At 45.2% G+C, this 115,343-nt stretch carries 94 protein-coding genes (2 of these 94 only partly in view); 69 read left to right on the top strand and 25 right to left on the bottom strand.

The window, feature by feature from the left end:
• Positions 1-1,302, bottom strand: partial view of a hypothetical protein gene (locus tag CLV59_RS16890; RefSeq protein ID WP_111593232.1) — the 5' portion only. It extends 459 nt beyond the left edge of the window; the window shows 1,302 of its 1,761 coding nt (coding positions 1-1,302); the start codon lies at positions 1,300-1,302; its stop codon lies off the left edge, out of view.
• Between the two features lie 154 nt (positions 1,303-1,456).
• On the opposite strand from CLV59_RS16890, the gene CLV59_RS16885 reads away from it, so the two are divergent.
• The 10 genes from CLV59_RS16885 to CLV59_RS16840 all read left to right on the top strand — a co-directional run bounded on the left by CLV59_RS16885 (position 1,457) and on the right by CLV59_RS16840 (position 11,269).
• Positions 1,457-1,900, top strand: a complete 444-nt coding sequence (locus CLV59_RS16885; protein WP_111593231.1) for an RrF2 family transcriptional regulator — start codon at positions 1,457-1,459, stop codon at positions 1,898-1,900.
• Between the two features lie 146 nt (positions 1,901-2,046).
• The gene (locus CLV59_RS16880; RefSeq protein ID WP_111593230.1) at positions 2,047-2,415 is read left to right on the top strand and encodes an ArsR/SmtB family transcription factor; all 369 of its coding nucleotides are present in this window, start codon (positions 2,047-2,049) and stop codon (positions 2,413-2,415) included.
• A complete protein-coding gene (gene merTP / locus CLV59_RS16875; protein WP_111593229.1) occupies positions 2,412-3,011 on the top strand; it encodes a mercuric transport protein MerTP in 600 nt (199 codons plus the stop codon). The genes CLV59_RS16880 and merTP overlap by 4 nt, the downstream gene beginning before the upstream one ends.
• Before the next feature lie 18 nt (positions 3,012-3,029).
• On the top strand, positions 3,030-3,230 hold the full coding sequence (locus CLV59_RS16870; RefSeq protein ID WP_111593228.1) for a GDCCVxC domain-containing (seleno)protein: 201 nt from the start codon (positions 3,030-3,032) through the stop codon (positions 3,228-3,230).
• 12 nt (positions 3,231-3,242) lie between these two features.
• Positions 3,243-4,064, top strand: coding sequence for an AraC family transcriptional regulator (locus CLV59_RS16865; protein WP_111593227.1), 822 nt, complete (start codon positions 3,243-3,245; stop codon positions 4,062-4,064).
• A gap of 169 nt (positions 4,065-4,233) precedes the next feature.
• Positions 4,234-4,965 (top strand): hemerythrin domain-containing protein, encoded by a 732-nt coding sequence (locus tag CLV59_RS16860; RefSeq protein WP_111593226.1) that lies wholly within the window; start codon positions 4,234-4,236, stop codon positions 4,963-4,965.
• A 23-nt stretch (positions 4,966-4,988) separates the two neighbouring features.
• Positions 4,989-5,438, top strand: coding sequence for a DoxX family protein (locus tag CLV59_RS16855; RefSeq protein WP_111593225.1), 450 nt, complete (start codon positions 4,989-4,991; stop codon positions 5,436-5,438).
• Between the two features lie 246 nt (positions 5,439-5,684).
• Complete coding sequence (locus CLV59_RS16850) at positions 5,685-6,998, top strand: TolC family protein (protein WP_170137789.1); 1,314 nt, start codon at positions 5,685-5,687, stop codon at positions 6,996-6,998.
• A 7-nt stretch (positions 6,999-7,005) separates the two neighbouring features.
• The gene (locus tag CLV59_RS16845; protein ID WP_111593223.1) at positions 7,006-10,146 is read left to right on the top strand and encodes an efflux RND transporter permease subunit; all 3,141 of its coding nucleotides are present in this window, start codon (positions 7,006-7,008) and stop codon (positions 10,144-10,146) included.
• A 25-nt stretch (positions 10,147-10,171) separates the two neighbouring features.
• Positions 10,172-11,269, top strand: coding sequence for an efflux RND transporter periplasmic adaptor subunit (locus CLV59_RS16840; protein WP_170137788.1), 1,098 nt, complete (start codon positions 10,172-10,174; stop codon positions 11,267-11,269).
• A 29-nt stretch (positions 11,270-11,298) separates the two neighbouring features.
• Here the strand turns inward: CLV59_RS16840 and CLV59_RS28790 are convergent, their stop codons facing one another.
• The 3 genes from CLV59_RS28790 to CLV59_RS16830 form a co-directional block, all read right to left on the bottom strand.
• Positions 11,299-11,820 (bottom strand): hypothetical protein, encoded by a 522-nt coding sequence (locus CLV59_RS28790; RefSeq protein ID WP_146616221.1) that lies wholly within the window; start codon positions 11,818-11,820, stop codon positions 11,299-11,301.
• 32 nt (positions 11,821-11,852) lie between these two features.
• Positions 11,853-13,556, bottom strand: coding sequence for a hybrid sensor histidine kinase/response regulator (locus CLV59_RS16835; protein WP_111593221.1), 1,704 nt, complete (start codon positions 13,554-13,556; stop codon positions 11,853-11,855).
• 285 nt (positions 13,557-13,841) lie between these two features.
• Positions 13,842-14,483: an SDR family oxidoreductase gene (locus CLV59_RS16830; RefSeq protein WP_111593416.1), complete on the bottom strand. Its 642-nt coding sequence runs from the start codon at positions 14,481-14,483 to the stop codon at positions 13,842-13,844.
• A 147-nt stretch (positions 14,484-14,630) separates the two neighbouring features.
• Here CLV59_RS16830 and CLV59_RS16825 point away from each other — a divergent pair, with 147 nt between their 5' ends.
• Positions 14,631-15,617: a hypothetical protein gene (locus tag CLV59_RS16825; protein ID WP_111593220.1), complete on the top strand. Its 987-nt coding sequence runs from the start codon at positions 14,631-14,633 to the stop codon at positions 15,615-15,617.
• Positions 15,618-15,624: 7 nt separating this feature from the next.
• The gene (locus tag CLV59_RS16820) at positions 15,625-16,335 is read left to right on the top strand and encodes a sterol desaturase family protein (protein WP_111593219.1); all 711 of its coding nucleotides are present in this window, start codon (positions 15,625-15,627) and stop codon (positions 16,333-16,335) included.
• A 58-nt stretch (positions 16,336-16,393) separates the two neighbouring features.
• Here the strand turns inward: CLV59_RS16820 and CLV59_RS16815 are convergent, their stop codons facing one another.
• A complete protein-coding gene (locus CLV59_RS16815) occupies positions 16,394-16,777 on the bottom strand; it encodes a winged helix-turn-helix transcriptional regulator (protein ID WP_111593218.1) in 384 nt (127 codons plus the stop codon).
• 139 nt (positions 16,778-16,916) lie between these two features.
• Between CLV59_RS16815 and CLV59_RS16810 the strand changes: the two genes are divergently transcribed.
• Positions 16,917-18,077: an MFS transporter gene (locus CLV59_RS16810; protein WP_111593217.1), complete on the top strand. Its 1,161-nt coding sequence runs from the start codon at positions 16,917-16,919 to the stop codon at positions 18,075-18,077.
• 65 nt (positions 18,078-18,142) lie between these two features.
• On the opposite strand, the gene CLV59_RS16805 is transcribed toward CLV59_RS16810, so the two are convergent.
• A complete protein-coding gene (locus CLV59_RS16805) occupies positions 18,143-19,024 on the bottom strand; it encodes a dihydrodipicolinate synthase family protein (RefSeq protein ID WP_111593415.1) in 882 nt (293 codons plus the stop codon).
• Positions 19,025-19,043: 19 nt separating this feature from the next.
• On the bottom strand, positions 19,044-19,499 hold the full coding sequence (locus CLV59_RS16800; RefSeq protein ID WP_111593216.1) for a cupin domain-containing protein: 456 nt from the start codon (positions 19,497-19,499) through the stop codon (positions 19,044-19,046).
• Positions 19,500-19,625: 126 nt separating this feature from the next.
• Between CLV59_RS16800 and pdxR the strand changes: the two genes are divergently transcribed.
• From pdxR to CLV59_RS16775, 5 genes are all read left to right on the top strand, one after another.
• Complete coding sequence (pdxR, locus tag CLV59_RS16795) at positions 19,626-21,017, top strand: MocR-like pyridoxine biosynthesis transcription factor PdxR (protein WP_245950886.1); 1,392 nt, start codon at positions 19,626-19,628, stop codon at positions 21,015-21,017.
• A 63-nt stretch (positions 21,018-21,080) separates the two neighbouring features.
• Positions 21,081-21,557, top strand: a complete 477-nt coding sequence (locus CLV59_RS16790) for a DUF1572 domain-containing protein (protein WP_111593214.1) — start codon at positions 21,081-21,083, stop codon at positions 21,555-21,557.
• 3 nt (positions 21,558-21,560) lie between these two features.
• Positions 21,561-22,106: a hypothetical protein gene (locus tag CLV59_RS16785; protein WP_111593213.1), complete on the top strand. Its 546-nt coding sequence runs from the start codon at positions 21,561-21,563 to the stop codon at positions 22,104-22,106.
• Positions 22,107-22,113: 7 nt separating this feature from the next.
• A complete protein-coding gene (locus CLV59_RS16780) occupies positions 22,114-22,659 on the top strand; it encodes a hypothetical protein (RefSeq protein WP_111593212.1) in 546 nt (181 codons plus the stop codon).
• A 13-nt stretch (positions 22,660-22,672) separates the two neighbouring features.
• On the top strand, positions 22,673-23,215 hold the full coding sequence (locus CLV59_RS16775) for a hypothetical protein (RefSeq protein ID WP_111593211.1): 543 nt from the start codon (positions 22,673-22,675) through the stop codon (positions 23,213-23,215).
• Between the two features lie 56 nt (positions 23,216-23,271).
• On the opposite strand, the gene CLV59_RS16770 is transcribed toward CLV59_RS16775, so the two are convergent.
• The 4 genes from CLV59_RS16770 to CLV59_RS16755 form a co-directional block, all read right to left on the bottom strand.
• Positions 23,272-25,119 (bottom strand): WG repeat-containing protein, encoded by a 1,848-nt coding sequence (locus CLV59_RS16770; protein ID WP_111593210.1) that lies wholly within the window; start codon positions 25,117-25,119, stop codon positions 23,272-23,274.
• A 76-nt stretch (positions 25,120-25,195) separates the two neighbouring features.
• Positions 25,196-27,034 carry a WG repeat-containing protein gene (locus CLV59_RS16765; RefSeq protein ID WP_111593209.1) on the bottom strand — a complete coding sequence of 613 codons (1,839 nt, stop codon included), beginning with the start codon at positions 27,032-27,034 and terminating at the stop codon, positions 25,196-25,198.
• A gap of 116 nt (positions 27,035-27,150) precedes the next feature.
• Entirely contained in the window at positions 27,151-28,803 is a 1,653-nt protein-coding gene (locus CLV59_RS16760; RefSeq protein WP_111593208.1) for a DUF6138 family protein, read from the bottom strand.
• A gap of 63 nt (positions 28,804-28,866) precedes the next feature.
• Positions 28,867-29,832: a lipase family protein gene (locus CLV59_RS16755; protein WP_111593207.1), complete on the bottom strand. Its 966-nt coding sequence runs from the start codon at positions 29,830-29,832 to the stop codon at positions 28,867-28,869.
• A gap of 139 nt (positions 29,833-29,971) precedes the next feature.
• Between CLV59_RS16755 and CLV59_RS16750 the strand changes: the two genes are divergently transcribed.
• Positions 29,972-30,718 (top strand): metallophosphoesterase family protein, encoded by a 747-nt coding sequence (locus CLV59_RS16750; RefSeq protein WP_111593414.1) that lies wholly within the window; start codon positions 29,972-29,974, stop codon positions 30,716-30,718.
• A 3-nt stretch (positions 30,719-30,721) separates the two neighbouring features.
• Here CLV59_RS16750 and CLV59_RS16745 read toward each other — a convergent pair whose 3' ends face one another.
• A complete protein-coding gene (locus tag CLV59_RS16745) occupies positions 30,722-31,351 on the bottom strand; it encodes a DUF2306 domain-containing protein (RefSeq protein WP_111593206.1) in 630 nt (209 codons plus the stop codon).
• Positions 31,352-31,415: 64 nt separating this feature from the next.
• Complete coding sequence (locus CLV59_RS16740) at positions 31,416-31,787, bottom strand: winged helix-turn-helix transcriptional regulator (protein ID WP_111593205.1); 372 nt, start codon at positions 31,785-31,787, stop codon at positions 31,416-31,418.
• A 240-nt stretch (positions 31,788-32,027) separates the two neighbouring features.
• Here CLV59_RS16740 and CLV59_RS16735 point away from each other — a divergent pair, with 240 nt between their 5' ends.
• The 8 genes from CLV59_RS16735 (at position 32,028) to CLV59_RS16700 (ending at position 41,465) form a co-directional block, all read left to right on the top strand.
• On the top strand, positions 32,028-32,474 hold the full coding sequence (locus CLV59_RS16735) for a hypothetical protein (RefSeq protein ID WP_111593204.1): 447 nt from the start codon (positions 32,028-32,030) through the stop codon (positions 32,472-32,474).
• 89 nt (positions 32,475-32,563) lie between these two features.
• Positions 32,564-32,929 (top strand): hypothetical protein, encoded by a 366-nt coding sequence (locus tag CLV59_RS16730; protein WP_146616220.1) that lies wholly within the window; start codon positions 32,564-32,566, stop codon positions 32,927-32,929.
• A gap of 100 nt (positions 32,930-33,029) precedes the next feature.
• Entirely contained in the window at positions 33,030-35,090 is a 2,061-nt protein-coding gene (locus tag CLV59_RS16725) for a TonB-dependent receptor plug domain-containing protein (protein WP_111593202.1), read from the top strand.
• A gap of 21 nt (positions 35,091-35,111) precedes the next feature.
• On the top strand, positions 35,112-36,185 hold the full coding sequence (locus CLV59_RS16720) for an HmuY family protein (protein WP_111593201.1): 1,074 nt from the start codon (positions 35,112-35,114) through the stop codon (positions 36,183-36,185).
• Entirely contained in the window at positions 36,185-39,964 is a 3,780-nt protein-coding gene (locus CLV59_RS16715; RefSeq protein ID WP_111593200.1) for a cobaltochelatase subunit CobN, read from the top strand. The genes CLV59_RS16720 and CLV59_RS16715 overlap by 1 nt, the downstream gene beginning before the upstream one ends.
• A gap of 1 nt (position 39,965) precedes the next feature.
• Positions 39,966-40,514 carry a hypothetical protein gene (locus CLV59_RS16710; RefSeq protein WP_111593199.1) on the top strand — a complete coding sequence of 183 codons (549 nt, stop codon included), beginning with the start codon at positions 39,966-39,968 and terminating at the stop codon, positions 40,512-40,514.
• Positions 40,515-40,528: 14 nt separating this feature from the next.
• On the top strand, positions 40,529-41,134 hold the full coding sequence (locus CLV59_RS16705) for a MotA/TolQ/ExbB proton channel family protein (protein WP_111593198.1): 606 nt from the start codon (positions 40,529-40,531) through the stop codon (positions 41,132-41,134).
• Entirely contained in the window at positions 41,118-41,465 is a 348-nt protein-coding gene (locus CLV59_RS16700; protein WP_111593197.1) for a DUF2149 domain-containing protein, read from the top strand. Before CLV59_RS16705 ends, CLV59_RS16700 begins: the two co-directional genes overlap by 17 nt.
• A gap of 42 nt (positions 41,466-41,507) precedes the next feature.
• Here the strand turns inward: CLV59_RS16700 and CLV59_RS16695 are convergent, their stop codons facing one another.
• Together CLV59_RS16695 and CLV59_RS16690 are read right to left on the bottom strand one after the other, a co-directional pair.
• Positions 41,508-42,263 (bottom strand): outer membrane beta-barrel protein, encoded by a 756-nt coding sequence (locus CLV59_RS16695; protein WP_111593196.1) that lies wholly within the window; start codon positions 42,261-42,263, stop codon positions 41,508-41,510.
• A 98-nt stretch (positions 42,264-42,361) separates the two neighbouring features.
• Entirely contained in the window at positions 42,362-45,583 is a 3,222-nt protein-coding gene (locus CLV59_RS16690) for an AsmA-like C-terminal region-containing protein (protein WP_111593195.1), read from the bottom strand.
• Positions 45,584-45,873: 290 nt separating this feature from the next.
• Between CLV59_RS16690 and CLV59_RS16685 the strand changes: the two genes are divergently transcribed.
• From CLV59_RS16685 to CLV59_RS16665, 5 genes are all read left to right on the top strand, one after another.
• Positions 45,874-48,114 (top strand): glycosyltransferase family protein, encoded by a 2,241-nt coding sequence (locus tag CLV59_RS16685; RefSeq protein ID WP_146616219.1) that lies wholly within the window; start codon positions 45,874-45,876, stop codon positions 48,112-48,114.
• Positions 48,111-48,533, top strand: coding sequence for a MauE/DoxX family redox-associated membrane protein (locus tag CLV59_RS16680; protein WP_111593193.1), 423 nt, complete (start codon positions 48,111-48,113; stop codon positions 48,531-48,533). Before CLV59_RS16685 ends, CLV59_RS16680 begins: the two co-directional genes overlap by 4 nt.
• 10 nt (positions 48,534-48,543) lie before the next feature.
• Positions 48,544-49,044 (top strand): TlpA family protein disulfide reductase, encoded by a 501-nt coding sequence (locus CLV59_RS16675; RefSeq protein WP_111593192.1) that lies wholly within the window; start codon positions 48,544-48,546, stop codon positions 49,042-49,044.
• Positions 49,045-49,274: 230 nt separating this feature from the next.
• The gene (locus CLV59_RS16670) at positions 49,275-49,841 is read left to right on the top strand and encodes an RNA polymerase sigma factor (RefSeq protein WP_111593191.1); all 567 of its coding nucleotides are present in this window, start codon (positions 49,275-49,277) and stop codon (positions 49,839-49,841) included.
• 231 nt (positions 49,842-50,072) lie between these two features.
• Complete coding sequence (locus tag CLV59_RS16665; RefSeq protein WP_111593190.1) at positions 50,073-52,688, top strand: glycoside hydrolase family 2 protein; 2,616 nt, start codon at positions 50,073-50,075, stop codon at positions 52,686-52,688.
• Between the two features lie 2 nt (positions 52,689-52,690).
• Here the strand turns inward: CLV59_RS16665 and CLV59_RS16660 are convergent, their stop codons facing one another.
• Positions 52,691-53,134, bottom strand: coding sequence for an SRPBCC family protein (locus CLV59_RS16660; RefSeq protein WP_111593189.1), 444 nt, complete (start codon positions 53,132-53,134; stop codon positions 52,691-52,693).
• 30 nt (positions 53,135-53,164) lie between these two features.
• Positions 53,165-53,491, bottom strand: a complete 327-nt coding sequence (locus tag CLV59_RS16655; protein WP_111593188.1) for an ArsR/SmtB family transcription factor — start codon at positions 53,489-53,491, stop codon at positions 53,165-53,167.
• A 162-nt stretch (positions 53,492-53,653) separates the two neighbouring features.
• Between CLV59_RS16655 and CLV59_RS16650 the strand changes: the two genes are divergently transcribed.
• From CLV59_RS16650 to CLV59_RS16620, 7 genes are all read left to right on the top strand, one after another.
• Entirely contained in the window at positions 53,654-54,202 is a 549-nt protein-coding gene (locus CLV59_RS16650; protein WP_111593187.1) for a sigma-70 family RNA polymerase sigma factor, read from the top strand.
• Between the two features lie 49 nt (positions 54,203-54,251).
• The gene (locus tag CLV59_RS16645; protein ID WP_146616218.1) at positions 54,252-55,244 is read left to right on the top strand and encodes a FecR family protein; all 993 of its coding nucleotides are present in this window, start codon (positions 54,252-54,254) and stop codon (positions 55,242-55,244) included.
• A 154-nt stretch (positions 55,245-55,398) separates the two neighbouring features.
• A complete protein-coding gene (locus CLV59_RS16640; protein ID WP_111593185.1) occupies positions 55,399-58,914 on the top strand; it encodes a SusC/RagA family TonB-linked outer membrane protein in 3,516 nt (1,171 codons plus the stop codon).
• A 12-nt stretch (positions 58,915-58,926) separates the two neighbouring features.
• Positions 58,927-60,309 (top strand): RagB/SusD family nutrient uptake outer membrane protein, encoded by a 1,383-nt coding sequence (locus tag CLV59_RS16635; protein WP_111593184.1) that lies wholly within the window; start codon positions 58,927-58,929, stop codon positions 60,307-60,309.
• Positions 60,310-60,334: 25 nt separating this feature from the next.
• On the top strand, positions 60,335-61,543 hold the full coding sequence (locus CLV59_RS16630; RefSeq protein WP_170137787.1) for a TlpA disulfide reductase family protein: 1,209 nt from the start codon (positions 60,335-60,337) through the stop codon (positions 61,541-61,543).
• A 22-nt stretch (positions 61,544-61,565) separates the two neighbouring features.
• A complete protein-coding gene (locus CLV59_RS29210; protein ID WP_245950885.1) occupies positions 61,566-62,735 on the top strand; it encodes a peroxiredoxin family protein in 1,170 nt (389 codons plus the stop codon).
• 31 nt (positions 62,736-62,766) lie between these two features.
• On the top strand, positions 62,767-63,273 hold the full coding sequence (locus CLV59_RS16620) for an SRPBCC family protein (protein ID WP_111593182.1): 507 nt from the start codon (positions 62,767-62,769) through the stop codon (positions 63,271-63,273).
• 41 nt (positions 63,274-63,314) lie between these two features.
• Here CLV59_RS16620 and CLV59_RS16615 read toward each other — a convergent pair whose 3' ends face one another.
• From CLV59_RS16615 to CLV59_RS16595, 5 genes are all read right to left on the bottom strand, one after another.
• A complete protein-coding gene (locus CLV59_RS16615) occupies positions 63,315-64,040 on the bottom strand; it encodes a hypothetical protein (RefSeq protein WP_111593181.1) in 726 nt (241 codons plus the stop codon).
• 75 nt (positions 64,041-64,115) lie between these two features.
• On the bottom strand, positions 64,116-64,841 hold the full coding sequence (locus CLV59_RS16610) for a hypothetical protein (protein WP_111593180.1): 726 nt from the start codon (positions 64,839-64,841) through the stop codon (positions 64,116-64,118).
• Positions 64,842-64,865: 24 nt separating this feature from the next.
• Positions 64,866-66,023 carry a hypothetical protein gene (locus CLV59_RS16605; RefSeq protein ID WP_146616217.1) on the bottom strand — a complete coding sequence of 386 codons (1,158 nt, stop codon included), beginning with the start codon at positions 66,021-66,023 and terminating at the stop codon, positions 64,866-64,868.
• A 179-nt stretch (positions 66,024-66,202) separates the two neighbouring features.
• Positions 66,203-68,131, bottom strand: coding sequence for a gamma-glutamyltransferase family protein (locus CLV59_RS16600; protein WP_111593178.1), 1,929 nt, complete (start codon positions 68,129-68,131; stop codon positions 66,203-66,205).
• A gap of 64 nt (positions 68,132-68,195) precedes the next feature.
• Entirely contained in the window at positions 68,196-68,759 is a 564-nt protein-coding gene (locus CLV59_RS16595; protein ID WP_111593177.1) for a hypothetical protein, read from the bottom strand.
• A gap of 423 nt (positions 68,760-69,182) precedes the next feature.
• On the opposite strand from CLV59_RS16595, the gene CLV59_RS16590 reads away from it, so the two are divergent.
• From CLV59_RS16590 to CLV59_RS16550, 10 genes are all read left to right on the top strand, one after another.
• The gene (locus tag CLV59_RS16590) at positions 69,183-69,773 is read left to right on the top strand and encodes a phage tail protein (RefSeq protein ID WP_245950884.1); all 591 of its coding nucleotides are present in this window, start codon (positions 69,183-69,185) and stop codon (positions 69,771-69,773) included.
• Positions 69,774-69,785: 12 nt separating this feature from the next.
• Positions 69,786-70,955, top strand: coding sequence for an ABC transporter substrate-binding protein (locus CLV59_RS16585; RefSeq protein ID WP_111593176.1), 1,170 nt, complete (start codon positions 69,786-69,788; stop codon positions 70,953-70,955).
• Positions 70,956-70,964: 9 nt separating this feature from the next.
• A complete protein-coding gene (locus CLV59_RS16580) occupies positions 70,965-77,741 on the top strand; it encodes an Ig-like domain-containing protein (protein ID WP_111593175.1) in 6,777 nt (2,258 codons plus the stop codon).
• 29 nt (positions 77,742-77,770) lie between these two features.
• The gene (locus CLV59_RS16575) at positions 77,771-78,703 is read left to right on the top strand and encodes a PorP/SprF family type IX secretion system membrane protein (RefSeq protein ID WP_170137785.1); all 933 of its coding nucleotides are present in this window, start codon (positions 77,771-77,773) and stop codon (positions 78,701-78,703) included.
• A 189-nt stretch (positions 78,704-78,892) separates the two neighbouring features.
• Positions 78,893-79,168, top strand: coding sequence for a PqqD family protein (locus CLV59_RS16570; protein WP_111593173.1), 276 nt, complete (start codon positions 78,893-78,895; stop codon positions 79,166-79,168).
• Positions 79,168-79,629, top strand: coding sequence for a lasso peptide biosynthesis B2 protein (locus CLV59_RS16565; RefSeq protein ID WP_111593172.1), 462 nt, complete (start codon positions 79,168-79,170; stop codon positions 79,627-79,629). The genes CLV59_RS16570 and CLV59_RS16565 overlap by 1 nt, the downstream gene beginning before the upstream one ends.
• Complete coding sequence (locus tag CLV59_RS16560; RefSeq protein ID WP_111593171.1) at positions 79,626-81,413, top strand: asparagine synthetase B family protein; 1,788 nt, start codon at positions 79,626-79,628, stop codon at positions 81,411-81,413. Before CLV59_RS16565 ends, CLV59_RS16560 begins: the two co-directional genes overlap by 4 nt.
• Positions 81,414-81,458: 45 nt before the next feature.
• On the top strand, positions 81,459-81,608 hold the full coding sequence (locus CLV59_RS28925; protein WP_170137784.1) for a hypothetical protein: 150 nt from the start codon (positions 81,459-81,461) through the stop codon (positions 81,606-81,608).
• A 66-nt stretch (positions 81,609-81,674) separates the two neighbouring features.
• Positions 81,675-82,550 carry a phosphoenolpyruvate carboxykinase (ATP) gene (locus tag CLV59_RS16555; protein ID WP_146616216.1) on the top strand — a complete coding sequence of 292 codons (876 nt, stop codon included), beginning with the start codon at positions 81,675-81,677 and terminating at the stop codon, positions 82,548-82,550.
• 293 nt (positions 82,551-82,843) lie between these two features.
• Positions 82,844-84,637 carry a prenyltransferase/squalene oxidase repeat-containing protein gene (locus tag CLV59_RS16550; protein WP_170137783.1) on the top strand — a complete coding sequence of 598 codons (1,794 nt, stop codon included), beginning with the start codon at positions 82,844-82,846 and terminating at the stop codon, positions 84,635-84,637.
• Here the strand turns inward: CLV59_RS16550 and CLV59_RS16545 are convergent.
• Positions 84,608-85,786 carry a nucleotidyltransferase family protein gene (locus tag CLV59_RS16545; RefSeq protein ID WP_170137782.1) on the bottom strand — a complete coding sequence of 393 codons (1,179 nt, stop codon included), beginning with the start codon at positions 85,784-85,786 and terminating at the stop codon, positions 84,608-84,610. The two genes, CLV59_RS16550 and CLV59_RS16545, sit on opposite strands and share 30 nt — an antisense overlap.
• A gap of 11 nt (positions 85,787-85,797) precedes the next feature.
• A complete protein-coding gene (locus CLV59_RS16540) occupies positions 85,798-86,004 on the bottom strand; it encodes a hypothetical protein (RefSeq protein WP_111593167.1) in 207 nt (68 codons plus the stop codon).
• Positions 86,005-86,177: 173 nt separating this feature from the next.
• Here CLV59_RS16540 and CLV59_RS16535 point away from each other — a divergent pair, with 173 nt between their 5' ends.
• The 20 genes from CLV59_RS16535 (at position 86,178) to CLV59_RS16445 (ending at position 114,609) form a co-directional block, all read left to right on the top strand.
• Positions 86,178-87,692, top strand: coding sequence for a sulfatase family protein (locus tag CLV59_RS16535; RefSeq protein ID WP_111593166.1), 1,515 nt, complete (start codon positions 86,178-86,180; stop codon positions 87,690-87,692).
• A gap of 21 nt (positions 87,693-87,713) precedes the next feature.
• Positions 87,714-89,249, top strand: a complete 1,536-nt coding sequence (locus tag CLV59_RS16530; RefSeq protein WP_111593165.1) for a sulfatase — start codon at positions 87,714-87,716, stop codon at positions 89,247-89,249.
• Between the two features lie 102 nt (positions 89,250-89,351).
• Positions 89,352-90,857, top strand: coding sequence for a sialate O-acetylesterase (locus CLV59_RS16525; protein ID WP_111593164.1), 1,506 nt, complete (start codon positions 89,352-89,354; stop codon positions 90,855-90,857).
• Between the two features lie 209 nt (positions 90,858-91,066).
• Positions 91,067-92,473 carry a hypothetical protein gene (locus CLV59_RS16520; RefSeq protein ID WP_111593163.1) on the top strand — a complete coding sequence of 469 codons (1,407 nt, stop codon included), beginning with the start codon at positions 91,067-91,069 and terminating at the stop codon, positions 92,471-92,473.
• Positions 92,473-93,309 (top strand): leucine-rich repeat domain-containing protein, encoded by an 837-nt coding sequence (locus CLV59_RS16515; protein WP_111593162.1) that lies wholly within the window; start codon positions 92,473-92,475, stop codon positions 93,307-93,309. Before CLV59_RS16520 ends, CLV59_RS16515 begins: the two co-directional genes overlap by 1 nt.
• Positions 93,310-93,649: 340 nt before the next feature.
• The gene (locus CLV59_RS16510; RefSeq protein WP_111593161.1) at positions 93,650-94,258 is read left to right on the top strand and encodes a DUF4255 domain-containing protein; all 609 of its coding nucleotides are present in this window, start codon (positions 93,650-93,652) and stop codon (positions 94,256-94,258) included.
• A 6-nt stretch (positions 94,259-94,264) separates the two neighbouring features.
• Positions 94,265-95,452, top strand: coding sequence for a hypothetical protein (locus CLV59_RS16505; RefSeq protein WP_111593160.1), 1,188 nt, complete (start codon positions 94,265-94,267; stop codon positions 95,450-95,452).
• Positions 95,453-95,462: 10 nt separating this feature from the next.
• Entirely contained in the window at positions 95,463-96,905 is a 1,443-nt protein-coding gene (locus CLV59_RS16500) for a phage tail sheath family protein (RefSeq protein WP_111593159.1), read from the top strand.
• A gap of 49 nt (positions 96,906-96,954) precedes the next feature.
• Positions 96,955-97,389 carry a phage tail protein gene (locus tag CLV59_RS16495; protein ID WP_111593158.1) on the top strand — a complete coding sequence of 145 codons (435 nt, stop codon included), beginning with the start codon at positions 96,955-96,957 and terminating at the stop codon, positions 97,387-97,389.
• A 2-nt stretch (positions 97,390-97,391) separates the two neighbouring features.
• A complete protein-coding gene (locus CLV59_RS16490) occupies positions 97,392-97,859 on the top strand; it encodes a phage tail protein (protein ID WP_111593157.1) in 468 nt (155 codons plus the stop codon).
• 5 nt (positions 97,860-97,864) lie between these two features.
• On the top strand, positions 97,865-98,026 hold the full coding sequence (locus CLV59_RS28920; RefSeq protein ID WP_170137781.1) for a DUF5908 family protein: 162 nt from the start codon (positions 97,865-97,867) through the stop codon (positions 98,024-98,026).
• Positions 98,026-98,712 (top strand): CIS tube protein, encoded by a 687-nt coding sequence (locus tag CLV59_RS16485; RefSeq protein ID WP_111593156.1) that lies wholly within the window; start codon positions 98,026-98,028, stop codon positions 98,710-98,712. The genes CLV59_RS28920 and CLV59_RS16485 overlap by 1 nt, the downstream gene beginning before the upstream one ends.
• A 19-nt stretch (positions 98,713-98,731) precedes the next feature.
• A complete protein-coding gene (gene vgrG / locus CLV59_RS16480; protein WP_111593155.1) occupies positions 98,732-100,369 on the top strand; it encodes a type VI secretion system tip protein VgrG in 1,638 nt (545 codons plus the stop codon).
• Positions 100,370-100,379: 10 nt separating this feature from the next.
• Positions 100,380-100,679, top strand: a complete 300-nt coding sequence (locus CLV59_RS16475; protein ID WP_111593154.1) for a PAAR domain-containing protein — start codon at positions 100,380-100,382, stop codon at positions 100,677-100,679.
• 30 nt (positions 100,680-100,709) lie between these two features.
• A complete protein-coding gene (locus tag CLV59_RS16470) occupies positions 100,710-101,126 on the top strand; it encodes a GPW/gp25 family protein (protein WP_111593153.1) in 417 nt (138 codons plus the stop codon).
• 54 nt (positions 101,127-101,180) lie between these two features.
• Positions 101,181-105,746 (top strand): hypothetical protein, encoded by a 4,566-nt coding sequence (locus CLV59_RS16465; protein ID WP_111593152.1) that lies wholly within the window; start codon positions 101,181-101,183, stop codon positions 105,744-105,746.
• 19 nt (positions 105,747-105,765) lie between these two features.
• A complete protein-coding gene (locus CLV59_RS16460; RefSeq protein WP_111593151.1) occupies positions 105,766-109,284 on the top strand; it encodes a hypothetical protein in 3,519 nt (1,172 codons plus the stop codon).
• Between the two features lie 11 nt (positions 109,285-109,295).
• Positions 109,296-110,720 carry a contractile injection system tape measure protein gene (locus tag CLV59_RS16455; RefSeq protein WP_111593150.1) on the top strand — a complete coding sequence of 475 codons (1,425 nt, stop codon included), beginning with the start codon at positions 109,296-109,298 and terminating at the stop codon, positions 110,718-110,720.
• A gap of 22 nt (positions 110,721-110,742) precedes the next feature.
• Positions 110,743-112,134, top strand: a complete 1,392-nt coding sequence (locus CLV59_RS16450) for an ATP-binding protein (protein WP_111593149.1) — start codon at positions 110,743-110,745, stop codon at positions 112,132-112,134.
• 9 nt (positions 112,135-112,143) lie between these two features.
• Positions 112,144-114,609, top strand: coding sequence for an eCIS core domain-containing protein (locus CLV59_RS16445; RefSeq protein WP_211323915.1), 2,466 nt, complete (start codon positions 112,144-112,146; stop codon positions 114,607-114,609).
• Positions 114,610-114,619: 10 nt separating this feature from the next.
• Here CLV59_RS16445 and CLV59_RS16440 read toward each other — a convergent pair whose 3' ends face one another.
• On the bottom strand, positions 114,620-115,343 hold the 3' portion of the coding sequence (locus CLV59_RS16440; RefSeq protein ID WP_111593148.1) for a universal stress protein. Its footprint extends 86 nt past the window's final position; the window shows 724 of its 810 coding nt (coding positions 87-810); the start codon falls outside the window, past its right edge; the stop codon is at positions 114,620-114,622.

Below are 115,343 nucleotides of genomic sequence, written 5' to 3'. Positions count from 1 at the left end.
TTTCTCCAGTACATTCTCCAACTGTCTTTTATATGCTTCTTCCGGCAGGCCAAGTGATTTTAATTGCGCGATCTTCAACTGCTGGTATTTGACAGAAGCCGTACAGATAGGTTCAGCAGTAAATTCAGTGTTGAAGGTGAGGTGTTTTTCTGTACAGGGACTTCCAGGCTTCCCTTTGGCAACGCGTGCTAATCGTTCGTTTTCGGCGCTGGTGCCTTTCAGGTAATGGAAGCGGGCGCCCAGTGGAGAGCTGTTACTAAGCACCACTTCTTTCTCTGTGGCGGCACATAATTGTTGCAGCGTAGTTTCATCTACCGTGGTAGCTTCTGGTACCAGGAGAAAAGGAGTGCCCCATCCTGTACTGTCCATATCATATTGATGGCGGAGGAAGGTGTCTTCTTCGCAAGTGCCAATGCCACCCTGCACGGAGTATCTGAGGGGCGGAGCGACTGCTATCTCCCGACCACTTTTTCGTAATATGGCCGCTTTATACAATTCAAACAAGGAGGTAATTAAATCCGGCTTATTATTTTTAAATTCCTCCAGGATAGGCCCCAGCAAATAGCCATCCGTAGCAAATGCATGTCCGCCGCAATTCAGCCCGGATTCAATTCTGAATTCGCTTACCCAGATACCTTTCTTCGCGAGGTATTTTCCCTGTATAAGAGCGGAGCGGTAATCGCTCACTTTTACGATGATCTTTTTCCTGAAAATGCCTGCTGCATCTGCATCGAACTGGGTACACCCTTCCAGATAATTATATAACCTGGGGTCCATACCCGCAGAGAATACCACCGATGAATCAGTCAGATCGCTGTTGGCATATCCTTTCAATGCCGTGATAGGATCTACCGTTTTTGTCATGATATTTACATCAATGGCGCCGGGTTTGATTTTCGTACGCAGGATGGCCTGAAGGTCTTGCTGCTCTGTTGTATTGGTGGCCTGGAGCATTTTCCGGTACAACTGCTTTACAACAGCGTCTTCCGGCAGCATTTCAAAATATTTAACTATCTCAGATCCTTTCTCAAAAGCTGCTTTCCTGAGCTTTTCCACCTGCGCTTGCACAATCGTATTGACAAGGTTCAGGTAATCCGTGATCCTCTTTTCCCGGTAGTCTGTTTCATGAATGGAAATAGGCGTATACTCCCGGTGAATGCTGGGGTAATAATGCTTTCTCATCATTTCCACGAGCCTGTCTTCCACAATGGAAATAACAGACGAAATGCCAAAACGCGCTACTTTGATCGGACTATCTATGGTATAGGCCAATCCCATTACAGGGATATGAAAGGTATGCATAAAACTATTTTATTTTCTTCTCTAAAGTGGTTTCATGCCGCAAATATATCTATTCAGGACAAATTTGTCCTGAATTATTTTTAATTGGTAATTTTTAACAATTAGGTTCCTGGAATGAGCATTTCTTGTAATTTAGTCGTTCAAAATAAACTGCATGTTTTCAAAGGCGACAGAATACGCATTACGGGCTACTATATATATTGCGCAGCATACGACCGAGGAGCGTAAATGCCGGATTGATGAAATTGCCCGTGGCATAGATGCGCCTGTTTCTTTTACTGCTAAAATTTTACAGGCATTGCGGAAGGATGATCAGGTGATCCAGTCGGTTTCTGGCCCCAATGGCGGTTTTTATATGTCTCCTAAATGCCGGAAAAAGCCTGTCCGAGCCATTCTGGATGCGATGAACGAAGGGGAGGTGCTGGAAAAATGTGTATTGGGACTGAAAAAATGTTCTAATACGAGTCCTTGCCCCATGCATCACGATTATAAAGAAATCAAGAAGAAACTGTTACGATTGTTTGAAGACAAAACTATCCAGGATCTCGCAGATGATACCAATAACGGTGGTATGTTCCTGAAGCTGGGTAAGAAATAAATTATTTCGGGAGACAGGTGTCTCACCGTACCATCTCTGTTTTTCTAAGTCTCATTCCAAATATCTTGCACACTTTCTGTTTTTTGTATTTAAGTATTTGCTTAAATACAAAAATGTATATAATTTTATTAAAAATAAGAACAACCATGAGTGGGGGAAATGTATGTATACGTGGAGAGGCAAACCCGGTACAGATAAATGATTGCAGGCAAAAGGTGGCGAAGAATGAGTCGGCGTTTGCTCAACTGTCGGCCGTTCTGTCCCTGGCAGGAAATGAGGTGCGGTTGAAAATCCTGTATCTCCTGGAAGCGGAAAAGGAGCTCTGTCCCTGTGATCTGAGCGATATCCTGGGCATGAGCATTCCTGCTATTTCGCAACATCTGCGAAAACTGAAAGATGGTAATATCGTGAGCTCCCGTAAAGAAGGGCAAACTATTTTCTATTCGATCAGACCTGCCCATTTGAAATTACTGCGCTCGTTTTTTAAAATTATCAATCAGCTAGAAGCCATATGATGAAAGGAAAGAATAATAAGGTACTACTGGGATCAGGACTGTTATTGGCGCTCACCTCCTCTTTGTGTTGTATTGTGCCGCTGCTGGCTATCCTGGGTGGCGCAGGTGGCGCCGTAGCTGCTTTTGGCTGGGCTGCGCCTCTTCGGCCGTATATGTTGGCAGCAACGGTGTTAGTCCTGGGATTTGCATTTTATCAGGCATATAAACCGCAATCCAAAGATGACTGCGGCTGTGAGCCGGCAAAGAAAAGCTGGATGCAATCAAAAGCATTCCTCTGGATAGTGGCGGCCATATCGCTCTTACTCTCCGCTTTTCCTTATTATGAGTCTTACTTTCATCCACAAATACCAGCAAAGGAGAAGATGGCCGAAAACATACCAACTATTCAGCAAACAACGCTGCATATATCCGGTATGAGCTGCGAAGCCTGTGAAGGCCATGTAAATAATGCGTTGCGGCAACAGAAAGGCGTATTAGAGGCGAATACCAATTATGCCAAAGGGATCGCTGTGGTGAAATTTGATAGCACGCTCATATCATTCAACCAGATGGCTGCTATTATTGAAGATGAAACTGGGTACCAAGTGGCCCGTTAAGTGATAAAATTGCTTATTATGGAATTGAAATCAATCATTACTTGTCCGAATTGCCAGTATCAGAAAGAGGAAATCATGCCTACGGATGCTTGTCAGTATTTTTATGAATGTGAAAGTTGTCATGCAAGGCTGCGTCCTGAAACGGGCGACTGCTGCGTATATTGTAGCTATGGCACGGTGAAATGTCCGCCGATGCAAGAAGGGAATTGCTGCTGTTAAAAAAATCTGTTTATGGTAACTGGCCTACAAGTAAAAGATAAAAGTGATTCGGGAAAGTCCATCAAGATCGCGCCTTTCAGAAAAGAGATTCGTAAAACAACGCCTCATAAGCACAACAATTACTTTGAAATTTTGTACCTCTCACAAGGTACCGGTTACCACTATATTGATTCCCGTAAGTTCCAGGTAACGCCGCCTGTCATGTATTTCATTCGAAAGGACCAGGTGCATTACTGGGAACTGGACACAGAGCCAGATGGATTTGTGATTATCATAAAGAAGGCTTTTATAGAGAAGAGCCTGGACAATGAATTGAAATCTCTTTTTACACAACTTAGCCGGGAAACCTGTGTCTACCCAAAAGATGATGCTACTACACATACGCTTTTTACTTTGCTGACAGCAGCTGCACATAAAGAGGGCGCCTATTCCTTTCCAATGGTAGAAGGTCTGTTGAAAGCATTACTGGCACATGTGTTGGGAAATGTAAAGACCGTTGCCGGACATGTGGAGATCTCATCTAACCTGTATCAGTCCTTTCTCTCTCTGCTCAGTGCAGAGCAAATGGTGAAGAATAAAGTACACTATTATGCGGAGTTACTCCGGACCTCTCCCCAGAATTTAAATGCCGCTTGTCGTAAAGCAGTGAATCAGTCTTCCGAAGACGTTTTGTCCGAGTATATTATCAGCGAAGCCAAACGATTGCTCCTGTATACAGCCAACACCATTGCAGAAATATCCTTTTCCCTGGATTTCAATGATCCCTCTCATTTTGTGAAGTATTTCAAACGCAAAACGGGACAGACTCCGCTCTCATTCCGCAAAACAGTTTAATATCATAAAATTTTCAATTATACCATTGAAAACCAAAGAATAGTATGAAATTTGTAATATAGATATTTCGATTTGGTCTTCCAGATAAGTTAATTGATCAGCTTGACAGATAGGTATAGAATGGCATTCTTCCGCTCTTTTATGATTCACCAGTAAAAGTAACGATGCTATGAATACGCATATCAACGGTGAGCAGGGTTCTGTATCCCGCCACAGTCGCCGAAATTTCATAGAAAACGGACTGAAAATAACGGTTGTATCTGGTGTGTTGGGTATCGGACTTTTACCGGGCTGTAAGGACAAAGAAAAAGACGAAGATGAAATAAGTCCACCGGAAGATCTCATGCGTGAGCACGGTATTTTGAACCGGGTATTGCTGGTGTACGACCATTTCCTACAAATGTTGGCTTCCAATGAGCAAATAAATCCACAATTTCTTACGGATTCCGCCAGTATCATCCGCAATTTTATTGAAGAATATCACGAAAAACAAGAGGAGGATTTTCTCTTTCCTCGTTTTGAAAAGGCCCATCAACTCACCGACCTCGTGGCCGTTTTGAAAACACAACATCAACAGGGCCGCATTATCACAGATCAAATACTACTGCTAGGCAAACAGCCACAACTGGCATCAGCCAGCGACCAGCAGAAACTAAACAGTCTGCTAACCTCTTTTATCCATATGTACCGCCCTCATGAAGCCAGGGAGGATACCGTGTTGTTTCCAGCCTTGCGTGGAATAGTCAGTAAACATGAGTTTGATAGCCTGGGTGAAGATTTTGAAAAACGGGAACACCAGCTGTTCGGTGAAGGTGGATTTGAAATATTTGTAGAGAAGGTGGCTAAGGTGGAGCAGCAACTGGGAATTTATGATTTGGCGCAGTTTACGCCTAAATTATGAAGTACGTTTCAAACCGTTTATATATGAGAAGCAATAACCAGCCAATAGGATATTCCTATTTATTGATCCGTCTGATCCCAGGTCTGGTATTCTTATCTGAAGGAATACAGAAGTTCCTGCTACCGGGTGATATGGGGCCCGGACGATTTGAAAAGATCGGTTTTCCGCAGCCGGTATTTTGGGCCTACTTTACGGCCTCTTTTGAAATAATCTGTGGGCTGCTGCTGATTATCGGATTGTTGGGCCGACTGGCCACTATTCCATTACTAATAGTGATGGTGGTGGCATTCATCACCACCAAGGTGCCGATATTCGACCAGAAAGGATTTTGGGCATTTGCGCATGAATACCGTACAGATTTCGCAATGACGGTTCTCCTGATATTCCTGTTGATAAACGGGCCGGGAAAACCATCTATAGATAGCCGTATAGCGCGGATGAAAAGAAAGCGAACGTTTGGTCGACTGAGATGATGCGCCCTTCTTCTTAATTTTATATTAATACCATAATATTTTCAAATATACCATAAATCGGCAGGTTAATTTTCAATCTTTGCCCTGAGAACCGCTATGATAGGGACGAACAAGGAATTCATTTCCGATGTTTAATAGATAGTCTATCCTTTCCCCTGCAGTTTGATGAACCTTAAACAATCAAATATGTACCGTATGCCGTTGAGGCTATTTTTATGTTTTGTCTGCCTGTTGATGTTTCGGGAGATGACATTCTCACAATCTTCCAGGGGTGCATCATTACAGGAGTTGTTGCAATTGGCAGAGCATAATTATCCATTACTGAAATCCAAAGCCTGGGAGGTTAGTGCGGCACAAAAGGCCATCAATACAAGTAAGAATACTTTGATACCCTCTCTGGATGCAGCTTATCAGGTGAACTTCGCCACCTATAATAATATAACAGGCATGGCATATCCGCCAATGCTGATACCTATCAGTGGGCCACCATCTACCAGCAATCATTATGATGGTATTTTTGGCAGCGCTACCAGTCTCCTCTTAAACTGGCAACCCATCACCTTCGGACAACGAGCGTCTCAGGTAGATTTTTCCTTGGTGGGATTGCAATTTGCACGTGCTGACGCAGGCAATGAAATCTTTCAGCATAAAATAAAAGTGATCAATGCCTACCTGGATATGCTCACTGCAATGGAATTGGAGAAGGTATATGAAGAAAACGTGCTACGCACCAATGCTAATTTATCTGTCGCAAAAACATTGGTAACCAGTGGCATCAAACCTGGAGTAGATACTGCTTTGCTCAAAGCGGAAATGTCCAGGGCAAGAGTGGACTTACTGAATAGTCGCAAATACAGAGAACAAACCATTATTACATTGTCGCAATTACTGGCATCTGATAATATCCCTGTATTGACAGATTCCACTTATTTTTTAAGGCTACCTGAAATGTATATCCCTGCTGATTCGGCGAGGAATCCAATACTTTCCTTGTATACCTCCAGTATTGAATTAAGCAAAGCTCGCAAGAAAGTGCTAAGTAAAACAACGATGCCTACCCTGGGAATGTGGGGAACCGCTTATGCAAGAGGATCAGGCATTGATTATAATGGTAATGTGAAATCTGTGGAGGGACTGGCTTTTCAAAGATATAACTATGGAGTAGGCTTGCAGCTCAGCATTCCTATTTTACAATTTGCGAAGATCAGGTCTCAGGTGCAGCAACAGGATTTGCTGATCAGGTCCAACGAGGAAAAATTGAATGAGATTGCTTTGCAGGTAAGAAAACAAAATGAACTGGCAGATACAACATTGCATACAGCTATCATGATATCTAAAGAAACCCCGTTGTTTTTTGAATCGGCCAGTTTTTCTTATAAGGCGATGCAATCCCGCTATCAGTCGGGTTTAGCAAATTTCGCCGATCTGATGCAGGCACAGTATGCATTGGTGCAGGCAGCCACTGAAAATAAAACAGCGTATATGGCGGTGTGGAAAGCGTTGTTGTATAAGGCAGCAGTCAGTGGCGATCTGAATTTATTCTTAAACCAGGTTAAGTAGCAAGGTTATGATTCGTTTAATAGCAATGGCATTACGTAGGCCATTAGCAGTAGTGGTGGCCTTTATAGGGATTATCTTTTTTTCATGGCTCACTGTCAGGACCATGAAAATTGACATCTTCCCCAAAATGGGTTTGCCTACTATTTATGTCGCCCAGCCCTATGGAGGCCTCTCCCCGGAACAAATGGAAGGCTTTATCACCTCTTATTATGAATATCATTTTTTGTATGTCACCGGCGTGAAATTCGTTGAATCTAAATCTATCCAGGGAGCTGCTATTATCAAAATTCAGTTTAATGAAGGTACGGACATGAGCCAGGCCATGGGAGAAGTAGTAGGATATGTAAACCGTGCAAGAGCATTTATGCCGCCAGGAACAGTGCCTCCATTTGTTACCCGCTTTGATGCGGGCAGCGTGCCGGTCGGGCAACTGGTGTTTACCTCTGAAACCCGCTCTCTCGGAGAGATACAGGATCTGGCATTGTTCAAAGTACGCCCCATGTTTTCTACCTTGCCCGGTGTATCGGCGCCGCCGCCTTTCGGAGGGAATCAGAAAACAGTGATAATAAAAGTAGATCCAGAGAAAATCCGAAATTATAATCTCTCTCCCGACGAAGTGGTACAAGCACTGGCGAAGTCCAATAGTATTACCCCTGCAGGTAATATCCGCGAGGAAGATCAAATGCTGATCACTTCTCAGAATGCCGTGGTAGAGAATATAAAAGAACTGGAGAATGTGCCATTAAAGCTGGGAGCAGGACCAGCAGTATATATCAGGGATATCGGCAATGTGGAACTGGGTGCGGATCTTACTACCAGCTATGCATTGATCAATGGCAAACGCTCAGTATATATTCCCGTTACTAAACGTGCAGATGCCGCTACCTGGGATGTAGTGCAGAGAGTAAAAGCCGCATTGCCAGATATGCAGGCGGCAGTTCCGGAGGATATCAAAGTAACCTATTCCTTCGATCAGTCGGGGTATGTAATCCATTCACTGAAAAGCCTGACTACAGAGGGTATCCTTGGCGCATTATTGACAGGCTTGATGGTGTTGTTATTTTTACAGGACCTGCGTGGCGCATTCATTGTCGTTATTACCATTCCATTAGCCTTGCTGTCTGCAATCATATGCTTAAAAATCTTCGGACAGACCCTGAATGTCATGACCTTGGGAGGGTTGGCACTGGCCATAGGCATATTAGTGGATGAATCCACTGTTACAATTGAAAATATACATCATCATCAGGAATTAGGAAAATCGAAAACGAAGGCTATCTGGGATGCCTGTAGGGAGATAGCATTGCCTAAATTGCTCATCTTACTTTGCGTATTGGCCGTATTTGTGCCTGCACTGTTCATGTCGGGTATTCCTGGCGCTATGTTTATGCCTTTATCTTTGGCAGTTGGCTTCGCCATGATAGCCTCTTTTTTACTGTCGCAGACAGTAGTGCCGGTTTTTGCACACTGGCTGTTAAAGGATCGCGTGCCTGTAGAAGAAGCCAGGGCCACTCAACGCTTTAGCCGGTTCCGTATGCGCTATGAGGAATGGCTGCGTCATTTTGTGAAGCAAGGCGCCTGGGCTACGGCGGTATATCTCTTGTTGGCCACAGGATTAACTGGCCTTGGTTTTTATATGTTGGGAACAGAGATATTCCCCCAAACAGATGCCGGTCAGGCACAGGTAAGATTACGATTACCAGTGGGTACACGCGTGGAAAGAACAGAAGTGGCTACACAGCGGTTGTTACATATGGCAGATAGTATTACAAAAGGACAGATAGAAATCAGTTCTGCATTTATAGGGGTACAGCCTTCCAGCTATCCCGTGAACCTGATCCATCTATGGACAAGCGGTCCGCATGAATCAGTAACAAAGATTAAATTAAAGCAGGGTACAGGTATCCCTATAGAAAAGTTTAAAGAAGCCTTACGGGAAGCAATAAAGCGGGATATGCCTGCTGCCACGTTGTCTTTTGAGCCAGGAGATATGGTGGAGCAGGTGGTGAATATGGGAACCGCCAATCCCATTGAGGTGGCGATCATGGGAAAGAATCTTTCGCAGAGCCGGAAAATTGCCTTGGCACTGAATAAAAAATTGCAGGATATTTCCTACCTCCGGGATGTCCAGATAGCTACGCCTCTGGAATATCCTGGCGTAAAATTAAACATTGACAGGGTGAAAGCTGGCCAGTTAGGCTTGACAGTAGATCAGATTACTAAATCCACCGTAGCAGCTACCAGTTCCAGCCGCTTTACACAGCCCAACTACTGGCTCGATAAAAGCACAGGTACAGCCTATCAGGTGCAGGTAGAGTATCCGCAGTATCGGTTGAACAGTGCTGATGAACTGGGCTTGGTACCTGTAGCGGCAGGCGTTTACCTGAGAGATATAACTACCGCAGAAAAAACAACCTCGCCTGGCGAATATGACCGTATCAACCAGCAGCGATATATCACCGTTACAGCTAACATCCATCAGAAGGATATGGGTACGGCAGTAAAGGATGTCAGGAGCGCGATCGCTTCGTTAGGAGCATTACCGCAGGGAGTAAAGATCCTGCTTCGTGGACAGGCGGACCTCCTGACGCAAACCATGAATGAGTTGGCAACAGGATTGCTGATTGCCATTGTGGTGATTTTTTTATTGCTGACGGTCAATTTCCAGTCTTTCCGTTTAGCCCTGGCCGTATTGTCTGTAGTACCTGCCGTAATTGCCGGCGCATTGATAATGCTACTTGTAACTGGACAATCATTGAACATACAGTCCTACATGGGAACTATTATGGCGGTGGGGGTAGCGGTTGCAAATGCCATCCTGTTGGTGACTAACGGAGAAGTATATAGGAAACAGTCGACGCCAGGATTTGCGGTAACTGGAGCATCCAACAGGTTACGTCCAATATTGATGACCAGTATGGCCATGATTGCAGGCATGTTTCCCATGGCGATTGGATTCAATGAAGGGGGAGATCAGACAGCTCCTTTGGGGATTGCGGTTATTGGTGGACTATTGTTTTCCACCATCAGTACCCTGATATTCCTGCCTGCGATCTATAGCGGTATCATGGGTAAGAAAACATATGTAAGTCCTTCTTTACATCCGGAGGATAAAGACAGTAGATTTTATGAAGCTAACCATGAATAATATTATTTTGAATAAATACGATACAATGAGACGTTGTTTTTCCATCCTGGGCTTCACTTCACTGGTAGGTATGTTGACCGCCTGTCATCAAAACCGGGATAGCAAAGACGTAGCGAAGAAAGCGGGCGCTGATTCCGTTACGGTTTTCCTGCTCAGTAAGGATACTGTCAGCAAGCAGATTACTTTTCCCGCAGAACTGATTCCATTGGAGCGGGCGGAGATGTATGCCAAAGTCAGTGGCTACGTGGGCACATTGAAAGTGGATATTGGCGATAAAGTTAGTAAAGGCCAACTGCTGGCCGTATTGGAGGCTCCAGAAGCAAATGCCAACTATGCACAGGCAAATGCAGATGTGCAGATTGCGCGGTCCCGGTATCTTGGGAGTTTGGACGCCTATCGGCGGATTGTCAATGCCGCAAAGGTGGAAGGTACCATTGCGGCTGGGGAACTGGAAAAGGCTAAAAGCTTGATGATGGCGGATAGCGCTGCTTTGAATGCAGCGCGCTCGAAGAAGGTAGCCTTTGCACAACTGAAAGATTATCTGACCATACGGGCGCCATTCAGTGGGATTATTACCCAGCGAAATGTAGACCCCGGCACTTTGGTGAGTGCAGGTAATCCTAAACCCATGTTGGTGGTGGAGAATATCAGCATACTTCGTTTACGCGTTCCCGTTCCCGAATCCTATACGGCCACCCATACGGAAAACCCGGGTATCAATTTCACGGTAGATGCTCAGCCAGACGTTACTTATCAGGCGAAGCTATCCCGTAAGGGCGGAGCGTTGAATTTGTCCAACAGAACAGAAACATGGGAGTTCCTTTTTCAGAATAATAACCTTCAGTTGAAATCGGGGATGTTTGCCACTGCGGTATTAAACCTCGGAAGAAAAGCGCCCACCTTTTTGGTGCCGGCAGCGGCGGTAGCTACGAACCAGGAGAAAAGGTTTGTGATCCGCCTGAAAGACGGTAAGGCAGAGTGGGTAGATGTCCGCAATGGTATCAATCTGGGAGAAAAAATAGAAATCTTTGGTCATCTTTCAGTTGGAGATACCTTACTAACAAGAGCTACAGATGAAATCAAGGCAGGGAGTAGCCTGACGCCGAGGTTAGGGATGAAATGAGCAGCTACTGCTAACAATATTTGAATTAGTTATTCGTTTTCGATATATCTTCTGGATTGAGCCCATAGGATCAAACTCACTAAGTTCAATAGTTGCATAAGCGTGAGGCCGACTACCGAGAAAACGAGTGGGGAGGGATGTCTGACAGGAATATGCTGGTAACTAAGACACAATACATTCAACGTAACAATACTTATTATCAGGCAAATCCCTTTATGCTTCATTTTATGGTTGGCCAGTACAGATACTGCAACGGCAAAGCCGGACAGGAAGATCACCTGGTTGGAAAAATCGGTTAACCAAACGTTATATATCAGTAACAAATTGATATAACATACCAACATATAGGTGGCACTCAGGAACTTTTCCCGTAAAAGGAAATAGGTAGTCATCCCAAGGAAGAGCATCGCCAAAAATAATAACTTAAGGGTTTGTTCCCACATCACAATATTATACGTGAATGGAAGGACCAGACTTGCTATGACAGATGCGACCGTAAATACCCGCAGGGCTTTTGTTTCCTGAGTGTTATAACTATTTGCTAGATTCAAGAGCGTTTAATATTAGGATAAAATGAGGGAAATTAAGATACTTTATTCGATAGTAATAATCTAACCGGTACCAAATGTTTTCTTAAAGCACTTTGAAGATCACTTAAAGAATATGGTTTTAACAGTAGTCCATCTATTTTTTCTGCACAGGATCTCCTGTTAACTCTTTCTACATCGCCAGTAGCCAAGATGATTGGCAGGTGTTTCATCTCCTCATTACTACGTATGTAGTCGATCAGTTCTTCAGAAGTAGAGGTAGGCCCAAGGTAGAAATCACATAATATGAGATTAGGTTTCTCTTGCAGCTTTTGTAATGCCTCTTCCACGCTTTCGGCTGTAATGCATGCTGCGCCTGTATGCCCAATTCTTTTAGTAATAATACTGCGTTCAATTTGATTATCATCTACCACCAGAATTTTGTATCCTTTAAGGCTTCCGGGCGTAGAGAATAAAGATGATTTTACTTTTTTCTCATGGCTGATCTCCAAAGGTAGTTTCCAGGAAAATACAGTATGATTCGCATCAGAGTGAACAAGGATATCTCCTTTTAGATGCCGCGCATAGGTTCGGGAGAGAAACAATCCAAGCCCAGTACTGTTTTCTTCTACGGCAGAGGAAGAAAATGCTGCAAATAATTTATCCAGTAATGGTCCTTCAATGGCGCCGGCATTGATCGTTTGAAAATAGAGGAATTGCTGATCACAGGATATCCGAATTTCGCCACTCGTATGTGGTGGCGCATACTTCACCATATTGGAAAACAGGTTATTCAGAATCTTCAGACATAACAGTTCATCCGAGTAAATGAAGGAAGGTAGGTTATCCTGGTAGGAGAGATGGATATTTACGCCACGACCATTCGCCACATATCGTTGCATCGTGTAGGTAGATTCTACCAAATCCTTCAGGTCAATTGAATTTCTTTTTATTTCATAATTTTTGATGGAGTTCAGCCGCGACAGATCCAGCACATTATTAATCACCTGCTGGCACATCATAGAGGCGCCTAAAAGATGATCTACTTCTCCTCGCAGCTCTTGATCCAGTTCATTTTTCTTGAGATAAAACAATTGAGCAACCCCCAGGATGGAATTTAAGGGCGTACGCAGCTCATGAGATACCATGTCTACATACCTACTTTTCGCTTCCATGGCCTCTTCCAGCTTTTCGTTAGATATTCTGAGCTTCTCGTTTAAGCGATGAAACCTTGTATTCACCAAAGTGGAGAATTGAACATAATAGAAAATGGTGGCGCCTGTGAGTCCTGTGCCCGCTGTTAATACTATCCAGCGGATAATAGTTGCATGCCCACTGGCAATGTGGATAGGAGAGAACCAGCCAAATGAATAATTTAACTCCAGGAATACCAGCATAGATAACACCAGCATGGTAGGAAATATGAGTATTCGCTTTCCTCTCAGCAGGCAACAACTGGCGCCAAACAGAAAGGAGGCCAATAAATGTACCTCCGCCAGCGGCCCCAGGATAATACCATAGAACACCAATGCAGCATTGAGTATGACGAAGAAAGTACAAATAGTAAGATTCAATCCGATATATCGCGGTAATGAAGGCAGCATAAAGAAGAATATTCCCAGAAAACCTTCCAAATAGTAAATAGGTGTAAAATGTAAAACCTTCCCTACTGTCATACCGCCAGTAAGTGAAAGTATCGCGACCAGATAAGATAGTTTTTTTAAGATCGATATAGTTCCTTTTTCAGAATATGTGGTCATTGGAGTTAATTTTGATGGGTTACTGTGGAGGGGCAGGTTATCACAGTGTAAGCAGATATTGAATAGCAATGGTGGAATCCAATAAAATTAAATTAAGGGATTTTGGGTGAGACGTCTGTAAAGCAATGGTTATTCATAGTTCATGTTGTTTAACGTGTACAGCTGGATAATAGAATAATTGAATATTTTCAGCTTGTCATGTAGGAATGAATGCTGTCTCCAAATATAAGCATCTACCGCTGAAGTTCCAATGGTAAAAATGCAGCAGAAATATAACAAATGTATTTAATAAAATGCCGGCTTATCCCCATCCGTATTCGGTTTATTAATCCCTACACTCTTACCGATTTCTTTTTTCGGATGTTCAATCAGATCTGCTATAAACGCGGCTACGCTTTTCCTGGAGACCTCTGTGCCTTTGAAGGGATGCCCTTTCTGCGTGAGTTCATAATCTATTTCATCATCATCGGTTAGCCAGGCAGGACGAATAATCGTATAGTCGAGGCCGGAAGCTTCTATGATATCAGCCGCTTTCTTATAGGGCCCGATATATTTACCAATCATGGATTTATTCCATTCCCCAAATGCGCCAGGAACTTCATCGTAAATACCCAGTGAGGTAACAAAGATCAGCCGCTTTACCTGGTGTTTTTCCATAGACTGCAGGATATGGCTGGCCATCTTATCTACCTCTCCGGCAAGATTGGCATATACGATATCCTGTCCATTCATGGCGTCATTCAATTCTTTGGCATGCATCACATCGCCTTCAATTACCTCTGCACCGGCACTCTTTTTCCCCTTTACCTGGGATGCTCTTCTCAGAAATAAGGTCAGTGCCAGGTGATCTTTTCCCTGTAACATAGGAATGACCTGTTGTGCAATCTGGCCACCGGCCCCTAAAATCAAGACTTTGGATGTTTTCATAGTATCACGACTTTCTTCTTCCATTATTACGTTAGAAGACGGCAGAATGTTCGGAAAACGTAGATATCGGCGTTGGGGGAGGCAGACTATTTTCAGGGGAAAAAACGGTGAAAAATTGTAACCTTGTGAAAATTTACTCATCCATTTATGGTAACCATTCATGAAATCATTGACCTGATGGGACAGAAGAGCACATCGCCTGAAATGGCTGCGCTGTTTACATCTCTGGCTTTGGGGAAACCTCCTAAATCTGTCAATGCCAATCAAAGTACTAAAGGCTTCACCGATAAAACCAATCAGTTGAGTTTCAATTTTAAATTCAACATCACCCATGAGCAGTTTTATCCGCCTGTGAGCCCGAAGAAGGACGACTATAATTTCGATTGTTATTTATCTTCTGTAGTGCTTTTTTCCGCTGGAAATGGCAAGAAAAAGCTGCAAGATCCCAAGCCGGCGAGCTTCTGGGAAGGGTTTGTAAGCCCAGATGCCAGTTATGAAACACTCATGGCCTTTATCGGTTCAGACGCCAGCAATGGAAAAAAGGTACTTAGAAAATCACTGAACGATATAGCGGAAGTAGTGATCTGGACGGAGAATGCAACGAACGCTATTTCAGCGATGGAAATACGTCTCAAAGAATCCCGTGAAATTTTTTCTCATTATGACTTTGTAGAAGAATTTGCCATCAAAACTGTAAAGGAAGCCTATACCTTGCTGGTTAAATGGCTTTTTGATAACCAGTACCTGCTATTGCCAGCAGAAGTATATCAGACGGCCCTGCCCGCTGATTATGCTGCTATTCAAGATTTTACTAATAAATACCTGAAGAATCATATCTGGGATAATCAGCTGATAGCCGATGGCGTACTGATTTCATTCTTGTATAAAATTAGCGGCAATCGTAACATGACATTACCGGATGGGCAATCGGTGAATGTATATATAAAACATTTGTATATCAAGAGTGCCGGCCAATGGGAAGCCCATCAGGAAATTTATGATCAGCGTAATTTCGAAGAGCTGGATAATTTTGAAAGAAACATCTCGCTAAACGAACAGCAGCGGCAACACTTCCTGCAAACGCTTACCCAAACATTCGAATTGTTTAAACAAATCCCTAAGGAAACTTTTTAAAAACCGTATGTGGTACCTGGATACATTGATGAAAATGCCTGCCTGGCAGCTCTTCCTGGTTTTTCTGCTACAAAACCTGGTAGTGTTCGGGGCTGCATTGGGACTGGGTTACGCCATCCGACATTATTTCGGGATATCAACGCCAACTATTACGAGGAAGGAGTGGAGCGTAGCAGGAATCACTGTGATCATTAATTCCCTGATTACATTGGTGGGTGGCATGTTATGGCAATCGGGCTTCATTCGGTTATCCTGGGGCTGGAGCATAAATGTACTTACAGATACTGTCCTCCTATTGCTGGCAATGGATTTGTTGATGTATATTTTTCATTACATCATTCATCACACCGTATTGTACCGGTATATTCATCAGCTGCATCATGCATCCATAGATCCCACGCCCATTGACCTGTTTGTACTGCATCCGGTAGAAACTATGGGATTCGGTATCCTGTGGCTGATGGTGTTATTGTCGGCCAGCTTTAATCTGCCCGCAGTCATTATCTACCTATGCCTGAATGTTATTTTTGGCGTAGTGGGGCATCTGGGTTTTGAACCATTGGAGAGACACGGTTCCGGCCAACTGAAAATACTGCAATGGATCGGCACTTCCCGTTTTCATCATGCGCACCATCAGGATATTAAGGGCAACTTTGGTTTTTACACCAGCATCTGGGATCGTTTATTTCGTACCTATCTGCCAGAAAATAAGCAATAAGGTAGCTTTAAGGAGACAGCCAGTCCTCAGTACTGGCTGTCTCCTTAAAGCTAAATGTTTATACGGCTACTTCTTTCAGCTGCTGTATGACTAATTGCTTATGCTCCTTCGCCCAATCTCCTAAAACGCTCCAGATAGGAATCAGTTGGCGGGAAATAGGGGTGAGCTCATATTCTACACGGGGCGGTATCTCCGGATATACGATCCGGCTCACCAGCATGTCTTTTTCCAGTTCTCTCAGCTGAAGAGTCAACATTCTTTCTGTAATACCAGGAATGTTTTTACGTAATTCCCCAAATCTTAATTTACCATCTTTCAGTTCGCATAAAATCAGCATTTTCCAGCGACCACCGATTTTACAGATGGAATATACGGAGTCGCATGCTTCCATGATGTTCTTTTCATTCAACGAATTAGTTGAATTTTCCTTTCTCCTTCCCATTACTTACAATTTTGTTAGTACCATACAATTTGCGCAACACTTACAAAAATAAGGGTTGACCAATAGTTTTGCAACATCGTTTGCATCCAGCGGGATGCGCAGCAGGAATTTTACAACAGATTAATAAAAAGAATCAAGCATGAAAAAGTATGCCTACATCGGAAGTCTTGGATTTATAGGCGTCATCACGACGGAATTTGGCGTGATTGGCATCTTGCCCCAAATAGCTACCCACTATGGAATTACCATTGATAAAGCAGGTTGGTTGCTCAGCGCCTTTGCATTGGCGATAGCCGTTACCGGACCCTTTATGACCTTAATAACTTCCAGTTATAACCGCAAAACAATGATGACCATTGCCCTGGCGCTTTTTGTCATTACAGGAGTGGTCTCTTTTCTGTCGCCCCCTTTCTGGTTGCTGATGCTGGTCAGAATACTCCCGGCTTTCCTGCAACCGGTATACATTGCCTCTGCTTTGTCGGTCGCCATTAATGGAGCGGATAAGTCGCGCGAAAATGAATTGATGAGTATTGTTTTTGCGGGTGTAGCTATTGCGATGGTAACCACTGTCCCTTTTGCTACCTGGCTGGCGAGTCTTCATAACTGGCAGTATTCCTTCCTGGTACAGCTAATAGTAAGCATTATCGCGGTGCTGGCCATTTATTTTGGATTGCCTTCCATGCCTGTTGCGGAGCCGAAATCCTTCGGGAGTCAGTTGCGTATACTCCGGGACCCTGTTTTTATCATCAGCGCTTTGGTAAACCTTTGTATGGTATCAGGATGGTTTTCCACGTATAGTTATTTTGTAGATTACCTGAATAAAGCCAAGCAAATGGACGATACCATGGTCAGTTACATGATGTTCTTGTTTGGGATTATTGGCGTAGGCGCTATGTGGGTGGCCGGTAAATTGCTGAATAAACATATTGCAGGAACAACGATGTTTTTCCTTTCGGGGACCCTGATTGTGCCGCTGCTGTTACATTTGGCCGGAGTCAACCTAATGGCTAATATACTGGTCATAGGACTTTGGGGCTTTCTCTATTCTCCCAGTTTCCTGAATGCTTCCACCTATATGATTTCTGCGGCCCCTGGCGCATTGGAGTTTGCCAATAGTTTGTCTACTTCGTTCGGAAATCTGGGGGTAACGATAGGCACTACCGCCGGTGGCTGGATGATCGCGCATTACGGTGTCGGCTATACGCCATGGCTGACTTTTGCTTTTGGCCTCCTGACTTTTGCATTGATGGGACTACGAAAACTATTGCTACAGCGAAAAGTACAGTTTGCCTTACAATAGAAAATCAAGAGGCTGCGATAGTTCGCAGCCTTTTGATTGATAGCCTGTACACGGTGAGCGCCTTATTAATTCAGCGGTTGGAGTATTTGTTGCAGAGTCGCTGTTTCCTCTTGTGAGAGCGGTTGCAGCGGAGATCTGAGATAACCGCCGTTTGCTCCCATCAGTTCAAGCCCGGCCTTGATGGCTCTCGGAAGCCCGGTAGCAACAATGAATTTTAATAAATCCACCTGTTGATAAAAGAGAAGGTTGGCTGCCTGTAAGTCGTTGCGGGTGACCGCATCATATAATGCCAAATTGAGTGCCGGAATCAGATTTGGGGCTGCGGTGCACCAACCGCTGGCTCCCGCAGCAAAGGCGGCCAGTGCCAGTGGATTGGAGCCGTTGTAAAAGGCTACTTCTTCGCCCAGCTCCCGGCGGAGATACTGCATCCGCTGAATATCGCCGGTACTTTCTTTAATCATGGTTACATTCGGAATCTGTAACAGTCGTTTTAGCAGGGCGGGCGACATATCCACGCCGCCAGTTGCAGGATTATTATATGCCATAATAGGAATGGAGATCCGCGATGCTACTGCTTCATAGTGCCGGAATATCTCTTCATCGGTGAGTTTCCAGTAGCTCATTGGAATAATCATTACAGCATTGGCTCCTGCCTTTTCAGCATAACGGGCATGATAGATGGTACGCTCTGTAGTGAGGCAGGATACGCCTACCAGTGTTGGTATCCGGCCTGCCACCTGTTCGATGGCGGCGGTAGTTACTGCTTCTTTCTCTTCATCCATCAGATAGGGAAGTACGCCTGTGCTGCCAAGGGGCGCAATGGCATGCGTGCCCGAAGAGACGAGTCGCTCTACCAGTTGCCGGAATAAGGGGATGTCCACCTGGCCCTGTTGATCAAATGGTGTGGTAGGGTATGCGATGATACCCTTGAATGGAACGTGTTTCATGGCGATCAGGATTTTTAAATTAAAGATCTCTTCCTTCTTCTTCACGGAGGGCTACTCCCAGATTTTGCAGCTGCGGCGCATTTTCACAGGCAATATATTTTGCAGCAGTTTCCTGGCTTAGGTTCTGATGCCGGTGCCATGCCCAGGAGGGGATATACACTGCGTCTCCGGCCTGCCATTCTACCTGCTCGCCTTCTATTTCTGTCCACCCATGGCCTTCGATGACATACAGCACTGTTTCATAGGTATGACGATGGCGGTTGGTGAGTTGGCCCGGCAGGAGTCCGCCTATGGTCATGCTCACATTTTTACTGGGTAGGTCTACAAAGAAAACCGGATGTTTTCTCTCTTCAGAGAACTGATTATGTTCCCCTGCCTGTTCTACGTTTTTATGAATGAGGTGACTGGCCTTTACATATTTGGGCCTTGCAAATGTTTCGTGGAAGTCTTTCGAACTGAATTGTTTTGTAGCCATAGCTTAAAATTTTTTGTGGTGATTTTGCGTGATTGCCAGACAAAAGTATTTTACCTTTGGACTAGCTGACTGATACAGTTTTTAGAAATAAAGGTAGTCCAGATGCTTAGACCATGGAAATTGCGCATGAAGTTGGAATCCCATTCCGGCAAAGCGATTTATCTGCAAATTGCAGATGCGATCATTGAGGATATTAAATCGGGCCGTTTGCAGGCAGGGGCAGCCCTGCCTGGGAGTCGCGCACTGGCGGCGGATTTGGCGTTAAACAGAAATACGGTGGTGGAAGCGCTGCAGGTATTACTAAATGAAGAGTGGGTCGTATCTGTGGAACGCAAGGGGATTTTTGTAGCGGCGCAACTGCCGAATGCCGGCAGGCCGGCGAAACCGCGTCTCCCTAAAACCGCCCCTCCGGTACTTGCCACATCCGCGCATATTGTATTTGATGACGGGCATCCTGATAGTAAAATTGCGCCGGTCAATGCATTGGCGAGGGCATATCGGCAACTGTTTAATCAGAAAGCAAAATGGAAAATGATGGGCTATGCCAATGAACTAGGCGATCCCGCTTTCAGAAAGGCCATTGCACATATGTTGAATCATCAGCGTGGTATGCAACTGAGTGAACACCAGGTGTGTATTACCCGTGGTAGCCAGATGGCCATGTATCTGACCGCCCAGTGTCTTATCAGGGACGGAGATGAAGTGGTGGTGGAACATCCGGGATATACGCCCGCATGGCGCGTGTTTGAGCATGCTGGCGCAAAATTGTTACATACCGCAGTAGACCAGGACGGTATTCGTGTCGATAAAATCGCGCAGTATCTTGCTGCCGGCAAAAAGATAAAAGCGGTGTATATCACCCCGCATCATCAATATCCCACTACCGTTACACTAAGTCTGCAACGCCGGCTGGAGCTGATCCGCCTCTCCAATAAACATCATTTTACCATTATTGAAGACGATTATGATAATGAGTTCCACTTTGGTTACCGACCAGTTTTACCGGTATCCAGCTTTGAAGAAGTGAAACACTATATCTATATAGGCACTATGAGCAAGGTGGTAGCGCCTGCACTTCGTATAGGCTATCTCGTTGGAAAGCCAGCCATCATTGAAAAAGTAGGAGAGCTGCGTAAAATGATTGATGTCCAGGGAGACACGATCATGGAACAGGCAGTATTACAACTGATCGAAGATGGCACTATACGCCGGCATATTAAAAAAGCAACCGCTTATTACCGCTCCAAACGCGATCTGACAGCCCAGTTATTAGAACAGCATCTGCAGGGCAAGGTACAATATACCATTCCGGAAGGGGGACTGGCTTTCTGGATTACGCCGGTAGCTAAAACAGACTGGGAGCAGGTTACAAAGAAATTATTGAAACGAGGCGTAAGAATCATGTCTCCGGAAATTTACGGTAAACAGCAACGGGTGAACGGATTCCGCTTAAGTTATGGCGCTTTATCGGAAGCCCAGTTAAGAGACGGTATAGAGGCACTGGCCGCCTGTTTATGATTAATTCCTTATATTGTTAGTTTGTTGTGAAAATTCGTTTGTCCACAAGAAAACTTTATTCCGATGACTGTAGCTGTACAAATTGCCAAACACTTTAGAGACGTGCATTTCGGAGGGAACTGGACCAGTGTGAACCTAAAAGATACGCTTGCAGATATCAGCTGGGAAGAAGCTAATATCCGGTTGAATGATCTGAATACCATCGCGGTCCTGGTGTTTCATATGAACTATTATGTGCGTCCTATTCTGAAAGTATTGCAGGGAGACCCATTGGTAGCCAGCGATAAACAGAGTTTTGATGTTCCCGCCATTACCACCGAAGAAGCGTGGAAGACATTAGTGAGTAAAATGCTTACTGAAGCCGAAGAGTTGGCAGTACATATTGCCGCATTAGATGAATCCAAGCTGGACAAGGATTTCGACAATCCTAAATATGGGAATTATTACAGAAATTTATCGGGATTAATTGAGCACACGCATTATCATCTCGGACAGATTACTATTCTTAAAAAGATGATCAGAGCAAATGCATTAAAATAGCCTATGTCAGAATTGCCTATTGAAATAAAAGAAGCTATTTGTAAAGAGCTGGGAATGTTACACTGGGCCAGTTTTAACAAAATAAAGGAAGACACGATCCGGCCCGCCAGGAAATATGCATTCTATAACCCGGAACCTGTGAATCGTGAAGGAGCGGTTGAATTTAAGTATTTGGCCTGGCCACTATGGGTGATATGCATCCTGTTTATGGGCATGACTTTGAGAGTAATGCTCTATCTTGAAAAATATGGATTAGGTGCATTGTTATTAGGAGTAGAAGTAATCCTGCTTATCTTGTTGATAAAGCGTACCCAGGGAAGAAAAGTGAGGCTCGACCGTCAAAAGATAAGCATGCCCGATGCCGACTACTATTGGACAGATTTTACAGGCGCATATATTGTGACCTGGAGAAAAGAAAAAGGGAGTAATTATTATTTAGTGTTAATGCGTCCAAATAATACATGGGTAAGTCTGGATATGGGCGGCCTCAACATTAACCGGTTAGGCACTGCCATTCGTGATATGGAACCTATATCCTGGAAAGAATAAGCTGACTATGACAACGATATCTGATGAAGTAAAAGCGGCTATTTACAAAGAGCTGGATATTCATGATTTTTTTGCGGAGGACAAAGGGAAATTTCCTGCCATTAGGCCGGCAAGGAGTTATGCCTATTACAACTCAGCCAAAAAGAACAGTAATGGTGAAATTGAAATAAAAGTAGTGAACTGGCAAGTAAGATTCCTGTTGCTCTTTGTTATGATGATTACACTGGTATCTTATCTGTCCAGCCGTAATCTATGGGTATTACTGATACTTATAGCGGAGGTGGCATTTTTCTTTTTGCTTGAATGGTACAGCAGAAAAGAGAAGGTAATAGTCAACTATTATGGTATCCAACTGGATCATGCAAATTATTATTGGGAGCATTATCAAGGCGCTTACATTGTAGCCTGGGGAGCGGGTAAAGCGACTTATTCCCGCCTGGTCCTGATGAAGTCTGAGCATAAATGGATCACGCTGGATCTGACAGATAGGATTAATATTAATAAACTGGGTACGGCTATTCGGGATATGGAACCCGTTTCCTGGAAAGCATAATCTCCTTTTGACAATGACAACAGATGATGTAAAAGCCGGGATTTATCGGCAGCTGGGAATTCCTGACATATATTATACGGAGAAGGATAAATATGTTGCGGTCAAACCCGCCAGAAGTTATGCATACTATAATCCTGCAAAGAAGAACAGCAGTGGGGCAATAGAGGTGAAGGGCGTGAATTGGATGATGAGAATACTTCTTTCCCTATTTGGCTTTATGACAATTTTGGGAATTTGTATTTCTACAGATAGATGGATCTTTTTGGGGATATTGTTGGGCGAAATCGCCTTATTTTTTCTGTCTGAGTGGCTGGCAGGGACCACAAAAATAATCGTTGACCAGGATAGAATACAGGTGGCTAAAAGAGATTATTTTTGGAAGGATTATCAGGGCGCTTATATTGCTTTCTGGGTAGAAGGAAGAACGCCCACTACCAGTTTGATACTCATGACATCAGCTACTACCTGGGATGCAATAGAAATATCGGGAGTGATTGGTCCCAATAAACTAGGAACAGCCATCCGTGATATGGAACCTCCTTCCTGGAAGGAGTAAAAGATTATACATCAGTAAAAAGATAGCCACATCATTGATGTGGCTATCTTTTTTTATCAGTAAGGGTCCATTATATTCGTAGCATAATGTCGGCCCTTTCTCCATAGCTGACCAGGATTGATACTTCCATCAAATTCGTTGCTAAAAACTTCTCCTTGCATATCCCGGCCTTTAGCATACCGAAGCGAAAATCGTAATCTCACCTTTAAGCTGCCCTCATATGCAGGACAGGCTAATTCCCAGTATTTGCCGGCAGACAGCGGTATTTGCCAGTAACTGTTTCCACACCAGCTATTCGGTAGGTGTTCCAGGTTTTGCCAGCTGTTGTTTACATATGCTTGCATGTTCATTGCCAGCCGGTAATCCTGTGCGTCGAATTGAATGGTGCTGTCAGTATTGTTGATGATTTGTACTTTAAAACCTTTATAGTCTTTTTCAAATGGTATTACAGCAGCGTCCACTTTTATTTGGAGTGCATTAGCGGCATACTGGCCACGGTCTTTAATGGGTTGTGGCAGTGGATAATGCGCCGTTGCTTCTTCATAGAACCGCATCTTCCCAGTGGTGTCTTCTTCCACAAGGCAATAACCTCTAAGTTGGTAGTCGACATTAACCGGTGCTAATGGAGACGGACGTTTCTCTTGCCACACTAATTTCCCCTGTTGATCAATATAGGAGAGCAGGCTGTCTTTATAACAGCACAGAAGTCCATCTACAAATCCCTGCCCTGCAATGGCGTCCAGGGAAGGAGGAATAATTGTTTTGCCGGTTCTGTCGGCCATTCCTATTTTGTCCTTTCCGGATTTATCCTGCTGACTAAAAAAGAAGTATTGGGCTGTCTGCTGATACTCCAGGATATCCTCATATTGTGGGGCGATGATATATTTTCCGGTTGTATCAATCATGCCATATTTGTTGCCTGATTCTACAAATGCATAGCCGTATTGAAATCCGCTGTGTTTATAGTTATTGAATGAAGAGGGAATTGTATCTCCGTTACCTTTTACCAAAACGATTTTATCATTTACTTCCATAAACGTCCTGTTACTGGAAAAGCCGGTTGGACTGTGTCCAATTCCTCTTAAGAGGATTTGCTTATTATGTAAATCGAAGAGGAATCCACTATTTGGGCCTATTGAGTCGGGGTGTGAAAGGATAATTTTACCATCGGATAATCTTTCTGGCATTAGGTTACTAGAGTTATACCGGAATATTTCCTTTGCGGAGGAATCTAATAATAGGGCGTTATTATGTTTGGAATCTGGTGTTTTTAGCTCGGCGATCATGTATCCATCAGAAGGTGGCTGAAGATGTACAATTTCCTCCATAACAGGATGCGGATGCCCCATGCTGTCTGTCAGTTCCCAGGGTGAGTCTTCCCCCTTATATTTTAAGAGGAGTCCATCTTTCAACAGTATCAGGTTTTGGTAAATGGTGTCCACTAATAACTTCCCTGTGCGGTCAATCAAGCCGTAGCGTTTTAGTCTGGATCCTACTATTGCTTTACCATTGAGAAAAGCATCTCCTTCTGAGAATCCTGCAATGATGGTGTTCCCGGATCGGTCTATGTATTGGCCGATATCGCCTATATAAGCAAATGCGAGTCCTTCAGAAAAAGGCAACGCATAATCAAATTTTGAAGCAATGACGGGTCTTCCTGATTCGTCAATGTAGCCATACAAACCCTCTTCCCGCACAGCCGCAAGGCCTTCTGAAAAAGGCTGTGCTGCTGCAAACCGGGCCGCGATAACAGTTTCTCCCCGCTCGTTCATATAGCCGTACTTGTTATTCTCCTGTATGAGAAATCTGGGTTGAGAACCGGATGAAGAAGTGGTTTCGCAGGACTCCATCATGCCTATTATCATGCAGAGGATAAGCGATAATGGAAGCGTAATTTTTTTCATATAGTAGCTGAGTAAACTAAAATAAAGGTAGTGTTAATGCCAGCGCCATTGATTAACCGAATCCAACTTTTATCCTTTATTGTTGGAATATGCTCACCTTATATTGCAATTTGTTTTCCTGGCTGCGCCACAATTGGCCCGGATTTATACTACCACTGAATTCATTGCTGTATACTTCGCCAAATGCGGCATCTGTACTTATCCAGTAACGCAATGCCATCCGTAAGCGTACTTGTTTGGCTCCTACATATTGAGGACAAAACAGCTCCCAGAAAAATCCTACCTTTAAATTAAACGTATGTGTTGGGTGTGCACAAGTTGCCACAGGGAATTGCTCGATCGGGACCCACTGATTGTTTAGGAAGGCCATCAGGACCATATGTAGTTTAAAATCCTGTACAGGCAATGAAATAGAAGTGTCAGCATTGTTTAAGATCTGTACTTTATAGCCTTTATTTTGCCGGTCAAAAGTGTATTGGTGGGCAGTGTCTACCCTTACCAGTAAGGATTTTGTGAGATCTTTGTTATCCTGGTGAAATGGTTTGGGAACGGAATAATATTTATAGGGAGGGATTCTGCGAAAGAACTTTATATATCCCCATCCATCCTCTTCTTTGACATAGTAATCGCCATCCCGAACATAATCGATGTTCATTGGTAATAACGTAGCGCCTTTTTTTTCCTGCCAGACGACCTTTCCACTGGTATCCAGGTAAGTCGATAAATTATCCTTTGTGCATAGCATTAATCCACTTACAAATCCGCGTTTGTCAATACTTTGGAGTACAGGAGGTATAATCGTTTGCCCTGAGTTGTTGGCCATGCCTATTAATCCATAATCGCTATGATCCATTTTTCCGAAGAAAAATGTGTTGACTGTTCTACCATAGGGAACAATCTGGTTATACTGTGGGTTAATAACAAATTGGCCGGTTGTATCAATGAGTCCGTATCCTTTATCGGTTGCTACAAAGGCATAACCATGCTGGAATCCCTGTTTCTCAAAGTATTTAAAGCTGGTAGGTATGAGGTTTCCCGCACTTCCTACCATCATCACATTCCCATCTTTATTCTTCACCAGTGCCCAATGATTATTAAAAGGCGTATAGTCCTCCACGTTATTAAGAAGGGTATCTTTGCTTTTTAAATCATATAGTGCCGTTTCATGCCTGGTGTAGTTAAATGTTTTCTCCAGCATTATTTTATCGTCCGACAAATCAAGTGGATAAACAAATGCGCTGTTATATCGAATGATTTCTTTTGCGGAGAGATCTAGTACAGCCCTGTCATTGTGGCTACTATCAGGGCTTTTTAATATCCCAAGAATATATTTCTCGCGCCAGGGAAATAAGGTAGGATAGGTGTTATAGAAAGGCAATAGTTGTCCCTTCTTATCCAGTAGTTGAAATGTTCCCTTTGCATCAGTAGCGTACATCAATCCGCCTTCCTCCCGGCTCAGTTGCTGATAAGTGGTGTCCAGGATTAGTTTCCCCGTTGTATCTATAAGTCCTTTTTTTCCGCCGAAGTTGGTGACGATGGCAGTACCATTGGTGGCGACTTCTCCTTCCAAAAATACAGGCGTTACCGTTTGGCCGGATTTATCAATGTACCGCGCGATGCTTCCCTTGTACACCAATGCGATCCCTTGAGAAAAAGGAGTGGCATAATCATAAGTCGGATCAATCATAAACTTCCCGGCTTTATCTATATAGCCATAATAGCCGTCTGTCCGAACAGCAGCCAGCTCTTCGGAAAAGTCTTGTACTGCCGCAAAACGTGCGGCAATAACAACGTTGCCTTGTTGATCGATATAGCCGGATTTGCCATTCTCCTGGTAAGGAAACAGGGGGACAGTAGTGGGATGCTGACAGCCAAACAAGATGACTGTTAACAACAGTACAGAGAAAACTTTCATACTCGTATAGGATAACGACTAAAATAATAAAAAATTGCAGCGTCGTCGCTTGTGGTATCAGCTTATTATTGCTGAACTTTTCAAGCGCCAACGCTGCAAATGGAATATTCTATTATTTACTTCCCGGCGAGGGCCAGTAATTGTTGCAATGCAGGTGGTGCATCTTTCTTTTTGGCAGCTGTAGCCAGTTTCTGTTTGGAGCCCCAGATCAGTGCAATGACATGTTCCACATTATAATCAGGTTGTTCCTTTAGCGCTGCCAGCAACTGCCCCAGGTTTTCTGGTTGCTCAAAAGCAACAAATTCCTTTAATGGCTTCATTTCCTGACATGCCAGCAAACAGGAAACCAGGGTAGGGATGGTAGGGAGATGTACCCCAAATTTAGCGGTAAACGCAATTGTAAATTGGTTTTGAACCGACTGGTGCTCGCTGTCTACCTGCTTCATATAGTCCCTTACCAGCGGAAACCAGGTATCATCTGTGAGTCCGAGTCCAAATACTGCATAGGTACCCGGCATGGTGCAAAGCTCATCTTCCACATCTGTGTACCATTCAAATTTCTCCGCGAAAGCTACTCTGGCGTAGGCTTCCAACAGAGGATATAAAGTGGGGTATTGAAGGGCGTTTGCGAAGAAACGCTGCGTATCTTTCTTACCCAGTTTCTTAATGTCCAGCAGCTGTTTCACTTTGGATTTCAGCTTGATGGCATAACTCCGGGGAAACTCCTGCTGTAACAATTGCGTAAGATATTGCAGTGCCTGTGCATAGGCATCGGCTGTTTCCTGGAGAATATGGATCTCTACTACTGCGAGGATATCATTTGCCTTTATGGCTACAACGTCTGTTTTGAGCGGCGCATAAGCGCCAGTGCCGGAATGCAACAGGGTGGCGGCGCTGGTGTTGCCCAGTTCGCCGGCTATCTCGGCAAAGCGTACGCCAACAGGGCGGGTATAATTCGGCTCATAGCGGATCATCATCACGGTAGTATATAACAGGAGCTCCAGCAGAGATGCCGACGCTGCCGGATGTGCAGCCTTCAGCGTATATGTGGTACCTTGAAATAGATTACTGCTGATATCATAGTAGGTAGGCAGGAATTGTTTTTCCGCCCAGCTCCGTAATGCCTTGATCTGGTGATATCGGTGTTGTTTTAATCCATCTTTGTTGGCTTTATTCAGCTGCTGTATCTTATCAAAAACGGATTTAATCACCGGCATTTCGAGGGGGCCGCGCAGCGTTTCATCCAGTAGGTGCCTCGACAAAAAGAAACTCTCCAATTCTTTCGTAGGGTGGTTGCCGTTAGTTACCCTTTCGTTGAGATAGGTTTGTATGTTGCGTTGCAGTAATTGTTTCTTAGAGGTAGAAATATGAACATACTCAGGTATATGGACCCGTGTCTGCCCTACTAAAATTTCTCCGTATACAACCAATTTGTAATCCAGGATAGGCAGCTGATCATAGGCCGCAATAATGGGGTACAAATGTTCATGCAGTACCTGGGCCAGCGAGGCTACGTCTGCTGGCGTTGTCAGCGCTCCTGGTACGGCAATGCCTTCCAGGTGCATATCTGCATCACTGAAATCATCATCGGTAGAGTAGAGGTAGATGTCTCCATCTTTGTACTCGAATCTGACAAAATCAAAAACGCCGGCTTGTAAGGTGGTTCGCTTTACTACAGTGGCTGCATCTACTTTGGCATTCAGCTTTTCAATCAGACTAGATATGGCTTGAGCAATATCTTTGGCAATGGTTTCCTGCTCTTTATTCATTCACATAAAATTTGGGTAACACTAATAAGTGGCAAGATATTCCTTTTTATGGACATGGCAGTTTTAAACCCCCGGAACGGGTATGGGATAAGGTATTGCGGGTAATGCAGGCAGTTCCAGTAAATGCAGATAGGTAGTGACGCCATGTTCATACATCCACCAACTGTTTAACTGAGCGCCTCTGTTCACAGGAGGAACAGGTTGTATATCATAGGGCGTCACCCGCATGGCTTCATTGGAGAGGACCTGTGTATATGGGCCTGTTTGTACATATTTCCGGTCCATTTGCTGCAATACCGCCGTGAGCACCCGGATACTGTTATCCCAGAAGAATTGCAGCATTCCTTTCATTGCTACCGGAATGTTTTTCTCCATGATTTCCTGCAAGGCGCCGTAGGCATAAGGGATTACATCCTTATCGTTATATACCCGGAAAGCCTGACAGAGCATGGTATTAAAGATCTGATCATAATAGGCGGCAAAGGTAGCATTTCCAACTCCCGGTGTACCAAACGTATATACGATCAGGTTAGCTGGCTGTCCCAGTTGTTCCTGCAGGTATAGCGATAAAACGGTGGCCAGTGCGCCTCCGAGGCCATGTCCAGTGATATAAATAGTAGGTACTTCTTTTTGCTGAAAACAGGTTTCGCGGAGATAAGGAATAATGGAATGGCCTGAGACATTCAGAATAGATACCAGATTTTGCAAGCCATCCCAGATGCCTTTGGCGATATATCCATTATGCCAGGGATGTACAGAAAGTACATCCAGGTCTTCGAAAATATGAGAGAACGCTTTCCATGCCGTTCCACGTACAGCAATGGCATATGCGCCACTGTTTTTATGGTAAGTACAATACAAGGCATTTTCTCCAGCCGCGCCATACCATTGCAATTCCCATTCCGCATTGGTAGCGAGTGCTGGCTGTGTTAGCAGCCACTCCGTTGCGGCCATTGATTCTGCATAAGCAATGGCGCTTAAGGTCATACAGATCCTGGCGTTGGAAGCGGAATATTGATACCTTTCCATAAGATGATATTTGGATGTTGAGCCGGCACGTTGCTCAGATACTGATGGTCTATAAACAGGAATGACGTTACTTTTGTTTGATAGAATGGGTATTCCCACAAAAGAAGCCTATCTTGAAGTTATGAAAAATGATGATACAATGAAGAACCAAAGAACCATTGTGATAGGAGATATTCACGGAGGACTCCGTGCCTTGCAACAGCTCCTGGAGCGGATAAATCCCCAGCCCCATGACAAGCTGATTTTCCTGGGAGATTATGTGGACGGTTGGTCGGAATCTGCGCAGCTCATAGATTTTCTCATAGATTTACAAACGCGGATTTCCTGCATATTCATTAAAGGAAATCATGACGATATGTGCGAGACCTGGTTAAGCGGACACTTGTTCCGGATGGACTGGATGAAGAACCATGGCGTTGCTACGATAAAAAGCTATCAAGGTTATTCCTCGGCTGCTATGCAGGAGCATCTCCATTTTTTCCTGAACATGCATTACTACTACAAGGATGAAGAAGGCCGACTCTTCATTCATGGCGGTTATACGGCGGATGGAGGGCCCGCTTCGCAGGGCGATGTATCGGTGCTCATGCGGGACCGTACCCTCTGGGAACTGGCCCGAACGATGAACAGTAGAGTGGCAGAGCATCCGGAATTGTACCCGCATAAGCTGCGGCTGTTTTCGGAGATCTATATCGGTCATACCCCTACGCTCAATTACGATGAATATAATCCCATGCATGCCTGCAATGTCTGGAATATGGATACCGGGGCCGGATTTTACGGCCGGCTCTCCGGCATGGATATTCATTCCAAAACCCTTTTTCAGTCAGATCCCGTACCATCATTGTATCCCGGAGAAGAAGGCAGAATGATGGCCCGGTTTTAATCATCAGGCTTTTCTCCTGGCGGATAAAATGACTTCATAGAGGTAAATGGGTACAGCCCATCCCAGCCAGAAAAAGGAGGGACCAACATCGGCCAGACTGCCCAACTCCTTTACCCAGGGCGTACGCAGTAATAATCCGGATATCACGAATGCCAGTGTTACAAGGTAACTTCTGACCATCCATTCCTGGTGCTGTTTGAATTTGCGTTTCAACGCCATTCTGTAGGCAATAAAAGTGGAACTGATCCAAACGGTGGCCCATACTTGTAAAGAGAAGGCATAAGACCAGCCTACTGCGTAAGAGGCCGTGGAAGCCAGTATAATGGCGCAGATACTACTGGCAAGAACGGCCAGCAGATAAAAGGTACCAATAATACGATGAAGCTTCCAGCCATTGGCATGCAATCGTTTCCAAAATTGGAATGGCCCAAGGATAATAGCCCCACCGCCAGCGGTGATATGCAGGATTAAGAAATATCTAACGGGGAAATATCGCCCCAGCACCTCTTTAGTAAATTGCAGATAAGGATCTGCAGGATGCATGAATGTCCAGGTGATATATACTATTCCCAGCCATAGGAATACATTGGCTATTTCGCGCAGTGGTTGGTTGCTGCTAATCGTCGTTTTCATGTACAATACAGATTTTGAAAGACAAAAGTCCGTATATACATGACCGGAGTCAATAACCGAAAAACTATTCGGTATAGGCGTTCAGGTTAGCAGTCACTTGCTGTACATGATCGGCATTAGTGGCGCCCCATTTGTCAATCAGGGAAATCACTGGTAGCAAGGATTCGCCGAGTGGAGTTAGATAGTAATCGGAGCGCAGTGGAAACCCGGGCTGTAATTCTTTGCATACTATCCCGTAGACTTCCAGTTCCCGGAGTTGAATATCTATCACTCTGGGCGTGGCTTCCGGTAATTGCCGGTGCATTTCGCTGGGACGATGACATCCGCGATGTATCAGGTCAATGATGCAAGGTTTCCATTTGCCGCCCATTATTTTCATATAAACGGTGATGCCACAGTTCAGGTCTTGCGGTGTTTTACGTTCATAATTTTGCATATCCGTCAGTGTTAATCATCCTAAAGTTAAGTATTACCCTTCATATCTGTTGCGGTGGTTGCGGGAGACACCACTATGGCGGATTACCATTTTTACCCCCATCATGGAGTGGGGGATTCCACTGGAAATTTAACCGATATTTTACCGCTGTTCACCGGTAATTAGCCGGTGGATAACCGAATGCAGCTTGCAACCCTGCCGTTGCTGTCGCAAATTTGAAGGGTAATAATCAGTGGTAAAATGTTCTATCTCTTCGCTATCGTCCTGACTAATCTGCATTTGATTTACCATCAGATTACCACCCATATCGACTTATTCCCGTTCAATAACGTGAGAGAATATACGCGCAAAGAACAACTAACGGAAGCGGCTATACATTTTATATCCATGGGATTCCCTGTGCTGGCATTGCTGAGCGACTGTAAAATTATGGCATTGGTGGCGGCGGTAGAACTGGGACTGATGTTCGCAGGGGAAATCTATACCTGGTGGACGGCCTATTTCTTCGGAGCCAGGTTTGCATGGCAAAGTAACTGGAAGGAACTGCATCAACGTATCTTCAGCAAAACCATCATCATGCTGCCCGCCCGAGGTAAAAATCCTGCTCCTAACCTGGAACATTGTATTCTCCACATCCTGACGCTACTCAGCGGAATCGCCTGCCTGCTGTACTATATTTACGGCTAGAACATCCGTTAAGCCAGGGTTTCCCGATCGCAATTATTTTTTGCAACAATGTTTCATTTTTTGATTTAATCTGCTATATTTGCCTCTTCATGAGGAATCATAAAAGGAAATATAGCTTATTGGCTACCGCCATGCTGTTACTGTACTTACTTTACGGTATGGTGGTTCCTTTTATGCATCATCATGGCCCGGATGCAAGGATGGTATTTGCCCAGGCGCAGCGGATGAAAGCCTATCCGGGTATCCTGCATGAAAAGGACATACAGGATCATCAGGCACATATATCCGGCAGCTGTGCCATTTGCGATGATTATATCAGTAATTACCTGTCCGGCAACACGGACATTCATCTCCCGAAACCAATTCTGTTAACTGTTCTGTACGTTCATCCACCTAGTTATAATATTTCCCGCCTCTTACTGGCCGCCTCTAATAAAGGTCCTCCCTCCATTTGATATGAATACTTCCGGGTAGGCCATCGTCTGCCCATTATCAACTATGTATCCTGATTTCCGGTCTCTGTGCTGACCGGGAGCTAACTGTTGCTTGTTTTTTATGAAAAAAATTTGGATGCTGCCACTGCTGGCAGCATATGGGACGCTGCATGCCCAGCAGAATGCAGTCAAAGACCTGGAACCGGTGGTGGTAACAGGCCAGGGCCAACCTGTTAAAATTTCTCAGAGTCTTTTCCCGATTACCTTAATAGATGCCCGACGTATCCAGGAAAAAGGAGCGGTAAATCTGATGGACCTGCTGACCACTGAAATGAATGTGCGTATTATCAGCGACAATATTCTGGGTAGTAATATTATCATGCAAGGCATTACCGGACAGAATGTAAAAATCCTTGTGGATGGCGTTCCTATGATCAGTGGAGAAGGCAATGAATTTGATCTGCAACAACTCCATCTGAACCAGGTGGAACGTGTAGAAATAATACAAGGCCCGCTAAGTGTGGAATATGGGACCAATGCGTTGGCAGGAACTATTAACCTGATCACCCGGAAAATGAAGCCTGGAGAAGGTTGGCAAGGTGGGTTGGCGCAGTACCTCGAATCTGTAGGGCAGTACAATGGCAGTGGATGGCTGGGCAAAAACATAAAAGGATGGAACCTCATGGCCGGCGGCGGCTACACCTGGTTTGGCGGCTTTTCATCTGATAGCTATAAATCTACTGTCAGTACCCCTGATGGTTCCGTGAGAGGTAAGAACTGGAATCCAAAAACGCAGGCCACCGGCAACCTGAAATTATATCGCAAATGGGGGAACCTCCATGCTGGCCTCTCCCTGCAATATTTTAATGAACTGGCCGACGCGCCGGGAAATGCTGATCCTGGAACGGCCTATCTAACGGCAACGGATAATCGTTTTGTTACGAATCGTGCTACTGCACTGGCTTTTATCAATGGTAAACTAAATGATAATAGTTACCTGGATGTGGTGAACAGCTATAGCTATTATGATCGTACCAGCGAACAATACCTGGTCAACCTTCAGAATAAATCTGAAAAACAGATGAGTAATGCCGGCAATATTTTCTCCAACTGGACCTTCCGCGCAGCCTATAGCCATCAACAACCAGACCGTTATCACCTGAATTACCAGTTGGGATATGATGTAAATCTCAGTAACAGTGAGGGCGACAGAGTATCTGCGGCGGCTGGAATGATCAACGATATCGGCGTCTTCACGCGTCTGGGCGCAACTTTTTTTGGTAAACTGGAAGCCCAGGGCGGATTGCGCTATACCTACAATAATCGCTATAATGCCCGGGAGATCAACTTCCTTGGGGCCGGACTACCTTTGATATCCAGTCTTCAACTCCGCTGGAATATCAATGAACATTGGTATATGCGTGCGGGTTATGCCCGCGGGTTCCGCGCCCCCAGCCAGCGGGAGCTATTCCAGGATTTCAGAAATGCTAACCACTATATCATTGGGAATCCAGACCTGAATCCGGAGCTGGCACATAACTATAGCGCTGGAATTCATTATAAATCAGGTGATATTCGCCACAACTGGAAAATAAATCTCACTGCATTCCTCAATCATATCCGGGATAAAATTGAACTGGTAGAACTGGACAGGGCAACCTTGCCGCCTGCCTATCAAACAATCAATGTGGCCCGCACCTACCAGAATATTCCGGAATTCAGTACCCGCGGAATCAATCTGGACATGGCATACAGCTATGGAGACCGCTGGCAGCTGAAGCCATCACTGGGATACCTTTCCCGAAGTGGCAGCAATAGTATGCAACAGCAGTTTGGTAGCTGGGAAGCAGGTTTGCAAGGCATGTACAACTGGAAACTGCCAGCTGTACGCTTTATAAGCGCATGGAAATACAACGGACCATTAGCCCAGTTTGGTATCAATGATGGTAAACTGACAGATCGAACACTTGGCGCATATAGTCTCTGGGATCTCTCTGCCACCCGCAGTTTCCTCGCAAACCAACTGATGCTGACCATCGGTATAAAGAACCTGCTAAACGTCACGGATGTAGTGCAAACCGGTGATGGCAAAGATGGACTGATGTTACGTTCGGGATTCAAGCCGGCATTGCCGGTTGCCTGGGGACGAACTGCTTTTATCCGGGCCGCATACACTTTCTGAAAATATTAAAATCAACATTATATGCAATTGAAACAACTGATTACCCTCAGTGCGGGTTTGGTATTTTTTGCTGCCTGCAAGAAAAAAGATACCGCCTATACGCCGCCATCCCTTTCAGAAGGCACCATGGTAGCCGGTATGGGAGCGTCATACGATAGTACTGTTTTTGTAGACCTGAGCACCGGAAAAATGACTGCGGTAGCTGCAGGCTCCTGGGATATTGCGGTACAGAGTCGCGGTGGTAAAGCCATCATCAGCAATGGTGCAAAGAAAGCAGGTATTTACAGGATTCCCAGCGCGAACTTCGACAGCGTGGTGGCCTTACCAGCCACAGCTTCGGGCATAAAAATCAATTATGAAAACACCTCCCTGGATGTTACTGCCACCAGTGTAGGAGCCTGGACAGACAATCAGGGTAAAAGTAAGCAGTTAGTCTATATTATAGATCTGGGTAAAACGCCCCCTTCCGGTGCTAACAGTAATGGCTATATGAAATTTTCTATTTCTGATGCTACGGCCAGCCAGGTTACCATCCGCTACGCCAATCTGGATGGAAGCAACCCGAAATCACAAACCATTACCCTCGATGCCACTACCAATTTTACCTACTTCAGTTTGATGAGCGGAAAAACAGTGCAAGTGGAACCATCCTATAAAAACTGGGATTTTATGTGTACCGGCGTAACCGTTGCGGGTGGAGGCCCTCCGGGATCTTATGTAGTCACCATGGCGGTATTACATAACAGACTGGCAGGCGTAAAAGTAGCGGTAGATAATCCTGCCGCAGACCTGGCATCCAGCGATGATCCTGCCGCCCCAGTGAATAATGTGGCTAGTAGCAAAGGCAGGTATGGAACGCTCACACGTGCAGACTTCCTGACATTAGGACCAGTAGAGAAAGCAGATGCTATTGGGAAAAGCTGGTGGCAGATCCTGCAACCGCATGCTGCTGGCAATTATAAGGTGTATGACTGGAAAACATTCTTGTTGTCGGATGCTGACGGAAAGTTATTTAAAATCCGGTTTACAGCTTTTAAAAGCCTGGTCACTGGAACACCTGGATATCCTGCATTTGAATACAAAGAACTGAATTAATGAAACACTTTTTTATCCGCTACAAGCGCCTGTTGATCTGGTTATTGCCGGTGGTAGGCATCTTCATATTTGCTTTTGTTTATTATCAGCAACACATCGCTGCAACGCGAATTGCGCTTATCAACTATCCCTCCTTTACGGTGGCCCGTATGCAAAAAGCAAATGACAGCAGATGGGTGAAGCTACAGTCTGTTGCCATATCAGACTTGTCGTCTGTTTCAGGTTATGATGTGGCACTCGTATTTGGAAGAGGGCTTCATCTAACGGCGTTGCAGTCGGAACAAATGCGTAAAGCAGGAAGGAAAGGGCTGCGTATTTTTGAAGAAGCTGCCGCAGATCCCCAAGGGGACCTCACCAATCTGAGCGATAGTCAGCGTACTTTGGTAACTGCGTATATGCGTAATGGTGGTAATGCGAATTACAGGAACCTCTTGCATTATGCGCGCATATCCCTGGATGGGAAAAAGTATGCGGCGCTTCCAGCGGCATCGCCCGTGAACATCGCCTCAGATGTGCTTTTTCATGTGAATGAAGAGATATACTTCAGCGAGGTAGCCGCTTACGAATCCTGGCTACAATCAAATCATCTGTTTAAAATGGATGCACCCAGGATTGCATTGGTGACCTCTGTTCCTGGTCCTTTTAATGCCAACAGGGATCATCTGGACTCGATCATCACCGTTTTTCAACGGCGTGGCTGGAACGTATATCCTATGGCTGGGAATAAGCGCAGACTGGAATTCCTGCAGGCTATTCATCCGGATATAGTAGTGGAAATGCCGCACGGCCGCCTGGCCCCGGGGAATTCGCCGGCAGTAGTGGCCTGGTTAAACCAGCAAAATATTCCTGTTCTCAGCCCGATCAGCGTGTTTATGAATTATGATCAATGGAAAGCAAATCCACAAGGAATGAATGGTGGACTGCTTACCATGAGCATCGTATCGCCGGAGCTGGATGGCGCTGTGGCGCCATATGCAATAGTGGCGCAATACAAAGATGAAAATGGGTATGATATTTTCCGCGCTATTCCTGAGCGACTGGATCGCTTTACAGATCTCATCTCCCGATGGTTGTCATTAAAAAATAAACCCAACCGCGATAAGAAAATCGCTATTTATTATTTCAAAGGTCCCGGTCTGAGCAGCCTGGTGGCCGGAAATCTGGAGGTGGCGCCCAGCTTGTATAATACCCTGCTACATCTCCAACAAAAAGGATATACGGTAGAAAATCTGCCAAAAGATGCGGCAGCATTAAACCAGTTAATACAGAAGAGTGGCAGCATATTGAATCCTTATGCAGCAGGGAATTTGCAAAAGTTCTTTAAAGAAGGCTCGCCCGCATGGATAAACGTTTCTACTTATGAGAAATGGGCGAAGTCAGATCTGGAGGCCGCTTCCTGGAAATCGGTCCTGGAAAAATATGGCCAGGCGCCAGGTAGTTATATGCAGGAGACCAGGGGAGACACGGCCTTTCTGGCCGTAGCACGCCTTTCCTTCGGTAACGTGGTGTTGCTGCCACAGCCTTTACCTGCAATAGGAGAGAATACTTTTAAAATCGTACATGGCGCTAAAGTAGCGCCGCCTCATCCTTACATCGCTTCTTATCTCTGGACCAGGCACGTGTTTCAACCAGATGCAATTATTCATTTCGGTACCCATGGGAGTCTTGAATTCACACCAGGAAAGCAGGTAGCATTGGGAAATGAAGACTGGTCCGACGCATTGATCGGAACCATACCTCACTTCTACGTCTATACGATGAGTAATGTAGGAGAAGCGATCATTGCCAAAAGACGTAGCTATGCGACCATCCTTTCACATTTAACGCCACCTTTCATGCATGCAGGAGGGAGTACAGAAGTGAGTCGACTGGAAGAAGAACTGCACCGATGGGATGCACTGGAAGAAGGGGCGCTCAAAACAGCCTATGCTAATACGATCAGTCAATCGGCCCGCAAATTGGGCTATTACCAGGAAATGGAATTAGATACCGCTATTACCCTCACTACTGTGCAACTAACAAAACTGCAAGGATTAGTAGAAGAAATGGTAAATGAAAAAGTAAACAGCGGGTTATATACTATCGGCAAGCCATATACGAAAATGCAGGCAGAGAGAACTGCTTCGTTGATGAGTGGGGCCGATACAGGCAGAGCGAAATATGTCTCCCTACTGCTTGCCAGTACAGACCGGGAATTGGCGGCATTGGACAATGCCCTTTCCGGCGGGTATACGCTCCCTGGCGCTGGCGGAGATCCGTTGGCCAATCCCGGCGCATTACCCACGGGCCGGAACCTGTTCAGTATCGATGCGGAAAAGACGCCTGGATTACAGGCCTGGCAAGTAGGAGTACAACTGGCGAAAGACCTGGTGGCACAGTACCAATCCGAGCACAAGGGAGCCTGGCCCAGAAAAGTAGCGCTCACCTTATGGCCGGGAGAATTTATTCGTACCGAAGGGGCCATGCTGGCGGAAATTTTCTATCTGCTGGGAGTCGCGCCAGTCAGAGACCCGCAGGGCAGAATTACGGATCTGGGATTGATCCCTTCTTCGGAATTACAACGCCCCCGCATTGATGTAGTAGTGCAAACAGCAGGACAATTCCGGGACCTGGCAGCCAGCAGACTGGAATTAATCAACAGGGCGGTGGCTCTTGCGGCTGCGGCTGCGGATAAAACGCAACCTAATTATGTATCAGATGGCGTGCAAGCAGGGGAGAAAATGCTGAAACAAAAAGGATTCACTCCGAAAGAGGCCCGACAGATGGCATCCCTGCGGGTATTTGGCGGTATTAATGGGAATTATGGAACCGGGATTATGTCCATGGTGGAAAGTGGCGATCGCTATAATAACCGCGATGAAGTTGCAAACGTTTACATCCATAATATGGGCGCCGCTTACAATGATACAAGCCAATGGGCTTTATTCAGAGAAGGACTATTTGAAGCGGCACTCCAACACACAGACGTAGTGGTACAACCCCGTGAAAGTAATACCTGGGGCCCGCTGAGCCTGGACCATGTATACGAATTTATGGGAGGGCTCAATAATGCAGTACGACTCGTTACCGGCAAGGAACCCACCGCCGTACTGAACGATTTCCGTAATCCTGTTGCGGCCCGCGTACAACCACTGAAAGAGGCGGTTTGGGTGGAAGCCCGCAGTACCCTGCTAAATCCCGTATGGATAAAAGATATGCAACAAGGAGAGAGCAGCAGCGCAGAGAAAATGACGGAAACAGTCCGCAATATTTTCGGTTGGAATGTCATGAAACCAACCGTAATTGATAATGAACTCTGGGATCAGTTACATGAGGTATATATCCGTGACCGTTACCAGTTAAATACCAGTACATTCTTCGAAAAACAAAACCCCGCTGCCCTGGAAGAGCTTACAGGCGTTATGATGGAAGCCGCCAGGAAAGGACTATGGAAGGCAACGCCTGTACAACGCCAGGAAATTGCCCGCCTCCATGCTACCTTGGTCTCCAACTACGGCGCCGGCTGTACGGAGTTTGTATGTGGGAATGCGGCACTACGCCAGGAAATGCAACACTATGTGCCCCAGGAAATAAAGGGGGCGTATACGTCGGCCGTAAATGCCGCATTGCAGCCCAATGGTACCGGTCAGCAAGGAGCTGCGGTGGTGCTGAAAAAAACAGCGCAAACAACAGAAGGGGCTACCATCCATCAACAGTCATCTTCCAATTGGCGTACACTACTTTTCATTGTGGCAGCAGTAGCCATTGTAGGCCTGGTTTTGATTAGGAAAAAGAAATAACATGGAGCTAGTGATTTTGGGATTTACCTGCACAACGGGACTGCTGTATATTTTACAGCTGTCCTGTTGCAGCTCCTGGATAGGGAAACTACTGCCGGCTGGCGTACTGGCCGTCTCCCTATATCTGCTGCATTACCTGGTGATAAATACAGACAGCAGTACGATACTCCACTGGTTAGACCAGGATAACATCCGGCGGAATTTTTCCATTTTGATCATGCTGGATATCATTTTCCAACTGCAGTTAAATCAATGGTGGCTGCAACAGCCATCTTACTCATTTCGGAAGGCGTTGCCGATACCTTCCCCGGTATTGTTATGCGGACTCTTTTACACGGAGGTTTGTCTCTACAGAGAATTGAGTATTGATTTTGAAGCAATCGCCATTGGCTATGCATGCCTGGTAGCGGCCGTTCTAGTGTTAGGCGCAGTTTCATGCGCACGGCTGGCAGACCGTTACCTGCGGTTGGAATGGAGGTACGGGTTATTAATACTATCGGGCATATTGGCGGTGCTGTTCGGCACTGCTATGCCTGAAATCGTGCATTAAAAAAAATAAGCATTATGCAATATTTAGATAAGGTGATATACTGGCTGAGTAGTGGACTGATGGTACCAGTAATGGTAGCTGTCCTTTATTTTCTGATACAGGCATTTCGACAGCTATGGGAGGGAAGTCGGCAATACGTTCGCAGAACCAAGGAGAATAAAATACTGGACGCCAAACTGAATGGATTAACGTATACGCATATACGATCTTTTGGAGAATTGGCTGCACATTTGGAAGGGCCGCTGCCAGACACTATGCAGGAACTGATTGCAAGAAGTGATAGTGAAGCGCATCGCAATCGTTTGCTGGCCGACTTCCACAATAACTGTGAACGGGAACTGGACAGATGCAGAACATTGAGTAAAACAGGACCTATCCTGGGCCTGATGGGAACATTGATTCCTATGGGGCCCGCGCTGGGTGGGCTTGCCACCGGCGACATTGCCACTATGAGCGAACAGATGCAGATCGCATTTAATACCACTGTACTGGGACTTGTAATAGGAACAATAGGCTTCCTCTTGCTGCAAGCGAAACAACGCTGGTTTACGGCAGATCAGAACAGAGTGGAATTTGTAAACGATATTATTCAACAGGCAGCATATGAAAGCAAATCGTAACTATCGTCGTTATGCGATCAGAGAGCAGGAAGACGTAAACCCACTACATGCGGTAGCCAATCTGTTTGACGTCAGTATCGTTTTTGCAGTAGCCTTAATGGTGGCGCTTGTGAGCCGGTACAAGATGACGGAAATGTTTAGCAAAGAAGATTTCACTGTAGTGAAAAACCCCGGAAAAGAGAACATGGAAATTATTACCAGGAAAGGGAATACGGTCAGTAAATATATGCCTGCCGGAAAGAAAGGAACAACATCCGGCAATGGTAAGAAGGTGGGAACTGCGTATCAGTTGGAGAATGGAGAAATTGTATATATTCCCGATAATGAATAGAAGAGACCAGGTTATTTCGACAAGAAATAACCTGGTTGCCCTTTAATGTTGTCTTCTTATCTGATAGCCAATACCAATAGTGGCTGTCCGGTTCTTGCCGTAGTTGGTTTCGGTAAAGCCATGACTGTAATTCAGGGAGAACTGCAAACCCCAGTCGAAAGAATATCCCAACGTTACATTACCGCCTGCATCGATACCCTTTGCATGCGCTTTGGTATCCGGATTGATAGCTTGCTGCGGTGTAGGAATTGGCTCGCCCGAACGAGGGTTATAAATGATACTGCCATAATACACGCCAGTAATAGTAGTGAAATTAGGACTACTGGAGGCCATATCCTGCAGCTGGACCGTACCTTTTGTTCCGCCGCCAATAAACGCGCCTACATATCCGCCCGGCCCTACAAAGAAATGACCTTTCCCTACATTCAGGTTGTATACCAGGTTTAACGGCAGTTCTATGTAATTCAGATTATTCTGCCCTTTGAAACTGGCAGTCATAACGGAAAGACCTGCACTGCTGTTAAAGGTGACGTTTTGATAGAAGGATTCAGACTTACCGCCTTTACCACTGAGTAACAGCCCGGATGTCAGAGAGAAATGTTTCTTGAAACGATATTCGCCTGTAAATCCAACCTGGTAGGCCAGCCAGGGTTTGGCATCATTTTTCTGAATGCCGGTAGCAGGAGCAGGCTTACTCTGGAAAGCGTCTCCCATTGCCCATTTGAGGCCAAATATGAACTGTGCCTGCGCGGCCACAGTACAAAGAATGATAGACAGGGATAGTATTAACTTTTTCATGAAGCAGTATATAGGTAAACGATATACTAAAATAAGAAGAAGGAAAATAAAAGTACAACAGTTGTACCTTTATTTCCCTTCTTCTTATCATGAAAATGTTAACTTTTCTTTTTCTTACCGAGTGAGATATGATATTTCTCCGGTGTGCCGGAAATATTCAGGTGCATAAACCGACCTTTTTTGCCTTTATCAGCAGTCTCGATGGCATCTACCTGGTCGGCATCTACTTCTTCCTGTTTACGCCCGAAAAGAGCCTGGAAGCCCACCTGGGTCACCATTTTCATCGGTACGCGTAACTGGTACGACATCTGCAAATCAAGGGATTGTTTACCGCTTACTTCAATATATCCAATAGAAGAATTGATACTCATGTTCGGAATATCCAGGGTCGACCCTTCAAAACTGAGCTTATTTCGCAGCGTATCAAAGCGGATCATGCGGAGATTCTTATCCTTGAAATAGCTCGACATCGCCTGCATAGGTCCAAAATCTATCAGTGAACCATTCCTGATTTCTATATCCATCTTGGCTTTGGTGGAGTCAAGAAGTGGGGTGAGATCAGGATGCAGTTTGATATTGCTCTTAATCCGCCCGCTGAGCGTACCTTTCAGGTTCTTATTCAATACCATATCCTGTCCGAAGTTGTCAAACTTCAGTAGCATCTTACTGAGGTCCACTGTATCCAGTTGTATACTGCTGCGGAAATACAGTCGCTTAGGATCTGCCGCATTTAATAATCCCCTCATTCCAATATGTCCGCCTGCCATACGGAGATCAATCGTATCGATCTTAACTCGCTGATCTTCCTGCATATGTACATCTGCTTTCAGATTTTTAATCCACAACTTATGATAGCGGATTTTCCCTACATCCGCCAGTACATCGAAATTGGAGAATTTGATTTTGAAGATATTAAAACCGGCACTATGAATACTATCGTTCTCTCTTTTGGTGGTGGTACGAACAACAGTAGTCATCTCTTCTTCTTTGTGGTCGCTGAAATCATAATTCATCATTTCATCCACATTGAGGTAATTGGATTTAATGCTGAAGAGATTATTGCGCTTGTTACCATTGCGGTCGGGGCCTGCATATAAGTGCAGATTGATATCGAAGTCGCTGCTACCTACTTTACCCATAAGCGTATCCACTACCAGGTATTTATTGGTGCCGTAACGAATACGCCCTTTAATATTTTCCAGTTGAATAGGATGTTGTTTCAGGGAACCTGAAATGTTGGCGATATGGGCGTCTACACGTTTGAACACGGTATCGTAGCGTAGATTGAGTTTGGCCCGCAGCCAGAGATTATTCGTTTGTTCGTACCAGTAACCTTCCGGAATGAATTGCCGGCCTTTAGTACTGATAAGGTCATTCACCGCAAGCCTTTCTGATTTAAGATCGAAGGCAAATTCAGTGCGGCCTTTCTTCACTTTGTCGAACCAGAGATTGTAGTTATTCAACCGGCCTTTGAACACGAAATCACTGCTATCAATGTGTCCGGAGAAGTTTTTTACGAGCAGACTGGTATCTCCGATAGTAACGTCTGCATTGAAATGATGTAGACTATGCGGATATTGTTTAAAGGAAGACGACAATTCCTCTATCCGGAATACGCCCTTTGGCAGCGGATTGGGATGGAGCACTTCCTGTACGCTTGTTTCCAGTGCCAGGGCTAATCTGAAGCCGCTGATCACCTCTTCTCTTAAGCGCTTATGCGTGGTGTCTGCCAGCATGAGTTCTCCTGGCAACACTTTATTACTATTCACCTGGAAGGTGACTTTCACTGGTTTGGACTGCTTGTGAAAAATGGCAGGGAGGTCGCTCAGAGAGCCGCTGGCGGCTATATCGCTCTGGCCTACACGAAAATTCAGCGTATCCAGTTGCAGACTACCATTCTTAACCTGCGCATGAATGTTCATGTTGCGCACTGGCAGCGGGTAGTTGGGAATACGGAAAGCAAGATTGGTGACCGTCAGCTCACTCTGTACGCCTTCTTTCAGCTTGGCAAGACTCTGTTCGGGTACCTGCATATCCACCAGTTCGCGGAAATTCATATTGAGGCGGATATCCCCTTCAATTTGCTCCAGGTCTTTAATACCAAGGAATTCTCCGATAAAACGGATATTCAGTTCCGAATACAGCTGCATTACCACATGCGGATCGGTAAAATCGCGCATAATAAAATTCCCTTTGAAAATTCCTTTTCCTGGTCTGGCGTTCATATCCAGCAGGTGTAGTTCAGACGTTTTGAGGGATCGGCCTTCACCGTTAGTGAAGTAGCCGCGGAAGCCAAGAGAGTCCAGTTTCTTATTGGCATGCGTATTTTCGAACCACACATTTTCGCAACCAAAGTTGACTTTGATGGCGGGCATATGATCTTTATCAATCTCCCCTTTGATAGTACCGTCAAAAAAGATACGTCCGTCCCGACGGTAATTCTGCATTTTGGAACTGATGTCTTCCGGAATAAATGCAAACAATAAGTTGAGATCCGGTCGGTCTCCCTTCAGGCTGAGATCCAGTTGGGGCTTCCCTTTCAGGTGAGCGTTTCCTTGTACGTCCAGACTGGCATTTTCCAGTTTGATGCTGGTTTTTTTCAGTTGGAGGAATTCTTTTTCCAGGTTATAATCGCCGGAAATAGCGAGACTGATATGTTTATTCCTGAAGAGGGTACTATCCGTTTTGCCGGTTATATCCGCCAGGAGCTTGCCTTCCAGGTCTAACGCCACTTCATCGCCGTGCATGTGAAAACCGGTGGTAATTTTTTCCAGTTGGGTGGTTACTTTCCAGCCGGTAGTTTCGTCATGATAGGTGATATGTATATTCTTCAGGATAATTTTCCGCAGATCCATGGATAGTCCGCCAGTGGAGCCGGTATCGGCAGGGGCATTGGTGGCGGCGGGAAGCGTGTGTGCTTCCACGATATCAAGGGTACCATTGGCGGCCCGGTTGATATGTACCTGTCCTGTATTGAGTACCAGTATACGTACCTGGTAATGTTGTTTCAGGATATCAGGGAGACTAAATCCCACGAACAGCTTATCCACCTGGTATAGTGGAGGGTGATCCATTTTTTTACTGGCATAGAATTTCACATCGTGGAGCACGATGGAGATGTAGGGGAAGTTGGCGAATGGGTTGATATTACTGCTTCCCAGTACCAGTTCTCCCCGGAACTGTTTGTTAAGTTCTTTTACCGCCAGTTGGGTGAGTCGTTGTTGCTGGCTATATAGGATGCCTGCGGCGATGATAATCACCAGTAACAGTCCACCTAAAGTTATACCAGCCACTCTTAATATTCTCTTGCCTTTTCTCATGATATGGCCAATCTTGAACGGTAAAAATATAAAAAAAAATCATGTGTAATAGGGACCCAGTGTGCAGGATAATGTTAAATTTTGTTGCAGTGCAGGAAAATCGTGGCTGCGTTCCTGTTGCAGACAGGGATTTTATATTGCATCTACCTGACGGTCCTCAAAATTACCGACGAATACCACAATTGAATCTAAACTGCTGCCGGTATTTCTGATCCCGCCTGGTTACAGTCAGTTAATGCCAATAAAGAGCGTAATATTTATTCGTTATAAGCCTTACCATCTTTATCCCCATGAGTAAAAAACCATTTATGTCCGATGCCGGCCCTGTTACGGATCCGGAGACACTTTCCCCGGAAAATTCCGGCGAGGATCTGGATACAGGAGTCGCTTCAGGACTTACCCCAGATTATTTATTTTACAGGCAGCAGTTCTATCGTTACCCGATAAAAATGAATCTCATCAACCTACAGAAGATAGGCTGGTGGCGTGCCTTGATATGGTTGTTGTCCTGGCTCCGCATTGCGATTTTCCCACATCGTAAGCCTAAGCAACTGGAGCAGGCGGTTCGCTATTCGGTAGGTAAATATGGATTTGATCAGTTTTACAAAGACTATATCCGGAAGGTGAGTGGCCGTGCTGCCCGTGAAATGGCGTTGGAGTCTTTGCCGGAAAACCGCCAACTGATTACTGTCAGCGTACTACTGAAGAAATTATCTCTCCTGAACAAGCGTACCGGGGAGTGGAAGCCGCTTCATTTACAGGATTGCAATATCGCCGTTGCACAAGCAGATGTGAAAGCCGCAGACCTGGAAGTACGGAATGATCCCGCTACCGGTAATGTCTGGGTGTCTTTGCATTATTACAGCAATCCTCCTGAAAACGGCTGGCAACAGCCAGATGAGGTTTTTCAGCAACAGGCGGTCTCTGAACTGGAACTTACTGGTCTCGCGGCAGCGGCAAATGTGCTGGACGTAAGTGTAGAACGACAGGAGATTATTGTGGCAGACCACTTCAATTTTGCGAAAGCACAGCTGAAGGATAAAGATTATAGCAATGCCTCTCTGGCGGCTTATGTATTTAAGAATCCGGCCAACAGATGGTATGTGCTGGGGGCTATTGCCGCCATTATCATACAGTTTGGCGTCTTCAAATATCTGTATCCATTTGCGGCATTTATTAATGGAGACTCCTATGCCTACCTGGATTCGGCCTATCATAATCTGGATACCGCCACTTATCCGATCGGGTATTCGCGTTTCCTGCGGCTATTCAGTATTTTCTGTAAATGGGATACCGCATTGGTGGGATTTCAATACCTCTTGGTAGAATCCAGTCTCCTGGCATTGGTGTTCACACTTTGTTATTTCCTGAAACCTGCAAAGGGCACAAAGATCGTATTGGTATGTTTTGTCTTGTTCAACCCTGTGTTGCTATACCTGGCGAACTATGTTTCCAGTGATACCATGTTTCTCTCTTTGAGTCTGATTTGGTTTACACTGTTGTTCTGGATCATGTATAAGCCAACGCCTAAGCTGATCTTCTGGCATGGCATTGTCTTATTCCTGGCTTTTACAGTGCGTTATAATGCCTTGTTCTATCCGGCTATAGCATTACTGGGCTTTATTCTGGCCAACAAACGATTCTGGTTAAAACTGGCGGGATTGGGATTTGCGGTGTTACTCATCTTCGCATTTGTACAATTCACGAGTAATAAATATAAAAAGCTGACAAATATAAAACAGTTCACGCCATTCACCGGATGGCAACTGGCCAACAACGCGATGTATGCTTACCGGTATGTTGACAGCGCTCACCGTAAACCGGTACCTAAGAAATTTGAAGCCCTGGACAAAGGAATAAGGGAGTATTTCGACAGTACAAGGGATACCCGCAGGTTTCCGAGCGAAGCGATGAAAGCCAGTACAGTGTATATGTGGTCTCCCGGTATGCCTTTACAAACCTATATGCGTAACCAGTTTAAAAAGGACAGTACCGCCAGTCAGCATAAGAAATGGGCCAGCATGGGACCTCTCTATGCAGAATACGGGCGCTATATCATTCAACAATATCCGATGCAGTTCGCCGAGAATTATCTCTGGCCCAATTTCATCAAGTATTATGTGCCGCCGGTAGAGTTCCTGGAAAAATATAATATGGGAATTGACAGTGTGACAGAGGTAGCCAAAGTATGGTTCAATTATAAGGACCGAAAAGTAAAAGTGCGTTTGAAAAGTTATAATGCCACTATCCTGAATCCATACCCGGTAATAGTAGGGATGATGACGGTGATGTTCCTCTTCGGATGTATATCCATGCTGGTATTGAAGGCACATAAAAATCCTGTGCTAAGAAAAGCAATGTTGCTGGCATTTGCTTTATGGTCGGTGAATATGGGATTCAGTGTTTTTGCCTCGCCTATTGCCTTACGCTTCCAATTGTTTCCTATACTGGTTTCGGCAGCCTTTACCATCTTGGTAATCGGTTATATCGCTGAAGCAGCTTTCACTAACACACAAACAGAATCCAAATGAAAAAAGAAGTTTTCATTGAAATCGTTGCCTATTTGGTCACTGCCTTATTCCTTTATACAGGAATCATGAAATTGAGGGAGTATGATGTTTTTAAATGGGTGATCAGCTCTTCTCCCATACTCCACAGTGTAGCGCCGGTAGTAGCACGTGTGGTACCGGTTTTGGAAATCGTGGTATCCCTGTTGTTGGTGGTACCTGCTACCAGGAAAACGGGTCTGTATGCCGCTTTTATCATGATGGTAGGGTTTACCATTTATATAGGCGGCCTGCTGATACTTAGCAGTAAACTTCCCTGCAGTTGCGGCGGCGTGCTGGAATCCATGTCATGGTCTCAGCACCTGGTATTTAATATCGTAGTCACAGCGCTGTTGGGCGCCTCCATTTGGATGGGTAGAAAAAAGAATTCAATCGCTATTTAAAAATTGGAATATGAAATTGCTTTTGCCAATGATGTTATTGGTGACGCTACTGGCGGGCTGCTTCGACAGCGCGCCAGAGCCGCCATTCAGCTCAGGAAGAGAAGGACAGAAGTTACTGGCTATTAACTATCTGAAACCGGATAGTACCTACGCCAGTATTGATACCAGTTCCGGCCATCCCGCCATTCTGTTTTATATCACCACCGTTTGCCCATACTGTAAAGCAGAACTGGAAGGACTGATTAAATCGGTGGATTCGCTGGGAAATACGCATGTATACCTGATGACCAACAGTTCCCTGCACGATGTACGGGAATATGAAAAGGAATTCAAACTGGATCAGTACCGGAAGAATTTTTCCCTGGGAATAGATACCGGACGCACTATGCTGAAGTACTTTGGCATCCATGCGGTACCCTATATTGCGGTGTATAACAAGGACCATATACTGAAGCAGGCCTTCAATGGGAGTACTACTACAGAGAAGTTAAGGGCAGTCGCCGCAGAATAGACAGGAAAAGGAGAGAGGAGGAAATGGATTTAGGGAGACCCGGATTCACAGTTGATTAACATTTTTTTTCTTTTCAGTCTAGAAAAAATACTCGATACTTGTATTGTTGTTATACGACTGGGGAACATCCATCCGGATGATGGCGTTAACAACAATACAGTTTCACTTCATGTTAGATTTGTCCTGCTGATGGATGAGGTTGTCTACTAACCTTATTCAATGATTCAGTAATGGTAAATCAATTCAAATTATCCCGGAAATCTTCCTACAACCACCTCCCGGAATTGCTCCAATGCAACAGGGAAAATGCTATTAAGGATCTGTATCAGGCTTACTACAAGCATTTGCTCCGTGAAGCAAATTATATAGTACGCGATAAGGACCTTGCCGAAGATGTTGTTCAAAATGTGTTTATTACTATCTGGAACAAGCGAATGGACCTGCCAGTGCCTGTGAACCTGAAAGCCTACCTGATTGTATGCGTTCGCCGTCGGGCTATTGACGAATTGAAAAAAGCCAATAAGCTGGAGAAAAATAAACAGCTGTACGACAATGACCGGTCAGAGGCAATCACACAGCGCAGAATGGAGGATAAAGAAATTTATGTGCAAATCCTCAAAGCAATGAAGGCGGTCCCTCCGCATCAAAGAAAGATTTTTGAAATGCGTTTTATCCATGAACTGAGCACCAGAGAAATCATGGAGACGAAAGGTCTCTCCAATCAGACCATCAAAAATCATATGAGTTCCAGTATTAAAATCATCAGAAATAGACTGAAAGCACATTATATACAATAGCATCATCATTTTTAGTTCCACTTTCCTGAACCATTGTATCCCTCCTGACTACTGACTAAACTCCTGACTGACTCCTGTCACTGACTGACGGCCACCCCTCAGGTATCCCCGGCCGTATTCCCATTTCCGCAAATGGGCAAAATCATTGCCTGTAATCTCCGCAACCAGCGGAGATTACTTCGTATGTGTGTTGTTTCGTAATCTTTTTTCCACGTCTTTAATTCACCAGTTATGCAGAAGAAGTTATCCTTTATTACCCTGCTACTGTCATGCTTTGCCGTGACCACCGTCAACGCGCAGTCTGCATGGAAAGCCCAGCCTGTCGCAATTGCCACCCGATGGACTCCGCTAGTCTCGCCGGAAAACGCATTGCCGGAATACCCCAGACCGCAAATGGTACGGTCCCAATGGGTAAACCTGAACGGGCTATGGGATTACGCTATCACCAAAAAAGACGCACCCGCTCCTCAACAGTTTCAGGGGAAAATCCTGGTGCCTTATCCACTGGAATCTGCACTGTCGGGCGTTAAAAAATCACTGCTCCCGGACGACCGATTATGGTACCGCCGCAATATTGATAAACCCAGCGATGCTGCAGGGAAAAGGGTATTGCTGCATTTTGGGGCGGTCGACTGGCAGGCCGTCGTCTATGTAAACGGAAAACAAGTAGGCGACCATGCCGGCGGATACCAGGCATTCACCCTTGATATTACAGACGCCCTCCATAATGGCAGTAATCAGTTGCTGGTCTCCGTATGGGACCCTTCCGATCAGGGCAATAATCCCAGAGGTAAACAGGTGCTGCAACCCAGAGGAATTATGTATACCGCCAGCAGCGGTATCTGGCAAACAGTATGGCTGGAAACAGTTCCGGATACTTATATTTCCAATATCAGTATCATACCGCAGGAAAACACCCTGAAAGTAGTGGTGTCCCCGAATGATAAAAGGAACTGCAAAGCGGAAGTAACAGTGTATGCCAATGGCGCACCAGTGGCAAATATCTCCGGTAAAACAAATGATACGCTGGAAATGCCTATCCCCGACGTACACCATTGGTCGCCGGAAGATCCTTTTCTGTATGATCTATCAATAAAAATATATAACCAGGATAAACCCGTTGATTCCATCCGTTCCTACGCTGGTATGCGCACCATTTCTATCATGAAAGATGCGAAAGGACAAGAGCGCATCTACCTGAACGGAAAATATACCTATAATCTGGGTGTGCTGGACCAGGGCTTCTGGCCAGACGGACTCTATACCGCTCCCACAGATGAGGCCCTGCGTTTTGATATCCTCGCTGTAAAATCGATGGGCTTTAATACCATTCGTAAACATATCAAATTGGAACCTGCCCGTTGGTATTATCATTGCGATAAACTGGGTATCCTCGTTTGGCAGGACATGGTCACTTGTGCGAATGAGTCGCCTACCGCAAAGATTGAGTTTGAAAAAGAGAATGCGGCTAATATTGAATTGCTGAAAAACCATCCTAGTATCGTTTGCTGGGTACTGTTTAATGAAGGATGGGCCCGTTATGATCAGCAACGCCTCACAGAATGGATGAAGAAAACAGATCCCAGCAGGTTAATCAACGGACATACCGGCGAGAACTATGACAGACGCGCCCCCGCAAATCCGTTGGAGCGCTGGAAGTCGGCCGATCTGACCGATGTACATGATTATCCAGGCCCGGGTATTGCGCCGGCATTGACCGGAAAAGCCCGCGTATTAGGAGAATGGGGCGGAGTGCAGGTCCGGGTACGCAGCCATCAGTGGAATGCAGAAGAGGGATGGGGGTATATTTCCGTAGCGCCGGCAGAATTCTCTCAGAAATATGAATACATGATCAAACACCTGAAAATCTATGAGGAAGAAGGTTTGAGCGGATCTATTTATACAGAACCTTATGATGTAGAAATAGAAGAAAATGGCCTGATGACCTATGACAGAGAGGTGATAAAAATTCCATTGGAAAAAATCAGGGAAATACATCGCATGATAATTCCCGCTACAGGACCAGTTCCTACTGATTTCAAGATAAAGGACATGGATACCACTAATCCTGATAACCGATATACAGATATGCTGCGTCGGTTTAAATCAGGATACCGTGATTCCAGTTTCCTGAAAGAGCTGGCACAAATGGCGGTCCGATTGAATGATATGCCTAATGCTCAGAAAGCGGCGGATGATTATCTCGCTCAGATCAAAGCGCCATTTTCCCGCTCTCAGTGGTTGTTCATTTTTAATATGGCTACCAGTGTAAAATCAACTGCATTCAAAATTATTGCTGCAAATAAGGAGGCCGCAGATAAGGTAATGGGTACGCGTCAGGCGGACATGAAATTAATGACAGTCATTTATGCAGACGTGATTAATCCGAATATCAGCGGTACCAATGAGCATCCGAACTGGTTTGCCATGCAACAGAAAGCAATGAGCTACGGCGTTACAGGAGAGGAAGTGTACTTACGATCAAAGACGTTGTATCATTTGAATAATAAACAATGGAAGCAGTTTTTCCCTGCTGCTACGCGCTATGTGGCCAAATTCGCGAAGAACTTGTCCCTGGATGAACTGAACCGTTATGCCACAACGGTCTTTTATCGCTCAGATGATTCCTCTATGTTGCTGACAGCTTCTGGATGGAGCCGGATATGCCTGGAACAGGGAGAGCGCTCCCTGTTTATGAACACCCAGGCCAACTTGCTTTACAAGGCTGGCCGCAAACAGGAGGCTATTGCAATACAAGAACGGGCGCTCGCATTGGCGCCCGATCAGGATAAAAAGCCGTATGAATCCACGTTGGAAAAAATGAAACGGAATGAACCAACCTGGTAAGGTTAGGATGCAACTGTTTCTTTTGCCAGATAGTTCGGCAGGGCCTCGTTGAAGAAGAAGTGCCAACCCTCCTGGAAACTGCTGACCTGAAAAGATGGATTGTCGATGCCAGAGAATGATTCCAATCCCCGATGGGTCAACTGAAGCCTGGTCTTATTTCCTTCGGGAAATAATTCCCAACTCACTTCTGAATAACCTGGATACCCCTCATATGTCCAGCTGTAAGTGATTTTGCGTCCGGGTATAACTTCTTTGACTTCACAATGATGCAGGTAATCTATTCCGTCACAATCACAGGTGAAGGAAAATTTAAACCCGGTCTCGGGTTTGAAACCATCTAACTGGAAATACCATTTACGCAGCTGTTCCAGCTGGGTGAGGGCACTCCATACCGTGGCTGTGGGCGCATCATATACGCGTTCTGTGATGAGTGGTGTGGCGTTCATTTTTAGTGGGTTTAAAAAATGATAGAATGACTATTTTTTCTTTTTATGTTTTTTTTCTTTCTCCAGGAAGTCGCCCAGATCATCCAGTTTGGAATTCCAGAAATCCTGGTACCTGGCAGTCCAATCCGCTACCTCCCGCAATCCCTGGAGGTTGGCATAGCATATCCTTTCTCGTCCTGCCGTTCGGATGCCTACCAAACCGCATTCTGTTAGTATGCGAATATGCTTGGAAATCGCCGGACGGCTGACGCTGAAGTTCTCTGCAATGCTATTGAGATTCAAACTGTCCTTGGCCAACAGGTGGATAATCTCTCTCCGTGTTGGGTCCGCTATGGCCTGAAATACATCTCTTCTCATATGATTTATTATGTAACCAATCGGTTACAAATATATGTAACCGATTGGTTACGGATTATTTTTTTGTTTCAGAAAAGTTGATTATTTTATATCCCCCGCCAACCTGCCAGATTTGCAAATTTGGAACTGAATTATTTATATTTACGCTTAAACCTTTTGTGATTGAAACAATTGCCGGATACCGCTTTATTGGAGCGTATGCGGGTGCATGATGATAAGGCAGCTTTTGATGAATTGTATCATCGCTATTGGGAGCAGCTTTACACGGCCGCCTATGCCAGACTACAGCAGGACGCAGATGCAAAGGACTGTGTGCAGGATGTTTTCATTGCCCTCTGGCAAAAAAGAAAAGACCTGGACATCCGTGAGCAGCTGTCGGCATACCTGCATGTAGCCCTGAAATACCGTGTATTTAATCACTTCAGAAATTCTTCCACTTACCAAAAACACCTGGATGTTTTTGCGGATATCCCGGTTTCTCCACTCCTGAAGACCGACGGACCTTTATTATTAAATGAAATGCAGCGCATGATCGCCGCCACAGTGGCCGCTATGCCTCAACGGATGCGGGATATCTACCTGCTCAATCGCCGCGATTTCCGCTCTATAGATGATATTGCCTCTCAGCTGGCCCTCAGCCGCCAAACCGTAAAGAACCAGCTAGGCCTCGCCCTGAGTCGCATTCGCGAACAATTATCCTCTTTCAAATAATAAAGTTGAAATTTTTTTTTACCGGATATGGTACCCGACTTGCGGAGCCGTGTCATATATACAAGCAAACGGTTATTATCACGTGAACGACCAGGAAAAAATAAAACAAATCCTGTCACGCCTCGATACCGGAACCTGTACACAGCAAGAGCTGGAATGGCTGCAATCCTGGTATGATGCCCAGGAGCCAGCAACGCAGGTATTCCGCAATGATGCGCACAGGCAATTGATTCAGCAGGATATGCTCCAACATATTCATGCGGAAATAGCGGATGAAGCAATACCGGCATCTGATCCGGTGACGCCGCTGTACCGCCGTTGGTGGATGGCTGCTGCTGTTATTACCGGTCTGCTAATAACTGTTGGATTATTATTTAAAAAATATCAGGACCGCCACGATATGCTCCTGGCCAGCGCCGGGCCAGGAGAACTGAAAGAATTCCTGCTGCCGGATAGCTCACGGGTATGGCTAAACGCTGGCGCCAGCCTGAAATATCCCCGCTCATTCGGTGAGGTAAGAACCGTCGTGCTGGAAGGAGAGGCCTTCTTTGATATACACCCGGATAGCAGACATCCTTTTGAAGTACATACCACCGAAATAAATATTCAGGTACTCGGTACTTCCTTCGATGTGAAAGCCCATCCGCTGCTGGACGAAACACAGGTGACAGTGAAAACAGGGATGGTAAAAGTACTACATCATCAGTCCGGACTGGATGTACTCAGTGCCAACGATCAACTGACTTTCAGCAGATCCGCACAACAGTATATGAAGTCGACAGTGAACAATGAACAAGTAAATGAATGGATGCACGGCATGCTTTCCTTATCACAAGTAGGATTCGCAGAACTGGTAGTAACACTCGAGAATCAATATGGGGTTAAGATTCGCTACAATCCTGCGGAAATGAAACAGGATGAATATACGCTCCGATGCAGTACCAAACTAACAATTACACAAGTATTGGATATTATTAACAGCATACATCCTATACAATATGATATACATGACAACGAAATAACTATTCACAAAAAATATTAAACAACTACCAACTGTTTTTACCGGGATGAGCAAAAGACCATCCCTGGTGAGTTATTGTCTTCTGAAATCAAAAACCGCACCTGTTGGAGCAGGTACGGCCTAGAGTGTGCAATGAATTGCACCCTGTCAGTTAATTCTAAAATCAACCAAAGATATGCAAAAATCGTTTAAGCATGCGTCCATGCGCGGCATGATAAGATGGAGCGTAGTGTTTACAGTGTTCTCACTGGGAAGTTTTACCCTGTTACCGGCAACCAACGCCTATAGCCAAAACCGGCAGGAAATCCGGGTAACGGCTGCCTTCGAAAATGAATCGCTGGCATCATGTATTAAGAAACTGGAAAAGAATTACCAACTAGCATTTGGCTACGACCAAAAACAACTGGCAGATTACAAGATTTCCAGGTTACGTTTTGTAAATGAACCGCTCAACAAGGTGATCGCCGCCCTTTTGCAGCATACAGACCTCGCATTCGAGGAAAAAAATGGCGTCATCATTATTACCCGTACGCCCATGGCATTGCCATTAACGCCGGCCATGGAGGCGCCAGGGAAAGTCCGTGGCCGCATTTTGGAAGCAGGTACCGCTAATCCTATTCCCGGTGTAACCGTTCGCGTGAATGGAACAAAATATACGGCTATGACAGACGCCGATGGTATGTATGAAATCACTATGCCACATGGCAGCTACTCTCTGCAGTTTTCTTCAATTGGCTATCAACAAACTACTTTACCTGTTCGTATAGGCGATGCCGTAGTAAGCCTGCCTGTTAGTATGACGATTGTAGCATCGCGACTTTCAGAGGCGGTGGTAATCGGCTACGGCGTGCAGGAAAGACGTAATCTGCTTGGCGCAGTGAGCTCCTTCAGAGCCGATGAACAACCAGGACAAATGCCGCTGTCAGTAGATCAGGCTATGGTAGGAAAACTACCCGGCGTTTACATTGCACCCAGCAGTGGAGTGCCCGGCGCTGCCAGCAACATTACTATCCGTGGTATCAGCACCCTTAACCCTAACGGCAATACGCCGCTGATAGTGGTGGACGGCGTTCCCATCTATGGAATCGACCAATCACTGAATACGGTAGACTACAGCAAAGGTTCCACTCCGGGCGTTTCTTATGGAGGTACCACTGTAGCGAATGATTACCGCCCACCAACCACTTTTGAAAAGAATCCACTGGCCACATTAAATCCGGATGATATTGAGTCGATAGAAGTATTGAAAGACGCGTACTCCACTGCCATCTATGGTTCCAGAGGGTCTGGCGGCGTTATCCTCATCACCACCCGTAAAGGAAGAAAAGGATCAGCGCATGTAGATGTACAGCTGGGAACTTCCGTCAGCGCTCCCCGCAAACTACCGAAGGTGATGACAGGCGATCAGTACGCAGATTTCTACACCCGCCTCTTTGCGCTGAAAGACTCTGTTGGCAAGGCTTCCAGTGGCTGGTATATACCTTTAAACTACAAGTTCCCCAAAGGCGTAAATACGAACTGGCTGGATCAGGTAGTCAGAAATGCAATAGGCACAGATGCCAATATCTCTCTCAGCGGGGGCACAGATAAGAGCAATTACTTTGTCAGCCTGGGTTACGATAAACAACAGTCTTATATCATCAATAATGATTTTACCCGCTATCAGGGCCGCGTAAATTTCGATAACCAGGTGTCTAAAGCCTTGAAAGTAGGAGTGAGTGTTGGTTTGAACCAAGCCAATAACAACAGCCTTAATGCCCAGCAGGTATACCGCGATGCAGTGCTGAAAGCGCCAAATATCAGCGTATACGATAGCCTGGGAAAATTCAACTGGCTGTATGGCAATAACCCCACAGGGCCAGCTACTGTATCCAATCCGGTAGGTCAGGCTACCACAGGAAAGAATTATTCTATAGACAGTCGCGTACTCGGAAATGTATTCGCCGATCTGAAACTGCTGCCATGGCTGTCTTTCCATTCAGACGCTGGTACCGACTGGATCAACTCCCGCGCTTATAGTCGCGTCATCGACCGCCCAAGAACGGAAGGCGGCATGGCCACAGAAACACAGCAACAGCTACGCAAATTCGTCGTGAATAACCGTATCGACGTCAATAAACTCCTGGAAGGCGGACATGGCATCAGCGCTATGCTGGGCCAGAGCTATGAGCATTCTACAGAAGATGTTACGACCGTAGTAGGCGACCATTTTATCAATGATGAAATGCTCAGCATCGCCACTGCTAAGAATAAAAGAGTGGTCACCTCGCTGCAACAGGAATGGGCACAAGTTTCTTTCCTCGGAAGAGTGAACTATCAATATAAAAATCAATACCTGGCTGGCGTTACCTATCGCATGGACGGGTCCTCCCGTTTCTCTAAGAACCATCGCTACGTAGGCTTCCCATCGTTCGCATTGGGTTGGGTGCCCAGCGAAGCTGCTTTCCTGAAAGGAAACAACTGGATTGATCAGCTGAAAATTCGCGGTAGTGTAGGCTTCACCGGTAGTGACGGCGGAAATGGCTACTATGGCAACCAGGGCCAGTATATTGTAAATCCTTATGCTGCATCCTATGGTAATATCACGGCTATTGGCGTGAAACAACCCGCCAATCCTGAACTGGCCTGGGAACGTACCACCACCTGGAACGTAGGAATGGACCTGGGTATTTTCAAAAGCAAGATTACGGCTACACTGGATTTCTATCGTCGCCAAACAACGAATGCGATTGTCAGCTCTGCACTGCCTTATTTTATGGGCTTCGCAGTACAGAAACAAAACCTGGCCGACCTTAGCAACAACGGGGTGGAGCTGAGCATCAACAGCCAGAATATTATCAGGAAATCATTTAGCTGGACCACCAATTTTAATATATCTGCCAACAGGAACAAGGTCGTGCGTCTCCATAAAATCAACGAAGACGAATTAGCGATGCAAAACGAACTGGATGGCGGGCGCTTCTGGAAAGTAGGCCACTCTGCTACTGCCTATTATCTCTACCAGTGGGGCGGTATCAATCCGCTCGACGGACAACCGCTATGGATTGATAAGAATGGTAAATCTTCTGAAACTCCAATCCAGCAACAATATCCGGATCGTCCGTATGAAAACAGAGCATATAAGGGAGACGCGATGCCCATTGTCTTCGGTGGTTTCGGTAATACGTTTACCTGGAAATCTTTAGAGCTGAATTGCTTTTTCAACTTCTCCGCGGGTAATAAAATAATCAATGGCGCCAAAGCAGCACAATACAGCTACCTGGGCAGCGCTGCGGGTTCCAATGATACCTGGAATCTCTCGCCTGACCTGGTGAATTACTGGCAATATCCGGGTCAGCAAACCGCCATCCCAGCCATGATTAATAAATCCAATTATGTAACGGGAAGCTTCGGCTCTTCATTTGACTATACATTGAGTCGTCAGAACGATCGTTTCCTGGAAGATGCCTCCTTTATTAAACTGCGTAGTCTCACCCTGACATACGATTGCACTAAGATGCTGAGAAATGTGAAATCGATCCGTTCACTGCGTGTGTTTGCAGAAGGTAATAACCTGTTTATCATCACTAAATATTCAGGTATTGATCCGGAGGTCAGCGCAAGCGGTTCCTCTGCACTGGGCATGGGTTTCGATGAACTGACATTACCAGCTCCCCGGACCTGGAGAATAGGCGTAAAAGCATCACTCTAAAATTGTTTTACTATGAAGAAATTATCTTACAGCATATATCTGGCCGGCCTGTTGCTCCTGAATGCGGGATGTAGTAAACAACTGGATCTGAAACCGGAAGGAACCATGGTGGAGGCAGACTTGCTAAAAGACCGTCAATCGGCCGAAAGCTTTCTGGCAGATGCCTATCTCCAGACAATGAATGCATGTGGCGCTGATGCCTATATGCTCGGAGATATAACCGGGAATATTGTGAGCTCCTTCGATCAGGCACTCGTGAAAGGGGCTATCGATCCCAGGGATAAGAACTATGAGCCCTACTGGCAAAGGCCTTATGCGGCCATTAATGAAGCAAACGTTATCATTAATAATCTCCCAACCTACGCCACTTTTGATCCTGCTATCCAGAAACAGTTTATCGGAGAGGCTAAATTTATCCGCGCATACTGCCACCTGATACTCCTTCAAATGTATGGCGATGGCGCGTTGCAAGGACAAGGGAGCAACATGGGAATTCCCATTATGACAACAGCTTTTGAAGGATATGACGGTTCCCAGAATAAGGCCAGGAATACTAATGCGGAAGTATATACGCAGATATTAAAAGATCTGGACGATGCCATTGCAGCCTTACCTGCTGTCAGAAGTGCATCGTTGGACCAGGGCTCCAGAGCTACCAGCGGCGCTGCGGCAGCATTGGCTTCCAGGGTATGTTTATACAAACAGGATTACCAACGGGCTGCTACCTACGCCAATATGGTGCTTAACGGCAACCAATATACGTTGCAGAAAACGTTTGCAGCCATGTGGCCCAACAATGGTACTGGAACCGGCAACTATCCCATTAATGCAGAAACTATCTTCGCGTTTCCGGAAAGCTATAACGCTACGGCTAATTACGGCGAAAACAATGGCATCTACTATGCTTACGGATATTACACGCCACTACCGGACTTCCTCGCCAGCTACGATGCCACAGACGATCGGTTCCTGGCCATCAAAGGAGGTACTTTCGTGCCAAAGTATACGGATATGCGTATACGCGACAACGTGATCATGATCCGCCTGGCGGAAGTAATGCTCACAGCGGCAGAAGCCCAGGCGCAGGTATCCGGCGTTAACCAGGGATCTGTTGATTTGCTGAATAAAATCTATAGCAGATCCTTCTCCGTCAACGCAGTTCCAAAGGTTTATACAATGGGCGATTTCACCAGCAAGCAACAGCTGATCGACAGAATTCTCCTGGAACGTAAACGGGAACTGGCTTTTGAAGGTTTTGCACGATTCGATGCTATCCGCTATGGCAAACAGCCTAATCCGCTGATGCAACCGGCGAATTATGCAATGCCTATCCCTCAACATGAAATTGATATCACCGGAGGACTGATCAAACAGAACCCGGGATATGTGAAATAACGTTAACGAATAAACGAACATGCATATGAAAAAAACAATCGGTATGGTAACTGGCGTGCTGCTAAGTATGAGCAGTATGGCACAAACCATCACTATCGAAGGAGACCTGGCCGGAGACCTGAAAGGACATAATAAGATGTACCTGTATTCCCGTACCTACAAGGATTCAGCAGATATCCGCAATGGACATTATACGTTTAAAATTCCCTATAAGGAACCTATGTTCCTGATGTTGCTGCCACAATATGTGCAGGCAGAACGCCAGATGTACGTGCCTTTCGGGGTACTGTTTGATCAGCCGGTGACTTACACGGTACAATCTGATGTTGCTAAAGGTATGAGCGAATCTGTTGTGAAAGGCTCTGAGGCGGCGGAACTGCTCCTGAAATACGGGCGGGAGAAGTCTGCTGCTTACAGAGATATCAGCAAAGCGCTGCAAGCAGAATTCGGAGGCGCCTGGTTACAGGAAAACGATCCGAAATATGAGGCGTTTGAAAAAAGACAGACCGCTTTACAACAGCAATACCTGCTACCGTTATTACAGCAACTGGTGAAAGAACATCCAAACTCCTACGCTGCTGTATACAGCCTGAATGATGCCCGACAAATGGCTACTGTAGCGCAACAGGATCAACTGTATGCCGGACTGTCCAAGCAAATGAAGGCCACCAAAGAAGCGACAGAGTTCCATCAGTTTGCAGAAGGGCTGCGTAACTCCGCCATCGGTAAACAGGTGAAAGATTTCACCCTGCCGGACCCCGAAGGTAAACCGGTAAAATTCAACGACCTGAAAGGAAAGTATGTACTGGTGGATTTCTGGGCCAGCTGGTGCGGACCTTGCCGCAAATCCTTCCCACATATGCGGGAGGTATACCAGCAGTATAAAGATAAAAATCTCGTCTTCTACAGTATTTCCATCGATAAAAGTAAAGAAGACTGGCTGAAAGCAGTAGCACAGGAAAACAATCCCTGGTTACAGTCGCTCGACGATAAGAACATTTCTGGAAGCGGATTTGCGATCACCGGCGTTCCAACTACCTACCTCATTTCACCTGATGGTAAAATCATGATGAAGGAGGTCGGTTTTGATGAAAACGGTAACGGACAAATCGAAAAGAAACTGGCAGCACTCTTTGGAGGTACGGTAAAGCCGACGCCTGCACCACAAGCAGCACCAGCCCAACCAGCGGGAGGAAAAGCGATCAAAGCCATCCCAATGGGAACCTTGCAATAAAAAATCAAAAATCAACCCATACATGAAGCAATACCGGATAAATTTGGTTGCCTTCCTGCTGGCCGCCGGGACTATACTCCCGGCTGCTGCTCAGCAGACAAAACGTTTTATCACTGTCAGTGGTAAAATTAAATTCCCGCCAGGAGCAGAACAGCAGGCGAAGTTTCCTTTCCTCGTACAAAAACAAGTAGGAGATGAGCGCATAACCGTAGACACGATTCATCTGCGCCCAGATGGTTCTTATAGCCATAAACTGGACGCCACCAAGCCGCAATTCTATATCCTGAATGAGTTCGAAGAAGATCGTCTGACCATTTGGGCAAATAAAGAGAACCTGCGCATTGATTTCAGAGGAATCGATACTGCCGCGATCAGAATCAAGAATCCTCCCTACGTCTATATTGATGGTAGTGAAGAAAACAAACTGGTAAATGAACTCAACTTCATTTCTTATCGTAATTACCAGGCCATGATTCAGAATGGTAAGCTGCAATACCAGGCTTCTTTCGCAAAGAATAAAGAACTGGACAGTACTTTCGGCGCCATGTACGGCTGGCTGGGCGATGACATGGGAGAACGTGTGAAATTGCTGATCCGTATGAATCAGAATACGCCTGTAACGCTCTATGCGCTGGACTTCCTCCATCCCCGGAAAGATAAGGCCCTGATTGCTGCTGAGCTGGATCGTCTCATCAAAAAGTATCCGTATCTCGATGAAGCAAAAAGAAAGAAAGCGGATATTATCCTGGCAGAAGAGATCGAACGAAAAACAGGCATTGGCGCTCCTGCCATCAACTTTACCCAGAATAATGTCAGCGGTAAAGCGGTGCAGTTATCAGATTACCGCGGTAAATATGTACTGCTGGATTTCTGGGCAAGCTGGTGCGGCCCATGCAGAGCGGAAAATCCAAATGTACTGGATAACTACGAAAAGTACCATAGCAAAGGATTGGAAATACTGGGCGTATCCCTGGATAATGCCAAAGATGCCTGGGTAAAAGCCATTAAAGATGATGGTCTCACCTGGGAGCATGTCAGCGATCTTAAAGGTTGGAAAAATGCAGTGGCAAAGGAATATAATATCCGTGCAGTACCTAGTAATTTCCTGATTGATAAAGAAGGAAAGATCATTGCCAAAGACCTCCGTGGAGACGAGCTTACCAAAAAGCTGCAAGAAATTTTCGGAAAGTAAAATTGAATATAGACCTGTAAACGTTAAGATTATGAAGAAGTTACTCACCTTGTTGTTAATCTGCTGCAGCACAGCGGTGATGGCCCAGATGCAGGCCGCACAACGAGTTATACCCGACTACACCCACGAAACACAGCTTAAAAGTACGCCTGTAAAAGTCTGGAGAATTATCCGCGATCTGCCACAGGTAAAGGAATATTCCAATGGTACCATCAAAGAAGTAACCATCCGGAATGTCGGCGAAACCCGCTACCGCGACCTGGTATTTGCTGATGGCCACAAACGTACAGACGAAATTGAACAGGTACATGAACAATACAAATTCTTTGTATTCCATATCCTGGAACCTTTGCCTGCAGGCGTTACCAAAGCGATCGTTACGGCATTGGTAGAATCTTCCCCCAACAACGATGATGTAGCCGTAATTAGATGGAGCATGATCATGGAAGGGGATAAGAGTGCCCGCAAAGCCCTGGTGGAAAGTCTTTCTGCTGAAATCGCCAGCTACGAAGCAGGATTGAAGAAAATGCTGGAATAGTTTGCAACCGGCTGCCTTTCATGGTTGGCAGCCGGATTTTTTTAATGAATAATTACTTCATACCAGGGAATATGAAGGTTCCCTGGATATACATACACCTCTACCTGTTGCCCTTTACTTACCTTTTCAAATTCTTTTTCGTCTACCCGAGTCCATATATGTGCAGGATGGTTTTCCCAACCGCCTAACAGCACATCATAGAACGTAGATTTTGAGGTTTTGGTAACCTCTTTACGGAGAACAGTCGTCTGATATCTCTCCGGGATGGATTTATCCATGACCATATTCGTATAATTAACAAAGACCCAACTAAAGAGAAATAACCACATTCCGTAAAAAACCATACGGGCCAGACGTTCAATAATCGACATTTTAGTAAAAGAATTACTGACAGTATAGAGTAATAGCAATACCCCAAATAGAATGAATATAGTCTTGAAATAGAGATCGTCATCCAGTGATTGATAGCCTGCACTATGAAAAAGCATAGAAATGATAGCAGCAACTATAGGAGCAAATCTGTTTTCATAAATAGTACTTTTCAGATTGTTGTCTACTGGAATATTTCTGAAAACATAAAAACTATAGATCGTAATTAATACAACTACCAGTTGGATATACAGCAGCCCTATAATATAACTTCCAAAGATAAGATGTATTAATTCCACGAATACTGCAGTCAGAGAAAGCAGGATATTACATCGGTGGGCCTCAATAATTTGACTTTCCTGGGTTGAGTCGGACGGGCTATTGCTGTCAGATGGCATAAATAAGCTTTAGGGAATGAGACATAAATATAGGGATTGTGCTGTTATAAATATTTATCATGTCTCAATGGATATCTAGTCTCCCAGTATTTTAAACCAGGGAACATTCAGTTTACCAGGATATACATCTATCGTTATTTCCTGCCCTGTATTTACGCTTTCATAGAAAGACTCCTCTACTTCAATTTTTTCCGGAAAACCATTTCCTTCCCGACCACTCACCATTATGTAATAATAAATGTACCTGCTTTTGTCCGACACATACCGATCCGTAATAATCGTTTTATTCCTGACAGGTGGGGCATCATCCATCCTTACATTGGTATAGGCAATAACGCCGTAGCTGGCGGATAATAACATTAATCCATATACGAAAACATACTGCACACATTTCGTAATAGATAATGGAAGCGCCCAGATCGCGATCAGAAATAGCAGCATTAATACGCCGAATGTCGGCCAAATTATCAGCCAGAGCGGATGCGTGTCCTGGTGATCGTAATGGCCTGTCTGTGACCATAGACTGAATGAGTTAATTATCATCAGAAACATTCCTTCTGAAAAAAAGGAGGTCGTTTTGTTTTCTATCATCAGAAGACTCCGGAAATGATAAAAACCATATAAAAAAATCAATATCAGTAGCAACTGACCATAAGCCAGTCCCTTTATCTCCTGACCTTTGAAGAATACTAATACTTCAAGTAAGAGTGTAATAATAGTCAGTCGAACAACAAACTTGCGTGCCTGCTGCGTTTTGATATTTATTTCTCTATTCTTCTGTTTCTTTTCTAATTTATTCATGAAAGAACATGCGATTGAATGTGATTATTTATTCTCAACAAATTGATACCAGGGAATACCCAGTCTCCCGGGCCACATGTCCACTTCCACTTCCTGATTTACTTCATACTTTAGGTATAGATCCATATGTACATCCATGGTTACCGGTTTTTCATCTCTCCAGCCTTTGAACTCCATTTCTGACGAACTTGTTTTGCTACTTTGGCGGATTCTTTTATTGAGCACAGTTGTACGATATCTTACAGGAGCAGTATTATCCAGAACAATATTGGTATAGTTTACAATACCACAGCTACAAAGAAAAAATCCCATGCTCCATATGCAAATATGCATGATGCGGTCTTTAAGACTAACTTGAGTAGCTAACAGACATAAGGTAAGTAACACCACTAATACTGCAAATACGATCAGTACGTAAATCCAATAATCATTATTATAGAATTTATACTTTCTTTCAGGGCTGGTAATCAAACTAAGGGAGATGATGATTAAAAGAATGTAGGCAGGTGGAAAATAGTGGATATGAACAATCGACCTATAATGGATGATACCGTAAAGCATTAATGGTACAAAAAAGAATTGAATATAGTCAAGACCTCTGATACGATAGCCCGTAGTGAGCATGATATATCCGAAAACGGCCATCACTATAATGAGGTACCCGCTAATACTATTCACCTGAGAAATTTTGCGGAGTAATTTTTCATCTGTTACCGCAGTTTCCGGCGTTGTTGCAGATAGCTGCTGTGCAGGTTTGGGTTTCTCTTGCACAATGGTAAATCGTTCGCTTATAAATGCAATAATGTCCTGATATCCTTGCCTGGAACTACTGACATTAAATCCCAAGGCTCCTGCAGTACGGTGTATGATAATCCCGTGATCGGTAAATTTTACCTTAGACACGTCTTTCCAAGGCAATACCCGCTTATATAAAGGAGATCTAAATTGGATACCTTCACTATCTAATATGATGCTGGAAAAAAAGTTATTAATGGCATAGCCGCAGGAGAAAATAGTCGCGGGATATAAGATGGAGAAAAAGACAATTGCTTCAATGGTGGTGGGGATACAGAATAGTAGTATTTCTCCTGCAAGTCCAATAATTAAAAACAGTCCGAAAATAATACTGCCAATGATTTTTAAGCTACGTGTATAAGTATAGGTTCCCATCAATTTCATCATTTAGAAAGTATATCTCACCAAATCTTCTGCCAACCTATGCAAAGCTTGATAAGGTAATGTGTGTAAAGATAATGCTTTAGGGAGACAGCCGGTACTCCGCTCATCATATGTCCTTGTTCATTTCGCTTTATAATAGAAATACCAAGGGCCGCATTTAGCGGCCCTTGAGATGAAAAATTTTACCAGCCAATGCCGTAATCTTCCCCATGGTTACTACTTCCTCCCCAGATAGTACCATGTTTTCTGTCCAGGAATATAGCGTTGATAGGACCGCTGGTTCTGTCTCCGAAACTGAGGTGATACCCCATTTTCTGCAATTCCTGCCGGGTCTTTTCAGGCGTATTATTATTCAGCAGAATACTTCCCGGCCGCGGTTGACGATCTTTAATGGTACTGCCGCCCAGGGAAAGCCATAACTGATTAGTATTAATGTTAGCCGCTTCTGTGGCCTGCTGTACTGTCATGTTGAATTCTGCCATATTCAGGAAGAACTGTAACAGGTTCTGATCCTGTGTATCGCCGCCTTGTACGCCGAAGCAGAGATAAGGTTTACCCTCCTTCAATGCCAGGGTGGGGGTGAGCGTAACGCGTGGACGCTTGCCTGGCGCGATTACGTTAAATGGATCGAGGGCAGAGTCCAGCACAAAGCTTTGTGCACGCTGACTCATACCAATACCTGTTTTACCTGCAATGCATGCTGGCAACCATCCGCCACTGGGAGTAATACTTACCACCCAACCGTCTTTATCTGCTGCCTCCACACTGGTGGTGCCTCGCCATAGTCTGTCCATATATGCGCTGTCTACATCATTGACGGCATACATAGAAGACAGATCGGACTGTTGCAGGAAAGCCGCATCATGTTTAGGTACAAATCCGCCTGGTTTGCGGCCGCTGGTAGTGTCCATTAGTGCCGCGCGTTCTTTCAGGAAATGCAGGTAGGGATTGGTTTTACCCATATAAGGATAAGGATCTCCGGGTCCGGCATTGGCATCATTTTGCGTCAGGTTGATTTCCTTTGCCCGGGCCTTGGCATAATCCTTATTGAGCAATCCTTTGATAGCGGAGTTAGGATTAAATGCAGGATCGCCATAATAGAAATCGCGATCCGCGAAAGTGAGATTCATGGTTTGATACAAGGTGTGAATATACTGTGTGGAGTTATATCCCATGGATTTGAGATCGAAATTCTCCAGGATATTCAGGCTTTGTAACAGCATAGGACCTTGTGTCCACTCCTGTAATTTGTATACTTCTATGCCTTTATAATTGACATGGAGCGGCTCTTCTTCTACCGGCTTCCACTTTGCGAGGTCCTCCATCGTAATTAATCCGCCCTGTTCCTGACAACCACGTACAAATTCCCGGGCAATATCTCCTTTGTAGAACCGGTCGTATGCCGCCATGATAGCCTCTTTGCGACTCTTATGATTCTTCAGCGCTTCCTGTTCGGCTGCTACTGCTTTTTGCAAAGTATTCAGCAGATCTTTCTGCACAAATATTTCTCCGGCCTCCGGTGCTTCTCTTTCTGCTCCGGGATGGGTCAGGAACACTGCTTTACTGTAAGGCCATTGGGAAATATATTTCTTACCTCTTTCGATAGAGTTGGCGGTCTGCGCTTCTATGGGATATCCGGCAGCCATATCCATGGCTGGCGCCAGTACTTCTTTCAGACTCATAGTGCCGTAGTTGGCCAGCATGAGACATAGTCCTCCGAAAGTGCCAGGAGTGACCGCTGCCAACGGACCATACTCAGGTGGGAAATCATATCCTTTACCTTTGTAATAGGCAGGTGTGGCGCCGGTAGGAGCTACTCCCAATGCGTTGATGGCAATTACTTTCCCTGTTTTTGGATTATAAATAAGCGCCTGGGTTTCGCCTCCCCAACTGAGTACATCCCACATGGTGCAGGTGGCGGCCAGCATGGCACAGGCGGCATCTACGGCATTACCGTTTTTCTGGAAGATCATCGCGCCGGCAGTGGCTGCGAGCGGCTTTCCGGTAACAGCCATCCAGTTTTTGCCATGCAAGGGCGGTTTTTGCGTTTGTTGCGCCTGTAAGCCCGCAACAGTAGCCAGCGATAGCGCAAGAGTTAAGATTCGCTTCATACAATTTTAGATCTGGTGAAATAGCACCGATCAAGGTAAGAAAAAAAGCAGGCCTGTGCAAATGTCATCTCCCGAAATCATTTCCCAGCAACTGTAATACCTTTTGTAATTCTTCCGTATTCCCGTTGGTTGCAATAGGGGAGAGATGAAGGTCGTGCTGCCGGATATGATTCAATAAGGGTATGTTCAAATGATTTTTATACTCGGGATGCCAGAGCAGATAACAGACAATACTTTTCATAGCATTGGCCTTTATCCGGATGGTATGTGGACTGTACCGCGAAGGATGCAAGTGAATATATGCGTGATGATCAATGTAACGGAGCGTCCAGTTGGAACCATCAGATAACGTAATGGTTCGGTATCCCCGGTGTGACGCTATCCAGGAATGGTATGTCGTTTTCTCCTGTATGCCTTGCTGACTTAATTGGGCTACTGTTTCTGCTTCAATGGCTGCGACAGACAATTTACCATGGTACAAATCAAATTGAGAACCTCCAAACGTACGGATAGCATATAATTGCTGCTCTTGCCCTACCGGAGGATGGGCCAGAAATGACTGAACAGCCGCATAATGATGCTTCAGAGCATGAAATAGTATGTTGTCAGTTTCAATAGGAACGTGCATGTGATCAGTATGTATCAGCGATTTCTATATATCGATGTTTTCCTCCATGCAAATGTAATCGATATTCATGGGGTTGAAAGAATGCGGCTATTTGAAAAAAATTAAAAAATATTTTTCCGCTGGATAATTTCACTGTGGCGGATATACGTAGTTTTATAGGTGATAAACAATGCTTGTAGGTGAAAACACCCTTGTTTTTTAAATAAAATATATTTTACCTTTATGCCCTCAATGGTACATGACCATTTGAAATTTCTATACCAAATCTTGTTTGATAAACCCCACTATAGACTCCTCCTGAATGCACGATAGTAATTCTGTCCAGGGATCCTGTAATGGGGTATTCTCAATCCTGGTACCGAAAGCAGTGAATTATTCAGTAATAACTATACCTTTTACCTACTATCTAAATCGAGTACACTTATGATGGAGTCTTACCTAGCCCTTGTTTACATTTTCGCCGGAAGTTTTGCCCCACGTGGTTTTGTGTTTTGTCAGGGACAACTATTAAGTATCAACGCTAATCCGGCATTATTTTCCCTGGTAGGAACGTCCTTTGGAGGGAATGGACAGGCTACTTTTGGCATCCCCGATTTGAGAGGTCGGGTGCCTGTAGGCGCCGGACAAGCACCTGGTCTAAGCAATTATGTATGGGGCGAGATCGGAGGTACCGAAAGTGTAACCCTCGGCATCAATAATATACCGGCACATACCCACGCAATGACCAGCACACTGACTGCCAGCCCTGCCGCTTCAAATGCAGACGCTACTACCAATACTCCTTCCAGCACAGTAGCTCCGGCGGTACTGCCTAAAATGGGCGTAGGCCCCGGCGCTGTTACTATAAATGGCTATGGCGCTCCTGTAGCAGGTACGACACTGGCTCCTGGTAATGTAAGTGGCACTATCACAGCTGCCGTTACAGGAGGTAATCAATCTTTCTCGATTCGGAGCCCTTACCTGGCATTAAACTATATTATGGTAATTCAAGGTATTTTTCCATCCAGAAACTAATTAACTGACGGAATGATTCCCGGAGCGCCATTAACGATAGGATTTCTTACTCCTTACTCTACTGTCTATCCCTATTTCAGTCATCACCTGATTGCAGGCTGGTTGCTGGGTATGGGCCTGGACCCGGTACAGCAAAGGACTGTGCAGTTTGTTCCGGAATTTACCCAACAGGGCGGCGCAACTGCTTCGGCAGACGCCGCCCGTAAACTCATCTACTTCAACAGGGTGGATGTAGTATCAGGTCTGATAGGATACAAATCAATTACGGATATTATCCCAATGCTGGAAAGAGAAAAAGGAACCGGATTCTTCTTCGATATGGGAGAATACATTCCCCACTTTCCTTATCTCAGTCCGAATGTATTCTATGCATCGAATCAACTCTGGCAATCTCAATATGCATTAGGCAAATGGGCCATGCAAAAATTTGGCGCCGAGGGAGAAATTATCTCTCCGCTTTATGAAGCAGGTTATCACTTATTGCCCGCTTTTTCAGAAGGCGTCAATGACGCAGGAGGCCCACGCCCTGTAATCAATGTCATCCCAGCTGACAAAGACCATCCCATGAAACTGGAGCTGGATGAATATTTCAGCAGATGGAAGCAACATCCGCCGGCATATGTACACGCTATCTTCTGTGGGAACCTTGGTATCAATTTCATGCGCAAATGGATGGCTTCCGGATTACAGCATAAGATCCCACTCATCCTACACGAAGCGATGGCATATGATGATATGCTGGAAGATATCAAAGAAGGCGACTTAACATTTTACACGGCCCGCTCCTGGATGAGAGAAGATGAGCGTAAAGAAAATCAACTCTTTGTCAAAACGTTTGAACGTTATGCGCAGCAACCAGCCAATGTTTTTGCATTGATGGGATATGAAGCAGGACTGGTTTGGAAAGAATTGTTACCCCATGCTGTAAAAAAAGATTTCGGAACCGTGCGTCAGCTGCTGCAATCTGAAGTAGTAAAGGGCCCTCGCGGAGATAAGAACTATTTTCCGCAATCCGGTTTTGCATTGCCGGATGCCAATATCATAAAAATCACAACAAACAATAAGGATATACGAAAAATTATCGTTGACCAGGGGAAAGGACTACGGTATGACGCGAAAGAATTCCAGGAGATTCACGAACAATCAATCTCCGGTTGGCAAAATCCGTTTCTCTGTATCTAAACATCGCCAATGACAAAAATTTACTCCAAAAGCTGCAAACACTTGCTGTTGCTGCTGGGAATGTTATGTGTATTCCTCAGCGCCTCAGCGCAATACAAAGCCTCCAATCTGGTATCAGGAGGATACAACACGGCTGTCGGCAGAGACAATGCCGGTAACCTTTATACCGTGGAGGCGGATCCATCAGGTCAGTTCTATAACCTGGTCCAGTTTCCAATAAATAACCCAACTTCCAAGACGACCATTGGCTATAACCTCTCCGCCAGCATTAATAAAGCTCCCTGGAGTATCGTGGTAAACAGTTCAGGAGATGTGTTTATCATTAATCCTAATCCTACTCCGGACAACCCTTCTGGTGTGGATGGCTCTGAAATCCTGCGGTATCACAAGTCTGGCTCATCCTGGACAGAAACGCAGGTGGTAGCAGGAGCAGCCTATGCTGCGTTGGCAATGGATGCGAGCAATAACTTGTACGCAGTGGAATACGATCATTCCAGTAAGTATATTATTACCCAATATGCTGCTGGAATGGGAAATATGAAAGCTGTATTGTATTCTGGCGCATTGTTGACGTATCCCACAGGCGCCAGTACTTTTCCAACCGGCCTTGTTGTAGATAATAGTTATTTCTATGTTACCGGTTTCCCAGGTACAGCGTCCGATAAATTATTGAAAATCCCGTTTGGGTCCAGCAATGATGCCGCTGTACAGGTCATTGGAACAGGTCGCTCATTTGTATCTCTCGCCTGGGATGCAAATGGGAATTTGTTGTCTACCGAAGCCAGTACCGGAGGAAAATACCATATAGTAAGATATACTATGCCACTGTTTCCCGGAGCGACTGGTACAGAAATATATAATGGTCTGAGTCAAATTCAATATTCCTTTCCCTGGGGATTGGTGGCTACCGCTGATAATACCATCTTTGCCGGAGACGTTGCTTCCGCTGGGAATGGCCGAATTGTCAATCTGCAGACGCCGATGAATGCTACCGTAACCGGCGGCGCAAACTCTGTAAAATCAAATGCTTCCACCGTAAACTTTGTAGTGAATTTTGACCAGGATGTAACAGGGGTGAGTGCCACTGATTTTGGCGTATTCAGCACTGGTACAGTTGCCGGTACAAGTATAGGCTCCATTACCTCCACCAATGCAAGGCAATATACAGTTACAGTGAATACAGGTACTGGAGATGGAATGCTCGACCTGAAGCTCCTCAATACCGGGAATATGTCGAGGTATGTAATAGGAGCGCCCAAAAATGCAAATGCCGCATATATTATAGATAAAACTCCTCCTAATGCCAGTTTCACCATTAACGGCGGCGCTGCGTTTACGAATAGTCTGAATGTATCATTGCAAATTATCCCCGATGATGCAACAGTGATGGCGTTTTCCAATGATAATGTCACCTGGACTGGAGACATGCCAGCTGCTGCTGCCGGTAATTTCACGTTATTTAATGCGGATGGCCTGAGAACCGTCTATATTCGTTTTACTGATGCAGCAGGAAACACGGTCACCAAGACGAGCCAGATCAATCTGGACAGAGTAGTACCTTATACTATTATAAACTCGGGTCCAGGCGGTGCAGCGCATCTGACAAATTCTACCAGTGCTCCTTTTAATGTAAATGCAAGTAAACCGGGATGTACGGTGCTGTATAGTTTGGATGGAGGCGCTTATACGCAGATCCCTTCGAATATATTTACCCTTTCAGGTATGACTGAAGGTTCACATACAGTGAAATTCATGAGCGCTGACCAGGCAGGGAATGTGGAAGTCACACCAAAAGCTTATACCTGGACGGTTGATCTTACCCCTCCAAGTGTCAGTATAGTGACCCCACCGACAGATGGAACCTATAACCAAAGTTCCAGAAGATTCTTAAACATTAAACTACAGTTTAACGAAAACGTCAACGTAACAGGTAATCCAATTGTTGGAATTACCATAGGCGGAGTAAGCAGGTCAGCTACCTACATATCAGGTTCAGGTGGTACTACACTGACATTCCAATATGGCATTTCAAACGGAGAAAATGCTCCTACTGGTATTATCATAGTGAGCCCGATTAGCCTCAATGGAGGTACCATCCAGGATGGTGCTGGCAACAATGCGGTATTGACATTCACCCCGCCAAATACTTCTGGTGTACTGGTGAATACCAAAACCCCGACCTGCTCCATCTCGGCGCCTGCTACAGTGTATGGTCCGTTTACATTGACCATCACTTTCAGTGAGTACGTTACAGGAATGACACTCGGTGCAATCACCATTGGTAACGCCACCACATCCAACTTACAAACCACGGATAACATTACCTATACGGTTAGCGTTACGCCTCAGAACAATGGTAATGTAAGTATTATTGTGCCGCAGAATAAAGTGCAGAATACTGGAAGCAACTTCAACTTGGCTTCTAATTCGCTCTCTGTGAATTATGATAAAACGCCGCCAGCCATTACTTCGCTCACACTGCCAGCAAATGGTACCTATAAAATAGGAGATGTACTGAACTTTGCTGTCACATACGATAAACCTGTGGTAGTAACTGGAGGGCCTACACTGGATGTCGTACTCAGCTCAGGAACCGTATCTGCCGCTTATCAGGGCATGACCGGCAACACACTGAACTTTGCCTATACTGTTGTCAGCGGCGATCTGGAACCTGCTAATATTAATGTAGGCGCTGCGATCAACCTGAATGGCGGTACTATTATCGGTGTAAATACACAGAATGCAGGTCTCAACCTTCCTTCTGCACTTCCTAACAGTGTGAAAGTGGATGGCATTCTGCCAACACTTACTTCAGTTACGGCTCCTGCAGATGGATATTATAATACAACTACCAATAAAGTACTGACCTATACGGTGAGTTACTCAAAACCAATAACTGTAACTGGTACGCCTACACTGGATGTAACCATCGGTGGCGTTACCCGTCAGGCTGGCTATGCCACTGGTTCAGGAACAAATACGCTTACATTCACCTATAATATCCAGGCAGGCGATAATGACCCCAATGGTATCGGCACCGCTGGCGCCATTGCCCTGAATGGCGGTACGATGAAGGATGCCACTGGTTATAATGCACCACTGACATTCACCGCGCCTAATACCAGCGGCGTTAAAGTAAACACCAATACGCCAAGCTGTATTGTTAGTACAAGCGCACTGACTGTGTATGGCGATTTCACCGCAACCATTACTTTCAGCGAAGCGGTTAGCGGAATGACCGCCAGTAAAATAACATTGACCAACGCTACTATATCTAACCTACAGACCACAGATCACATTACCTATACCTGCCTCGTTTCACCACAGGTGGATGGTAACGTTATTATATCTGTTCCTGCCGGGGTAGCACAGAACACAGGCGGATACGGTAATACAGCTGGTGTTCCAGTAACTGTTTATTATGACAAAAATCCGCCAGTAGTTTCTGCGCTGACTTTACCAGGCGCTTCCCGATATAAACTCGGAGATGTCATTGCCTTCCTGGTAACATATGATAAACCTATTGTTGTAACAGGTACGCCTACACTGGATATCGTATTAAATTCCGGAATTGTGAAAGCGCAGTACATTGGTACTATTGGTACTGATGTAGTTGGATTCCAGTATACAGTAGCCACTGGCGATCTGGATAATGATAATATTGGTGTAGGTGCTGCGATCAACCTGAACGGCGGTACCATCATCGGCGCCAATAACATGAATGCTGACCTCAATTTACCAACTGCTGATCCAAACAATGGCGTAAAAATAGACGGTATCATACCAGTCGTTTCTTCGGTAACAGTTCCTGCAGATGGCTACTACAACAGTACCAGCAAAAAAGTACTGACTTATACAGTTACCTTCCCTGAACCAGTAATTGTAACAGGTACGCCAGCGGTGGAAGTTACTATCGGTACATTTACCCGCATGGCTACATACAACAGTGGCTCAGGTACTGCAACGCTGACATTCAGCTATACAGTAGTAACCGGCGATCAGGATCTGGATGGTATCGCCACCGGCGTCCTGACCAATAATGGTGGAAATATCACCGATCTGGCAGGAAATCCTGCTAACATGACACTCAATGGTGTTGGTAGCACCGCTAATGTGTTTGTAAGTACTAAACCTCCAACCGTAAGTATTACCGCTCCATCGCTGGTGACAGGGCCTTTCACAGCTACTTTCACCTTCTCAGAACAAGTGACCGGATTTACTTCCGCAGTAATCAACACAGGAGGCATGGCTAATGTCAGCAATGTGCAGACTACAAATGGCATTACCTACACAGCTACCATCACGCCTACTACTGAAACGCTGATGACTATCGGTCTCGCTGCAAATGCAGTACAGTCGCTTGGCCTGAATGGAAACATTGCTAACTCCGTACAGGTACGCTATTCTGCGGTCCCAGTTGTTCAACAAACGAACGTTCCGCTTAGCAAATACTATATTACCGGAGATTTCTTGCAGTTCATGGTAACCTACCAGAAAAATGTAGTGGTAAACACTACAGGTGGTACGCCATATCTCGAAGTGACCATTGGTTCAAAAACAGTACGTGCTAACTATGTGCTCACCAGTGGAAAAAATATAGCCTTCCAGTATGCTGTTGTGGCGGGAGATGAGGCACTGAGCGGTATTCAGTTGGATAATGTGATTCACCTCAACGGAGCAACCATCCAGGATATCTACGGTGTAAATGCTGATCTGACACTGAATAACATCCCGGCAACCAATAACATCTTCGTATATACGACGATCCCTGCCGCTACCATTACCGGTACCGCTAAAACAAATCAGCCGTATACGATTACTGTTGCCTTCAATGAAGCGGTAACCGGCCTGACCACAGGCAGCTTTAACGTAACAAATGCGACACTGAGTAACCTTCAGGCTGGCGCAAACAACACTTATACCGTATTGGTAACGCCAGTAGCAACCGGTAACGTAACCGTACAACTGAAGGCTGGTGCAGTTCGTAATATCGCAAACGTTACGAATGCGGCTTCGAATGTATTGACCACCGCTTACGATGGAACAGCTCCTGTAGTCAGTCTGGTAAACATTCCTGCTAATGGATACTATAACGCAACCCAGACGCTGACCTTCACAGTATCGTTCAGCAAACCAATAACCGTTACCGGCTCTCCTGTATTACCGCTGACCATCGGCACGAATACGGTAAATGCTGGCTACGTAAGTGGAAGCGGTTCTAATATCCTCACCTTCCGTTATGCCATCCAACCTGGAGATATGGATATGGACGGTATCGACCTGGCTAGCGCGATCAATCTGAATGGCGCTACCATCGCAGATGATTTCTCTAACAATGCAGTACTCACACTAAATAATGTGCCTTCAACCGCACAGGTTCGTGTAAATACCAGCCATCCTACAGTTTCCCTGAGTGGCAATACTGCCCGCGTAAATACGCCGGTAAATGTTACCGCCGCCTTCAGTGAATCGGTAACTGGTTTGACTGCTACATCGTTCACCGTAGTGAATGGAGTAGCCAGCAATCTTACCACAACGGATAATAAGAATTATACTGTTACTATTACGCCTGCGGCAGACGGTAATGTTGCTGTATCACTCGCTGCAAACGTAGCTACGAACATTGGCAACAACGGCAACAATGCTTCTAATACACTCCAGTTTGTGTACGATGCTACTCCGCCAGTTGTCACCATCCCAACAATGGATGTTTCCGGAGATGCGCCACTGGGTACGCTGGTCGGCAAACTGACCGCTACAGATGCATTAGGAACTATCCAGAACTGGACTATTGTAACAGATGCTGCAAACGGCGCCTTCGCCCTCGATGCAAACGGTAATGTAACGGTGAAGAATATCCCGGCTCTGAAAGCCCTGGCTAATTCCAATACCAGCATCACCATCACCGTAAGCGATGGCGTGAATACCACTGCGCCGGTTGTCGTGAATATCCACGTAGGTCCGCTGTTCGTTAACAAAGCGCCTACCATGGATCCGATCGCAGATCAAACTATCTGTGCCGACAATCTCGCACACAGCATCCAACTGACAAGTCTCTCTGCGGTAGAAACAGATCAAACATTTACCCTGCGCCTCGCTTCCGATGCAGCCATCTTCGATCAGCTGACCGTTAGCAACACTGGCGTACTGATTTACAAATTCAAGTCTACCCTGACTTCCGGCGATGCCAACATCACCGTAACCATCCAGGATAACGGCGGTACTGCCAACAATGGTGTAGATACCCTGCAACGTACTTTCCACCTCCGTGTGAATGCTACGCCAGTGGTAACCATCACAGCAGATAAGCCAAATCCGGTATCAAAAGGAGATGTCATTCAACTGACAGCCACCGGCGGCGATCTCTTCGCCTGGGATGCAGTAGACGGTATCATAAGCGGCCAGCAAACAAGTACCCTGGTAGCCCGCGTGAAAGCAGATGCTAACTTTAAAGTAACAGTGTCTAACGTTACCGGATGTACTAGCAGCGCTACCTACGCAGTGAAATCCAATAACGATTTCAAAGTAGATGCAATCAATATGCTCACTCCGAACGGCGATGGTATCAACGATAAATGGGTAATCAAAAACATTGATCTGTATACCAACAATGAGGTGAAAATATTTGATCGCTCCGGCAGACTGGTATACCAACGCAAGAACTACAATAACGAATGGGATGGTACCATCAACGGCCATGCATTGTCTGAAGGTACTTACTACTACATTCTGACAATTGAAGGTGGCGCGAAGACAGCCAAAGGTTTTATAACAATAGTTAGATAACAGTGATGAACGCTATAAAAAATACTAACATGCGAAATTCATTTTCCGCAACAGTAAAATTAAAAGCAATCGCTTTGGTGACAGGAACAATGTTCCTGTTCACCAACAGCGATGCACAAACGCTCAGCAAAACAGCCGCACTACTGGACCCTTCCGGAACCCAGTACTTCCAGAATCAATACCTAGCCAATGCAGCTATGGCGGGCCTCGACAGCGGTCTGCATCTGAACGTTGCTTACCGCGCCCAAATGAATGGAATAGATGGTGCGCCCACTACTAAATTCTTCTCTGCTGACGGTTATATCGGGAACAGGGTAGGAGCTGGACTGAATGTTTTCAATGATCAGGCCGGTTTATTGTCCCGTACACGTATCGCCGGTACCTATGCATATCATCTGCCACTGAATGAGAAAGGCGGAAAACTACATTTCGGTCTCTCACTGGGCCTGAATTTCCAGCGCCTGAATTACGCTAAAATCAATGCGGACAATAATGATCCTTCTATCGGCGCTTTCAACCGCCGGGACGATTATTTTGAGGCTGATTACGGGATGGCATACACGGACCAGCACTGGACTATCCAGGCTGCACTCCCTAATATCCGCGCTACCTTCTCCAATAAAGACTTTCCTGCCGTTGATGGAGGAACCGTGTTCTTCTCCGGTATCAGCTACAAATGGCAACTGGAACATGCAGTAACTTCCGTAGAACCTAAGCTTTGCTACCGTAGCATCAGAGGATATGACGGTATCGTGGATGTTGGACTTAACGTAGGATTCCTAAGTAACGTGGCCAATGTTACTGCGCTGTATCATACTTCTGGTAACTTTACAGTAGGTGCAGGCGTTCGCATTATGAATACCGTAAAATTGGTAGCGTTATATACCAAACAAACCTCCGGATTGAAAAACTATTCCGACGGAGGCTATGAAATCGGCCTTACCGCCGATCTTTTCCGTTGATCATTTAATTTTACCTGATAGAAAAAGACGTCTCAGAGATCTCTGAGACGTCTTTTTTTGTATTTAAACATTTATTTATACATGTAATTGATAATATTTTCAGGGAAAATATTTTTTAAATTTTTAAACAATTCTATAACGGTCTTGTTATTTACCGAAAATTATCCCCAACCCCCAAATTGAAGGTTCATGAGTTTGCTTGAAATGAAAGTGAGAATCTCTGAAAATGCTATCGTCCGGGAATTAGGAGCCGGTTTTGTAATATTAAATTTAAAAACTGAGCGCTTCTATGAATTGAATGAAGTAGGTAAGCGTTTTTGGGAATTATTGACAAATAATCCGGATTGCTCGGCAGCATTTCACCAACTACAATCAGAATATGAAGTTGCTCCGGAAACACTCCAAAATGATCTCAATATATTAATCGATCATCTGAAGAAGGCCGAATTAATTGATTGTAACTAATGTATTCAGAACAGAAGCTATTAGAGATTAATGCTGCGCTTAAATCACATAACATTCGTTTTTTAAAGGCGCGTATGCTGACATCTTTGCTGGAGACGAGTCTTGCTATTTCGAGCTTGAAAAGTACTCGGAAATTGTTGTCCTTCTTTAAAAAAAATATAGGACCAGCAACGGAAGATGAAGCCATCATTATCATCGATTGCTATACAACGATTTTTAATAGAATGCAGGCATTGCCATCATTAAAAGGACGGTGTTTATCCCGTTCGTTGGCGCTTTCCTTCATGCTAAGCCGTAAAGGAATTTCGTCAGATCTCAGGATCGGTGTATGCCATTATAATGGCAACCTGGATTCGCATGCCTGGCTGGAAAGGAATGGCAGACCAATAAATGATCATCCATCAGTGATTGCCAGATATTTTGTTTTGCCCGAACATAAAATCAGTACCAGGTTCAGATGAGTGGATTCGTTGGAATATTATCGCCACATTTACAAGATGCAGATAAGTCCTTACTGGATGCCTGTGCAACTGTCATATCTTCCTGTTGTAAAGACTACCAAGGAAGATGGAGTAGTGATCAGGCCGACTTAAGGTTCGGATGGCTCAAAACGGCAGAGGATACTACAAATGAGGAATTACCGTTCAGTATGGACGGTAACATTCGTATTGTAGGGGATGTCCGATTGGATAACCGTACCCGATTAATCAAACAACTTAGCCAATATTTTAGTGGCCTCACAACTGCCACTCCTGACGCTTACCTGGTACTTTATGCCTATAAACAATGGAAGGAGCAATGCTTGCAATACCTATCCGGCGATTTTGCATTTGCCATCTGGAACGAGGCAGAGAACTATCTTTTTTGTGCCCGGGATCATTTTGGCATCATCCCATTTTATTACTCTCTTCAAGACGATAAACTATTCTTTACCAATTTTTTTCATGCGATCAAACCTATAACTCATCTGATGGATTCATTGGATGAGGAGGTTTTGAAAGATTATTTGACAATTGGCGTTAATTGCAGAATAGAGCAGACCATCTACAAGCAGATTAAGAAACTGCCACCCGCTCATCAACTGATGTATAAAAATGGCCAGCTAAGTGTTGTCAGATATTGGGAAACGCCTGTTGATATCAAACCAATTCGCTACAAGAATAATACTGTGTATGCAGAACATTTCTATCATTTGTTCGAACAGTCTGTCAGAGACAGACTGCGCAACAGCAATGCGGCATGCTCTCTTAGTGGAGGTATGGATAGTTCTGCAATAGCTGCAACAGCAAAGAATATACTTACAGCTACTTATGGAAATGACAGCACTTTGCTTGCCTGTAATATCCGATATGATTATCTCGTGAGCGAACAGGAAGGCTATTTTGCAGACCTCACCGCTAAGCATCTGGGAATACCTCTCAAGAAATATGTGGCGGAAGATTATATGAAAAATATTGCTAAGCCCCTGAACGCCTGGATTCCTGAACCGGCAGTGATTCCCGATGCTACCGCCGAGAATCAGATCCTTTCAGATATAGAGCCGTTCGCAAACATATATTTTACTGGTTTTGGAGGAGATCCTATGTTTGAGTACGGCAATATTGCTACCAGTAGTTCCAAAGCGCATAGGCGTAAATTCCAACCGATCCAGGATCAATGGAATATGTACCGGACATTTGGATTTTATACTACTCCATTATTTCAAAAAGTAAAAAACTGGCTGGCCCTAGCTGCTCACGGAAAAAAACGCACAGAAGAAAATCAGATGGTAATGAATACCCATCAGGCCTCCACGAATGTCCGATCCATTTATGCATTGTCCGAAAATCCATACTGGGCCGCGCTTTTTGAAACATTCCACCCAGGGTTTAGCAATAAAAAAGTAAAGGTCCGACAACCGTTTTTCTCACTGGACCTTTATCTGTTTATGTTGGCTCTGCCGCCTCATATCCTGTTTCAAAAATCGCTGCTCCGAATGGCCATGGAACCCTTTCTCCCGGCAGCAGTCACCAAAAGATCCAAAACGCCGCTCTTCGGAAATCCTCACAACCAAAATCTACAGAATGAGGAAATCCGCTCAGCATTGCAAAAAGAGATGGAACATGGAAATACTTTTCTTACAGGAAAAATGGATACTACGACTTTATTAGCAGACTTAAATAATCCCCAGGAATCCACCACCTCCCATAAAACACTGTTAAACATTTTATCAGTACTCTCATGGCGAAATGCTTGGAATATTTAGCGAATAGTTCTCTCATATATTTAAAACTTGTTTAATTTAAAAACCATGGAAATGAATGCAACAAATCAGGTAACCCAGAAGGTGTATAAATCACCTGAATTAAAAGAGCTTGGTAAACTGGGCGAAATCACCAATACGACCCGCTCAAGTGGAAGACAGAATGACGGTGGTACTGGTCCAAATTATTTTTCCTAATTGGCTGGCAATTACTCACAGCAAGGGATCACTTTCGTCAAGCTAAGTAATCCAGATTTTTTATTAATGAAAGAGAAAGCCTGTTACACTGCTATCAGGCTTTCTCCATCCCTTGCGAATTTTGGCGAAAACATTTACACCGGCATAACTCCAGATCATCAAAAGTGTTGCCTGTTTGAATATCATTCCGAAGGTGAGTCGGTGGCTAGTTTTGTCATTCCCGAAGGAGGTAAAGAGGTGTACTATCAAGCCACAGGTATCGGACAAAAGGCAATCCCGTCACTCATCAAGGGAAATATTACAAAATATTGTCTCCAGGAACAAGGATACTTCTGTTTGCACGCATCCGCAGTATGTGTGGAGGATAAGACAATTTTATTCATAGGCAGGAAAGGTGCAGGGAAATCCACACTGGCAGCTTATTTTCACATCAAAGGTCACGATATATGGTCCGATGATTACTCCCGTCTGCTCCAGGAAAACAAGACATTTTTTATTGCGCAGGGAGAAACGAGCCTTAAGATAAATCCAGATATCGCTTCGTATTTTAATATCCCAGCAGCGCAACTAAAGCCGGTATTTGAGACTCCTCCAGATTGGAAATTTGATGCACAATCAGAAGTGCTGCTTAGGAAATTTTTCTTCCATCAACGGTTGTCTGTTGCAGATGAACGTCCGCGGAAGGTGACAGCAGTCTTTTTTATAGGCCCCAGAATCGCTACCGACCAAACTGTTATCACCCGGAAAAGCATGAGTGATAGTCTCCCTGTATTAATGCAGGAAATACTATTGCCTGGCGTTAATTCCCAAAAGTATACAGCTACCTATTTTCAGTCAGCGTTGAACTTATTGGAAATCGTTCCCTTCTATGAAGTAAATGGACCAGATAACATCCGGAGAATACCTGAAGTTTATAATGCTATCATCGATGCTATAAGCTAATTATATCCATGAATCTGAAATCAGAAAAATATTCCCTTCTTACATCCAATACTCATTTCTTTGAATCCTTACCAGTTGCGCTGGTACCGGAGAAAGAAAAGGAACTACTGAAAAAGGCCGCTGCACTACTTCCCCCAATTATAAGACTCGCTTTGGAATGCAGACTTACTGACAATTCACAAGTAGACCTTCAAATTTGCATTCGCCGGGATGATGATCATCTTAAGGAGGTCAGTAATTGGTTAAAATTTCAGCTTCCAGAAAGTGAAACAAACAACAAATTGCTGCATTTTATGGATACATGGGCGGATAGTTCGTCCATATACCATAAAGACATCGCCGAAATCTTCCTGGAACTGGATGTCCTCCCCACAGGAGTTCAAAGTCCTTTGCTCTTTTTTGACTTATCGCCAGCACTTTCTGACTCACAAAAGAAAGAGCTGTGTGTGCGCCTGTTGCAAGAAATGTTAGGGGAAAAGGAAGCTATATTCAGCATCCTGGACACCATCCTCCATGCATGCCCCCAACCAGCATTCCTCGCATATGCTGGAATCATGTTCTCCCGGGATACTGAAGTGTTGCGACTCAATATAAAAAAGTTGCCACTGGATAAGGTATTGCCGTTCCTTCAACAAATTGGCTATTCCTGTTATGATCAGGAGCTGACCGAACTGCTCCCCATCGTATTTGGATTTTCTGACAGAGTGACGCTTTGCATAGATGTGAAAGATGAAATTTTACCCAAAATCAGTTTTGAATGCTTCTTAGATAATAATCCGGAAGGGGAAAGCTATTGGAAGCTGTTCATAGAAAAATTTAATACAGATAATCTGCTCGATGCTGCTAAAATAGATGCGGCGCTAACCTGGACTAAAGACATTTTTCCAAGTCAACAGAAAGATTGGCCCGAACATTTATGGATTGCCTCTTTATATAAATCAGAAAACGAATTCACTTTTCTGAGAAAATTTATTTCACACATTAAAGTCACCTATTGTCCAGGAAAAAGAACAGAGCTTAAAGCATATCTTGCCTATGAAAGCACATGGGCAAATAGAACACTACTTGCGAAAAATCCTGTTCTCAGTCCTCCGACAGAGGCCCTGCCAGTTTCATTGATTGCTGCTGCTATAAAAAAAGGAGTAGATTTTATTATTAACAATCAACAACAAGCCGGCTGGTGGAAAGACTTTCGTTTGTCGCCAGGAACAAGTGATGAATGGGTAACTGCTTACGTAGGTTGTCATCTGGCCCGACATGAACTCCCTGAAACATATCCTGCGCTTAAAAGCGCCTGGAATATGCTGAAAACAAGATATAGAACCAATGAAGGATGGGGATATAATGCGCTTACTCCTGCGGATGCAGACAGTACCATCTGGACCTGGATGTTCACCACAACAGGGCACTTTCAACAGGAATTTCCTACACCAGGCCAAGATCTCCTACATGCCTATCTAACCACAAACGGAGGTGTTACCACTTATAGCGAAAGCGGCCCCTTAGGCAGAAATCAGCCCCCGGAAACCTTTAATGGATGGAAAATACCACATTGTTGTGTTACAGCTGCATTTGCATTGGCTGGCATACAACCTGCGATCGACTATTTACTGAATCATCAGTATCCCGCTGGTTATTGGTATAGCTACTGGTGGGAAGGACCTGTATATGCTACGGCATTAGCAGTGGAAGCATTATGTAATAAGGATGCCCTCTACTATAAAACATATATTGATAATGCCGTGAACTGGGCCCTCAACAACATTAATGAGACATTGACGGAACCGTCGCCCAATCCCTTTAATATTGCACTGCTGTTGAAAATTCTGTTGTTCTCCAACCAGCCTGAAAAATATGCGATCCTTGCAAATGGTATGGTAAATCAATTACTGCAGTCCCAAACAGATTATGGTAACTGGATGCCTGCCGCAGAAATGAGATTCCCGAATACAGATGATATTCACCATGAATCAGGAGAAAATGTACAGGTAGTCACAGATCAGAAAATGAACTTCACCACAATTACAGTCCTGGATGCACTAAGGCTATATTTACTATCAGGTCTTCCGGAGTATAGACCGACCTAAATACCTTATGATTTTTTTGGGAATCAACACTGGAAGTAACCAGGCAGGCAAATTTGTGCCTGCCAATTCTTTGATCCCAGGATACATTATTTCCATACGGAATTGAACCCCCCTTTTTACTCTTCCCCATATGGAACGATTTGCATGAGCGAACCTGACCCTTTTCATAGCATATTGAATACCTACTGGGGTCCCAAAGTATCTGAAAAGATAATATGGAACATCAGGAACATCTCCTAAAGGCGTAAGACCAACAATATCTTTGAGCGCACTCATACCTGATCCCAAGAATGCGCTAAACTTGAACTGCTTAAATTGAGCAGTGATCTCTTTCCAGTCAAGCTCCTCGGCAGCAGTATGAACAATGGCCGCCAGATCTAAAAGATATTTAAACCTCATCAACGGCTCCCTGACAAGGTGATGAGAAGCTACGCATAAGAAATCATATGTGGGCGCCAACCCAGTCGTTACCCCATTTTTCTGTAATTCCCCAGGCTGCAAATGCTGAATGAAAAAATCGTAATTATGAAATTTACCATGATACCCCTCTACCAACCTCCATTGCAACTCCACTGAGAAAGAAATGCCTAACTGATCCTTTGGGGAAGTAAATGAAAGTTCCCTGAAATGACGGCGAATGTATCCCAAGTATTTATCTGAAAAATGAAATTTAGGCGTAAAACCATTTTCCATGAGGTATTTCCTCAAAGCTGGTAAATTATCCTGATGAATGAGAAAGTCGATATCTGAACTTGCCTTTAAAGAATCTTTTTTGTAATACCTGGCAGCCAAAACACTTCCTTTATAAGGAATGACGCTGATTCCTAATTTGCGAAATGATTGTAATAAGGATACGCTTAATTCAGTTTGGTAGCCACCAAGTAAAATGATTCCCATCACATCTTTCTTTAACGTATCATAAATCCCTGCATCAATGCTGATTTTATAATCCGTTACTGTATGATAAACAAACCCCTTGATATCATGCCTGGAAATTTCATGATAGAATAAACTCCAGTCAATATTTCCCTGCTCCAGGAAATGATTTACTTGTTCCTCATTCCCGGTCCCAAAATATAGACGCGCAAGTAGTATTATTAGGATTTGCTCATCCGTATAAAGTCTTTTTAACTGATCAGTATGTAACATAGTCGTAGGATTTAAACCACCCTGTCGAATGGAGAATACTTGATCCATCGCAGTTCCCAGTCGATCTGCAGGGCCTTCTTTAATTCGTCCAACGTAAAAGGCTTATCCTGATTTGTAGCATAATCAACCAAATCCTGTAGCCGTAATAAGACAATAGCAGGTTTGTTTTCGGAGTTCCGGAATAGTTGGATGGAGTCCAATGCGTTCTGAACGGACATTTCTTTGGGGTATTTATTTTACTTACATACGTAGTTGATATGGTTATGGTTCTTATTCAGCAATGAAATACTTTGATAATTTTTAGGGAGACACGTTCTACCGCTGATGGAATAGGTTATTAAATATCGGTCCGGCAACCTATTTTTAAGGATTACCTAAAGTGAACAATGAAATGAAAAAAATCACCGGCTTATTCCTGCTACTGGCAGGCTGCTACAGCCAACTGCTGGCCCAGCAGCAACCAAACATCCTGATCATTATATCAGATGACCACGCTTTTCAGACCATCAGTGCATATGGCAGCAAAATTACCCGCACACCAGGTATCGACCGTATCGCGGCAGAAGGAGTGAGGTTCGATAAAGCCTATGTGACCAATTCTATTTGCGGCCCCAGCCGGGCGGTGATCATCACCGGGAAATACAGCCACAAAAACGGCTTTAAGGATAATGAACATTCCGTATTCGATGGTAATCAAAATACCTTTGTTAAAGAATTGCAACATGCCGGATATCAAACTGCCTGGATCGGGAAATGGCACCTGGAAAGCAAACCGCAAGGATTCACCTACTATAGTATCCTCCCCGGACAAGGCCAGTACTTCAATCCGGAATTCATCAATATGGAGGGCAAAACAGAAAAACGAGAAGGCTACGTCACCAATATCATCGAGGATGAAGCGGAAAAGTGGCTCGACAAACGAGACACCTCCCAACCTTTCTGCCTGGTAATCGGCCATAAAGCAACCCACCGTACCTGGATGCCAGATACCACGGATATGGGCACACTGGAAAACCGCCATTTTCCTATCCCGGCTACTTTTTACGATACCTACGATGGAAGGAAAGCCGCACAGGTACAGGAAATGAGCATCGCAAAGGATATGCGGCTCAGCTATGACCTGAAACTGGCGATCAATGATAAACCGGAAGGCGCAGTAGCACGCATGAACCCTGCTCAAAGGGCAAAATATGATGCGGTATACAACCCCATTACGGCCGATTTTAAGGCGAAAAATCTCAGTGGTAAAGCATTAGCGGAATGGAAATATCAACGCTATATGCGCGATTACATCGCTACAGCAGCCTCCCTGGATCGTAACATCAACAGAACCCTCGCATACCTGGACGAACATCGTCTCACGAAAAATACAATCGTCATCTACCTTTCCGATCAAGGCTTCTACATGGGCGAACATGGTTGGTTTGATAAACGATTCATGTATGAAGAATCTTTCCGAACACCCATGGTAATGCGCTATCCGGGCGTTATCAAACCAGGTACAGTCTCCAATGCGATGGTCCTGAATATGGATATCGCGCCTACTTTGCTCGAGGCGACCGGGGTACAAATTCCGAAAGACATACAAGGCAAATCCATGCTGCCACTGTTTGGGAAGTCGGCTCAAAAAGGCAGGGATGTATTATATTACCACTATTATGAAAACGGTGAACACGCAGTGTCTCCGCATTTCGGTATCAGAACAACCAGATATAAACTGATTCGCTTTTATAAAAGAGTGGATGCATGGGAATTGTATGACCTGAAAAATGATCCGCAGGAAATACATAATCTATACGCAGATAAACGTTATCAGGGAACGGTACAGCAATTGAAACAACAACTGATGCAGGAAATAAAGCATTATGAAGATGAAGAAGCTGCCGCGATAGCCGTTCAAGAATAGCTAAACTTACTGAACAAAACAATGAGAAAAAAGATCATGAAAAAACTGTTTACTACATTGTTACTGAGCGGTTGTCTTGCTACTGGCTACGCTCAGCAACCGCCCAACATCATCGTTTTCCTGGTGGACGACATGGGCTGGATGGATAATTCTGTTCCCTTCAGCGGTACCATGCAACCGCTGAATCATCGCTTTCATACCCCCAATATGGAACGCCTGGCAGCAAAAGGGGTGCTGTTTTCCAACGCCTACGCCACACCTGTGTGTACTCCTTCCCGCGTAAGCCTGATGACAGGAATGAATGCTGCACACCACGGCGTCACCAACTGGACCTCTCCCAATCGTAATAACAACACCGATAATCCAGATTCCACTTTCGCACCGGCGCCGTGGAATATCAATGGCCTTACTACCCGTAAAGGCGACAGTGCGGCCGTATATGCGACTACGTATCCGGAACTGCTGAAAGCAGCAGGATACTATACGGTACACGTGGGAAAAGCCCACTGGGGACCAATGGGCACGCCCGGTTCCAATCCGGTGAATTTCGGGTTCCTGGTAAATATTTCAGGCCATTCCGCCGGCCATCCGCAAAGTTACCTGAGTGAGGAAGCGTATGGCAATCTCCCTGGAAAGAATACAGTACAGGCAGTTCCCGACCTGGAAGAATATTACCATACAGGTACCTTCCTAACGGAAGCGCTTACACGTGAAGCTATTAAAGCCATTGCCTATCCCATTTCCCGCAAACAACCTTTCTATCTCAACCTGGCGCACTATGCAGTCCATGTGCCGCTAATGGGCGATCCCCGCTTCCTCAAAAAATACCAGGATGCAGGTCTGGACCCACAGGAAGCGAAATATGCTTCCATGATTGAAGGAATGGATAAAAGTCTGGGCGATATCATGGACTACCTGGAAGAACAGCACATCGCTCAAAACACCATCATTATTTTTATGAGCGACAATGGCGGTCTCAGTTTGCATCCGCCTCGTGGCGGCGAAGCGCATACCCAGAATCTCCCGCTGAGAGCCGGAAAAGGCGCTGTGTACGAAGGCGGCATACGCGAACCAATGATTGTAAGCGGACCACTGGTAAATACGCCCGGTAGCGTGTGTAAGCAACCGGTGATTATTGAAGATTTCTTCCCAACCATCCTGGAAATGGCTGGTGTGAAATCATATCATACCGTTCAGCAAACAGATGGCAGGTCTTTCGTACCATTACTACGCCAGCCAGCCACTGTAGATGATCAACGCATATTAGTCTGGCATTATCCCGATAAATGGATTCCCGGCGATGGCCCTGGTATTAACTACAGAAGCGCCCTGCGTCAGGGAAAATGGAAACTGGTGTACAGTATGAGAGATGGAAGTAAAGAGCTATATGACCTCTCCACAGATATCGGAGAGCAACATAATCTGGCTGCTAAGAATCCTACAAAAGTGAAGGAGCTGGCGAAATTACTGAGCAATCAGTTGCGTCAATGGAATGCGCCGATGCCCATCCTCAAAGCTACCGGTACACCTGCACCGATGCCGGATGGACAACAATAACATCATTTTACCCATTACTGTTATAATTATCGCCAAAACGTAGGGCAGGGTAGGAATTCACAGGTTTATCGGTTATCTTTTCCAATCAGAATAGTCCACGATATGTTATTGAAAAGATTTGCCGGTATCTCCCTGATGCTGGTCCTGCCCGCCCTGCTGCCGGCCTATACTGCAATGGCAGTAGTAAAGCCCGCCAACCTGTTTACCAGTCATGCTGTACTCCAGCGAAATACCATATTGCCAGTATGGGGAACAGCGGCAGAAGGAAAGATGATCACAGTTAGCATTGCCGGCCAGCAAGCCAGTGCCAAAGTAACAAATGGCCAATGGATGGTTAAACTGAAACCCCTCCAGCCAGGAGGTCCATTTACCATGACTATCTCCGGCGACAGTACTATAACGTTAACGGATATACTAATCGGAGATGTATGGCTTTGTGGCGGACAATCCAATATGGATAAAGAAGTAGGTCCGCATCGTAATCAACCGAATGTAGACAACTACCTGGAGGAACTTGCCAATGCTAACCATCCGCAGATCAGGCTGTTCAAAGTGCCGGCAAAGGAAGGCGCCATCACTCCCCAAGAAGAAGTGAATACCCACTGGACCATCTGTGACAGTACCAATGTACGCAGCTTTACCGCAGCAGGATATTTCTTTGGCAGAGACCTGCAACCGGAAATCAAAGTGCCGGTAGGACTCATTCACAGCTGCTGGGGCGGAACGCCGGCAGAATTCTGGCTGGACAAAAAAGTGATGGCCACCTATCCCGAATTACAATCTCTGGTTACAGAATATGAAGCCGCTATGAAGGAATATCCGGAGAAAGCTGCAGTATTGCAGCAGGCGATACAATCTGCCGCCGCAGCAGGACAGCGCGATACCATTAGTATAAAAGCATTGAGTCAGCTGAACCTGATAAAACGTAATTGCGGTGGACTCTACAACGCTATGATTTATCCGCTTCGAAATTTTCCGATCACCGGTGTGATCTGGTATCAGGGAGAATCCAACAGCGACAGAGCAAAACAATATCAGACATTATTTCCTGCGCTGATTAAAAATTGGAGAGACACGTGGAAAATCAACCTGCCATTCCTTTTCGTACAGATCGCGCCATATAAAACCAAAGGGCCGGATCTGCGCGAAGCGCAACTGCTAACCTGGAAAAAAGTACCGAATACTTTTATGGCAGTGATCACCGATGGCGTGGATTCCACCTTTAACCTGCATCCCGGAAATAAACAATTGGTAGGGGCACGACTCGCCCTCGCCGCCAGAGCGATGGTCTATCAAGAGAAGATAGAATATTCAGGCCCGCTGTATCAAAGCGTTCGTTTCAAAGGAAACCAGGCCATACTTTCGTTTACACATACCGGTAGCGGTCTCATGGCAAAGAATGGGCCGTTAACAGGTTTCACTATCGCAGGAAAAGATGGCGTTTTTGTACCTGCTAAAGCGACCATAAAAGGAAATCAGCTGGAGGTAACAGCCGATGCTGTGAAAGCGCCGGCAGCCGTAAGGTTTGGCTGGAATGATATCCCTCACGATAATTTCTATAACCGGGAAGGCTTACCTGCATCTCCTTTCCGTACAGATGTAGAATAAGCTTATTTGTAACAATACAAAGTAACATGCGCTAGCTGTTGTTCCTGTCTGGCGGAAGAAGACAACATAAAAAAATACCGGAAAAGGGTTGACATCTGATGTCAACCCTTTTCTTTTATATAGCGATGACGCCTTTGCTTTGTATCCATTGAGTGAACAAAATAATCGTAACTTAGTAGTATTGTTTACGCCCCCAAACTACCCAAATTATGAGTAATTATTCATGCAGCAGGCATTGTGCGCCGAAAGCGGCTGGCCCTGCACCATTACCTGCTGCAGAACGACAACAGCAGGAAGAACGTACCTCCAATGCCACCGTGGCTGTCCCTGCATCCAGATTGCAACAACACTTACCGGAAGTACTCACTTCCCGCAATGTGAAATACAGACTTCCCGCCGCCACGAATTTGAAATCTGCCTTCACAGACAAGACATTAAATATTCCTGAGAACGTTATCAAAAGCAGAGTGACCGCACTGCTGGAAAGAATGGCGATAGAGAAGCGTTTGAAAAGCAAAGATCCCGTTCCTGTTATTGTTGGAAAAATATTTCCATCTCCCGGTGTGATGGATGAAACGGAATTCAACAATGCAGTAGATCCGAAAGACAGAAGTGAAGTGTATCAATCTATTGCAGAATCCCATACCCGCGTGAAAGATCCGGACAAGCCGAAGCTCCAGGCAGCAATTGCAGATACTATTACATTGGTGAAACAATGCGAAGCAGATAATGCCAATTTGAAAGATGTATTTGGCTCCATGGACGCGGTTGCTAAAAAGAATTATGGAGGTATTGCCACTGCATTAGGTAATCTTTCCAAAAATATGAATTCGAAAGTAACAGCAGATTATAACCTGGATAATGATGAAATAGGACTGGGAGGATTTGCATTGCATAATACGCAGCAGGTCCATTTATTACTGCGGGTAGCGCAGGTAAAAGACGTAGCAAAAACGAAAATAACCCTGATTCATGAAGGCGCGCATCTGGCAGATCCCAGCATTATAGATCAGGGGTATTATGGCTCCGATGGTTTCGAAGCAAAAGATGAGGCGATCAAAGTGGCCAATGCGGCACATTATGAAGAAATCCCTCGTCGCAAACTAGGCATCAGTAGTTTTCCTAAAACGTTTCAGCCAGGCGTATTAAGCAGCGGCGCAAAAGTGACTCGCGCCGATACGGTGAAAACCAGCGCTGGCGAATATATGCGTATGGCCTGGGATACAGCCGTAGATGTATTCCTGCTGCTCCGAGATGTACGGCAGCACTACCTGGCAGGAGACCGCAAGCCATTTAAAGATAATGAAGCTATGCTGAAAGATATCTCGAAGCAGGAAGATCTGACTATTCACGAACAGACGGCAGGCAATGAAATTGTAACGACACTGGATTTGACCGTAGCGGAAAGTATAGCGCATGGTTTTCATGCCATGTCAAAGGAGATCAGGAAGATCTCATTTCCTGCTGCTCCTGGTGTGCTGACAGATGATCAAATTCGTGATCAGATGGTGGCCCAGGCGACGACTAATTTGAACTTGCTTATGCGCAATCCTGCGAGGGATAAGACACTGAGCGACTGGATGGTGAAGAATTATAAAAACATACCTTCTATTTAATGGGACGCACTATCTTTTTTGGCGACCGTAATTTTGATATATTCGACACCGTTGTCCGGGTGGCAAATGTGGTGCCGTCAGATTATTCGCCGCTGGCGGAGATGAAGAATTTACGGGAGTTGTATATTATACAATCAGATCCCCATGGAAGTTTATATGCAGGCGCAGACACGGATCTATCGCCACTGGCAACGTTACAGTATCTGGAAGTGCTGGTATTACAAGAGCAACCTGTTGCAGATATCAGCGCCTTGCAGGGAATAGAAACGTTGAAAAGATTGGATTTACGGGAGACGCGTGTCCGCGATACGGCTGCGCTCTCAGATTTCACCAGTCTGGAGGAGCTGGTATTACGAAATACAGCAGTTACAGATATAAAACCCATAGCCGCCTTATCGAATTTGAAGAAACTGGATATCGCTTATACTGCTGTAACAGATCTCTCCGCCTTATCCAATTTGACACGACTGCAGTCATTGCTGGCAGAAGGAAGTCAGATATCCGATGTAACTCCGCTGTTAACCTTGCCGCGGTTAACCCATTTCACTTTCCATGAAACAAGGTTGAGTTCCTTATGCGTTATTAGTCAACTGAAATGTTTTCAAACGGCGGAAATATTGGATCTTAGCGGCACAGAAGTAGATCTGCTGTATGGTATTTCAGAGGCGGAAGCAGTGAAAGAAGTAAGATTGTATAATATGAAGGTGCTGAGTTTTTTACCATTACTGTCTTTATCTAAGTTAGGAGTACTGCGTATAAATACGCATCAAATACCGGTTTGGCAGGTAAATATACTGATGCAGCATTTCCCGGATTTAAGAATTTTTGAATACTAACTGTTAGGCACATACGAAAGTATTCCTTTGTAATTCTTTACTATATTACGTTGTATAACATCAATAAAAATTAACCCCAAAAGCGGAAAAAATATTTGTTTAAGTGCACTCTTTTTTCCTAAATTTGAAATTGAATTGTAGCCTCAAAGAAAAACGCCTCAAAAGTTAATGCTATCGTCTGGTGAGTAAAGTAAGGCTTTGTTTGTTGGAAATGTAAAACCCCAAATGTCACATTTCCTCTTTTATTATCGGCATTCAAATTAAGTGTTTGATTTACATGTCATTTCGTGCGCGTACATGCTGCATGTGGTGATAACGGTATCTTATTAATTCTATTTTCATGATACGTACTGCATTAGAGTTTCTCCGGAAGGAACTGGAGAACTACATAGTGGAGCGCGAACAGGACCCGTCATATAGTGCCGGTACTGTAGTGGAATTGAAGCCGCTCGCGCTGCCTAATGGTAATATCAACCTGGATGATAACATGCATATCACCATGATGTTGGTAGGAGTAGAGGAATTGCGAAGAGAGGGGAAGCGGCCTTATTTCATCCCGGCGGACAGTCAGTCTTTTTACCGGCTGCAACCTCCTGTGGAACTGGAGCTTACATTATTGTTTGTAGCAAACAACAAGCACTATGAAACCTCTCTCCGGGATCTGACAGATGTAGCCGCATTTTTCCAGGCTAATCCTGTATTTGATGAACAGCATTATCCGGGCCTGAATGAATTTGCAAAGGCGCCCGATACCAAACCCTGGCAGTTGATAGACCGTCTTAGTTTTCGTTTGCAAAGCCTCTCTTTCGAGCAGCAGAACAACCTCTGGGGCATGCTGGGAGCGAAATATCTTCCCAATATTGTCTATAAAATGACCCTGCTCAGCGTCTTCGAAACAAGAGGTGAAAAAAGCGCTAACATCACGGAAGTTAATTACAAAGAAAACTGATAGGTCATGGGTATCATAAAAACAAAATATAATCCACTGTTTGCTGTTTCCGTTCAGCAACTATTTTACGACAATAGTATCTGTCAGCGATATCAAACTACCCCCGAACCTGATTTTGATTTTGTTCCTACTACTGAAACGCTGCAGTTGCTGGATAAAATGGATCTGGTGTTCAAACCTTCGCCGACTTCGGGAGGTCTATGGGTGCTGGCCAGGGTGGGAGATAAGACAGGCGGTGGAAACTACCTGTTACGTTATCAGCCACCCAGAGCCGCCAAGCTGAGTTTTTTGATGCTGGCCCGCAATCCGGAGCTCTATAATTTCAATGATCTCCCACTACTATCCGGAGATGGCTCATTGTACTATTTCAGTAACAATGTGGGAGATACCACTGCGTTGCGCTCCAACCTGCATCTGAGTAAAGATGTAACTGGCGTAAAAGGAAGTAATGACAGAATGAAATATAACGGTGATGTCTATACGTTCGTGTATAGTTCTCCGGTAGCCCCGGGAAATGCATACGTAGTGCACCAGTTGACAGGTACTATTATACAGCCACGTGCGATCATCAATGATCTCACTTCTGCAAGGCTACTGTTTGATCTGTCAGCATTGCCATCCGGCATTTGCAAGTTGTTTGTCAATGCGGCGCAGACGGATATTTTTTATTATCTGCCGCTGCCGGCACAAGGAAATTTATTCGGTATCATCGAGATAGATTTGTCGCCCAACCTGGATGCAAACTATCGGGTAATAGAGACAGACAGATCACTCCAGGCGCCTGCGCCCATGTACACCATTCAGTTTACAAAACGTAAAACGACCTGGCGGTACAGACTGTCGCTTACCCAAAACAGTCCGCTCTACCGGGAAATGGCAGCCCTCAGCGCGCCGGCGAAGTCGGATTTTCTGAACCGGCTGAACATTGTCAGCAATGATACCGCCATCACTTTTACAAAAGGAAATGTAGCAGATCTGGCCATCGAATTTGTGTCCAACAGCCCCATTGCCTTGCAGGAAGTATATACCTCCAGTTCCAGCAGTACCCACGACAAACTGGGGCTACAGCTGAAAAAGTATATCGGCATTGCACAGGAAGCCACTGTAAAAGCAGATCTGCCTTATCCTTCACTGGAAACCGTTAATCAATTGCAACCCCCAAATATTTACTCAGATATATTTCTAACACTTTAACTATTTGAAAATGGCAACTTATCGTTCCCCAGGTGTTTATGTAGAAGAAATATCACAGCTCTCCGCTTCGATAGCAGAAGTGGAGTCCGCCGTGCCAGCCTTTGTTGGCTACACCCAAATAGCCAAACAGCAGGTAGATGATGACCTCCTGCACGTAGCTACTCCGATCAACAGTTGGAGCGATTTTCAGCAACTGTATGGTAATGCTGATGTAGAACATGCTGCAAATATCACCATTGCAGTCAATGAAATCAGACCAGCTGCGGTAACTACTGGTTACAAAGTAACCATTACACCCAACTATGCTGCTATGAGCCCCTACCTGCTCTACTATGCAGTACAACAGTACTTCGCCAACGGCGGCGGCAGATGCTATATCGTATCCGTAGGTAAATACGGCGCCAGTATTTCTGATACGGACCTCAAAGCAGGACTGGACCTCGTGGCCCTGGAAGATGAACCTACACTTCTCGTGGTACCCGAAGCGATCCGGCTCAATGCCGCCGCATATACCAACGTTGTGAATGCAATGATGCTGCAGGCTTCCTCTCTGAAAGACAGATTCGCCATTCTCGATACGCTCCAAACCACCTCTCCAAAAACAACTACCTCCATTGCCGCAGATGTTAAAACAGTAATGGATGCAACGCCTGCTGATGGAGAAACGCTGCGCTACGGAGCCGCCTATTATCCATTCCTGGAAAGCACCTACCCATTGGGTTTTGATTTTCCTAACCTGACACTCACCACTCATACAATTGGTGGCAACCCTGCTGGATCTGAAGATAAAACCGGGAAAAAAATGCAGGACCTGCAAAGCATTGCCTCCGCGATGTATAATGCAATTGTAAGGGAATATGGTAACTACCATATCATCCTGCCTCCGTCCGCAGCTGTAGCTGGCGCATATGCCCGTGTAGATGAAACCCGCGGCGTATGGAAAGCCCCCGCTAATGTTGGGTTGATGAATGTGGTAAAACCACTGGTATCCATCGCAAGACCAGAACAAGACCTCCTGAACATCAATACCGACAGCGGAAAATCTATTGATTGTATTCTCACGATCCCAGGCGCCGGTACTGTAGTGATGGGCGCTCGTACCCTCGATGGTAATAACAACGACTGGAAGTATGTGAATGTCCGTCGCTTCTGTAGCGTAGTGGAAGAATCTATTCAGAAATCCACCCGCTGGGTCATCTTCGAACCCAATACCTCCGCAACCTGGATCAAAGTGCAATCCATGATAGAAAATTACCTCTTCCTGAAATGGAGAGATGGCGCACTGGCAGGAGCAAAACCAGAACAGGCATATGTGGTAAATATCGGCCTTGGCACCACCATGACTGCAGACGATATCCTCGAAGGACGCATGATCGTTGAAATAGGCATGGCCGTTGCCCGCCCGGCAGAATTTATTATCCTGCGCTTCGAACAACAAACACAAACCTCCTGATAATAGCTTGCTGCTCTATTCTTTTGCTCATCATTAAATACTATATACAATGGCAAATTATCCATTACCGGTTTTCCATTTTACAGTTTCCTGGGGAGGCGATAACATCGGCTTCTCAGAAGTAAGCGGACTTTCACAGGAGCTACAGGCCATTGAATACCGCGATGGACTCATGAGCGGTACTACACTGCCCCTGAAAAGACCCGGACTGAAAAAAGCAGGTAATATCACGCTGAAAAGAGGCATCACACAATCTAACAGCGACCTGTACACCTGGCTGAACAACAGCGGTCAACCCAATGTGGAACGCCGCGACCTCGTGATATCCCTCCTCAATGATGAAGGTAACCCCGTATTCATCTGGACCATCTCACAAGCATGGCCTGTTAAACTGGAAGGACCCGGACTAAAAGCCTCCGGTAACGATATCGCTATCGAATCTGTAGACCTGGTTCATGAAGGGATTACCGTTAAAACCGCCTGATAATGCCTACCTATTATCCACCAGGAGGTTTTCACTTTAAAGTAGAATTCGTTGGCGTTGATGGAGCAGACTCCGATACAGAACAACGATTCCAGGAGGTAAGCGGTCTAAACTTCGAAATCGAAACGGAAGAACTAAAAGAAGGTGGCGAAAACCGCTTCTCCTACAAACTTCCCAAAAGAGCGAAGTATCCCAACCTCGTACTCAAACGTGGACTACTCCAGGGTACTGCACTGCTGGATTGGTGCAAGTCGGCCATGAATACCTGGTTTACCGTTATCATATACGACTTCAAACCAGCAGATATCATTGTAACATTACTGGATGAAGCAGATAAACCTGCCGCCGTCTGGAATGTAGTACAGGCATATCCGGTTTCCTGGAAAACATCCGATTTCAGAGCGCAAGACAATAGCATCGTTATTGAAACCCTGGAATTGGCTTACCAGTATTTCGAAAGAAAAATATAATCGTTATGCCAGTACAAATCAATGAAGTCGTCATCCGAACGGTTATCGATACGCCTGCCGGCAGCGGAGGCTCAGATGCAACTGTGAATACCCCGCCGCCAACAGGACCTGAATCAGAACTGGTAGAAAAAGTCCTGGAAATCATCCGGGAAAAAAATGAAAGATAATGGATGCAATCAGCGCGCTTAAACTGCCATTCAATCTGAAAATCATTCCTGTCAATGATTCGCTGATCCCCATCGGACCGCCATTTCTGGCGATGTTCAATCCGGATACGCTAGTCATTAAGGAAGACCTCTCATGGGTCACTTCCATCGCGCCAGGCAATGCAACTTCAGATCAGAAATACCAGCATACAAAACCAAGAACCTTCTCGCTGGAATTGACAATCGATGGGACAGGAGTCAATACCAACGGAGTGAAGATACCCGTGACAGCACAGGTACTATTATTTCGTGCAGCCACCACCGTTATACGGGGGATGCTTCATAAACCTGCATCCCTGTTGGTGCAGTACGGCCTGTTCATCTGTAATTGTGTAATGACCACCAGTACGGTTTCCTACACGATGTTCGACCTGACAGGGCTACCCATCCGCGCAAAAATCAGTGCTTCCTTCACGGAACGCACGCCGCAGTCAATGGGTAGTATCATGAGCATGCTCTCCTCTCCAGACCTGACACATCAAAAAATGATACAGGACGGAGATCTGCTGCCACTACTTACTTATCAGATCTACAATAATCAAAATTACTATCTGCAAGTGGCGAAGATCAATCGACTGAAGAACTTCAGAAAATTGCGGGCCGGCTCTACGCTGGTATTCCCACCTGTCAGTAACAAAAAAACATAACCCGGAAATTCTTACAATCATGTTGGATAGTCTTCCTCCCGGTACGCAGCAAGATACCAATGTGGTATCCGTTAAGCTACAAGTCAATGGCTCGGACATGAGCAATGAAATATTGCTATCCCAAATCATTGTCAATAAATCCTTCAATAAGATCGCTTCTGCCAAAATTACTTTGGTAGATGGATCCGTATCCGACCGCGATTTCCCACTGAGCGATGATGATCAGTTTAAACCCGGTAATACTATCACTGTTCAACTGGGATACCAGGGAGATACTGCCACTCTGTTCGAAGGAATTATTGTGAAACATGCTATCAAAGCTTTGCGACACGGCGCCTCCGTATTAATACTGGAAGCAAAAGATAAGGCAATACAGCTGGCCATGGCAAGGAATAGTCGCTACTTTATCAATAAAACAGATAAAGATGCGATCGAAGAACTCGCTCCCAATCTGCAACCAGACGTGGATACTACGCAGTTTTCCCATAAACAACTGGTGCAGTTTGATGCTACCGACTGGGACTTTATCCTCACCCGTGCGGAAGCCAACGGCATGATGGTATTCACAGATGATGGCGTGCTGAAAGTGAAAAAACCGGATACCACTGCAGCTCCTGTTGCTACCGCTACTTACGGTGAGAATATCTATGAGTTTGAAGGAGAAATGGATGCGCGCAGACAATGGCAATCCGTGACAAGCCAGTCCTGGGACTATACAAAACAACAGAATGAAGTCTCCAATAATGGATCGGCCAATTTCACCGAGCCAGGCAACATTTCATCAGACGAACTGGGCGCCGTGCTGGCAGCAGATCTGACCCTGCGCCATACCGGTCATCTCACCCAACAGCAACTGGATAACTGGTCTGATGCATATGCCCTCCGCAATCATATTTCCAAAATCACCGGGCGAGTAAGAATGGAAGGCAACGCGGATATCAAGCCGGGCACGCTCGTTACCTTGAAAGGACTCGGCGACCGGTTCAATGGAAATGTTTTTGTCACCGGTGTATTACATCAGTTTGATGGTAACTGGCATACCGATGTACAGTTCGGCTGGAGGGAAGAATGGTTCTTCAAAAAGGAAGATGTAATGGACTACCCCGCAGCAGGACTATTACCTGGCGTAAATGGCCTGCAAATAGGCGTGGTACTGGACACGGAAGATACAGATGAAGGTGGTCAATACAGGGTAAAGGTACATGTACCACTTATTACCAGCGGCAACGAAGGCATTATGGCCAGAGTAGCAACGCTGGATGCAGGGGCCAACAGAGGCGCTTATTTTCGCCCGCAGCCAAAGGATGAAGTCATATTAGGCTTTCTGAACGATGATCCGAGGGAGGCTGTCATATTAGGCTATCTGCATAGTAAAGACAATCATACCTCTCCGCTGCCAGAACAGGAAGGTACAGATCAATACGGCTTTGTTACCAAAGAAGGTGTCAAAGTGATCTTTGATGATACGAACAAAAGATTAACGCTGTCTGTAAAGGGCGCGTCCGGCGTGAAATCCATGGTGCTCAACGATGATGGCAGCGCTATTGCTATTACAGATGATCACCAGAATAAAATCACTATGGATAGCAGCGGTATCACTATCTCTGCCGGCTCAGGAAATGTGGTGATCAAAGGTGGTAAAGTACTTATCAATTAAAAATAGCATTATGCCCGCAGCCGCAAGAGTAGGAGATAATCATACCTGTCCTCTCACAAATCCGCCCCCAACGGCCACGCCGCATACAGGAGGCCCCATTACAGGACCAGGCGTTCCAAACGTACTGATTGAAGGGAAACCTGCAGCAACAGTAGGAAATCCCTGCACCTGTGCTGGTCCGCCAGATAGTATCATGAAAGGATCTTCCTCTGTAATGATTGGAGGAAAACCCGCAGCCAGAGTTGGCGACCAAACTGCTCATGGTGGTAGCATCGCTGTAGGAGCCGCCACCGTTCAGATCGGCGGATGAAAATAGGATTTAACCCCAGAAAATTTTCACATGAATAACATTGATAAATCTTTCCTCGGCACAGGCTGGAATTTCCCGCCAACATTCAGAAGAGAATGGTATGGTGTGGAAATGGCCTCCGGCGACGACGCTGTACGCAACAGCCTCGAAATCATTGTAGCTACCATCACCGGCGAAAGAATCATGCTGCCCAATTATGGCTGCAACCTGCAACCACATGTGTTCGATCCGATGAACGTTCCAACAGTGGCGATGATTCAGAAAGTAGTCAACGATGCGCTGGTATATAATGAACCAAGAATTATCGTCAACAGCGTTGTGGCTACTCCTAATGAAGCGGAAGGCAGACTGGATATTAACGTAGACTATACCATCATCACTACCAATACACGGTATAACTATGTATTTCCATTCTATATGCAGGAGGCAACCAATGTGGCCCATTAACCCCAGGCATGCTACGGCATGCCCTAATTGCTGAAGCAGAAAAATTTATTCCAGATGAGTAATTGTCATTGTCATACTGATATTGCCCGCGATGGCTCCGGCCAACTCACCAGATACCTGACTGCACTAGATCCGGCATATGCTGAGGTGGATGGTCGCAGTATTCAGGATCTGCTGATTTTCGCCCAGAAATATGCAGCGCAACTCCGCTTTTATGATATCCCCGGAAACGAATTGAAAGAAAATACCCCTGGTACTAAAATATCCTGGGTGGAATTCTTTCGCAGAGATGTGGCGGTGCTGGCAGCGGCGGTAACCACCGCTACTCCGGATGCCTATCGCTCACAATACGACAGCCTGAGAACAGCATTGGATCAGACCCCGGATACAAATGGCTTTGAAGCGCTGTTCAAACCAATCATCCAGATCATGGTATTGCTGGATGGCTGGTATAGTGTGGCTATTCCTGGAAACCCCATCCAGGAAGACCTGCTGCTGTCTATTCAGTCCGTACTCGCCGGACAAGTACAGAAAATGAAAGCCTATGCCGAAGGCTATCGTATTGTAGATGTAAAGAGAAATATTACCCTTGACTTCACAGATATCGTGAATGATGATATCTGGAAAGTGAATGATGATGTTGATCCGGATAATACCATATTCCAGGGAGATACGCCTGAAGACCAGATTAAAAATGCTGCTTTATATATAGACGACATCTTTATTGCCTTCTATAATTCCCTGGTGCAACTATCCAATAACGGTGATGGCTATCTGCAGTTTGCACTCAAAGCATATCCTGGTCACCAGCCACACATGGGACTTTTCCTGTCTTTCCTGCAGCTCTTTCAACTGGTGCAGACACAGATGAATGATATCACCGGCAGAATGCTGGACTTCTACTATAGAGATGTGTTGCATCTAACAGAGAAACCATCGGTACCTGATAAGGCACATATTATCTTTGAACTGGCCAAAGATGTAAAGGAATATTCCCTGGATCAGGGTACTGCTCTCAGCGCCGGAAAAGACGCCGCTGGCAAAGAACAAACCTATATTACTGAAAATCCCCTGGTGATCAACCAGGCCAAAGTAAAAGAACTAAAAACCATCTTTATCAATAAAACGCCCGCCGATGGCATGGAAGGGGCCAAAACTATCCAAACCATCTACGCCCGTCCTGTCGCCAATTCCCAGGATGGAATGGGCGCTAAGTTTATTGATAAATACCCGCACTGGCCCACTTTCGGGCAAGGACCGGCGTCAGACCAGACCTTTACGGATCGCATTTGCCGACTCCTGGAACATCCCGTTCCTGAAACAATTAGAACAGATAAAGCCAGCATCGGCTTTGCAGTAGCTTCTCCACAGTTATTATTGCAGGGCGGACGCAGATGGCTGATGGTCGCCTTTGATGGATTGGCGCAGCTGATGCAGCAAGCATCAAAGATCACTGACGGGACTGCCCCATTATCCATATATTTTACAGGAGAAAAAGAATGGCTCCAGGTAAATATACAGGCAGATCTTTCTGCCGTCTATAAGCAACTGAATGCTACCGGTATTTTTGGACAGAATACGCCTCAGACACCGGTGTATTCAATGATTACCGTATCCGGTACTGCTTACCTGCTGATATACCTCCCCATTTCAGCCCCTTCTGTCATTGGATTTGATCCTAAACTGCATACGGGTTATGCTTTCAATACCTCCCTGCCTGTAATGCGTATTATGCTGAATCCGCAACTGGGCTTGTCTGCACAAGATTACAGGAACCTACAGGCATCCAGTTTTTCTATCCAGGTAACAGTGGGTTCTATGTATAAAAGTAAACCCACATCGACAGGACTGACTTCCGCTGCTACCGTTGCTACCGGCCCTTTCCTGGATGGCCTCCGTACCCTGGTGATTCAAAACGATCTGGGTATTCAACCTACCAATAAACCATTTGATCCCTTTACATTCCTGCCTGCCAGAGGTAAAGCCTTTTACATCGGGAGTGATGAAGTTTTCAATAAATCCCTGAATCGCCTGGGGGTGAATATTATGCGCACCGCCGAAATTGACGGTGTAAACAACAACGTGGCCTATGCAGTAGATTTGCTGCAAGACAGGCAGTGGACAAGGCTGGGAGATATGTACAGTGGAAATAACTACAGTAGCTTTACCAGCTCCAATCTCTGCATGGATATCCTCTATGCATTTAATGGTACCGCTACTCCTGCACATCTGACCTACCTGAGAGATCCGGTGCTACCTGTTACCAACTGGACGCCACAAACAGTAAAAGGTTTCCTGAGATTATCCAATCTGTATAATACAACCACAGGAGGCGAATTTCCTCCGCCACCGCCCAGTCTACAAGAACAGGCACAAACACTGGAGATCAATCAGCTTTCCGTTAGTTATGTCAGTGAACTCAATGGCCTGGTCGATGGGGTCGATCAGTTCTTTCATGTGTATCCTTTCGGCGTGGCGGAAATATCCCTTACGGAAAATGCTAAAAGTACAACCGGAATGGTGAGTCTGCGTTCCAATCTGGTCGCGGGTTTGAACTATCTGTATGATAACAGGAAGCATTCAGCCGCCATTGATGCCAATGGTACGCTGCTGCCGCAGTTTACTTTCGTGGACCCTTACAGCCGTATGCTGACCGTCAACAATACCAGTACTGTCACTAATAACGATGGCGGCTATACGATTAATCCGAAAGCAATTGGTTCGCGGAATGACCGCACCATGGCGGAGTTGCTGTTGCATGCCAGCGGACTGGATACTGGCAGCAGATTGAATCAATATTCCGGACAGTACCAGGAAGAAGGAATGCTTTTCATCGGTCTGGAAAATCTTCAACCGCTACAATCATTGTCGCTGCTATTTGAATTTGCAGACGGCACAGCGGAAGATGATGAAGACGATCCTCCGCCCATTCACTGGTCTTACCTCATTAATAATGAGTGGAGACCTTTGCCAGGAGAGGCGCTGATAAGTGATGGTACTTTCGGATTTCAGACTACCGGCATTATTCAGATAGATATTCCGGAAGATATCACTACGAAAAGTACCATGATCACTACCGGACTGAGTTGGCTTTGCGCCAGCGTAACGGCAGATGCTAACAGGTTCCCACACCTGATCGATGTGATTGCGCAGGCTGCCGAAGTTAGTTTTGTCGATAATAACAATGACCAGCGCCATTTTGATGAAGCGCTTTCTGCGGGTACTATTTCCAAATTATCAGTGAAGGTTGCGGAAGTGAGCAAAGTACAACAACCCTTTGCATCATTTGATGGTAAACACAAGGAAGTAGGGAAGGAGTTTTATACCCGCGTTAGCGAACGTCTGCGTCATAAGGCCAGAGCCATTACCAGCTGGGATTATGAACACCTGGTATTAGACAGATATCCCACTATTTACAAAGTGAAATGTATTCCGCATACGGCCCCTGATTGTATTTGCTGGACCGCCCCTTCACAAACAGACGCTAATGGACAGCCGCTTTGTTGTGGTCAGCAGATAGCTCCCGGACATGTGCTGGTAGTACCACTGGCGAATATGAAGAACAGAACCGCTATTAATCCCCTGCAACCTAAAACCAGTAGGCGTACCTTATTAGAAATAGAAGCCTATCTCCAACAGCGGACTTCTCCCTTTGTGAATGTGCGTGCCAGGAATCCTGTCTATGAACAGATCCTGGTGGCTTTTAAAGTACAGTTTATAACGGGAACGGATAAAGGATATTATTTGAAAAAACTCAATGATGAAATAGTCCGCTTCCTGACGCCATGGGCATTTGATGATAATGCGGCGCCAGTGTTCGGTCAGAAAGTATATGCGTCTGCCATTATCAATTTCATTGAGGAAAGGCCCTATGTGGATTTTATCACCGACTTCGCCATGTTTGTTTGCAGAAAAGATTGTTGTGCAGACACGACCCCGGCTGTGCCGCAAGGAACCACTGATCTGCTGACGGACCTGATAAATGCTACCAATTGCGATGAGGTGGAAGCGGCTACGTTACGTCAACCGGATTATCCAGGTGTGGTAGTGGCCATTCCCTCTACGCCACGATCTATATTGGTATCTGTACCGAAGCATATTATTGTGCCATATCAGGCGCCGCCACAAGTAGATCCATGTACGCAACGTAAAATGAATGCTGTACAGGCACAACAAGCTGTTATGACCAATGTAGCTAATATGGATACTCCCAGAACGGCTACAGTAGCGAATGTAACCTCTTCAGCGCCTACGAATATGGCCTCCAGTCAAGGGAATGTCAGTATGGCCAATACCACAACGTATCTGAGTAGTGCTGCCAATACAGCCACTCCTGTTGCTGGCATTACAAATACGACCACCCCTGTGAGCGCTGCTGATACTTCTCATCCTGTGGTTCCTGCCAATGCGGTCAATCCCGTGAGCGAGACGGCTGCCGGTAGTCTCTCCGAAGGACCAAAAACTGTAAAAACGGCCAGTGTAGGTGAGATCAGTCGTGCCGCCAATAAGACGAATACGCCAGATAATAATACAGGTACGGCAGATGCCAGCGCTGACACCGTTAAACCGGCTACTGGTAAAACAAGTACCAAAGGACGTTCAAAACCAAAGTCCAAATAACCAGGTTAAATTTTCACCCATGGATGCTCCAGTTTCAATCATAAAGTCCAATCCATTGCTGCCTGCTGAAGACTATAATGCGCTTCGTAGTCAGGGCATCAAACAGATCGAAGAATTGTCCAGCGATATATGGACTGATTATAACTTTTCTGATCCCGGTATTACTATTCTCGAAGCGGTATGCTACGCTATCACTGATTTGTCGTATCGGACAGGATTTGATATCGTGGATCTGCTGGCGCCAGAACAACTGACAGATGATACCTGGAAGGAGATATTCTACACTGCCAGAGAAATACTCCATAATTCCCCACTGACCATTAATGACTATCGTAAGTTTATCATTGATGTAGCAGGTGTGAGAAATGCATGGATCACGCCCGCCAAAGAATACGAGGTGCCCATTTGGATTGATTATAACACGGTATCCCTGGAAAAACACGACTGTGGCTGCGATACTACAGGATATCGCCTCTGTTACGGTAAACTGGGAACAGTACAGGTCACAGAAGCGCAAGTGAAAGATAATCGACTGGCTGCCAGTACCGATTTCAAAAATCAGTACGCTGCCCTCGACAAAGAAAAAGCACAGTTACAGCAATCCGTTAAACAAATGACGGATCGGTTGAACAATAACCCGGATATAGATCCGCTGACAAAAACTACTTTGCAAAACGAGATCCAGCAGGATAATCAACGTATCACTGAAATCAATGTGATAGAAGGATTCCTGGATACTGCTATGAAATTCCTTGCTCCGAACAACCCTGTCATTCCTCCTAAGATTGTGGAACTGGAAGGGTTGTATAAAGTAATGATTGAGTATGAAGAAGATATTCTGGCAGATGATCAGCGGGAAGAAGTAAGACAACAAGTAATTGAAAGGCTGTTGAAGCATCGTAATTTATGTGAAGATTTTCTGTCCATAGATGCTGTGGAATATGAAGATGTAGGTCTGCTGGCTGCTATAGAGTTGGAAGAGAACGCGGATCCGGATCAGGTAGTGGCCCAGTTATTCTTCACAGTATACAAATATTTTACTCCTTCGATTCCCTTTTATACCATTCAACAGATGCAGGAAAAAGGATTTCTTATAGATGAAATCTTTGAAGGTCCTGCACTGGCACATGGCTTTATCGATGATACCGATCTGGATAAAACCTCCCTGTACAGGGATATCCGGCTATCGGATATCGTCAATGAAGTGTCCGAAATACCAGGAATTAAGGCCATCACTTATTTGCATCTGCCGGGCGATAATCAAACCAACGTTGATTACCTTCAATACTTCAACGAATGGGTAGACCAGCTCGGCGCTGCCAGGAAAATAGCGAGAGTACAAACCGCCCTTTCTACCGTGATTGCCTGCAAGGAAAGAGATATGGTTACCTATAACACGGGTAAATCTTCCGACCGCAATCCCAACCGGATGAATAAGCTGTTTGCAGACCTGAAAAAACTGGAACGAAAATATAAGCTGGAAGGCCTTTCATTGGACTTTAAAGTTCCAGGCGGAGAATACATGAACCTGGAAGATTATTATCCGGTAACCTATGAGCTGCCTCAATGCTACGGTGTGAGCGATAAAGCTGGATTACCTTCATCGGCAGATACCAAACGACAAATTCAAGCCTTACAGCTGCGGGGATATATGCTGTTTTTTGAACAGTTGATGAAAGAACATCTGGTGCAGTTAAATCATTTGCGCGACCTCTTTTCTTTCGATGACAGTATTCCTAATACTTACTTTAATGGTGTCATCACAGAATTGCAGCAGCTCTCCGATCTACTACTCAACCCGAATAATATACCGGCGGATCAAACCGACGCCATCGTGGCCGATTTTGGTAAAATGCTACAACAAATAACCGAGTCTCCCGAAACATTTCTTAAACGTCGGAATATTTTCTTTAACCATTTGCTGGCAAGGTTTGCAGAAGATATGAGCGAGTATGAATCGCTCAGCCAATGGCTAACACCGGATAACCTGCCACAAAGGATGATGCGCGATAAAAGTAACATGCTGAAGAATAAAGAATATATCAAAATCAGCAGTAATAGAGGTAAAGGGTATAACTATACGAAAACTACGGTATGGGATACACGAAATGTATCTGGCGCAGAAAGAAGGGTAGGTCGACTGCTAGGTCTCACTGATATCTCCCGTCGGTCGCTGACACCAGATACGCTCGTCGTATCGCCATCGATGGTACAGGATGATAAAACGAAACAGATGGTCTGGGAAGTGAATAACAATAACCAGCATCTGAATATCATAACGCTGGTAGACCCGGCACAGAATAATAAAATACTCCTGACCAGCGTAAAGGTAGTGGATGGTTGCTGTACTGATTTGTTATTGGGAGATATTATTTCCAATGCAGATATCCGATTACACTATGATTTTCATGATGATCTGAAATTGCGTAGTCGCAAAACAGCCGGACAACTGGGCTCCTTCTGGTTTGAATTATATGATGGCCCCGATTTCAATAATGCGGTGCTACTAGCCACCAGCGATCGTTACGACACCACTGATGAAAGAGATAAAGTGTTCAATCGCATCCAGGAACTGATTCAGCAAATCAATGATGATGAAGGTATGCACCTCGTAGAACATATCCTGTTACGCCCAAGATTGGACATTCAGATGTCTGACAGCACGCCACCAGTACAGGATGCCGCTAGATTACTGGATATCTGCCTGACACCTTGTGATCTGGGTATCGGTAATAATGAAAATACCCAGGCGCCGCAATACTGGAAGAAAATTACCCGTATCCCTGCTGATAAATGCTACGATAACATGCCCTGGGTGCTGGAGTATTACCGTTACAGGCTCAATAAGGTAACCAATGTGCAGGAGCCCTTATCGGTACTTTTCCAGGATACGTATCCTGATGGGAAACTCCCGTTGATGCTGAAATTCAGATCTTACCAGTTGCTGACCCAACGCATTCTGGCGTTACAGGAATTTGGTTCCGAAAGGATGAATTATATCATTGATGATAATGGAAAAGATGCCTCCACTGGTATTAAATACCGCTTCACTATTTATGGTAATAAGAAGCAAATCCTTGCCCGCAGCGCGTTTATGTATAACAAGAAAACACAGCTACAACAACAGCAGGGAACAAAGATTGACGATGATATTGAAGATGAAATACAAGGGTTAATGACTTATTTCAGCTATTTGATGGATTGGTATTGTCAGGCGAATCCATGTGATAATGACGAAGATCCATATTCGTTCAGAACCACCGTACTGCTGCCTTGCTGGCCTAAAAGATTCCGTGATCAAACCTATAGGAATTTTGTGGAAAAGACTATCCAGACAGAATTTCCAGCGCATGTAATGCCGCGCATAGAATGGGTAGGGATCGGGCAGATGCAGCGGTTTGAAAAAGTCTATCAGGAATGGCTACTGGAAATAGCTCAGACAGAAATGCCAGGCTATGAAAAAACAGATCCGCTAGTGGATGTGCTAAATCATATTATTCCTTGTGGTTCCTGCGATGACGATTGTAGTCATGATTAATAATTCAGGCGATGAATAGGCATATCATCAACAGATTGGAGTTTGAGATAAGCTGTAACGATGAGATACAGGCACTCAACCTGCGCCATAACTTCACGGCAACGATCCAGGAAACCCTGGAGGCGGCACTGGAAAATGTATTCTCTAAATATGCAGACGCAGATACCATACTGCATCTGGACAAGCTGGACCTGGATTTGGGCTCTATGAGTGCCCTCGGCTTCCAAACTGGTTTGCAACAAATGTTGGAATATAAGCTGGAAGAGGCTTTACGGGGCAAGTTACCAGCAGCAGCAAGTATTGCAAATGAAGATGCCCTTCGTCAGGCAGGGGCTCCGTTAAGCATATTGCGCTTTTTTCTGTTAAAGGGCCGATTGCCCTGGTATGCGGGTCAAACGGTGCAGGATCTGAATCAATTGGCGATGGAAGTTTGGAAAACAGCGGCTACTGGCCTGGCCAACTGGTTATTATCTGCCGATACGCCCATCGTTGTATGGCAGCGTATTGCATGGCAGTTCAGCCAGGAGGTGCAAGCGGAGTTTGTGCAACAACTGCCGCCTTTGCAAACAATGACCAGCCTGATAACTGCGCGTCTCCACAATAATTTTAATCTGCTGGGAAATAAATATCCCATTAGTGTTTGGCAGGAAATAACCGATTGGCTGAACGGCCCTTCCTTACCACTGCTGAAACCCGTATTGCTGCATGCAGTAGATATTATTGCCGGAAAAAACAATCGGGAATTTTGGGCGATACTGATGAAGGAATTGCAACAATCCACTATCTTTCCTATACTAACGGATGCTACGATTACTGCGGCAGCGGTACTAAATGATTTGCTGGCGCAGGAGAATGGCGCTACCGTTACCCCTGAAAAAGATAATATGGTTGAAAATAGGATGACCCCAGCATTTAATGAAGAAACCAAGGTGGAGAAAATAGCTGTTACTACGGCTGGTTTAGTATTGATTGCACCTTTTCTGCAACGTTTTTTTATGGAATTGTCGCTCTGGAAAGAGGATGTTAATGATTGGGGCAGCATGGATAACAGGGTGAAAGCGATCTGTCTGCTGCATTACCTGGCTACAGGGGAAGTAGCTGCGGTAGAGTATCAATTGGTATTGGAAAAAATAATCTGTGGTTATCCCCTGGAAATGCCATTGCCGCCGGCTCCAGTATTGATGGATAGTGAGTTAGCGGAAGCCGACTCTTTACTGACGGCCGTGATTGGCCATTGGTCGGCCGTGAAGAATACTTCCATTCCTGGTTTGCGCCATTCTTTTCTAATCAGAGATGGGTTAATCTCCAAAACAGAGCAAGGGTGGAAACTGCAGGTGGAACGTAAAACATTGGATGTTTTGGTAGACGCGGTTCCGTGGGGATTCAGTACGCTCCATTTTCCATGGAGTCAGGAACTTATTTTGGTCGAATGGTAAAATATAACAACAATTTCCCACTATGAATATACAACAGGAAATAGTGAAGGCGGCTGAAAATGCCTATAGTTTGGACCAGGAAATGGAATGGTTCATGCAGGTGGTGAATGCGCGTCTGCAACATTATTTTGAGGCTTCGCCCGATGAAAATGGAAATACTGCTGCGACTGCGAACGGGGCAGATCCTGCTGCGATTCCTGCGCCGGATCTTGGCAATGATGCATCCGTGTATGCGCAGTTTGTTCGTCATTATAATTTCACAAGGGAGGAGCGACTATTACTGGTGCTGACAATTATCCCTCATATACAGCCACAGTTGTTAGATGTGTTTTTCACTACGAATAAAAATATTGGAAGGGGATTTACAGAGTTTGGCGGTATTAAAGGAACCAGGCATGGCGGATTCATTCCCACTATTGAAACGGCATTATTCATTATAGGCGGAACGGATCTGGCGATGCGATTTATGTTGTCTGCGTTCTTTGAACCCGAACATGTTTTTTATTCCCACAATATTCTGAGTATAGATACAACTGCGGGTGAGCCTTATCCCAGCAGTGTAATCAGCCTTTCTCATGAGTACGTAGATTTCTTTACGCAGGGCAAACTGAGCAAACCGCAGTTCAGTACAGATTTCCCGGCACGCCGACTTACCACCAACCTGGAATGGACGGATCTGGTTGTAGACGAGTTTACTACAAAACAGCTGGATGAACTACGTATCTGGTTACAACATGGACAGACACTATACCAGGAGTGGGGGATGAGTCGTACCCTGAAACCGGGTTATAAGGCATTGTTTTTCGGGCCTCCAGGCACTGGTAAAACCTTGACAGCAGCCCTTTTAGGGAAAATGTTCGGACTGGATGTGTACCGGATTGACCTGTCAATGGTGGTATCAAAGTATATAGGCGAGACGGAGAAAAACCTGGAGAAAGTTTTTGCCAGAGCAGAGAATAAAAACTGGATTTTGTTTTTTGACGAAGCAGATGCGTTGTTTGGCAAGCGTACAAATGTTTCGGATGCCCATGACCGTTATGCCAACCAGGAAATATCTTATTTATTACAGCGGTTGGAAGATTATCCCGGGTTGGTGATTCTCGCTTCCAATATGAGGAATAATATGGATGAAGCTTTTGTAAGAAGATTACAGGCGATTATTCATTTTCCGAAGCCGCAGCCCCGGGAGCGTTTGCGCTTATGGAACGGCGCATTCAGTACCTCGTCTGTTCCTCCGCCTGTTTCGGCGATGGAAAAAATTGCGCAACAATACGAATTATCGGGAGGATCTATCATCAATGTGGTGCAATATGCATCCTTAATGGCTTTGAACCGCAGCACGAAGGAAATTACGGCAGAAGACCTGGTAGAAGGGATTCGGAAAGAATTTAGAAAAGAAGGTAAAACCCTTTAAAATGCTGTTATGTCTGAACATGCAAATGTGACTAGATCATCGCAAGAAAGCGTACCTGCAGCCGCGGCAGTAGCTGCCAGTCAGCCAGCTACCTCATTGCATCAGGAATCTCCTTTTCAGCAGGTGCGTATGCCTGTTCAGTTCAAACTGACGTTGGGGGCTGTGGATGATCCGCAAGAGGCAGAAGCCGATGCGATGGCAGATAAGGTGATGAATATGCATTTGCCAGCCGCTGCACCTGCCGCTGCGACGCCTGTGAGTAGTGCTGTGCAGCGCAAATGTGCTGCTTGCGACCAGGAAAAAGAAGCGTCGATCATGCGTAAGTGCGCGCAATGTGAAGAAGAGAAACTGCACCGATCACCGGAACCTGGGATGATACAACGTAAATGTGCGCATTGTGAAGAGGAAGATAAAAAGGGGAAACTACAGATGAAGCCACTGGCGGCTATTATCAGAAGGAGTAGTGGCGGAGAGGGAACAGCTGCGGTGAGTAGTGAAGTGAGTGCTGGTATTGGCGCTACGAGAGGGCAGGGCAGCGGAATGTCGGATAATACAAAGAGCTTTATGGAAAGCCGTTTTGGAGCAGACTTCTCCAACATCAGAATCCATACCGGCGATTATGCCGCCAGTATGTCGAGGGATCTGAACGCGCAGGCATTTACTGTAGGAAATGATATTTATTTTAACAATGGGAAATATAGTCCTGAAACAGACAGTGGTCGCCGGTTACTGGCACATGAACTGACGCATACCTTACAGCAGGGCGCCAGCGGGCCTGATGCCAGACGGAAGCCTGGTCATCTCCCTATATCCAACCCCATAATCCGAAGAGCGCCGGATAAGTCGGCCGGCACTACCGATGGCCCGGTGACCTTGCGTAGTTGGAGAGATGGCAAAACCACTATAACGAGAAGCGTTACACGTAAGATGAAGCGCTGTAAATGTGCCGGCACCAATGATGCGGTTACCGGATGGTTCTATAATCCGGATTTGCGAAATCTGGCGCTGGTATTCAGTTACTGTAAAGGCACTACGCGGGCGGATATGTATGTGAAGTTGAAGGATAATATTCCGGATGTAATTGTGGGAGGGAAAGATCCGCAGGTGACTGGCACTGGTGGCATTACTGTCACATTCCCTACTGGTAAGGATACTTCTCAGATTACAGTAGAAGGCAAGGGTACAAATGTAGGCGCAGGAACTGGCCCGCGTGCTATTCCAGATGGAAAGCCCGGAGGAGGTGTTTCTGTGGATCTGAATCTGGGATTGGGAAATGTAGGCAATCAGCCATTAAGAGTGAAAGGTCATTTTGATTATTTGCATTATGGCAATGTGCAGGGAGTGAATCCGAATATGTGGGATGTCAATCTGGGCGCGCAGTTAGGACAACATGGCCTGTCGGCAGATGTGAATCAAACGGGTGGGCTACCAACGACCTATGGGTTGAAGTATCAGTTTAGTTTTGACAAACCTGCTGCACCTACTCGTCCGAACTGTGTAAATACTAGTTGTATTTGTCCTCCGCCTATTGTGGAATATACCTGTGAGGATAGTAAACAGGAAGATGATACCAAGCCGGAAACGCCGAAACCTGCTCCTCCGGAGGATTTCCTGCATTATTTCAAGTACTATACCACCAATGAGCCGGATGATGCCGATCTGAAAGAGCAGAATAAAAACAACCTGAAACTTGTTCAGGATAAAGTAAAGGAAGGATATGCTGTTCAGTATGTTCGCGGCTATGCCTCACCGGAAGGCAAGGAAAAAGAGATTAATGAACAATTAGGGGAAGACAGAGGAAAGAAATTCCAGGGAATGGTAGCGGAGGCGTTGGCGGTGGATAAGAAGAATATTGCGCTGTCTCAGGGGACGGGAGAATTGCTGGGTGCAGCGCTGAATAATAATCCGGAGAGTCATTTAGTGGATGTGATTAAAGAGTATGGCGTACAATCTGCCCAGGATCTGAGTACGCATTTGCAGGGCAAGGAATTTGGTACGAATAAGGATCTTACCCGTGAATTCCTGCAACTGTTTAAGACAGTCACCAAGCCGGAAGACAGGCTGCGTATATTCGGATTGAGTGCCGGTACAAAATTGGGACAGCGGGTGCTGACTGCCATTGATGCCTTTGTGGCATCAGGTGGGCAGGGGGAAAGGCCCTGGGAGGCTTTCTTCCAGATGTATCGCATTGCGTTGGTGAGATTACAGCAACCTACGCCACCTCCAGGTAAGGCCGAACATCACGACGCCACTAAGTCTAAAGTGGATGCGAATGAATGTAAACAATCCGGTCTGGAAGCAGAAAGTAAGAATTTGTTTGGCAAACCTCCTGTGCCTACAGGCGATGAAGCCCAGGTGGCAAATGAATGTAATGACAATAGTAAAACAGACGGTTGTGATTACAACACACCTCCGCAATGGGTAGACAAAACAAAACTACCGCCACCTGCCGGGGCGCCAAAACAAATCAAATAGTGATCGGGGATCAGCCGATAACAATCAGAGGAATATGCGTTTTATAGGCGAGTTCTTTAGTCACGCTTTTGTGAAAGAGATCTTCCAGGAAGCTGTATTTGCCAGGTATTGCCAGCAGCATATCGGTAGATTCTTTTTCCGCAAAGTGCAGGATATCCGAGGCTGTTTTATGATGGCGGGCAGTATGATAGGAGATATCATGTACATGCAATAGTTTTTCAATTTCCTGTTTGACAGCAGGAGAGTCTACGTCTTCCCCTACATATAATACATCCAGGTGAGCGCCTAGTTTGGTGACTAGTTGCTCAATGGCATTGCTTTGCCTGCTGAGAAGCGGTTGTTTCTTGTTATAGGCAAAGAGGATTTTATTTTGTGGTTTCCAGGCGGCAGCCGTAGGAATAATAATTACGGGAATGGTGATATGTTGTGTTACGGCCAGTGTATTGCTGCCTATGAGGGTCTTTTGTAATCCGCTTTTACCGGTGATGCCCATGATAACCATATTGATGCTACGGATATCGATGATTTGCTGCATACCTTCCAACAGAGGAAGTACATCTGTTTCACAATTGATGGTGGTGGTGCGAGGGGTAATGTCTGCCAGCTGTTCTTTTATTTTATTCAATTCTCCGATAATTTTTTCCTTAAAAGCGGGCGTATCTTCCGGCATTACTGGCATGGGAATACCGGAGAGGTGTAGTACGCTATAGGAGTGGTACAAAGTGATATCGGCT

This window comes from Chitinophaga dinghuensis (assembly GCF_003259435.1).
GTDB lineage: Bacteria > Bacteroidota > Bacteroidia > Chitinophagales > Chitinophagaceae > Chitinophaga > Chitinophaga dinghuensis.
Note: the sequence above shows the minus strand (reverse complement) of the source record. Positions and strands in the feature narration are given on the sequence as shown.

Coding starts and splice junctions, on each gene's coding strand:
- CLV59_RS16885 (WP_111593231.1), top strand. CDS start 1,457: ATGTTTTCAAAGGCGACAGAATACGCATTACGGGCTACTATATATATT.
- CLV59_RS16880 (WP_111593230.1), top strand. CDS start 2,047: ATGAGTGGGGGAAATGTATGTATACGTGGAGAGGCAAACCCGGTACAG.
- merTP (WP_111593229.1), top strand. CDS start 2,412: ATGATGAAAGGAAAGAATAATAAGGTACTACTGGGATCAGGACTGTTA.
- CLV59_RS16870 (WP_111593228.1), top strand. CDS start 3,030: ATGGAATTGAAATCAATCATTACTTGTCCGAATTGCCAGTATCAGAAA.
- CLV59_RS16865 (WP_111593227.1), top strand. CDS start 3,243: ATGGTAACTGGCCTACAAGTAAAAGATAAAAGTGATTCGGGAAAGTCC.
- CLV59_RS16860 (WP_111593226.1), top strand. CDS start 4,234: ATGAATACGCATATCAACGGTGAGCAGGGTTCTGTATCCCGCCACAGT.
- CLV59_RS16855 (WP_111593225.1), top strand. CDS start 4,989: ATGAGAAGCAATAACCAGCCAATAGGATATTCCTATTTATTGATCCGT.
- CLV59_RS16850 (WP_170137789.1), top strand. CDS start 5,685: ATGACATTCTCACAATCTTCCAGGGGTGCATCATTACAGGAGTTGTTG.
- CLV59_RS16845 (WP_111593223.1), top strand. CDS start 7,006: ATGATTCGTTTAATAGCAATGGCATTACGTAGGCCATTAGCAGTAGTG.
- CLV59_RS16840 (WP_170137788.1), top strand. CDS start 10,172: ATGAGACGTTGTTTTTCCATCCTGGGCTTCACTTCACTGGTAGGTATG.
- CLV59_RS16835 (WP_111593221.1), bottom strand. CDS start 13,556: ATGACCACATATTCTGAAAAAGGAACTATATCGATCTTAAAAAAACTA.
- CLV59_RS16830 (WP_111593416.1), bottom strand. CDS start 14,483: ATGAAAACATCCAAAGTCTTGATTTTAGGGGCCGGTGGCCAGATTGCA.
- CLV59_RS16825 (WP_111593220.1), top strand. CDS start 14,631: ATGGTAACCATTCATGAAATCATTGACCTGATGGGACAGAAGAGCACA.
- CLV59_RS16820 (WP_111593219.1), top strand. CDS start 15,625: ATGTGGTACCTGGATACATTGATGAAAATGCCTGCCTGGCAGCTCTTC.
- CLV59_RS16815 (WP_111593218.1), bottom strand. CDS start 16,777: ATGGGAAGGAGAAAGGAAAATTCAACTAATTCGTTGAATGAAAAGAAC.
- CLV59_RS16810 (WP_111593217.1), top strand. CDS start 16,917: ATGAAAAAGTATGCCTACATCGGAAGTCTTGGATTTATAGGCGTCATC.
- CLV59_RS16805 (WP_111593415.1), bottom strand. CDS start 19,024: ATGAAACACGTTCCATTCAAGGGTATCATCGCATACCCTACCACACCA.
- CLV59_RS16800 (WP_111593216.1), bottom strand. CDS start 19,499: ATGGCTACAAAACAATTCAGTTCGAAAGACTTCCACGAAACATTTGCA.
- pdxR (WP_245950886.1), top strand. CDS start 19,626: ATGAAGTTGGAATCCCATTCCGGCAAAGCGATTTATCTGCAAATTGCA.
- CLV59_RS16790 (WP_111593214.1), top strand. CDS start 21,081: ATGACTGTAGCTGTACAAATTGCCAAACACTTTAGAGACGTGCATTTC.
- CLV59_RS16785 (WP_111593213.1), top strand. CDS start 21,561: ATGTCAGAATTGCCTATTGAAATAAAAGAAGCTATTTGTAAAGAGCTG.
- CLV59_RS16780 (WP_111593212.1), top strand. CDS start 22,114: ATGACAACGATATCTGATGAAGTAAAAGCGGCTATTTACAAAGAGCTG.
- CLV59_RS16775 (WP_111593211.1), top strand. CDS start 22,673: ATGACAACAGATGATGTAAAAGCCGGGATTTATCGGCAGCTGGGAATT.
- CLV59_RS16770 (WP_111593210.1), bottom strand. CDS start 25,119: ATGAAAAAAATTACGCTTCCATTATCGCTTATCCTCTGCATGATAATA.
- CLV59_RS16765 (WP_111593209.1), bottom strand. CDS start 27,034: ATGAAAGTTTTCTCTGTACTGTTGTTAACAGTCATCTTGTTTGGCTGT.
- CLV59_RS16760 (WP_111593208.1), bottom strand. CDS start 28,803: ATGAATAAAGAGCAGGAAACCATTGCCAAAGATATTGCTCAAGCCATA.
- CLV59_RS16755 (WP_111593207.1), bottom strand. CDS start 29,832: ATGGAAAGGTATCAATATTCCGCTTCCAACGCCAGGATCTGTATGACC.
- CLV59_RS16750 (WP_111593414.1), top strand. CDS start 29,972: ATGAAGAACCAAAGAACCATTGTGATAGGAGATATTCACGGAGGACTC.
- CLV59_RS16745 (WP_111593206.1), bottom strand. CDS start 31,351: ATGAAAACGACGATTAGCAGCAACCAACCACTGCGCGAAATAGCCAAT.
- CLV59_RS16740 (WP_111593205.1), bottom strand. CDS start 31,787: ATGCAAAATTATGAACGTAAAACACCGCAAGACCTGAACTGTGGCATC.
- CLV59_RS16735 (WP_111593204.1), top strand. CDS start 32,028: ATGTTCTATCTCTTCGCTATCGTCCTGACTAATCTGCATTTGATTTAC.
- CLV59_RS16730 (WP_146616220.1), top strand. CDS start 32,564: ATGAGGAATCATAAAAGGAAATATAGCTTATTGGCTACCGCCATGCTG.
- CLV59_RS16725 (WP_111593202.1), top strand. CDS start 33,030: ATGAAAAAAATTTGGATGCTGCCACTGCTGGCAGCATATGGGACGCTG.
- CLV59_RS16720 (WP_111593201.1), top strand. CDS start 35,112: ATGCAATTGAAACAACTGATTACCCTCAGTGCGGGTTTGGTATTTTTT.
- CLV59_RS16715 (WP_111593200.1), top strand. CDS start 36,185: ATGAAACACTTTTTTATCCGCTACAAGCGCCTGTTGATCTGGTTATTG.
- CLV59_RS16710 (WP_111593199.1), top strand. CDS start 39,966: ATGGAGCTAGTGATTTTGGGATTTACCTGCACAACGGGACTGCTGTAT.
- CLV59_RS16705 (WP_111593198.1), top strand. CDS start 40,529: ATGCAATATTTAGATAAGGTGATATACTGGCTGAGTAGTGGACTGATG.
- CLV59_RS16700 (WP_111593197.1), top strand. CDS start 41,118: ATGAAAGCAAATCGTAACTATCGTCGTTATGCGATCAGAGAGCAGGAA.
- CLV59_RS16695 (WP_111593196.1), bottom strand. CDS start 42,263: ATGAAAAAGTTAATACTATCCCTGTCTATCATTCTTTGTACTGTGGCC.
- CLV59_RS16690 (WP_111593195.1), bottom strand. CDS start 45,583: ATGAGAAAAGGCAAGAGAATATTAAGAGTGGCTGGTATAACTTTAGGT.
- CLV59_RS16685 (WP_146616219.1), top strand. CDS start 45,874: ATGAGTAAAAAACCATTTATGTCCGATGCCGGCCCTGTTACGGATCCG.
- CLV59_RS16680 (WP_111593193.1), top strand. CDS start 48,111: ATGAAAAAAGAAGTTTTCATTGAAATCGTTGCCTATTTGGTCACTGCC.
- CLV59_RS16675 (WP_111593192.1), top strand. CDS start 48,544: ATGAAATTGCTTTTGCCAATGATGTTATTGGTGACGCTACTGGCGGGC.
- CLV59_RS16670 (WP_111593191.1), top strand. CDS start 49,275: ATGGTAAATCAATTCAAATTATCCCGGAAATCTTCCTACAACCACCTC.
- CLV59_RS16665 (WP_111593190.1), top strand. CDS start 50,073: ATGCAGAAGAAGTTATCCTTTATTACCCTGCTACTGTCATGCTTTGCC.
- CLV59_RS16660 (WP_111593189.1), bottom strand. CDS start 53,134: ATGAACGCCACACCACTCATCACAGAACGCGTATATGATGCGCCCACA.
- CLV59_RS16655 (WP_111593188.1), bottom strand. CDS start 53,491: ATGAGAAGAGATGTATTTCAGGCCATAGCGGACCCAACACGGAGAGAG.
- CLV59_RS16640 (WP_111593185.1), top strand. CDS start 55,399: ATGCAAAAATCGTTTAAGCATGCGTCCATGCGCGGCATGATAAGATGG.
- CLV59_RS16635 (WP_111593184.1), top strand. CDS start 58,927: ATGAAGAAATTATCTTACAGCATATATCTGGCCGGCCTGTTGCTCCTG.
- CLV59_RS16630 (WP_170137787.1), top strand. CDS start 60,335: ATGAAAAAAACAATCGGTATGGTAACTGGCGTGCTGCTAAGTATGAGC.
- CLV59_RS29210 (WP_245950885.1), top strand. CDS start 61,566: ATGAAGCAATACCGGATAAATTTGGTTGCCTTCCTGCTGGCCGCCGGG.
- CLV59_RS16620 (WP_111593182.1), top strand. CDS start 62,767: ATGAAGAAGTTACTCACCTTGTTGTTAATCTGCTGCAGCACAGCGGTG.
- CLV59_RS16615 (WP_111593181.1), bottom strand. CDS start 64,040: ATGCCATCTGACAGCAATAGCCCGTCCGACTCAACCCAGGAAAGTCAA.
- CLV59_RS16610 (WP_111593180.1), bottom strand. CDS start 64,841: ATGAATAAATTAGAAAAGAAACAGAAGAATAGAGAAATAAATATCAAA.
- CLV59_RS16605 (WP_146616217.1), bottom strand. CDS start 66,023: ATGATGAAATTGATGGGAACCTATACTTATACACGTAGCTTAAAAATC.
- CLV59_RS16600 (WP_111593178.1), bottom strand. CDS start 68,131: ATGAAGCGAATCTTAACTCTTGCGCTATCGCTGGCTACTGTTGCGGGC.
- CLV59_RS16595 (WP_111593177.1), bottom strand. CDS start 68,759: ATGCACGTTCCTATTGAAACTGACAACATACTATTTCATGCTCTGAAG.
- CLV59_RS16590 (WP_245950884.1), top strand. CDS start 69,183: ATGATGGAGTCTTACCTAGCCCTTGTTTACATTTTCGCCGGAAGTTTT.
- CLV59_RS16585 (WP_111593176.1), top strand. CDS start 69,786: ATGATTCCCGGAGCGCCATTAACGATAGGATTTCTTACTCCTTACTCT.
- CLV59_RS16580 (WP_111593175.1), top strand. CDS start 70,965: ATGACAAAAATTTACTCCAAAAGCTGCAAACACTTGCTGTTGCTGCTG.
- CLV59_RS16575 (WP_170137785.1), top strand. CDS start 77,771: ATGCGAAATTCATTTTCCGCAACAGTAAAATTAAAAGCAATCGCTTTG.
- CLV59_RS16570 (WP_111593173.1), top strand. CDS start 78,893: ATGAGTTTGCTTGAAATGAAAGTGAGAATCTCTGAAAATGCTATCGTC.
- CLV59_RS16565 (WP_111593172.1), top strand. CDS start 79,168: ATGTATTCAGAACAGAAGCTATTAGAGATTAATGCTGCGCTTAAATCA.
- CLV59_RS16560 (WP_111593171.1), top strand. CDS start 79,626: ATGAGTGGATTCGTTGGAATATTATCGCCACATTTACAAGATGCAGAT.
- CLV59_RS28925 (WP_170137784.1), top strand. CDS start 81,459: ATGGAAATGAATGCAACAAATCAGGTAACCCAGAAGGTGTATAAATCA.
- CLV59_RS16555 (WP_146616216.1), top strand. CDS start 81,675: ATGAAAGAGAAAGCCTGTTACACTGCTATCAGGCTTTCTCCATCCCTT.
- CLV59_RS16550 (WP_170137783.1), top strand. CDS start 82,844: ATGGATACATGGGCGGATAGTTCGTCCATATACCATAAAGACATCGCC.
- CLV59_RS16545 (WP_170137782.1), bottom strand. CDS start 85,786: ATGTTACATACTGATCAGTTAAAAAGACTTTATACGGATGAGCAAATC.
- CLV59_RS16540 (WP_111593167.1), bottom strand. CDS start 86,004: ATGTCCGTTCAGAACGCATTGGACTCCATCCAACTATTCCGGAACTCC.
- CLV59_RS16535 (WP_111593166.1), top strand. CDS start 86,178: ATGAAAAAAATCACCGGCTTATTCCTGCTACTGGCAGGCTGCTACAGC.
- CLV59_RS16530 (WP_111593165.1), top strand. CDS start 87,714: ATGAGAAAAAAGATCATGAAAAAACTGTTTACTACATTGTTACTGAGC.
- CLV59_RS16525 (WP_111593164.1), top strand. CDS start 89,352: ATGTTATTGAAAAGATTTGCCGGTATCTCCCTGATGCTGGTCCTGCCC.
- CLV59_RS16520 (WP_111593163.1), top strand. CDS start 91,067: ATGAGTAATTATTCATGCAGCAGGCATTGTGCGCCGAAAGCGGCTGGC.
- CLV59_RS16515 (WP_111593162.1), top strand. CDS start 92,473: ATGGGACGCACTATCTTTTTTGGCGACCGTAATTTTGATATATTCGAC.
- CLV59_RS16510 (WP_111593161.1), top strand. CDS start 93,650: ATGATACGTACTGCATTAGAGTTTCTCCGGAAGGAACTGGAGAACTAC.
- CLV59_RS16505 (WP_111593160.1), top strand. CDS start 94,265: ATGGGTATCATAAAAACAAAATATAATCCACTGTTTGCTGTTTCCGTT.
- CLV59_RS16500 (WP_111593159.1), top strand. CDS start 95,463: ATGGCAACTTATCGTTCCCCAGGTGTTTATGTAGAAGAAATATCACAG.
- CLV59_RS16495 (WP_111593158.1), top strand. CDS start 96,955: ATGGCAAATTATCCATTACCGGTTTTCCATTTTACAGTTTCCTGGGGA.
- CLV59_RS16490 (WP_111593157.1), top strand. CDS start 97,392: ATGCCTACCTATTATCCACCAGGAGGTTTTCACTTTAAAGTAGAATTC.
- CLV59_RS28920 (WP_170137781.1), top strand. CDS start 97,865: ATGCCAGTACAAATCAATGAAGTCGTCATCCGAACGGTTATCGATACG.
- CLV59_RS16485 (WP_111593156.1), top strand. CDS start 98,026: ATGGATGCAATCAGCGCGCTTAAACTGCCATTCAATCTGAAAATCATT.
- vgrG (WP_111593155.1), top strand. CDS start 98,732: ATGTTGGATAGTCTTCCTCCCGGTACGCAGCAAGATACCAATGTGGTA.
- CLV59_RS16475 (WP_111593154.1), top strand. CDS start 100,380: ATGCCCGCAGCCGCAAGAGTAGGAGATAATCATACCTGTCCTCTCACA.
- CLV59_RS16470 (WP_111593153.1), top strand. CDS start 100,710: ATGAATAACATTGATAAATCTTTCCTCGGCACAGGCTGGAATTTCCCG.
- CLV59_RS16465 (WP_111593152.1), top strand. CDS start 101,181: ATGAGTAATTGTCATTGTCATACTGATATTGCCCGCGATGGCTCCGGC.
- CLV59_RS16460 (WP_111593151.1), top strand. CDS start 105,766: ATGGATGCTCCAGTTTCAATCATAAAGTCCAATCCATTGCTGCCTGCT.
- CLV59_RS16455 (WP_111593150.1), top strand. CDS start 109,296: ATGAATAGGCATATCATCAACAGATTGGAGTTTGAGATAAGCTGTAAC.
- CLV59_RS16450 (WP_111593149.1), top strand. CDS start 110,743: ATGAATATACAACAGGAAATAGTGAAGGCGGCTGAAAATGCCTATAGT.
- CLV59_RS16445 (WP_211323915.1), top strand. CDS start 112,144: ATGTCTGAACATGCAAATGTGACTAGATCATCGCAAGAAAGCGTACCT.